This is a genomic window from Mesorhizobium sp. M0998, from assembly GCF_040318885.1.
Classification (GTDB): Bacteria; Pseudomonadota; Alphaproteobacteria; order Rhizobiales; family Rhizobiaceae; genus Mesorhizobium.
In genome coordinates, this window is the sequence record NZ_JAMYND010000011.1 from 1 (window position 1) to 113,402 (window position 113,402).

Below are 113,402 nucleotides of genomic sequence, written 5' to 3' on the forward strand. Positions count from 1 at the left end.
GCACGAGTGCGGCAGACGTTCGAGAAGCGGTTCACGGTCGAGCGCATGTGCAGCGATTATCTGGCACTCTACCGAGCACTCACGAGCGGCACGGCAGACGCAGTTGCCCCCACAAACGAGCTCTCCAGAAATATCGCGATGGTGGCTGTGCCGGGCTGAGGAACCGACTGATCCACATACAGACCACGACGGCGGAGTCCGGGAGCGCCTGCGGGGTCTTGTCGCCGGGCGCGGCGATCGCGCCAGAAGCCTGTGATCAGCAGCAAGCCTTCCCGGGGCTGATGCTTTCGCGAGCGGCGGCGCACTGCCGCCCGGTCCGGATTGACGCGCGCTACTTTCGCTGCAAAGGTGCTTTAACGACTTGTTTACCATGCGTCGGTCAGGGGTGGGGGAATTTGGAACGCTTTCTGGGCGCGAACCGCCTTAATTGGGATGATCGGGCCGAACTGCACTCGACCGACACGACGGGCAGCTACCACATCGAGAATGTGCTGGCCGGCGGATCCAATCTCTATGAGCTGGAAACACGCGAGCTCGGCGATATCGCCGGCAAGGATATCGTCCACCTGCAGTGTCACATCGGTCTTGACACGATCAGCCTGAAGAATCTCGGCGCAGGCAGCGTGACCGGGCTCGACTTTTCACCGACGGCGATCGTGGCAGCGCGGGATTTTGCTGCGAAGGCAGGCACCGAAGTGCGCTTCGTGGAAGCGCCACTGTTCGAGGCGGTGGAAGCGCTCGGCCGGACCTTTGATATCGCTTACGTTACCTGGGGTTCGGTAAACTGGCTGGACGACGTGTTCCGTTGGGCGCGGGTGGTTGCCGATCTTCTGCGCCCCGGCGGCCGCCTCTACATGGCCGAGGGCCATCCATTGCTGTTTCAGTGCGATCGAAAGGCCGCGGCCCTGGAATTGAAGCACGACTGGCGAACGCCGATAGCTCGGCCGCTCGCCTGGAACGAGGAACTGACCTACACCGGCGATGATCGCATCTTGAAGCATCCTCGCTATTATGAATGGATCCACCCGATCAGTGACGTGGTGAATGCGCTGATTTCAGCTGGTCTGACGCTCGATTTTCTCAATGAGCATGACACGGTTTCGTGGCAGCACTTTTCATTTGCCGTGCGGGCCGGCAAGGATATGTACGGCTTGCCGGAGAACTCTCCCAAGATACCGATGGCTTATTCCATTGGCGCGACGAAGCGCAGCGTCGGCAAGATACCATACCTTGTGTCTCCCAAGGCGATTGAGGGGCACTAGTCCAGGTCAACGCTCCAGAGTACCCGGGTCGGAGCGTCGACTTGTGCAATCGCTCGCGCTCCTCGATCTTCCGAGCAAGCCAGGTCTAGCCGGCCTCTCTCTCGGTCCGCTTCCACAGACGAGCGCCTTGAGATGAGCAGATCTCCTCGCGAATGGTCGACAGACGCTGGATCGCCGGCGCCAGCGCATCTCAATCAGTGGGACCATGGCAGTGGAAGTCGGCAGCTGGCTCCAACCGCTCGGGCCTGCAATATCAGCAACGGTCGGAAGTGCAAAAGCTCTAAGGAGCGTGAAGGTCAAATTAAACATTGAAAGCTAATGTTCCTCATCGGGTCGACCCGAAAACCTGAAATGGCACTTGAGGAATCGCCTATTGGCTTTTTTCCGCGCTAGGTTCGGCGGCATCAAGGAGGTCGTCTTTTCGTCGGCAAATATTCCGGCGGCGATCGCGCTTGTCGTCATACTTATCAGCGCTGCGTTCGCGGAGCACCAGAACAAAGTCGTCTCGGACCAGGCCGTCCGTTCGGACGTGCTGACCAAGGTCAACCTCATCCGCGCCAAGCTCGAAGGCAATATCAACGGAAACCTTCAACTCGTGCGTGGATTGGTCTCCGCGGTCGTGACCGAGCCCTATATGGGACAGCAACGCTTCGCCTCACTCGCGAGCAATCTGTTTGGCGCCGACTCGCAATTGAACAATATTGCCGGCGCGCCCGATCTGGTCGTTTCCCTGATGTACCCGATGGAGGGTAACGAGCAGGCGATGGGCCTGGACTACCGCAAGAACGAACGACAGCGTGCGGCTGCGCTAAGGGCGCGAGACGAACGCAAGCTGGTGCTTGCCGGCCCCGTCGAGCTGAAGCAGGGAGGACAAGGCTTCATCGGCCGCTTTCCGGTTTTCGTGCGGAGCGCGGGCAATACGGAAAGGTTCTGGGGCATCATTTCCGCCGTTGTCGACGTGCAGCGTCTTTATCGGGCGAGCGGGCTGCTTGACGACGATCTCGGGATTGACATAGCGCTGATCGGCAGGGACGCTCTCGGCCAAAATGGAGACCAATTCTACGGTAGTGAGCGGATCAGCAAAAGCGATCCGGTGACAGCCGACGTTGTGCTCCCGTCCGGTTCGTGGCAAATCGCGGCCATTCCCAAAAATGGCTGGCCTTCGACGCCAAGCAACGCATGGTTGTTGCGCGCTATCATGGCGACGGCCGGAGCCTTGGTTGTGTTCCCTTTCCTGGTCACAGGCCGCCTGATTGGCGAAAGACAGCGCAATTATGCGGAATTGCGTCGATTGTCACGACGCTTGGAACTCGCCCTGGAAGCTTCGGCTATTGGGGTTTGGGAACACGATCTCGCGACCAACGAGCTTACGTGGGATGATCGCGTCAACGAAATATATGGCAAACCAACCGGCGAGCACCGGGGCTATCCAGACTGGGCGGGAGCAATCCACCCAGATGATTTGGCTGGCGCCAACGCGGACTTCGACAGGGCGGTGGCCAGCGGACGACCATATTTGTCGGAGTACCGGATTGTGCGTCAGGATGGCGAGATCCGTCATGTCCGGTCCAAGGCGATCGTTTACCGGGTCGCAAACGACACCCCAAAAATGATCGGCGCGGAATGGGACGTGACTGCCGACGTCCTGCTGAACAAGGATCTGGTTCGTGCAAAACAGCTGTCCGAGTCGAAAAATGCAGAACTCGAGTCAGCCAAAGCGCGCATAGAGCACATCGCGCTTCATGATTCGCTGACCGGCTTGCCCAACCGGCGTTACCTCGACCAGGTACTGGAACATTACGCGGCAAACGCCAGGCACTCAGGCGGGCACGCGGCACTGCTTCACATAGATCTGGATCGGTTCAAGCACATCAACGATACGCTGGGCCACGCCGCCGGTGACGCGATGTTGGTTCACGCGTCAACCGTGCTCAGGTCGAAGGTCGGCGACGAGGGATTCGTCGCCCGTATCGGGGGAGACGAATTCATCGTTCTGTGCGTGGTGCGCGACGATACCAAGCAGCTGGCGCTGCTCGCCGACCGCGTCATCAGCCAGATGCGCGAACCGGTCTACTATCAGGGTCATCGATGCCGTTTTGGTGTCAGCGTGGGAATCGCTGTCGATAACGGAAAAGATGTCGAAGCCAAACACCTGCTGGTGAACGCCGATATCGCGCTTTACCGAGCAAAGGGGCGGGGGCGCAATCGATACGAATTCTTCACCGACGCGATGCAAAGCGAAATCGTCGATACCAAGCGGATTGCCGACGAAATTCTCGGCGGCCTCGAGCGCAACGAGTTCATCCCGTTCTACCAGCCCCAATTTGACGCAAAGACGCTCGAAATCGTTGGGGTTGAGGCGCTGGCGAGGTGGAAACATCCAATAAAGGGTATTTTGGCGCCCGACGTCTTCCTGAGGATTGCAGAAGAACTGAACGTTGTCTCGATCATCGACCAAGCCATATTGAAGCAATCGCTTTCGGATTTCGAAGCGTGGTCCGCTGCAAAACTTCACATTCCGCGGGTGTCGGTCAATGTCTCGGCCAGGCGCCTTCAGGATGAGGAGCTCATCAAGAGCCTGCGAGAGCAAAATATCAAGAAGGGAACAGTTTCGTTTGAGCTTGTTGAGTCGATTTTCCTGGACGAGAACGACGACCTTGTCACGTGGAACATCGAGCAGATAAAAGAACTGGGGATTGACATCGAAATAGACGATTTTGGTACCGGTTACGCTTCAATGGTCAGTTTGCTGAAGTTGCAGCCGCGCCGGCTGAAGATAGATCGGCAGCTGGTCACCCCAATCGTCAAATCGCCGCAGAGAAGGCAGGTTGTCTCGTCGATCATTGAAATCGGCAAGTCGCTGGGTATCGAGGTCGTGGCGGAAGGCGTCGAGACGATGCAGCATGCACGGCTACTTAAGGGCCTGGGCTGCGACATATTGCAGGGTTATGCCTTCGGCCACGCGTTCGATTCCGAGGGACTTAAGACCTTTGTCCGATCGCGACGCCTGCGCACGGCCAGCTGAGCCTCGGCGCCAGAATTTATCGAGCCGACCGCCTTCACGTTGCGGTACATAGGCGTACAGCGGACAAAGCTGAAAACAACGCCAAACCTCAGATCAGCAGCAGCCCCTTCATGCTGGAGTGGCCTTTCCTGCCGATGATGATGTGGTCGTGAACGGCAATACCAAGCGGTTTGGCCGTCTCGATGATCAGCTTGGTCATCTCGATGTCGGCGCGCGACGGCGTCGGGTCTCCCGACGGATGGTTATGCGCCAGAATGATCGCCGTGGCGGAGAGCTCCAAGGCGCGCCTGACCACCTCGCGCGGATAGACCGGTGTGTGGTCGACGGTGCCGACCTGCTGGACTTCGTCGGCGATCAGCGCGTTTTTCTTGTCGAGGAACAGGATGCGGAACTGCTCGCGCTCCTCGAAGGCCATCACCGACCGGCAGTATTCGAGAACCTGCGTCCAGGTCGACAACAGCTCGCGGCCGGCGATCTCGCCGCGCGCCATGCGCTGCGCCGTTGCCGCAACCACCTTGAGGTCGAGCGCCACCGCCGGGCCGATGCCCTTCACCTCCTGCAGGCGCTCGACGGACGCACCGAGGACCTCGGCCAATGTACCGAAGCGTGCCAGCAATGCCTTGGCGACCGGCTTGGTGTCGGCGCGCGGGATCAGCCGGAACAAAAGAAGCTCGAGCAGTTCGTAGTCGGGGAGGGTGTTGGCACCGGCGGCGAAGCGCTCGCGCAGGCGGTCGCGATGGCCGAGATAATGCGGCTTGTCGGCGGCCACCGCCTTCGCGTGGGATCGCACTGGCCTTTCGGGAAAGAAGGCCCGCTCGTCGTCGTTGCCGTTCATGGCTGCCCCACCCAGCATTTGCCGGGCAAGGTAACGCCCGATCTGCCAGACACTAGGCCCGCAGGCCGGGGCGGTCGAGGTTTTTTGGCGACAGCGTGAAGATCTCGCAGCCGGTCTCGGTGACGCCGATCGTGTGCTCGTACTGCGCCGACAGCGAACGGTCGCGCGTCACCGCGGTCCAGCCGTCCGACAGCACTTTCACATGCGGCCGGCCGAGATTGATCATCGGCTCGACGGTGAAGATCATGCCCGGCCGCATCTCGACGCCTTCGCTGGCGCTGCCGTAATGCAGGATATTCGGCGCGTCGTGAAACAGCCGGCCAACCCCGTGGCCGCAGAAATCGCGCACCACCGAGCAACGCTCGGCTTCGGCATAGGTCTGGATGGCGGCGCCGATGGCGCCGGTTCGGGCGCCCGGCTTGATTGCCGCGATGCCGCGCATCAGGCACTCATACGTGACTTCGAGCAGCCGCTCCGCGGCACGCTTGATCGTGCCCACCGGATACATGCGCGAGGAGTCGCCATGCCAGCCGTCGAGGATATAGGTGACGTCGATATTGACGATGTCGCCATCCTTCAACGGCTTGTTGTCGGGTATGCCGTGACAGACGACGTGGTTGATCGAGGTGCAGGATGATTTCGTATAGCCACGGTAGTTGAGCGTCGCCGGAAGCGCGCCATGGTCCATCCCGAACTCGAAGACGAAGCGATCAATCGCTTCGGTGGTGACGCCGGGCGCCACAATCGGTACCAGTTCGTCGAGGCAGCGCGCGGTGAGATCGCAAGCCTTGCGCATGCCGACAAAACCTTCCTCGTCGTAAAGACGGATCTGGCCGGTGTTTCTGAGCGGTGCCGTGGCGGCGTCGAGATAGGTGACCATTTTATCCGTCTTGCAGGGATGCGGGGCTGGATGAGCCTCGGCGAGAGAAACCTTCCCAGATTTGGCACTGGAAAGCGCAAGGTTCAAGGACGAACTGCCGGCGACGGGCCGAAGACCGGCGATATTCACGCCTGGGGGCATTCTCCTTGCCTCTAGCGGCCCATACTTCGCTGGGTTCATTGACCACCGTAGTGACGACACATTTCTAGGCGAGAAGCGGCCCAAGCATTAAGCCGCCACGGCAATTTTTTGCGACGAACGGCGTTGCTGCGGGGGTGTCAGTTCGGGAGAGATCGAATGGACAGACTGCAATTCGAGGTGCCGGTGCGGATCGCGCCTGTGCCCGGCCAGCCGGTCGAGGAAATCTACAGTGTCGAGCAGGCGCTCGATTTCCTGCAAACATGGCCGGTTCGCCGGAAGGGACCAACCTACCAGGCCGCGTTCAATGCCTGTTTTGGCGCCACGGTGGACATCGTCGAGACCGAAGACGCATGGCGGGCCTTCATGGCCTTTTGCCGGGTGAGCGGCCTGCTTGCCAGGGACATGATGGTTCCGCGCAAGCGCGGCGGCGAGGCGAGGGGACTGCGGGCTTAGACAGCCTTCGACGAAGTCCTCAGTCGTCTTCGCCTCTTCTTGCCGACACCCCTATCAGAGTGGCGGGTCCAGCAGAGCTGGCGCAGCATCACGCTGGCGATAGACATATGCCAAGTTGAAATGCTGGTACGCCCAAGGGGAATCGAACCCCTGTTACCGCCGTGAAAGGGCGGTGTCCTGACCGCTAGACGATGGGCGCGCTCAGATGTGAGCGCTTATAGTTGCGTCACGACAAACCGGCAACCCGTCTGCCGCCGGCTGCGACAACTTTTTTCCTTTGGCTCCAAACCGCGTGTTTTTGCCGGCGAAGCTGGTTGCGGCAAAGTACAACGTCGCCGGGGAAGGGGCGTCGCGGCGCCGGAAAGAACCTAGCCGCGCCTGCGGCAGCGCCAGTTCCAGTCGCGCTCGGGGCCGACATCGACATGGACGGATTCGGTGTGGCAGTAGGTGCCGACGCCGCCGCGGCCCGGCATGGTGCGGATGTAGCTCGCCAGTTCCCACTTCGAGACGCCGGGGACCTGGATATCGGCGGCAGCGCAGTACATGTGCAGCGAATTCTTGGCGCCGTTGGCGCGGCGGTTGCGGGCCGGATCGCGATAGCCGGAGGTGACCGTCATCTTGCGGCCGTAGTGGCCTTCGATCGTCTTCAGCACGCGAACCAGCGACGGCTTCAAGCAGGCGACATCGACGCTTTCGTTCTGTTTCAGGAGGCCGTTGGGCGCCAGCCGGGCAAGGCCGGCGGCGGAGGCGACCTGGTAGGCGCCACCCGAACCTTCGTCTTCGTTGAGATCGACGTCACTCTCATCGTCGAGGCCGGATTTGCGCTTGATCTCGAACAGCGCCGTCTGTCGCACGCCGGGCAGCGCATCGGCCGTGAAGTGGCTGGTATCGCCCGTCGACACCAGCTGCACCGGCTTTTCAGCCGGATCGGCCGAAGCCAGGGTGACGGTGGGTTTTGCCGCAGGCGTCGCCTTGGCCTGCATGACCGTTGGCTGCCCGCCCGATCTGCTGTTGGCCGGCGAAGAAGGTGCCGCCGAAGCAGGCGTGGCGCTGAACAGTGAGGCCAGGAAGTTTTTCTTCGGTGCGTAGGCCTGTGGCTGCGGCATCTCGCCGGCGGTCACATAGACCGGGTTGTTCATCGCCGGCTCGGCGGCCTTGGCGTCGGGCTTCGATGCATCAGCACTGTTCTGCGCCACGGCCTGTTCAGCCGTCTGGGCGTTTGGTTGCAGCGGTTGCGGCGTGTGTCCCGCGATCGTCTCGGCTGCCGTGGGAACGGCGATCGGGAAGCCGGCGTCGAGCTTGGCCCCTGGCTTGGCCACCGGCACATAGGCGACCTGCTCGGGAAGGTTGGCGTCGCCGTCGGCATTCATCGTCATTTGTGTGCTTGTCATCTGCGACGATGATGCGGCCGTGCTGGCCTGGGGCGCACCGGCGGCCGTGCTGATTTCGGTAGCCGAGGTATTATAGCCTGGCATGCCGACCGACATGGTCGGGTCGCCGGCCGAGGTGCAGGACGCCAGGAGCACCGAGAAAAGCGCCGCCACAATGGCGCGGCTTTCTCCCTTCGCGAGGCGCGATCCTGCTGATCTCAAAACAAAATTCCCCCTCGATATCCGACCGGTTCGTCATTGGCGCGGCGTCGAAACGTCTCGTCGAAATGACCCTTGTTCCCCGAACCGGAAACGAGACCTGTGTCAAATCTGCAAGCCTCAAAGTAATTTGGCGGCTAGAGGATGAATCAAGGCTGCTCAGGGTTGACGGCACCATTTCGCCCGCTTTTGGCGGCGCGTCAACTCACCACACATTACAGATGGTTACACGCGCACCTTGACATAGGTGCCGGGGGCTTCGCCTAGAACTTGCATATGCTCGCCCGGTTTGCGGGCCGGTACGCGGGTATTGTCCTTGGCTTCGATCCAGCGTTGCCAGTGCGGCCACCAGGAACCGGGATGGTCGGTGGCCCCGGCGAGCCACTGGTCGAAGTCGCCGGCCGGCTTGCCGCCGGTCCAGTAGTGATATTTCTGCGCCGCCGGCGGATTGACGACCCCGGCGATGTGGCCGGAGCCGGCCATGACGTAATCGACCTCGCCGCCGAAATATTTCGAGCCGAGGAAGACCGACAGCGCCGGCGCGATATGGTCCTCCTTAGAGGCGAGGTTGTAGACCGGCATGGTAACGTCCTTCAGCGAAACCGTGCGGCCCGCCAGTTCCATCATGCCTTGCGAAAGCCTGTTCTCGAGATAGCAATTGCGCAAATAGAAAGAATGGTTGGCAGCGCCCATGCGGGTCGAATCGGCATTCCAGTAGAGCAGGTCGAAGGGCAGGGGATCCTTGCCGCGCATGTAGTTGTTGACGACATAGGGCCAGATCAGGTCGCCCGAGCGCAGCATGTTGAAGGCGGTCGCCATCTTGGTGCCGTCGAGATAGCCTTTCTCGTTCATCGCCTTTTCGACGGCCGCGACCTGCTCCTCGTCGACGAACACTTTTAGATCGCCGGCATAGGTGAAATCGACCTGGGTGGTGAAGAAGGTCGCCGATTTGATGCGGTGGTCGCCTTCCTGCGCCATCAAGGCCAGCGCTGCCGCCAACAGCGTGCCGCCGACGCAATAGCCGATGGCGTTGACTTGCCTTTCGCCGGTGGCCTTCTCGATCGTGTCGAGGCCGTATTGCAGGCCCTCCCTGATATAGGCCTCCCAGCTCTTGGCGCCGTGCCGCTCGTCCGGGTTGATCCAGGAGATGATGAAGACGGTGTGGCCTTGCTCGACTGCCCAGCGAATGAAGGATTTTTGCGGGTTGAGGTCGAGGATGTAGTATTTGTTGATCCATGGCGGGCAGATCAGCAGCGGCCGCTTGAGCACGGTGTCGGTAGTCGGTTCGTATTGCAGGATTTCGGCGACGTCGCTGCGGCCGACCACCTTACCCGGGGTGGCGGCGAGATTCTTGCCGATCTCGAAGGGCGAATAATCTGCCTGCCGCAGCTTCAGGTCACCCTTGCCCGCGGCGATGTCCTCGGCAAGCATCTTCATGCCGCGCACCAGGTTTTCGCCGTTGGAGGCGACAGTCTCGCGAAACAATTCCGGATTGGTCAGGATGAAATTCGACGGCGAGATGGCATTGGACACCTGCTTGACATAAAAGCCGGCCTTGTGGCGGGTGTGCTCGTCCAGGCCATCGGCGTGCTCGACCAGTTCGGCCGCCCAGCGCGAGGTGACCAGATACGCCTGTTTGAGGAAATCGAAGAAGGCGTTGCGGCCCCATTCCGGGTCCTGGAAACGCTTGTCACCGCGCTCGGGCTTGACCGCGTCCTCGGCGTCCTCGGCGCCGGCGCCGATGCGCTGGACGGCGTTGGCCCAGACGGTCATGTAGCCGGAAAACAGCCGCGTTTGCGCCTCCAGCGCGCGCTGCGGGTCGGAGAGCCAGTACTCGGTGAGCTTGGAGAACGTCTTCACCATGTCGACGACCGGCTCAGCGACATGATCGCGCACCTCGCCTTTTTCCCGCGGCTCGGCCCATGCCGAGGCGGCCTTGCCGGCCTGCTCGATCATGCGAGCCATGTTCAGCGCGAAGCGTTCCGGGTCCTTCACCAGATATTGCTCGACGGTCGAAGGTTGGTCATCTTCCGCTTTGCCCGAATCGGGTGTTTTGGCCATGGTTCGCGGGGTTCCTCCCGAAGCGTTTTGTTGACATATTACCATGGGATATCGAACAGGGTCCAATGTGCTCTAACCCGGCCGCCAGGAAAACAATATGACGATTAATATTGGCAAGAACGTTTTTTCCGGCACTGGTCGTTTTTGCCGCATGGCGCTCGTCCTGTTGGCGATGGCCGGTTGCACGAGCAGCAACATGGAAGGTGCGGCGCCCGCCACCGGCCTTGTCGGCGCGAAGGACACCGGTTCCTATCCGAACCTGAACATCCGGCCGCAGGTGGCGGCCGAACAATTCACCGACGAGGAAAAGAACGCCAAGCTCGCCCAACTGAAGGCCGAGGAACAGAGCCAGGCCGCCAAGGGCGGCGGCGTCAAGGTTGCGGACCAGGCAGCGCTGGACCAGCTGGCAAAAAAACACGGCGCCGAGGCGCTGAAGCAGATCGAAGGCAAATGCGACCCCGCTCTCGACCCTAGTTGCAAATAAGCTTATACGCGCGACCGCAACCTCACTGTCTGGAACTGCCATGGAAGAATTTCACAAGGTCCGCCGGCTTCCGCCCTATGTCTTCGAACAGGTCAACCGGCTGAAGGCCAGCGCCCGTTCGCGCGGCGCCGACATCATCGACCTTGGCATGGGCAATCCGGACCTGCCGACGCCCAAGGCCATCGTCGACAAACTCTGCGAGGTGGTACGCGATCCGCGCACGCACCGCTATTCGTCGTCGCGCGGCATTCCGGGCCTGCGTCGTGCCCAGGCCAACTACTATGCCCGCCGCTTCGGTGTGAAGCTCGACCCGGACAGCCAGGTGGTGGCGACGCTCGGCTCGAAGGAGGGCTTCGCCAATATGGCGCAGGCGATCACCGCCCCCGGCGACGTGATCCTTTGCCCTAATCCGACCTATCCGATCCATGCGTTCGGCTTCATCATGTCGGGCGGCGTCATCCGCTCGCTGCAGGTCGAGCCGGACGACGGCTTCATCCCGGCCCTGGAGCGCGGCATCCGCCATTCGATCCCGAAGCCGCTGGCACTGATCCTCAATTATCCGTCCAATCCGACGGCACTGGTCGCTTCGCTCGATTTCTACAAGGAGGTGGTGGCCTTCGCGAGGAAGAACGACATCATCATCCTGTCGGATCTTGCCTATTCGGAGATCTATTTCGACGGCAATCCGCCGCCTTCGGTGCTGCAGGTGCCGGGCGCCATAGACGTCGCCGTCGAGTTCACCTCGATGTCGAAGACCTTTTCGATGCCGGGTTGGCGCATGGGTTTTGCGGTCGGCAATGAACGGCTGATCTCGGCGCTGACGCGAGTGAAATCCTATCTCGACTACGGCGCCTTCACGCCGATCCAGGTGGCGGCGGCGCATGCACTCAACGGCGATGGCGCCGACATCGCGGAAGTGCGCGACGTCTACCGCAAACGCCGCGATGTCATGGTCGACGCTTTCAGCCGCGCCGGCTGGACCATTCCCGCACCGGCGGCATCGATGTTCGCCTGGGCGCCGATCCCGGAGCCGTTCAAGCACCTTGGCTCGCTTGAATTCTCCAAGCTCCTGATCGAGCACGCCGACGTCGCGGTGGCGCCGGGCGTCGGCTTCGGCGAGCATGGCGACGATCACGTGCGCATCGCGCTGGTCGAAAACGAGCACCGGATCCGGCAAGCGGCGCGCAACATCAAGCGCTTCCTGACGTCCAGCGCCAAGCAGCCAAACAATGTCGTGCCGCTCGCCGCGCATCGCTGATTTTCTACACATCAACCGACTGAATGGGGCGTCGCCGGACATGGCTGAAGCGTTGCGTGTTGGAATTGCCGGGCTCGGCACCGTCGGTGCGTCGGTGGCCCGCGTGCTACGCGACAAGGCGGCCGAACTGACGCGGCAGTGCGGGCGCGACATCGTCGTGTCGGCGGTTTCGGCCCGCGATCCCAAACGCGACCGCGGCGTTGATCTTGGCACAGCACAGTGGTTCGACGACGCCGTCAAGATGGCGCAGACCGCCGAGATCGATGTCTTCGTCGAGCTGATTGGCGGCGACGAAGGCCCGTCACGCTCGTCCGTCAAAGCGGCGCTCGAGGCCGGCCGCCACGTCGTCACCGCCAACAAGGCACTGCTTGCCAAGCACGGGGTGGCATTGGCCGAGATCGCCGAGAGGAAAGGCGTGCTGCTCAATTACGAGGCGGCGGTGGCCGGCGGCATTCCGGTCATCAAGACGATGCGCGAGGCGATGGCCGGCAATTCGGTGACCCGCGTTTTCGGCATCCTCAACGGTACCTGCAATTATATTTTGACGCGCATGGAAGCCGAGGGCCTGTCCTTTGATGCCTGCCTGAAGGATGCGCAACGGCTGGGCTATGCCGAAGCCGACCCGACCTTCGACATCGAGGGCCACGACACCGCGCACAAGCTGTCGATCCTGACCAGCCTTGCCTTCGGCACGAGGATCGCCGCCAACGATATCTATATGGAAGGCATCTCCAACATCAGCCAGGCCGACATCCGCGCGGCCGGCGATCTCGGCTACCGGATCAAGCTGCTTGGCGTCGCCCAACGCACCGAAAGCGGCATCGAGCAGCGCGTGCACCCGACCATGGTGCCGACGGCCTCGGTCATCGCGCAGGTACACGGCGTCACCAACGCGGTGGCGATAGAAACCGACATCCTCGGCGAATTGCTGCTTTCGGGCCCTGGCGCCGGCGGCAACGCCACCGCGTCGGCGGTGATCGGCGACATTGCCGACATCGCCAAGAGCCGGCCTGGCTTCCAGCATGGTCCGGTCTTCGGCCGGCCGGCAAAGGAATTGAAGCCTTACAAGAAGGCGCAGATGCGCAGCCATGCCGGCGGCTATTTCATCCGGCTGACCGTGCACGACCGCCTCGGCGTCTTCGCGGCAATAGCCAAGCGCATGGCCGACAACGACATTTCGCTGGAATCGATTGTCCAGCATGCCGCCGGGCCGGAAACCGAGGCACAGAAGACGGTCATCCTGGTGACCCACGAGACGACCGAGGCGGCGGTGCGCAAGGCCGTCGACGGCATCACCAGGGACAGCCTTCTGACCGACAAGCCGCAAGTCATCCGCATCGAGCGGGCCGGATAGCAGTCTCACATTTTGCGTTTAATCGATTGATATTGCTGCGCTTTCAAAAAGGTCCAACGCAGGTCTTGCTGTTGTCACGGGGCTTTGACACAAGAAGCGCGTCTCTGGCGGGAGGCTAAACTGCCAACGAGGATTGTCCATCGATGAATGTGGCCCAGAACATTGTCGCCGGCCTCGACCGGATACTGACCATGGAATTGGTGCGCGTCACCGAACGCGCCGCGGTCGCGGCCGCCAGATTGCGCGGACGCGGCGACGAGAAAGCCGCCGACCAGGTCGCGGTCGATGCCATGCGGCAGGAGCTCAACCGTCTTGCGATCAACGGCACGGTGGTGATCGGCGAAGGCGAGCGCGACGAGGCGCCGATGCTTTATATCGGCGAGGAGGTCGGTACCGGCCAAGGCCCGGCTGTCGACATCGCGCTTGATCCGCTCGAAGGCACGACGATCTGCGCCAAGAACCTGCCCAACGCACTGGCCGTTATCGCCATTGCCGAAAAAGGCAGCCTTTTGTTCGCGCCGGACGTCTATATGGACAAGATCGCGATCGGTCCGGGTTATGCCGACGGCATCATCGACATCGATGCCTCGCCGGCCGAAAACATCGCCAGCCTCGCCAGGGCCAAGGGCGTGCCGGTGGCGGAGATCACCGCCTGTATTCTCGACCGGCCACGCCATGGCGCGTTGATCGAAGCCGTGCGGGCGACCGGAGCCGCGATCCGTCTGATCGGCGACGGTGATGTCGCCGGGGTCATCCACACCACCGACCCGGACGAAACCGGCATCGACATTTATCTCGGCACCGGAGGCGCGCCCGAAGGCGTGCTCGCAGCTGCCGCCTTGCGCTGCACCGGCGGCCAGATGCAGGGCAGGTTGATCCTCGATACGCCGGAAAAGCTGGCGCGCGCCGCCAAGATGGGCATCTCCGACCCTAAACGGATCTACCACACGCAAGACATGGCACGCGGCGACGTGCTGTTTGCCGCGACCGGCGTTACCGACGGCAATATGCTGGCCGGCGTCAAGTTCGGCCGCAATTTCATCACCACGCACACGATCGTGCTGCGCTCGTCATCGCGGACCGTGCGCGAAATCAAAGCCAGGCATCAGGATCTGGAAAAGTTTTGATTTCGACTCAGTTAGCCGTTGCATATTGTGCGCAATGACAAATTGCAGACGGCGCGTCACGTGACGGGGGAAAGACGCTTTTTCCTCGATGTCAGGCAGTCGGCCACCGGCGTTTCCTGGGAACACCGGCTGACCGAGCGTCAGGACATGGCCGCGCTCGCCATCGCGCAAGGGTATGGCGTGCCTGACATCGTGGCACGTGTGCTGGCCGGGCGTGGTGTCACCGCCGAGCAGACCGAGCGGTTTCTGGATCCGACCATCCGCAATCTGCTGCCCGACCCGGCATCGCTGACCGACATGGACAGGGCCGCCGCTCGCATCGCCCAGGCGGTGATGGCCAGGGAAAAAGTGGCGATCTTTGGCGACTACGATGTCGACGGCGCCGCCTCGTCGGCGCTGCTCAAGCGCTTTCTCGCATATTTCTCGGTGGCGTCGGAGATCTACATACCGGACCGCATCTTCGAGGGTTACGGCCCCAATCCGGAAGCGATGCGCGAACTCGTCTCGCGCGGCGCGACGCTGATCGTCACCGTCGATTGTGGCACCAACAGTGCTGCTTCCATCGACGCCGCAAAGGCCGCCGGCGCCGACGTCGTGGTGCTCGATCACCATCAGGTCGGCGGGCCGCTGCCGGCGGCGGCTGCGGTCGTCAACCCAAATCGCGAGGACGACCTTTCCGGCCAAGGTCATCTTTGTGCCGCCGGCGTCGTCTTCCTTTGCCTGGTGCAGACCGCGAAGATCCTGCGCGGCCGCTTGCCGGATGCCGCACCGCCGGACCTGCTTGGCCTGCTCGACCTAGTGGCGCTGGGCACAGTCTGCGACGTGGTGCCGCTCACCGGCGTCAACCGCGCCTTCGTGGTCAAGGGGCTGCAGGTGGCGCGGCAGCAGAGAAACGAAGGGCTGGCGGCGTTGGCGCGGGTCTCGCGTATAGGCGAGCCGATCAGCACGTTCCATCTGGCCTTTCTGATCGGTCCGCGCATCAACGCCGGCGGGCGCATCGGCGACGCAGCACTTGGCAGCCGCCTGCTTGCAACCGACGACCCGCTCGAGGCCCGCACCATCGCCGAGACGCTGGATCGGCTCAACCAGGAACGGCAGTCGATGGAGCAGGAGATGCTGGCCGCCGCGCGCTCAGAGGCCGATGCCGAGCTTGCCGGCGGCAATGGTCCGGCCATCGTGGTGACAGCCAGCAGCAACTGGCATCCTGGCATTGTCGGCCTGCTTGCCTCGCGGCTCAAGGACCATGCAAGACGGCCGGCCTTTGCCATCGCCTTCAACGCCAATGGTGTCGGTACGGGGTCAGGCCGTTCGGTGTCGGGCTTCGACCTCGGCCGGCTGGTGCGCGAGGCTGCCGATGCCGGGCTTATCGTCAAGGGCGGCGGCCACGGAATGGCGGCCGGCATCACTGTCGAGCGGGCGAAGCTCGGCGAACTCAGGGCTTTCTTCGAAGAGCGCGCGGCGGTGGATGTGTTCCGCCTGCAAGGCGAGGAGAGCCTGGCGATCGACGGCGCGCTTGCCGCCGAGGGCGCGACGCTTGCGCTGCTCGATGCGCTTGAGAGGGCAGGGCCGTTCGGCGCCGGGCATGTTGCGCCGGTGTTCGCGCTGCCGCGCCACCGGCTTGTCGATGCGCGGGCGGTCGGCAGCAACCACATCCGCGCCGACCTGCAGTCGGAAAGCGGCGGCCGCATCCAGGCGATCGCCTTTCGCGCGGTCGACACGGCTCTTGGCGAATTCCTGTTCAAGAACAGGGGTAAGCCGGTGCATGTCGCCGGCTCGCTGTCGGGCAACCACTGGAACGGCAACCGCACGGTGCAGTTCCGCATCGTCGACGCGGCGCTTGCCTGAGAGCTCGCTGCCGCCCTGCCTAAGCGAGGACGGTCTGCAGCCGGGTCAGGTCGCCGATCTGCGCCATCGTTGCCTGGTAGCCGATACGGATCGCTTCGTCGGCGCGGTGGAATTCGGTCAGGCCGATATGGCTGAGCTTCGGCTGCAGCGATATGTCCGGCGGGTCGCCGGCCAGCCTGGCGCGCGAAATGCGGTCCTGGATGATGTTGAAGGCCTCGACCATGACGCCGGTAATGCCGAGCCGCGTCTCGCGCGACTGGCGTTCGGGATCGGCGTGGCCGGCCCTCGGCGCGTCTTTCTCGATGACCAGCTCGCCGGCATTGTGCTTGATCACCGCGGCGCGGCCGAACAGATCGTAGTGAAGGTTCACCGCAACCACGAGCGGCTGCTCGTAGGCACGGCAGACCGAGACCGGCACCGGATTGACCAGTGCGCCATCAACCAGCACACGCCCATTGCAGGCGACCGGCTCGAACACGCCGGGCAGCGCGTAGGAGGCGCGCATTGCGGTGCTCAACGAGCCGCTCGACAGCCAGATCTCATGGCCGGTGCGGATTTCCGAAGCGACGCAGACGAATGGTTTTGGCAGGTCCTCGAAGCGGATGCCGGCTATGTGCTCGCGCAGCCGCGCATCGAGCTTCATGCCACCGAACAGGCCGCTGCCGCGTAGATTGAGATCGAGAAGGCCAAAAATGCGCCGCCTGGTCAGGCTGCGCGCGAATTCTTCCAACTCGTCGAGCTTGCCGGCAACATAGCAGCCGCCGACCAGCGCGCCGATCGAGGTGCCGGCGATCATCGACACTTCGATGCCGGCTTCATCAAGCGCGCGCAGCACGCCGATATGCGCCCAGCCGCGCGCACAGCCGCCACCCAATGCCAGCGAAATCCCAGTTTTGCCCGGAGATTTGGTTTCGGATGCGCCCGCGGCCGAGGAGAGGCCATTGGCCTCCCGAACGTCAGGTCTGTTGCGCAATGACGCCCAGTCGAGCATCACAATCTCCCTTGTCCCACGGTCATCCTATAGGCGGGCCGTATCGAAATCATGAATATACGTGGCTGAAGTGCTGCGAATGGTTCATATTGATGGTGTATTGGGCTTTCGATAGGTTTTTTCCGCATCGAACAGCGGCTTGCTGCCGTCGCTGGCAAGCGTCCCTTTGCCATCGCTCAGCCCCACCGTCCGATAAAAGCATGAACGTCGGCCGGTGTGACAAGTTGCTTGGTGACCCAGCATTTTGACGCGCAACCATATCGCGTCCTGGTCACAATCCGTGAGCATCTCGACGACCTGCTGGACATTGCCCGAGGTTTCGCCCTTCTTCCACAGCGCGTTGCGCGAACGCGACCAGTAGTGCGCGATGCCGGTCTCGAGCGTCAGCGCCAGCGCCTCGGCATTCATATGCGCGACCATCAGCAGCACGCCGTCTTCGGCATCGGTGACCACGACAGTGACGAGGCCGGCAGCATCGAAGCGCGGTGAAAGGACCGCGCCTTCCTCGAGTGCCTTCTTGTCTGTTGGAGCTTTCGGGAATTCCAATGCCGACATTCGCCGGTCCTTATCTAGCGAAGCCGGCAGGCCGATCAGATCCTGCCGCCGCGCACCATGGTGACGAAGCGGACCTGCTCTTCGGGTGTGTCCTTGAAGACGCCGGTGAAGGTTGAGGTCAGCGTGGTGGAGCCCTGCTTGCGGATGCCGCGCATGGCCATGCACATATGCTCGGCCTCAAGCATAACGGCCACACCGCGCGGATTGAGCACGTCCTGGATGACGCCGGCAATCTGCGCGGTCATCGCTTCCTGGGTCTGCAAGCGATGGGCGAAGATGTCGACGACACGGGCTATCTTGGACAGGCCGACAACCTTGCCGTCAGGCAGATAGCCGACATGCGCCTTGCCGATGATCGGCACCATGTGATGCTCGCAATGCGAGTGGAAGGATATGTCCTTGACGAGAACGAGGTCGTCATAGCCGGCAACTTCCTCAAAGGTGCGGCCAAGTTCCTCGGCTGGGCACATATCATAACCGTTGAACATTTCGCTGAACGCCTTGGTGACGCGCTTCGGCGTGTCGATCAGGCCCTCGCGGTCAGGGTTGTCGCCGGTCCAGCGCAACAAGGTGCGCACAGCGGCTTCGACTTCGGCCTCGCTCGGCCGGTCGGTGACCGGCTTTTCCATATAGGCAGACCGCGGCATGAGTTTCTTGATAACGGCGTCCATAAAGGCGTCTCCCGTAGTTCCTCTCTCAGGAGGAACGAGTTGAACGGACCACGACCTTTCGGGTGTCAGAAACTCGCCCGGTTTCCAGCCCGTAAGTGGCGTGAACAGAATTGGGTATGACGAGGTTTGTGGTCGCCTTGTCGATACCCGACTACCGCCATTATATATGTTCGTGCCGAGCGAAAGGAAGACGCCAGAGCGGCAATGACTGTTCGCTGGGCGGCGACGGATTGGAAAAATATGATCGACGATGTCTACAATGCGAAAATTCTGGGTTTTGCCGGAAACATCGCACGGATCGGCCGGCTCGACCGGCCCGACGCAACCGCACGAGCACATTCCAAGCTGTGCGGCTCGACGGTGACCGTCGATCTGAAGATGGATGATGGCGTCGTCAGCGATTTCGCGCATGACGTGAAGGCCTGTGCGCTTGGCCAGGCGTCGTCGTCGATCATGGCGCAGCATGTCGTCGGCGCCAGCGCCGAAGAATTGCGCAGCGTGCGCGAGACGATGCTGAAGATGCTGAAGGAAAACGGCCCGCCGCCCGAAGGCCGCTTCGCCGACCTGAAATACCTGGAACCGGTGCGCGACTACAAGGCGCGCCACGCCTCGACCATGCTGACCTTCGACGCAGTGGTCGACGCCATCGGCCAGATCGAGAAGAAGCGGGCGGAAGAGGCGGCTTAAACCTTGGCGAGAAAACGCCGGCTTTCGGCGAATTCCGCCCGGACCCAGTCGGCAAAAGCCCTGGCTGGTTCGGAAAGGTCATTCAGCCTTCTGGCTACTAGCCAATAGGCGCCCGACGCGACGTCGATGTCGAAAGGCTTGATCAGCGCGCCGGACGCAAGTTCTTCGCCGATCTGCAAAAGATCGCCCAACGCGACACCATGTCCAAGCAAGGCTGCCTGCTTCGAAAGCGAAGCATCGGCCAGCATCGGACCGCGCGCAGGCACGGCATCAGCCGTCACGCCCGCCGCTTCGAACCAGCGTGCCCAAGCCTGACGGTTTTCTTCGTGCAGCAACGTATAGCGACCAAGGTCGATCGGCTTTTCCAGAGCTGGGCCGGATGCAAGAAGTGCCGGCGACAGAACTGGGGAATCGACGACCGCGGCAAGCTGTTCGGCTTCGCTGCGTGGCCATGAGGTGGCGTGCGCACTGAAACGCAGGGCAAGTTCGGGCTGATCGCTGCGAAACTCTATCAATCTCGGGTCGACCTCAAGGGAAACGTCGATGTCGGGTCGCAACTCGCGAAAGCGGTTGAGCCGCGGCACCAGCCATACGGATGCAAGCGATGGCTCGACGCTGACACGCACCACGGACTGCGTCGGGGCCGCCGTCAATTCCGAAAGCAGCCTGTCGATGCCCTCGAAACTTCTGACCAACTGGTCGAGCAGCCGCTGGCCGGTGTCGGTCAACTCGACGCGGCGATGATGGCGGAAGAACAAAGGTTGGCGCAGGAAGGTTTCGAGCTCGCGGATCTGTCGGCTGATCGCCGCCTGCGAAACATAAAGCTCCTCGGCCGCACGGCTGAAGCTCAGGTGACGACCGGCTGCTTCGAAGCTTCTCAGAGCCGTCAGGGGGAGGTGTCCGCGCTTCATTTGCATAACTCAGAGTTATCTGACGTTGACGTTATACTCGTTTGAAGAGCAAGGCCAGCGGCGCTCTAATCGGTGCTTAAGGAGTGCCGCCATGATCCAGTTTCTCAACATTCTGGGCGATGTGATGCGGATCGCGACGTTTCAATGGTACGACGAGAAACCGCATAGGGATTGGTGCGAGGAGAGGCCGCCGACCAGCGTCGCCGTATGCCGAAGGCCGACGGCCGACCGCTATCCGGTTCGCCCTACCAGGCCATGACGGGATTGCCGGAACGGCATTGCGTTCCTGGCCCGATGCGCACATCTATCGCGTAGGGAAACGCGATGTGGAGACTGCGGTGGTCGGCCAACATCGGCATGCGCACGGCGCCAGGCCGATTCGACAAGGACGCAACTGGTCCGGCCCGTGGCGCAAGACGCCGGGCCGCGTCTTCGGCACGTCGCTTGTCCGACTTTACCAGCTGACGCTGTCCGGCTTCGTCGGCAATTCCTGCCGGCATCTGCCGACCTGTTCCGAATACGCGTACGAAGCGATCGCCCGCCACGGGCTGTGGGCCGGCGGCTGGATGGGGTTTTTCCGGGTGCTGCGCTGCGGACCGTTCGGCACGCACGGCATCGACCGGGTGCCTGAGGCACTGGCTGATCGCTACCTCTGGTTCACGCCATGGCGGTACTGGCGGATCGGGAAAAAACGTGGCGACCTGGACAGTTGACCGCAACTGTGCGGTGCACAGAGGGGTTGCTTTTTACGATCTGGTAGGGTTAACCGCAGCTTGCGCTGACATAGCGCATTTGAGACAAAATCGAGACAAGACACCTCGCTAAGCCGCTCCTGACACCCTTCAGGAGAGATTACCAAATGCGCCGGATAGATCGTCGTCCCTTCATTTTCGCCGTGGTTCTCTACGTCCTGGCGTGGCTGATGGGTTTTCCGATCCGTGCGCAATCGGCGCCGCTCGGGGACGTCGAATGCACGCTGATCGTCGACGCCGCAAGCGGCGAGACGCTGTATCGCCAAGGGACCTGTGATCAGCGCTTCAGCCCCGCCTCGACATTCAAGGTTCCGCTGGCGCTGATCGGCTATGATGCTGGAATCCTGAGCGACGAGCATACGCCAAGCTGGGAGTACAAGGCGGAGTTCAATGCCCCGAAACGGGACCGCAAGACCGTCGACCCGACGATCTGGGAAAGGGATTCGGTCCTTTGGTCCTCACGCGAGATTACGCGCCGGCTCGGCAGCAAACAGTTTGCCGGCTATGTGTCCAGATTGGACTATGGCAACACCGAAGTCTCCGGCACTGCCGGCAAGAATGACGGCCTCACCCATTCCTGGGTGAATTCTTCGCTCAAGATATCGCCGGTCGAGCAGGTCGATTTCCTGCGCAAGCTGCTGGCGCGAAAACTGCCGGTTTCGGACAAGGCCCATGCGATGACCAGCGCGATTGTCCCGACCTTCCGGGCAGGCGGCTGGACGGTGCAGGGCAAGACCGGAACGACCAGGCTCGGCGACAGCGCCGACAAGCGCTCGCTTGGCTGGTTTGTCGGCTGGGCGCAGACCGATGCTCGCAAGATCGTCTTTGCCCGCCTGGTAGTCGATACGAAACGTTCCGACACGCCAAAGGGACTCAAGACGCGGGCGATGTTCCTGAAAGATCTGCCGAATCTCCTCAGGTGACCTACATCCGACTTTACGGCGCCGAAAACTGCCCATAAAAGACCGCTCGCCGCCGGACGCATCCGGCTCTTACTGATGCATCTCGTAGCCCCAAAACCGCTAAGCAGTCTTGGGCGACATGCATTTCACCACCCGCGCTCGTTTGCGGGACTGGATAGGAGAATCTTATGCTGAATTCCGTTTCCCTGACATTTCCCGATGGTTCCGTTCGCGATTACGACGCGGCGATGACCGGCGCCGGCCTGGCGGAATCGATCTCGAAGTCGCTGGCCAAGAAGGCCGTTGCCTATTCGATCGACGGCACGCTGCGCGATCTTTCCGACCCGATCGGCAGATCGGGCAAAGTCGAGATCATCACCCGCGAGGACCCGCGTGCGCTGGAGCTCATCCGCCACGATGCAGCCCATGTGCTGGCCGAAGCCGTGCAGGAACTTTGGCCGGGAACGCAGGTGACCATCGGGCCGGTGATCGAAAACGGGTTCTACTACGATTTTGCCCGCAACGAGCCGTTCACGCCCGACGATTTCCCGGTGATCGAGAAGAAGATGCGCGAGATCATTGCACGCAACAAGCCGTTCACCAAGGAGGTCTGGTCGCGCGAAAAGGCGAAAAGGATCTTTGCCGACAAGGGCGAGCGCTACAAGCTCGAGTTGATCGACGCCATCGCCGAGGACCAGGATCTCAAGATCTATGCACAGGGCGACTGGTTCGACCTCTGCCGCGGCCCGCATATGGCCGCGACCGGCCAGATCGGCAGCGCCTTCAAGCTGATGAAGGTCGCCGGCGCCTATTGGCGCGGCGACAGCAACAATCCGATGCTGACCCGCATCTACGGCACGGCCTGGGCCGATCAGGCGCAGCTCGAAGCCTATCAGACGATGCTGGAGGAGGCCGAGAAGCGCGACCACAGGAAGCTCGGCCGTGAGATGGACCTGTTCCACTTCCAGGAGGAGGGCCCCGGGGTCGTCTTCTGGCACGCCAAGGGCTGGAGGATGTTCCAGAACCTGGTCAATTACATGCGTCGCCGCCTCGACGAGCAGGGTTATCAGGAAGTCAACGCGCCGCAGGTGCTCGACAAGAGCCTGTGGGAGACGTCAGGCCACTGGGGCTGGTACCGGGACAACATGTTCAAGGTGACCGTTGCTGGCGACGACACCGACGACGACCGGGTGTTTGCGCTGAAGCCGATGAACTGCCCCGGTCACGTCCAAATCTTCAAGCACGGGCTGAAATCCTACCGCGATCTGCCGGTAAAACTTGCGGAATTCGGCAATGTGCATCGCTATGAGCCGTCCGGCGCGCTGCACGGGCTGATGCGCGTGCGCGGCTTTACCCAGGATGATGCGCACATCTTCTGCACCGAGGAACAGCTCGCCGACGAGTGCCTCAAGATCAACGATCTGATCCTCTCGACCTATGCCGATTTCGGCTTCGACGAAATCACCGTCAAGCTGGCGACCCGCCCCGAAAAACGGGTCGGCACCGACGCAATGTGGGATCATGCCGAGGGCGTGCTGCAGGACGTGCTCGACAAGATCGCGGCGCGGTCGGGCAACCGGATCAAGACGGGCGTCAATCCGGGCGAGGGCACGTTCTACGGGCCGAAGTTCGAATATGTGCTGAAGGACGCCATCGGCCGCGACTGGCAATGCGGCACCACGCAGGTTGATTTCAACCTGCCTGAACGGTTCGGCGCCTTCTACATCGGCTCGGATTCGGAAAAGAAGCAGCCGGTGATGGTGCATCGCGCCATCTGCGGCTCGATGGAGCGGTTTCTCGGCATCCTGATCGAGAATTATTCCGGCCATTTCCCGCTCTGGTTCGCGCCGCTGCAGGTGGTGGTTGCGACGATCACTTCCGATGCCGACGATTACGCCCAGAAGGTCGTTGCGCAGCTGAAGGCGGCGGGGCTGATCGCCGAAGCCGATCTGCGCAACGAGAAGATCAACTACAAGGTCCGCGAGCATTCGCTGGCCAAGGTGCCGGTCATCCTCGTCTGCGGCAAGCGCGAGGCCGAGGAAGAAACGGTCAATATCCGTCGTCTCGGGTCGCGTGACCAGGAATCACTCGGCCTCGCAGCCGCCGTGAGGCTGCTTGCCGACGAGGCGGTGACACCCGACCGCAAGCGCCGCGCGGCCTGAACCTATCGACGAGCAATGAATGGCGGTGGAGCGATCCACCGCCATTTTTATATTTTGTATGCCTGTCACGCCGCACGCCTATCTGGCAAATCGATCGACGTGCGCGTCGGCGACGCGCTGGCGCGACCCATGCACAAGGCAGCTTAGAGGGGCGCGTCTCAGTCGGCGCCTTCCTCGGAATCGATGGCCGAAGCCTCGGTGGCCAGAACCTCGATGTCCTGGTTGTGCCCAGCCACCACCGTAAAATCCTTCTGGTAGATGCGGTCGCGGTTCTTGGCGATGATGGTGTAGTCGCCCTCGGCCAGCACCATCGAGGCAAAGGCGCCGACGGTTTCCTTGATCGGATCGCCGGATTCGTTGAGCAGGGACCAGGAGGTGTCGGCGATCGCCTCGCCGCCTGGTTCGCGCACCAGCTTCATGGTCATCTCGGCGGCACGGTGCTCGACGGTCGCTTCGGTCAGCTTGCCGGCCTCGACGCGGATGTCGGAGCGGATGACCGCGTTCACCGCGCCATAGGTCGACACGACGTGGTAGGTGCCGGCATTGAGCCGCACGACGCTGTTCGGCTCGACATCGGGTATGATCAGGGCGCGATCGCCATCGGCCGCGGCGTGGCTCTCATAGATCGAGAAGCGCAGCTTCTTCGGCGGTATGCGTACCCCGCCGGACAGCACTGCATCGAGCTTGAGGCCACCGGCATCGAGCACGAGGCTCTCGCGCTTGGCTTCCTTGCCGACGGTGATGCGCTTGGTGGCGCCGGCCCGCCCGTAGGAGGCGTGGACCAGATACGAACCCGGCTCGAGCTGGAATATGGCGGTGCCGCCATGAGAGGAGGCGACCATCGTCAGCTTGCCGTCGCTGGCCGATTCGGGTTTGAAGACGCGCCAGACTATGCCGCGCGTGATGTCGGCGCCCTTGTCGGTCAATTGCGCCGACAGCGTGATCGCCCCGCTGCTGCCCAATGCCAGCGATGTCTCGCTTTTCGGAGGTGCATAGCCCGAAATTCCGGGAAGCTTCAGCTCGCCAAGGCCGTCCACATCCTGGGCGACGGCAAGCGAAACCGGCACCATCAACAGTGCGGCAGCGAGCCATATCAGGAAAAGACGCAATGTCCCCTCAAACATGCCTTGCGTTGAAGCCCAAGGCGGTGGCAATTTCAAGGCTTAAGAGTCCGGTCGGCTTCTGCTACAGGGCTCTTTGTCCGGCGCGCCGCGCCAATGCCCAAGCCGCCCGATGTCCCGATGGTGCGCTTCAGCTCAAATTCCAGGAGACTTGCGCCCATGGCGTCGCCGATCATCGATTTTCTGCTGACCCGAAATTCCGCGCCGATCCCGGATTTGAAAGAACCGGCACCGGGCGATGCGGAGATCGCGACGATGATCGCCGCCGCCTCGCGGGTGCCGGACCACGGCCGGCTGGAGCCTTGGCGTTTCATCCTCTATCGCGGCGAGGCCCGCATCGAGATCGGCAAGAAGCTGGCAAAACTTGCCGAACAGCGCGAAGGGCCGCTGCCGGAAGGCCGGCGCAACCAGGAATTGGCGCGCTTTTCGCGGGCGCCGCTGGTCATCGGCGTGATTTCTATCCCTAGGGAAAATCCAAAGATCCCGCAATGGGAGATGTTCCTGTCCGGCGGCATGGCGGCGATGAACCTGATGCTTGCCGCCAATGCGCTGGGCTACGGCACCAACATGATCAGCAACTGGTATTCCGACGTGCCCGAGGGCAGGGCGATCCTCGGCCTGGCGCCGCATGAGCGGGTCGTCGGCTTCGTCCATATCGGCTTTTACCAGGGGCCAGCGCCGGAACGACCGCGGCCCGATCCGGCAAAGCTCTATGCCGACTATTCAGGGCCGTGGGTGGGATAATTCCGGCGCGGAACAGACCCCTAAGGATCAAGCTCCGATGCCTTGGCTCGCGCCAGGAGCCGCTCTGCGAGCTTGAGATGCGGCCGATCGTACATCTTGCCGTCGATGCCGACGACGCCTGGATTTCCTGCCGCCTCGAACGCCTCGACGATCGCCAGGGCGCTTTTCACCGCTTGCGCCGAAGGCGTGAAGGCGGCGTTGATGACCGGCACCTGCGCCGGATGGATCGCCATCTTGCCGGTGAAACCGTCGCGCTCGGCCTCGGCGCATTCGGCCTCGAAGCCGGCCATGTCGCGAAAATCCGGAAAGACGGTGTCGATTGCCGCGACTTCCGCGGCACTTGCGGCAAGCATGGTCATGGTGCGGGCGAGGCGGAACACATCCGTGTAGCGGCCGTTCCCGTCGCGCGTCGCGCGTGCGCCGATTGCCGCCGACAGATCTTCCGCCCCCCAAGTGACGCCGACAAGCCGCGCGCTTGCCTTGGCGTAGGTTGCAGCGGCCATTACGCCGGCTGCGGTTTCGGTGATGATCGGCAGGATCCTTATCGCGCCATCCGGCAGGCCGCTTTCGGCTTCGTGCACCCTGAGCTTGGCCGAGAGATGCTGGACATCCAGTCCGCTGTTCGACTTAGGCAGCATGATGCCGTCTGGTTTCACCGGCACGAGCGCCGCCAGATCGTCGTCGGTCAGTCCGGTCGAAAGATCGTTGACGCGAACATAGATCGCGGAGCTGGTCCGGTGCCTGTGCGCGGCGATGAAACGCGCCGCTGTGTCGCGTGCCAGACCTTTGTTCTGCTCGGCAATCGAATCCTCGAGGTCGACGATGACCACGTCGGCGCCTACGCCAAAGCCCTTCTCCAGCTTCTTTTCCGAATCGCCGGGAACGAAGAGCAGAGAACGCATCGGCTATGCCTTTTTCATCATCATGGCTTGCCTCGTGCATTTGGCAACCAGCACATCGTTCTGGTTATAGGCGCGGTGCTCGAACTCGACGATGCCGCGGTCCGGCTTCGACCTGGATTCACGCACCGAAACCACCGTGGTCTCGACGCGAATGGTGTCGCCATGGAAGACGGGATGTGGAAACACCGTCTCCTTCATGCCGAGATTGGCGATGGTGGTGCCGACGGTGATGTCGTTGACTGAAATGCCAATCATCAGGCCCAGTGTGAACAGCGAATTGACCAGCGGCTTGCCCCATTCGCTCTTCGCCGCGAAGTCGAAGTCGATGTGCAGCGGCTGCGGGTTCAACGTCATCACCGAAAACAACATGTTGTCGCTTTCGGTCACGGTTTTGCGCAGCGTGTGCGTGAACACTTGGCCGACAGCGAACTCCTCAAGATAAAGCCCGGCCATGGTCGATCTCCTCCGCTGCTTCAGGGTTGATAGGCGTTGCATATCGCGCTCGCAAGCCAGTTAACGAACATGGTGAACCGTTCGTAAACCATTTGTGCCTACGGTCTCCACCAGGGTCAGAAGCGTTCTGGCAAGGGGCGTAAGCAGGCGACATGGTCGTTTCGCATTTCCTGAAATGGATCCATACGGCGAAGGTGTCGGAGCGTGCTGCGGCGGCAAGCGCGCTGGCTCGCGCCTATGTCGACTCGGAGCTGCCTTTCGAGGACCGCTGCGCTGCCGAGGCGGCGCTGACGTTGCTGCTCGATGACGTATCGTCGAAGGTGCGGGCGGCGATCGCCGACGCGCTTTCCATGAGCCATCATGCGCCGCCGCAGATCGTCAGCGCGCTGGCCTCGGACCAGCCGGAAGTCGCAGCCTTGGTGCTGGCGCGCTCGCCGCTGCTCACCGATGCCGACCTGATCGATCGGGTTGCCGGCGGCCAGAAGGCGACGCAGAAGGTGATCGCCGACCGGCCACGCGTCTCGATGTCGGTTGCGGCGGCGATCGCCGAGATCGGCGAGCCGGAAGCCTGCGCCACGCTGCTCGCCAACAGCGGCGCCGACATCGCATCCGTCAGCTTTCGCCGCATGGCCGAGCGGCACGGCCATCTGCCTCTGGTGCGCGAGGCGCTGATCGCCGACACCCGGCTGCCCGCCGATTGCCGGCATATGCTGCTGGTCAAGCTCGGGGAGATGCTCAAGGGGTCGCCGCTGGTGCTGGCGCTGATGGGCGCCGCCAGGGCCGAGCGCGTCACGCGCGATGCTTGCATCAAGGCTTCGGTGACGCTGATCGAAGGCACGCGGACAGAGGAACATACCGCACTTGTCGAACATCTGCGCCTGCGCGGCGACCTGACCGCAAGCTTCGTCGTCCGCACCATTGCGCACGGCAAGGTCGACTTCTTTGGTTCGGCGCTGGTCGCGCTCAGCCAACAGTCCGAACAACGGGTGAGAGCACTGCTGGCCGGCGGCCATGACGTGGCTCTGCAGGCACTGTTCCGCAGCGCCGGGCTTGCCGCCGCCACCCACGCCATCATTCTGCGCGCGCTGAAGGTCTGGCGCGAGGTCGCCAACGGCAAACGCCTCGCCGGCGTCCAGGAAGTCAGTTGGCTGATGCTGAAGGAATTGGGCGGACACTCCGCAGAAGGCGATCTCGCCGGGCTGGTCAAATCGATCCATCTCGACGCGCTGCGCGAGAACGCACGCGGGCACGCGCTGGCGATCGCCGCTGCCTAAACCCGGTCCTTCGCGAAAAAATCCGGAAAATCCTCGATCGCGGCGGCAATGATGCGCAGCGAGGCGGCGATCTGCAGCATTTCGGCCGCGACGCTGCGCTCCGCGATGCCTGCTGCATACTGCCTGGCGACTGCGACGGTCGCCGTCTGCGGCTCGCCGGGACGCCTGAACAGCAGTTCGCGTGCCAGACCGCGCAGGAAATTGGCGATGGAAAGTGCTGTTTCAGGCGGGATCGCGGAACTTTGCTGCGCGTTGCGCAGCCGTAGGATTTCGAGGCCGACGGTAACCGCAGCTATGCCGCCGCCGAGAACCGCGTCGCCTTTCTTGCCGGCGTTCTGCAGCAGTGGCATCAACTGGTTGATCCGGTCGTAGGCAAGGCTTTCGAAGGCCGATCGCCGCGGCAGGCGGTCGTGCAGGCAAAGGCGTGCAAGATCTTCGCGCATGGTTTGCAGGATGCGGGTAACCCAAGGGTCGGCGGGCAGCACGACGGCGAAGACGCCGATCGCCAGAAGAATGCCGACAAGGACCGCTGCCGCATTGGCGAGGAACGGCTCCGGATCGTAGGTCATGACCTGATGTGGGCTGAGGAAGGCGAGGAAATTGATCGCAAAGGCCGTTGCCACGCCGACGTAACGCGGATTGGCCATGCCCAGTGCCGCTGGCACCAGGATCGGGACGACGAAAACCGCGAACCAGCCAAAGCCCGGCAGCGCTGGAAGTGCTATCTGCCCGACCACAAACGCGAACGGCAGGGCGAGCAACGTGCCCTCGAAGAAGTTCCATGCCGACCGGATCGGATCGGCGCGCGCGGCGAACAAGCTGGAGACAACGGCGACCAGAATGACCGTGCCGGTCGCGTCCGACCATTTCGTCGCCAGCCAGAAGCCGGCGACCAGGAGCGTGGCGATTGCTGCGCGCACGGCATTGCGCGATGCCGCACGGTAATCGCGGTGCACCACCAGCGCTGGCTGCCGCCGTTCGCGACTGGCACGAGACGGGGGAGAGCGGAGTGCATCCAGGCCGCGCAGCACTTGCTGCATTGCCCCGGCGAAGTCGGCGGCAATGGTTAGACGGGTGACAGTGCCAGCCCAGTCAATGTCTTGCCCGGCCGCGATGCCAGGCATCTGCCGTGCCTTGCCGGCGATTGCGTCGAGCCGCGCCACCCAGGGCGCCGTATCGTCCAGCGCGCCCGGCTTGGCTACCAGTTCGCCTACAACGGCCTGCAACTCGGCGCGAACGGGGATGAGGGCTGCATTCTTCGGAGCGGCATGGGCATGCAGCGCACGCGCCGCCGACAGGGCCGACAGAAGCTGGCCGATGGTACGCCGGACCGGATAGGCGCGGGTGGCGAGGCTCGGCCCCTCCAGCCTTGCGTAGGTGCGCATCTCGCCGAGCGTCTGGACGTCGCCGATCAGCTTGCGGTGCAGCCCGGCAAGCTTTTCCGCATCGCCGCCGGAAAAAGCGCCGTCCGCATAGGCTGCCAGGTCGAGAATGCTGCGTTTCAGTCTTGAGATGATGGCGTCGGCGGCCAGTTTCGGCAGGATCAGCCGGCTGGTCAGCGCAGCGCAGACGATACCAAGCACGATTTCCGCGCAGCGCGCCACGGCGAGATCGATGACGAGGTGCGGCTGGCCGAAAGCCGGCAGGCCGATGATCATCGCGGTGTAGCCGGCAAGCGCCGCGCCATAGGCTTCCGGATTGCGTAGCAGCGACGAGACCAGCGAGCAGATGCCGATCCAGACGGCAAGAACTGCAACCAGCAACCAGGGGTTAGCATCGAAAACAGTGGTAATGCCGATCGCCGCCAGCGCGCCGGCAAGCGTGCCGAGGAGACGATAAAACCCCTTCGCCAGCACCATGCCGGCGACCGGCTGTGCGACGATGAACACCGTCATCATCGCCCATTGCGGGTGGTCGAGCTTCAGCGCATAGGCGGCCAATATCGCGATGAGGCCGGCCGAAACGGTGCGCAGGGCAAAGATCCAGTCCGAACGCGTCGGCCGCGTCAGGCCAGCGATCCGCGTGCCGATATCGTCCTTCAGCCGCGCCCAGGTCAAGTGCTCGTCTCCAGCTCAGAAGGCCAAGCTAGCGGCGGGAGCTCAGATATCCAGCACTTCCGTCTCGGCGAATTCCGCGCGTTCCTGGATGAAGCGGAAACGGGCCTCGGGCTTGGTCCCCATCAATGCGTCGACCGCATCCTTGGTCGCCGCCTCGGCATCGATAACGTCGACCCTGAGCAGCGTGCGCTTTTTCGGGTCCATGGTGGTTTCCTTGAGCTGGGCAGCCATCATTTCGCCCAGCCCCTTGAAGCGGCCGATTTCGACCTTGCCGCGCCCGGCGAATTCGGTGCGCAGGAGTTCGTCCTTGTGCGCATCGTTGCGGGCATAGGCGACCTTGCCGCCTTGCCGGATCGAATAAAGCGGCGGCACCGCCAGATAGAGATGGCCGCCGCGGACCAGGCTCGGCATCTCCTGGTAGAAAAAGGTGATCAGCAGCGAGGCGATATGGGCGCCGTCGACGTCGGCATCGGTCATGATGATGACCCGGTCGTAACGCAGGTCCTCGTCGCGATATCTCGAGCGCGTGCCGCAGCCAAGCGCCTGGATGAGGTCGGATATCTGCTGGTTGGCGGCAAGCTTGTCGTTGCCGGCGCTGGCGACGTTGAGGATCTTGCCGCGCAGGGGCAGCACCGCCTGGCTGGCGCGGTCGCGCGCCTGCTTTGCCGAACCGCCGGCCGAATCGCCCTCGACGATGAACAGCTCGGCACCGGCGGCGGCATTCTGCGTGCAGTCGGCGAGCTTGCCGGGCAGCCGCAGTTTGCGCACCGCACTTTTGCGCGACACTTCCTTTTCCTGGCGGCGGCGCACCCGCTCGTCGGCGCGCGCGATCACCCATTCGAGCAGTTTCGAAGCTTCCTGCGGATTGTCGGCCAGCCAATGGTCGAACGGGTCGCGGATAGCGCTTTCGACGATGCGGATCGCCTCGATCGTCGCGAGCCTGTCCTTGGTCTGGCCGACGAATTCCGGTTCGCGGATGAACACCGACAGCATGCCTGCCGCCGAGATCATCACATCCTCGGAAGTGACGATCGAGGCGCGCTTGTTGCCGACCAGGTCGGCATAAGCGCGCAAGCCGCGCGTCAGGACGTTGCGGAAGCCGGCCTCATGCGTGCCGCCCTCCGCGGTCGGGATGGTGTTGCAATAGGAATTGATAAAACCGTCGCCGCCGAACCAGGTCACCGCCCATTCGAGCGAACCGTGACCGCCCTGCTTCTCGCTCTTGCCGGCAAACATTTCACGGGTCACCTGGAATTCGTCGCCGAGCGAGGCTTTCAGATAGTCCTTGAGGCCGCCCGGAAAATGGAATTCTGCCTTGGCCGGCGTCGTGTCCTTTTCCTTGATCAGCGAGGGATCGCAGGTCCAGCGGATTTCGACACCGCCGAACAGATAGGCCTTTGACCGCGCCATGCGGTAGAGCCGCGCCGGCTCGAAAGCAGCACCCTTGCCGAAAATCTGCTCGTCTGGATGGAAGCGGATCTTCGTGCCGCGGCGGTTGTGCACCTCGCCGAGCTGCTCCAGGCCGGTCACCGGAACGCCTCGCGAGAAGCGCTGGCGATAGAGCTTGCGCCCAATCGCGACCTCGACCTCGAGATGGTCGGACAGCGCGTTGACCACGGAAACGCCGACACCGTGCAGGCCGCCGGACGTCTCGTAAACCTTGCTGTCGAACTTGCCGCCTGAATGCAGCGTCGTCATGATGAGTTCGAGCGCCGGCTTCTTGAATTTCGGGTGCGGATCGACCGGAATGCCGCGGCCGTTGTCGGTTACGGACAGGTATCCGTCGGCGGAAAGCTCGACATCGATGAAGGTCGCATGGCCGGCGACCGCCTCGTCCATCGAATTGTCGATGACTTCGGCGAACAGATGGTGCATCGCCTTGTCGTCGGTGCCGCCAATGTACATGCCCGGGCGCCGTCGCACCGGTTCCAGCCCCTCCAGCACTTCGATGTCGGCGGCACTATAGCTCTCGCTGGCGTCGCGGGGCGCCGGCCGCTTCGCCGCCTGCACCAGCGGGTCGGCCGGGCGCGCGGCGGCGCGAGCCGGTTGCGGCTGCTTGTCCAATTTGGCGAAAAGATCGTTATTGTCGTCCATGCCGGTCCTGGATTCCGATGCTGCGAATCACCACCCGATACTGCCACGCTTTTGGCGGGCAGGCGACGGAGGTTCCTGTTACGTTCGAGGATAGGGCCTCTTACTGCAAAACCATTCGACAGCCAAGCGGCGGAAATGGGGTCGAAGGTGGAGCATCGACGTTTTGTAAACCCTGTCCGAAGGTTACGCCGGAAGATTGGCTAAAAGGCGGTATTTGCGGACTGTCGCTGACCTAGAATGCAGCGGAACCCTCAAGAGGCTGTCGCTTAAGCATGTTGGATTACAGTTCGCTCCTGCTCGCGGCGGCGCTGTCGGGCACGTGCCTTAGCATCACCATGTTTGCCATCTGGTTCAGCGCGCCACAGGCACGCTTTGTGCTGACGGTGGCGTGTGGCATTCTCGTGCTCGTCGCACATGTGGTGTTGTTCTGGCATTACACCAGGGATCCAAGCGCCTGGCTTTGCCAGATCGTGCTTGCGCTGCTCAGCCTCGGCTTCCTGATCATCTGCCTGTCGGCCATGCAATACCTCGGCATAGGCGACTACAGGCGAGCCATCTTGCCGACCTTGGTTGCGATGGCCGTTTGCGCGGGCGCGACGTATCTCGGGTTTGATGGTGTCGGCTTTATTGTCACCTACGCGACGGTAACGGCGCTGCTCTCGCTCATCGGGGCGATGTTCTGGATTGAGGGTGGTCACGATCGCCGGATATTGCTGGTCGTCTCGTTCCTGAGCGGCGTCTGTGCCCTGTCGTTCGGACTTTGCGGCGCGGTCCTGCTGGTCACGGGCCAATGGGTGCTGGGTGTTGCGCCCGACAATTGGGCCGAGCGGGTGAATTCCGTCGTGGCCGTCGCCTGCATGACCGGGCTCGGCGCATTGACGCTCTCCCTGCACCATTTGCAGGCGCAGATCGAATTGAAGGCCGAGACGATGACCGATCCATTGACCGGGCTGATGAATCGGCGGGCGTTGACGGCACTCTACGGCGAGCGGGTCTTCGGTCCGTTCATGTCCGTTGCCATGTTCGACCTTGACCATTTCAAGAGGACGAACGACGTATTCGGTCACCCGGTCGGCGACCAGGTTCTGTGCCGCTTTGCCGCCGTCATCAGGAAATACGCCCGGACCGGCGTCGACGCCTTCCGTTTGGGCGGCGAGGAATTCGTGCTCGTCATATCGCGGATGACGGAAGAGAAGGCCTATGACATTGCGAGCAAGATCAGCGTCGCCTTCGGCACGGAAGTCGTGGCCACCCAACTCGGTCCGTTGCGAAGCACAGTCAGCGGCGGCATCGGCTTTGGCGGAACAAACGGCACCGGTCTCGACGATGTGCTGGCCGAAGCCGACGCAGCACTCTATGCGGCAAAGCGCGCCGGGCGAAATCGCGTCGTCGTTCGGGACCGGGCGAGCAAGGCCGACGGGCCGGCCTTGCGTTCTGCCTGATTGAGGTTTCTATCTGCTTGTTAGACCCGTGATCTTGTCCGAAAACCGGATTCCACTTTTCGGGATCATGATCTATTCCGCCGCACCCAGATATTCCGACAGCGGCGGGCAGGAGCAGACGAGGTTGCGGTCGCCGGCGACATTGTCGATGCGTGACACCGGCGGCCAGTATTTTGCCGCCGTGTCGGCATCGCCGGCGGGGTAGGCCGCCTCCAGGCGCGAATAGGGATGGGTCCACTGGCCGGCCAACGCCTCGGCGGCGGTGTGCGGCGCATTGACTAGAGGATTGTCGGCCAACGGCCATTCGCCCTTCGCCACCTTGGCTGCCTCGCCGGCTATGGCGATCATGGCCTCGCAGAAACGATCCAGCTCGCGCTTGGGCTCGGACTCGGTCGGCTCGACCATCAGCGTGCCGGCGACCGGGAACGACATGGTCGGCGCGTGGAAGCCATAGTCGATCAGCCGCTTGGCGATATCGTCGACGCTGATGCCGGCGCTGTCCTTGAGCACGCGGGTGTCGAGGATGCATTCATGCGCGACGCGTCCGTTGCGCCCTTTGTAAAGCAGGGGGAAATGCTCGCCAAGCCGCGTCGCCACATAGTTGGCGGAGATGATCGCCGTCTCGGTCGCCTGCTTCAGGCCGGAAGCGCCCATCATGCGGATATACATCCAGGTGATCGGCAGGATGGAGGCACTGCCGAACGGTGCCGCCGCCACGGCATGGGCCGAGCCTTCGGTGACGTGGCCGGGCAGATATGGCTTCAAATGCGCCTTGACGCCGATCGGGCCGACGCCGGGGCCGCCGCCGCCATGCGGGATGCAGAAGGTCTTGTGCAGGTTCATGTGGCAGACATCGGCGCCGATATCGCCGGGACGGGCGAGGCCGACCAGCGCGTTGAGGTTGGCGCCGTCGAAATAGACCTGGCCGCCATGGCTGTGGACGAGGGCACAAAGGTCGCGCGCGCCCTCCTCGAATACGCCATGCGTCGAAGGATAGGTGAACATCAGCGCCGCAAGGTTGTGCGCATGCTCGGCCGCCTTGGCCTGCAGGTCGACCATGTCGATATTGCCGTCCTCGGTGCAGCGCACGACGACGACGCTCATGCCGGCCATGGCCGCGCTTGCCGGATTGGTGCCATGCGCCGAGGACGGGATCAGGCAGACGGTGCGATGGCCTTCGCCGCGTGAGCGGTGGTAGCCGCGAATGGCGAGCAGGCCGGCATATTCGCCCTGGCTGCCGGCATTGGGCTGCAGGGTCACCGCGTCGAAGCCGGTGATCTCCGCCAGCCAGCCTTCCAGCTCGTCGATCATGGCGCGATAGCCGGTCGAATGGTCAGCCGGGGCGAAGGGATGCAGGTTGGCGACATCAGGCCAGCTCACCGGCATCATTTCGGCGGCGGCGTTGAGCTTCATGGTGCAAGAGCCGAGCGGGATCATGGCGCGGTCAAGCGCCAGGTCCTTGTCGGCCAGCCGGCGCAGGAAGCGCATCATGTCGGTTTCCGAGTGGTTTTCGCGGAAGACGGGCTGGGTGAGAAACTCCTTGCCGCGCGGTTTTCCTGGCATGGAACTGCCGGCGGCAACGCCGGCCTTGGCGCCGAAAAGTGCTGCGATCGCCTCCAGATCGGCCTCGGTGGAGGTCTCGTCGAAGCTGATGCCGACATGGTCGGCGTCGATGACGCGCAGCAGCCGGCCGGTCTTTTCTGCGGCGGCGGCAATCGCGCCGGCTCTGCCCTTCACTTTCACGGTCACCGTGTCGAAATGGCTGTCGCCGACCACCGAAACGCCCGCTGCCTTGAGGCCGGCAGCCAGGCGGTTGGCCAGCGTGTGGACGCGGCCGGCAATCGCCTGCAGCCCGGCAGGGCCATGCCAGATCGCGTAGGCCGTCGCCATATTGGCGAGCAGCGCCTGTGCGGTGCAGATGTTGGACGTCGCCTTGTCGCGGCGGATATGCTGTTCGCGTGTCTGCAAAGCGAGGCGATAACCAGGACGGCCCTTGCTATCCGTCGACTGGCCAACGAGCCGGCCGGGCATCAGCCGCGTCAGCCTGTCGGAGACGGCGCAATAGGCGGCGTGCGGCCCGCCAAAGCCCATCGGCACGCCAAAACGCTGCATCGGGCCGACGGCGATGTCGGCGCCAAGCCTGGCCGGCGCATCGGTCAGCGTCAGGCCAAGCGGGTCGGCGATGAAGACGACCAGCGCGCCGGCAGCACGGGCCCTGTCGATCGCTGCCTTGTGGTCGCCGTAGACGCCGAATGTATCGGGCCAGGAGACCAGCAGGGCGGCGGTGTTGTCGTCGATCACCTCGCCGTCGACCTCGATGCCGAGCGGCTCGGCGCGGGTGCGCACGACGTCCAGCGTCTGCGGGTGCGGCGTGCCGGCCAGTGCCACCTTGGTGCGCTTGTCGCGATGATGGCGCAGCGCGATGCCAACCGCTTCGGCCACCGCCGTCGCCTCGTCGAGCAGCGAGGCCGATGCCACCGGCAGGCCGGTCAGTTCCGTCACCAGTGTCTGGAAGTTGAACAGCATCTCCAGCCGGCCCTGACTGATCTCGGCTTGGTAAGGCGTGTAAGCCGTATACCAGGCCGGGTTCTCGAACAGGTTGCGCTGGATCACCGGCGGCACGTGGACGCCATTATACCCGGCACCGATGAAGCTCTTCTGCACCGTGTTCTTTGCCATCGTCGCCGCGAGCTCGGCCAGCGCTTCCGCTTCGGTTGCGGGCGCGGGCAGGGCCAGCGGCCGGTCGAGCCGGATCGACTTCGGCACTGCCTGGCTGATCAGGGTCTCGACCGAAGGAACGCCGATCGTCGCCAGCATGGCTCTGACGTCATGGAGGCCCGGGCCGATATGGCGAGCCGAGAAGGGGTAGGGTGCTGCGGTCATCTTCCTGGTCCTGCTATCAACCAATATGGGCTTTGTAAGCGGCTTCATCGAGGAGTCCGTCGAGTTGGCGCTCATTGGCCAGCTTCATCTTCCACAACCAGCCGTCGCCGGTTGCCGCCGAATTGACGAGTGAAGGATCCGATGACAGCGAGGTGTTGGCCTCGGTGATCTCGCCGTCGACCGGCGCGTAGACGTCCGATGCGGCCTTGACCGATTCGACCACCACGGCGGTGTCGCCCTTGGCCAGCTTCTTCCCCGGCTCCGGCAGTTCGACGAAGACGAGATCGCCGAGCTGCTGCTGCGCGTAATCGGTGATGCCGACCGTGGCGATGCCGCCCTCGACGCGCAGCCATTCGTGATCTTCGGTGAAATAGGTCTTTGCCATTGAAATCATCCTTTGCGGTAGCGATGGGGCGTGAAGGGCAAGGGGTGGATGTCGACCGGGATTTTCGTCCCGCGGACATCGGCGAACAGTTTTGCGCCGGATTTGGCAAGCGGCGTCTGGACGTAACCCATGGCGACCGGATGACCGGCCGAGGGGCCGAAGCCGCCTGAGGTGACATGGCCGGCAGGGTTGCCGTCAGCATCGAAAAGGGCAGCACCGGCGCGCACCGGCTGGCGGCCTTCCGGCTTCAGGCCGACGCGTTTTTGCGCCGGACCACGCTCCAGGATGGCGCGCAGCGCATCGGCGCCGATGAAGGCGCCAGAGGCGCGAACCTCCTTGGGGATGGCCCACATCAGCCCGGCGCTGGCCGGATCGATCTCCGGCGTGATGTCCAGCCCGTGCAGGCACAGTCCGGCTTCGAGCCGCAGGCTGTCGCGGGCGGCAAGGCCGACCCACATCACCCGCTCGTCCTCGAGCAGCCTGGCGACGAGGTTTCTTGCATCCGCTTCCGGCAGGCCGATCTCGAAGCCGTCTTCGCCGGTATAGCCGGACCGGCTCATGAACCATTTTTCGCGCGGCTCGATGCCGTGCATGAACACCAGCGAACCGGTCTCGATGCCGGCGCGGGAAAGGGCAGCCCACGCCTCGGGGCCCTGTATGGCCAGGAAGACGCGGTCGAGCGCATCCACTTTTACATCGAAATCGCCCTCTGCATCGAAATTTTTGGCCAGTGCGCGCAGATGCTTTTCGTCGGCGGCGGCGTTGCCGGCATTGGCGACCATCATGAAGCGCTCGGCGCCGAGCCTGGTGACGATCAGATCGTCCAGAATGCCGGCCGCCTCATTGAGGAAGAACGTGTATTTGGACTGGGAAACCTCAAGTGCGCCGGCATCGAACGGGCAGGCGCGGTTCAGAAGCGCTGCTGCCCCCGTACCGCTGATTTCGAACAGCTTCATGTGCGAGATGTCGAACAGGCCGGCATGCTCACGGCTGTGCAGGTGCTCCTTCATCACGCCGGCCGGATAGGTCAGCGGCATCGACCAGCCGGCGAAGGCGCCAAAGCGCGCACCAGCTGCCATGTGCAGATCTTCGAGGGGAAGGTGTTTGGTATCGTCGCCCGTCATGTCATCTCCAGAGTCGCACGCAAGCGGCCGCGAATGGCGACCAGTCCGTGCCCCTCTGTCTGAAGCCTGAGAGACTCGCGCCCCGTAACTCTGTCGGCAGCGCTTACACCTTCGGCGCGGGGGCAAGCCCCGACTTTCCAGAGTGTCTTTCCCGTCTACGGTTCTTTTGCCTGAGAGATTTCGGGCGATTTCCCCTTCGGCGGCAGCTCTCGCTGCTCTCTCCCACAAACAGGTAGGACTCGGTCAGGAGCCCTCGACTCGTCATCCATAGCCCGTGGACGACACCTTGTCACCTGCCGGCGACATTTTTACTGCCAAGTCTTCTGCGGGCCTTCTTTATAGGCAAGCCTTCGCTAACCACGCCGCTTGCCGGTTTCTCAAGACCTTGCCGATATACCGCATAAGGGCCGGCAATTACCGGCGGCGGCGGGGAAGAAAATGGGCGAATTGATCATGAGCGCGCCGGTGGCCGGGCTGACCTCGAAAAATCGGATCACGGCGGAAGACGTGGTCATGCTGCGCGGCGAAGTGTTCGGCGACGGCGTGGCAACGCGCGGCGAGGCCGAGGCGCTGTTTGCGCTGGATGCAACGGCGAGGGACAAATGCACGGAATGGCTCGAGTTTTTCGTCGAGGCGGTCACCGATTTCATCGTCCACCAGGAAAAGCCGGCGGGCTATGTTTCGCAGGACAATGCCGACTGGCTGATTCGGACGATTTCGCGCGACGGCATGGTCGACAGCCAGACCGAACTCGAGCTGCTGGTGCATGTGCTGGAAGTTGCCAAATCATCGCCGAGCACGCTTTCCAGCTATGCGCTGGAGCAGGTCGCTCATGCGGTCGTGGACGGCAAGGGGCCGCTGATGACCGGCGGCAGGCTTATCCCTGGGTCGATTGCCAAGGCTGAGGTCGAGCTGTTGCGCCGCATCCTTTACGCCTATGGCGGCGATGGCAACATCGCCATCAGCCGCGCCGAGGCCGAGGTGCTGTTCAAGATCAACGAGCGCACAGCGGCGGGCGACAACGATCCGTCCTGGAACGATCTGTTCGTCAAGGCGATCGCCAATTTCGTCATGTGTTCGGCCGGCTACGAACCGCCGGTGCGCGACGTGGCGCTGCGCCGGGATTCGTTCTTCGAACAGGCCGATCCGGAAATCGGCGGGTTCTTCAGCCGCATGGTATCGGGCGGCCTGTCCGGCATCATGGAAGCCTATCGCTCACCCGGCGATATCGAAGCCGAGTGGGAGTCCAAGAACAAGGCAGCCGAGGCTCTGGCCCGCCGCGCCGAGACGGTCGATGCCGGCGAGGCCAAATGGCTCGCTGAACACATAGGCGACCGGCCGCTGCAGGAGAACGAGCGCGCGCTGCTGACGCTAATCAAGCACGCCTCGCCGGAAATCCACCCGGCGCTGAAGCCGCTGATCGACAAGGTCGCATAAGCAGTCGCGCGACGCTATTGTTTGGCGGGCTCCGGCTTGGCACTGGTGTCGAAGCGCAACATCCATTTGAAGCTGCCGAACCAGTAGCGGCGCACGCCGCCTATGGTGCCGTCGGCGGTGCGCGCGCCGATCCAGTTGTTGACGTATTGGATGAGGCGGACATCGTCCGGGCGCATCGCAAACGCTTCCGGCGTCCGCAACAGCGGGCCGCCCACCATCGTCAACTTCGCGTCATAGAGCCTGGCGGCCATCTGCGGCGTCGGCGACGTCGCGACCATCGCCTGTGCGTCGCCGCCGATGATCGCGGCGAAAACATCTGAGGTATTGTCGAAAGACAGGATGGTCGCCTTGGGAAAAGCTTCCTTCGCGGCGGCTTCATCGGTGGAATTGGACAGCACGGCGATCTTATATCCCGGCGCCGCCACTGCCTTTCCCGGCCTTTTCCCAAGGCTGGCGATCGTCGCAACCATACGGATATCGGCGGTACCGGTCTGGTTGGAGAATACCACCTCGCGTGCGCGTTCCGGCGTGCTGGCGTAGCCCGCCGCGATCATATCGAAATCACCCTTGAGCAGTCTTGTCTTAAGGTCGTTCCAGGGCACCTCGACCAGCTTCAGGTCGACGCCGAGATCAGACGCCAGCGCACTGGTCAGGTCGACATCATAGCCGGCGAACTTCCCGTCGGCCTTCTTGAGGATCCATGGCGGGTTGAGCGCCACGCCGACCGTCAGTGTCTTCTGGTCGATGATGCGCTTGAGGCTGTCGTCCGCCCGGGCTGGCAGCAGCGACAAAGCCAACCACGCAGAAAGGGCAAGTATAGTTGTGGCGATCATCTTAGCGCGCATTAATATAACCTCGCTGAGCCCGTCCGGTTGTCAGATTTACACAGAGGTGCCATTCTGTCGATAGCGGACCCTCATGGAGAGTTGCGATGTCGGCACGGATGGCGGTTACCGGTTCGATGATGTTCCTGGTTTGCATCCTGGGCAATCCGGCGAAGCTTTCGCTGCTGCCGGCGGCAGCGCAGGCTGCGGGGGCAAAACGCGTGGTCTGCTCCAGCGCCGATTACCGCTATTCCTATTGCGGGATCGATACGCGCCGCGGCGTGCAGTTGACCTCCAGGCTGTCGAAGGCGCGTTGCGTATACGGTAGAAGCTGGGGCTATGACGCCGGCGGCATCTGGGTCGACAATGGTTGCTCGGCCGAATTCGCAGTCGCCAGCCCCAACCGCAATCCCTCTGCTGGCGACGTCGCCGCAGCCATTATCGTCGGCGGCGTGGTAGGTGCCATTCTCGACAACGGCAATTCGCATCGCCATCATTCCGATAATTACTATCCGAAGCCGCGCCCGCGCCGTTACGACCAATCGATCGATCCGACGCCGCAATTCGACAATCAGGGCAACCCCAACTTCGATACCCACGGCAACTACCAGGGACCGCACGGGCTGGGCAAGCTTGTCACCCCTGACGACAATCCTGACCTGAATCCGGCCCTGCGCAGCGACGGCGACGACAGCGACGACGACAGTTAGATGAAGCTCGGGTCAGGTTTCGGTCAGATGCCGCCGTACCAGTCGTAGCCATTGTCCTCCCAATAGCCGCCTCTGCCGCCGCCGATATTGGCGAAGCCGTCGACCAGCTCAATCTTGTAGAGGTATTTCGGCATCTTGTAGCCGAGCTGGCGCTCGACGCGGACGCGCAGCGGCGCGCCGTTTTCGACCGGCAACGGCTTGCCGTTGAGGCCATAGGCAAGGATCGTCTGCGGATGACGAGCATCGACCAGGTCGATCGAGCCGTAATATTTGATGTCGCCGGCCAGGCTGCGGTCGATCGTATCGAGGCAGTGGAACATGACGTAGCGCGCCTGCGGCTTGACCACTGCCTGGTCGAGCACCAGCGACAGCGGCGTGCCGGTCCATTTGGCAATGCAGCTCCAGCCTTCGACGCAGTCGTGACGGGTGATCTGGGTGCGGCTCGGCATGTTCATCAGCTGCTCGCGGCTCAGCGACAGCGGTTTTTCGACCAGGCCTGAAACCTCCAGCCGCCAGTCGGCGAAATCGCTGGCGAGCAGGCCCTTGTAGAAATCGTCGTCCGGTGCGGTGACACCGTTCGGCCGCTGCGGCTGGCGAATGTCGGCCTCGGTGAACTCCGGCGCCAGCGCATCAGCGCCGGCAAGCAGTCGCTGCGCCCGCCAGGTCAGGCCATTGGCGCTTTCGAGGAAGCTGCGCAGGCTGTCGCCGACGCCAAGCTGGCTGTCGAAGGCGTCGCAGCCCGACAGCATGATGCCGGAAAGGCCGAGGCTGGCCGAGGTCAGGAACTTTCTTCGGCTTATCTGTAGCTTGGGGCTGATCTCGAATTTCGCCATGTCAGGCACTCCTCTCTGGCGCTTTGTCGCCATGCGCCGGCGGGTCGGTTCGGTACCACCCGGTGATGATGGAGCGCAGCTCGTTGATCGGGCCGGCGGCGAGGATCATCAGGATGTGGATAATGAAGAAGGCGACGAGCAGCAGCATCACCGTGAAATGAATGGTGCGTGCCGTCTGTCGGCCGCCGAGCAGATCATTCAGGAACGGCAGCACCGAATCCATGCTCGGCGACATGGCAAGGCCGGTGATGATCATCAGCGGCAGCAGCACGAACAGCACGCCGCCATAGGCCATCTTCTGCAGCGTGTTGTAGTCGCGCGTGTGATGGAACCTGAGCTTGGCGTGCTCGACAATGTCTCGCGGCAGGCGCCTGAAATCATCGAGGCGCGGGGCAAGATCGCGGCGCAAATGGCCGTTGATCAGGCTGGCGACCAGCCAGACCAGCAGCGTGGTGGTCAGCACCCAGGCGAAGAAGAAATGAACAACGCGCGCGGTGCCGAGATCGTAATAGGAAGGGATCGTCGCCCAGGACGGGAAGGCACGGGAGGTCTCCTGGCCGGCCGGACCCGACCAGCCGAGCACGCCAGTGGTATCGAAGCGCTTGCCGAAGATTTCGGTATAGCCGCGCGGGCCAGTCGCCGTATTCTCGGCGCCAATGGCGAAGACGGTGTTGTTGTAGCCAAAACCCGACTCCTTGCCGATGTAGAGCTGTGGGCGGGCGTTAAATATTTGCAGACCGGAAAGCAGCATGAAGAACAGCGCGATCGCCCACAGCCAATGCGTCAGCCGCGTCCAGCGCGACTGGCGATAGATCAGCGTCGCATCCGTCGAAGCAGCGCTATCTGCCTCGGTGCTGGCTTCGCCTCTGGCAACTGATTCCATGTTTTCCGTGCCTCCCTGCCAAGCGGTTCCGCATGGCCTGTCAGATCTCTTCTCCTCCCAATACGTCGCCAGCCTAAGCGATGTTTCACCCGATCACGGATTTATTACGGACTGCCGAGGCTGACGGCGAGGTTGACCGCGGCTGCCACGATGACCGTGTTGAAGAAGAACGACAGGATCGAATGCACAAGCACGACACGGCGCATTTGCGAGGTCGTGATGTTGGTGTCGGCGGTTTGCGCCGTCATGCCGATCACCGTGGCGAAATAGAGGAAATCCGAGCCTTCCGGCCGCTTGCCGCCCGGGAAGTCGAGGCCGCCGACCGGAATTTTCTTTTTTGTGTCGCCATCCATCGCATCGCCATCCAACCAGTAGATATGCGCGTAGTGAAGTGCGGCCATCGCATGGATGGTCAACCAGCCAAGCGGGATAGACAGCAGCGCCACCATAAGCTCGACGGTGTCCGCGCTCTTCTCCCTGTTGATCAATTGAAACAACGACATGATGGCAATAGCGACGACAATCAGCGTGACCGCGAAGATGGCCAGTACCGGCAGGTCCGTGTCGCCTGCATTCTTGCGCAGATAGCTGCCGGTAAGCCGCGGCATATGGGCGATGACAAGGACGAGATAGGCGGCAAAGAACACATTGGCGCCGATCGAATAGGCAAGCGGCGCACGCCAGACCAGCGCGGCGCCAAAGGCTGCCACGCCGATGCAGGCCGACACCGCGAACGGCGTGTGGCGTCGCATGGGCATCTTGGTCGGGGTACCAGTCGCCATGGCCTTCAGTCCGCAGACGCGGATTTCAGCGCCCGCCGTAGGATGCGGTCAAGCTCGCCGAGGAACCGCGAGCGGTCCTGCGGCGCGAAGCTCGAATTGTAGCCCTTGCTTTCGCCGGTCTCGCGCAGATGCTGCTTGAGATCGCGCATTGCCACCGCCATGCCGATCGTTTCGGGCGTAAACGGGCGTCCGGTCGGACCAAGTACGTGGGCGCCAAGCGCCACCGCGCGCGCGGCAAGCGGGATATCGGCGGTCACCACGATATCGTTGGACCGGGCATTTTCGACTATCCAGTCGTCGGCGGCATCGGCGCCCTTGGAGACGACGACATTGCGGATCATCGGATCGCGCGACGGACGCAAGCCGCCATTGGAGACGAAGGTGACGACGATGCCGTGCCGCTCGGCGACTTTTTCGACCTCGGCCTTCACCGGGCAAGCGTCGGCATCGACGAGAATAGCAGGTGCGGGCATCGTTGTTCCAAATGTGAAAGAGCCGGGCGGCGTCGCCCGGCTCGATCGATGATAGTCGAGCGGCTACTAGGCCGGCAACGCGCCGGACCGCTTGGCCGTCCAGGTGGCGATATAGTCCATCAGTCCTGGATTGAGGCAATCATAAGGTTCGAGCCCGATCGACTTCAGCTGTGACCTTATGCCGTCCATGCGGCTCGGATCGACACCGGACTCGATGATCGAAGAGACAAAGGCGGTGAAGCCCGGCGGCGACCAGCCGTCTTCCTGGAAGCGTTCGGGATGGATGAAGGACAGCCCCTTGAAAGCGTGGTCGCGCTCGACCGGGCCGTGCATATGGACGCCGCAGCCGGTGCAGGCATGGCGCAGGATCAGCGCGCCCGGATCGACGATCTTCAGCTTGTCGCCGTTTTCGGTCACCGTCACGTCGTTTGTACCGGCAACCGCCACGACCGAGAACAGCGCGCCTTCCGGCTTCCAGCATTTGGTGCAGCCGCAGGCATGGTTGTGGGCGATCTGGCCCTTGACCTTGACCTTGACCGGGTTGCTGGTGCAGGCGCAGACCAGCGTGCCGCCGGCAAAATCGGCCTTTTCCCGTGGCAGTCCATTGTCGATTTTAGGATGCAGTTTTTCCGGCATTTTTGTCTCCTCCCTTGGTTCTATGCTGGTTCCGTTTCGATTACCGCTTCATTCTCCATACGGTGTTCTTGCTTGACGCGCTCTACCACCTTGAGCGCCTTACTCAGATATGTATCGCGCACGAGAAACGATATTTCTTCTCTGCCGCGGTCGATCTCATCGAGGTCGATGCGAACGCGGTTGTTATTCCTAAGCGCTACCCAAAGATGTTCGCCGAATTGCCAGCTCTGCATACTGAGCGACTCGCTGAAATTCGGATATCGGATCCGAACCCGGATCAGTACCTCCTTCAATAGACTACCACGCTCCTGATCGACTTGCCTTCATGCATCAGGTCAAAGCCCTTGTTGATGTCCTCGAGCTTCAGCGTGTGGGTGATCATCGGATCGATCTCGATCTTGCCGGCCATGTACCAGTCGACGATCTTCGGCACGTCGGTGCGGCCGCGCGCGCCGCCGAAGGCGGTGCCCATCCAGGTGCGGCCGGTGACCAGCTGGAACGGCCGCGTCGAGATCTCCTGGCCGGCGCCGGCAACGCCGATGATGACCGACTTGCCCCAGCCGCGATGCGACGCTTCCAGCGCCTGCCGCATGACCTTGGTGTTGCCGGTGCAGTCGAAGGTGTAGTCGGCGCCGCCGATCTGGTCGGCGCCGCGCTTGGTCATGTTGACGAGATGAGCCACGACATCGCCGTCGATCTCCTTCGGATTGACGAAATGCGTCATGCCGAATTTCTCGCCCCATTCCTTCTTGTCGTTGTTCAGGTCGACGCCGATGATCATGTCGGCGCCGGCAAGGCGCAGGCCCTGGATGACGTTGAGGCCGATGCCGCCGAGGCCGAACACGACCGCCGTCGCGCCTTGCTCGACCTTGGCCGTGTTGATCACAGCGCCGATGCCGGTGGTGACGCCGCAGCCGATGTAGCAGATCTTGTCGAACGGGGCGTCGGCATTGACCTTGGCCACCGCGATCTCGGGCAGCACGGTGAAGTTGGAAAAGGTCGAGCAGCCCATGTAGTGGAACAGCTTGTCCTTGCCGATCGAGAAGCGCGAGGTGCCGTCCGGCATCAAGCCCTGTCCCTGCGTGGCGCGGATGGCGGTGCACAGATTGGTCTTGCGCGACAGGCAGGACGGGCACTGCCGGCATTCCGGCGTGTAGAGCGGGATGACATGGTCGCCCTTCCTGACCGAGGAGACGCCCTTGCCGACGTCGACGACGATGCCGGCGCCCTCATGGCCGAGGATCGCCGGAAACAGGCCTTCCGGGTCGGCGCCCGACAGCGTGAACTCGTCAGTGTGGCAGATGCCGGTTGCCTTGATCTCGACCAGCACCTCGCCATCGCGGGGACCTTCGAGGTCGACCTCCATGATCTGCAGCGGCTTTCCGGCGGCAACGGCGACAGCGGCGCGCGTTTTCATCAGGCAATCCTCCCATGACAGTCTGCAATCCAGGTTAGATTTAACTTACCATTCAGCTCTGCGCTATGCACGAAGCGACGTTGTGACCCCGGATTTTCGTCAGCGCCCGCCGATTTGCATGCGGGATAGGCTCCGACTTTGCCTTGACCGGCCCCCTGAAGCCCATAAAACGGGAAGCCCGTAAAAGAAGGGCAGCCGAGGGACGAGGCCTGCATGTTCACAAAGATCCTGGTCGCCAACCGTGGCGAGATCGCCTGCCGCGTGATCAAGACGGCGCGCAAGATGGGCATCGCCACCGTCGCGGTCCATTCCGACGCCGACCGGGACGCCGTGCATGTCGAAATGGCCGACGAGGCGGTGCATATCGGGCCTTCGCCGGCTGCGCAAAGTTATCTGGTCGCGGAAAAGATCATCGCCGCCTGCAAGGCCACAGGAGCAGAGGCCGTGCATCCCGGCTACGGTTTCCTGTCCGAGCGGGCATCCTTCTGCGAAGCGCTGGAGCAGGAAGGCATCGTCTTCATCGGCCCGAAGCCGAAGGCCATCAAGGCGATGGGCGATAAGATCGAATCGAAGAAGTTCGCCAATGCGGCCAAGGTGTCGACGGTGCCCGGCTGGCTCGGCGTCGTCGAAAACGCCGCCCATGCCGAAAGAATAGCCGGCGAAATCGGCTATCCCGTGATGATCAAGGCTTCAGCCGGCGGCGGCGGCAAGGGCATGCGCATCGCCTGGAGCAAGGCAGAGGTGCGCGACGGCTTCGACCGGGCGCGGTCGGAGGCGAAAAGCTCGTTCGGCGATGACCGCGTCTTCATCGAAAAATTCATCGTCGATCCGCGCCATATCGAAATCCAGGTGCTCGCCGACGCGCATGGCAACACGCTCTATCTCGGCGAGCGCGAATGCTCGATCCAGCGCCGCAACCAGAAAGTCGTGGAGGAGGCGCCGTCGCCGTTCCTCGACGCCAAGACCCGCAAAGCCATGGGCGAGCAGTCGGTGGCGCTGGCCAAGGCCGTCGACTACCAGAGCGCCGGCACGGTCGAGTTCATCGTCGACAGCGACAAGAACTTCTATTTCCTGGAAATGAACACGCGGCTGCAGGTCGAGCATCCGGTGACGGAACTCGTCACCGGCATCGACCTGGTCGAGCAGATGATCCGCGTGGCGGCCGGCGAAAAGCTCGCCATCAAGCAGAGCGACGTCAAGCTGAACGGCTGGGCGGTGGAAAGCCGCCTCTATGCCGAAGATCCGTATCGCAACTTTCTGCCGTCGATCGGCAGGCTGACGAAATACCGGCCGCCGGAAGAGGGAAAATTCGGCGAAATCGTCATCCGCAACGATACCGGCGTTACCGAAGGCTCGGAAATCTCGATGTTCTACGACCCGATGGTCGCCAAGCTGTGCACCTGGGCGCCGACACGGCTGGCGGCAATCGACGCGATGTCGGAAGCGCTGGACAGTTTCGTCGTCGACGGCATCGAGCACAACGTACCGTTCCTGGCGGCGCTGATGCAGCATCCGCGCTGGCGGGAAGGGCGGCTATCGACGGCGTTCATCGCCGAGGAATATCCCGACGGCTTCGCGCCCATTGTGCCGAACAGCGAAGAAAACGCGGTGCTGGCCGCGATCGCAACCGCGGTCGAACTGCTGCGCCGCGACCGGCTCGACCGGCTGGGCGGGCGGCTGGCGCCGCATTCGGGCGCCTTGAAACGCGATTGGGTGGTGAAGATCGGCCGGGATTATCTTTCGGTTGCCATCGTCGAAGGCATGATTTCCATTCCGATGGAGCTCGACCTCACAATCGACGGCGGCAAACCGCTGACGGTGGCATCCGACTGGCGGCCGGGCGATCTCATCTGGCGCGGCACGGTCGGCGGCCGCAAGGTCGCGGCGCAAGTCAGGCCGGTGCTGAACGGGTTCCGCATCGCCTGGAAAGGCATCTCGGTGACAGCCCGCACCATGCTGCCGCGCACCGCCGAACTCGAAAGGCTGATGCCGGAAAAAGTGGCGCCGGATACCTCGAAGATGCTGCTATGCCCGATGCCCGGCCTCGTCGTGTCGATTGCCGTTGCCGAGGGGCAGGAGGTCAAGGCCGGCGAGACGCTGGCCGTGGTCGAGGCGATGAAGATGGAAAACGTGCTGCGCGCCGAGCGCGACCTCATCGTCTCGAAGCTCAACGCCAAGCCCGGCGACAGCCTTGCCGTCGATGCTGTGATCATGGAATTCGCGTGAGGTTGGACCCGCCCTCGACGCTCTGTCTGAAGTTGGCGGGACAGCGCGCCCCTCTGTCCTGCCGGACATCTCCCCCTCAAGTGTCCCTAAAGTGGGGAGATTGGCAGCTTCGGGGCCCAGCTCGCTCCTGCAACGTTGGAAATTGGCGAAAGCCGAGATGATGGCCAATCTCCCCCCTCATGGGGGAGATGTCCGGCAGGACAGAGGGGGGCGCGAAGGAACGCGACCTGCAATCCTCTGGATACGCCCTCGGGAGACGGACAACTCGAATTTTTCCCCGTCGCGCCGTATTTTGTTCTTGCTTTGTGCCGGCAGCTATGCTATTAATTTGGCTATGGTGCTAATTGGCTCCAACGACCCGCCCGCCGAGGCGGGTTTTGTTTGTAGCCTGAGGTTGGCGGGACAGCGCCCCTCTCTGTCCTGCCGGACATCTCCCCCACAAGGGGGGAAATTGGCAGCTTCGGCGGTTGCTCTAAACCTCCAAAGCTCTAATCACTAGCGCTGGACTCGTGCTACCCGGCGCTCGACAATACAACTTCATCGACTGAGTCCTTTCAGGCGGCGCGAAAAAACCATGGCGGATGAAAGACTTCCACGCGATCCCTTGCTGCGCGAGGCCTATGCAAAGGCGTCGCGGGCGGAGGCGGCGGCGCGTCGGTTCATTCATCTGCGCGTGCATTCGGCCTATTCGCTGCTCGAAGGTGCCTTGCAGCTCGGCAAGATCGTCGGCCATGCGGTGCAGGACGAATGCCCGGCAATCGCCGTCACCGACACCAACAATCTGTTCGGCGCGCTGGAATTCGCCCAGAAGGCGGTAAAGGATGGCATCCAGCCGATCATCGGCTGCCAGATCGACCTCGCCTTTTCCGGCGAGGCGAGCGACAGCCAGCGCGACCGCAGGCGGCAAGGACCGGAGATGCGGCCGGTCGTCCTGATCGCCGCAACCGAGGCCGGCTACGGCAATCTGGTCAGGCTGGTCAGCCGCGTCTATCTCGAGACACCGCCCGGCGAAGCGGTGCATCTGACGAGCGAGATGCTGCAGGGCCACACCGACGGATTGATCTGCCTTACGGGCGGGCCGCGCGGTCCGATAGGCACTGCATTGAAACAGGATCGCCGCGAACTCGCCGAGACCCGGCTCTCGGCGCTCAAGAGCCTGTTCGGCGACCGGCTCTATGTCGAGCTTGAGCGCGTGTCCGGCTATGACCGCGCCATCGAGCAGTTGTCGGTCGATCTCGCCTACCGCCACGATCTGCCGCTGGTTGCCACCAACGAGGCGTTTTTCTTCTCTCGTGAAGACTATGAGGCGCATGACGCCCTGATCGCCATCGCCGAAGGTTCCGTGGTTGCGGCCGACAATCGCCGCCGCCTTTCGCCCGACCACTTCCTGAGAGGCCAGGCCGATATGGCGAGGCTGTTCGCCGACCTGCCGGAAGCAATCGACAACACCGTCGAGATCGCGCTGCGCTGCTCGTATTACCCGAAGACCCGCAATCCGATTCTGCCGCGCTTTGCCGGCCGCGATGTCGCCGACGCCGATGCTGCGGTCAAGGCGGAGGCGCAGGAGCTTGCCAGGCAGGCGCATGAAGGGCTAGAGGCGCGGCTGGCGGCGCACGGGCCGACGCCCGGCTATACCGTCGAGCAATATCGCGAAAGGCTGGATTTCGAGCTCGGCGTCATCGAGAAGATGAAATATCCGGGCTATTTCCTGATCGTTGCCGACTTCATCAAATGGGCCAAGGCACAAGGGATTCCGGTCGGCCCGGGCCGCGGATCGGGCGCCGGCTCGCTGGTCGCCTATGCCACGACCATCACCGACATCGACCCACTGCGTTTTTCGCTGCTGTTCGAGCGCTTCCTCAATCCCGACCGCGTGTCTATGCCCGACTTCGACATCGACTTCTGCCAGGACCGGCGCGAGGAAGTCATCCGCTACGTCCAGCAGAAATACGGCCGCGACCAGGTTGGCCAGATCATCACCTTCGGCACGTTGCAGGCGCGCGCGGTGCTGCGCGACGTCGGCCGCGTGCTGCAGATGCCTTACGGGCAGGTCGACAAGCTGAGCAAGATGGTGCCGTCGAACCCGGCCAATCCGGTCAAGCTCGCCGACGCCATCGCCAACGAGCCGCGCTTTGCCGAAGAGGCGGAGCGTGAGCCGATCGTGCAGACGCTGCTCGATACGGCGCAGAAACTGGAAGGTCTTTATCGGCACGCCTCGACGCACGCCGCCGGCATCGTCATCGGCGACCGGCCGCTGTCGGAGCTGGTGCCGATGTACCGCGATCCGCGCTCGGACATGCCGGTCACGCAGTTCAACATGAAATATGTCGAGCAGGCCGGGCTGGTGAAATTCGACTTCCTTGGCCTGAAGACGCTGACGGTGCTGGACAGGGCCGTCAAGCTGATCCGCCGCCGCGGCATCGAGATCGATCTTGCCCACATTCCGCTCGACGACCCCGAAACCTACGCCATGCTGTCGCGCGGCGAGGTGGTCGGCGTGTTCCAGGTGGAAAGTGCCGGCATGCGCAAGGCGCTGATCGGCATGCGGCCCGACTGTATCGAGGACATTATCGCGCTGGTCGCGCTCTACCGGCCGGGGCCGATGGAGAACATACCGACCTACAACGCCAGAAAGCACGGCGAGGAGGAGATGGCGTCGATCCACCCGAAGATCGACCATCTCGTCAAGGAGACGCAAGGCGTCATCGTCTACCAGGAACAGGTGATGCAGATCGCGCAGGAGCTCTCCGGCTATTCGCTGGGCGAAGCCGATCTGCTGCGCCGCGCCATGGGCAAGAAGATCCGCGCCGAGATGGACAAGCAGCGCGAGCGCTTTGTTTCGGGCGCGGTCGAGCGCGGCGTCGGCAAGCCGCAAGCCGACTTCATCTTCGACCTGCTGGCAAAGTTTGCCGACTACGGTTTCAACAAATCGCATGCCGCCGCCTATGCCGTCGTCTCCTACCAGACCGCCTATCTGAAGGCGCATTACCCCGTCGAATTCCTGGCGGCATCGATGACGCTCGACATGGGCAATACGGACAAGCTCGCCGATTTCCGCCAGGATGCGCTGCGCCTCGGCATCGAGGTGGTGGCGCCGTCGGTCATGACGTCGTTCCGGGATTTCGAGGTCGGCGAGAACCGCATCTTCTATTCGCTGGCCGCGCTCAAGGGCGTCGGCGATGCGGCGGTCGAGCACATCGTCGCCACGCGCGGCGAAAAACCCTTCAAGAGCCTCGCCGATTTCTGTGAAAGGGTCGATCCGAAGATCGTCGGCAAGCGCGTCTTCGAAAGCCTGATCATGGCCGGCGCGCTCGACTGCTTCGGTCATGACCGCGCGGCGATGATGGCCGGCGTCGAGCGGATGATGGGGCTGGCGTCGCTGGCGCAGCAGAATGCCGTCACCGGCCAGCATGACATCTTTGGCGCCTCGCTCGGCGCACAGTCGCAGGCGCTCAACTTGCCGGCGACCGATCCCTGGCTCGCCGCCGACCGCCTGCACCGTGAATTCCAGGTGGTCGGGTTCTATCTCTCGGCGCATCCGCTCGACGAATACAAGGCGGCGCTGCAGAAAATGCGGGTGCAGACCTGGGGCGAGTTTTCGGCCGCCGTCAAACGCGGTGCTGCCGCCGGCCGGCTCGCCGGCACGGTGACCACCAAGCAGGAGCGCAAGACGCGCACCGGCAACAAGATGGGCGTCGTGCAGTTCTCCGACACCTCCGGCCAGTATGAAGCGGTGCTGTTTTCCGAGGGGCTGGCGCAATACCGCGACCTGCTCGAACCCGGCCGCTCGGTGGTGATCACCGTTTCGGCCGAGGACAGGCCTGAAGGCGTCAATCTGCGCATCCAGACCGTGCAGTCGTTGGAGGAAGAGGCAAGCCGTATCCAGAAAGCGTTGCGCATCTTCGTCAGAAATGACGCACCGGCATCGACAATCCAATCGCAGCTTGGCCAGCGTGGCGACAGTCAGGTGAGCATCATCGTCATCAAGGAAGGCGGCGAGGGCGAGGTCGAGATCGAGTTGCCCAACCGCTACCGCGTATCGCCGCAGATCGCGTCGGCGATGCGGGCGGTGCCGGGCGTGGTCGAGGTGGAACTGGTCTAACAGTTAGCGCACGCTTATGAAGCGGCGATCTCCGCCGGTTGCGGTGCTCTCCGCTGCAGGTTGAGCAGATTTCCCATGAGGATCAGCAGGGCGCCACCGGCGGTGAAGGCGTCGATCTGCTCGTGATAGAGCAGCCATCCGATCACCGCCGACAGCGGCACGCGCAAAAAGTCCATTGGCGAGATGACCGTCGCATCGGCATAGACAAGTGCGCGGGCCATGCAGAAATGCGACGACATGCCGGTGAAGGCGATGAGCAGGATCCACGGCCAGAGCTCAAGCGGCGGGTTGCGCCATTCGTAAAGCGCCGGGACGAGGCCAAGCAGCGACTGGATGATCAACATCCAGAAGATGATGCGCACGACGCTGTCCGTCCGCGTCAGCGACTTGACGAGGACCACCGAGACGCCGAAGCAGACCGCGGCTCCCAGCACGATGACATGTCCCGGATTGACCGCGCCGACGCCCGGACGCACGATGATCACAACGCCGATCAGCCCGAGCACGATCGCCGCCAGCCGTGGCCGGGACAGCCTTTCGCCGAGGAAAGCGACGGCCAGCAAAGCGGTCCAGATCGGCGTCGTGAATTCGATCGAGATCAGTACCGCAAGCGGGATCAGCGTCAGGGCGTAGAGCCAGGCAGCCTGGCCGGTATAGTGGACGACGTTGCGGGCGATATGAGCCAGCGGGCGTCCGGTGCGCATCGCCGCAAAACCGCCTGACATCATGACCAGCGGCAACAGGATGAAAAAGCCGATCACCGAGCGCAGCTCGAGCACCTGGAAGACGTTTAGTTCGGCCGTCGTGGCACGGCCGGCCACCGACATCGCCAGGAACGAGGCGATCGACAGCGCCATCCAGAACGCGGCCTTGGGGATCGAGGGTGCGGGTGCCATGCGGCTATGTCGCAAGCCGGAGCGCTCATCGCAACCGCTAGCCGACGCATTCGACTGGGCCAGCCGCGCAGCGTTGCAAACAGTGATGTTGAAGCCGGAACCCGCCGCTGAGGGGAGCGTTGGTCCCTCAGTGTTTGCGTGCTGTGTTTTGGATACCAACGAGGAGCGGTCCGATGAAATCACTTGCACGATTTGTACTTGCCGGCTGCCTGACGGCCGGGGCCGGGGCAGCGCATGCCGACGATCCGGATTTTCTTCGCTCATTCCAGGGGAATTTCGCCGGCAAAGGCATCGTCAAGGTGACCACCGATGCGCCGACGGTGAATGTCTCCTGTCATTTCAATTCCGACGCAACGTCGAGCTCGCTGTCGCTCGACGGCAGCTGCCGCGGTCTTATCGTGGTAACGCGCGCCATCAGCGCCGATCTCAAATCGAGCGGGACGAAATACACCGGCACCTATGTCGGATCGCGCACCGGGCCGGCGCAATTGAGCGGCAGCCGCTCCGGCAACGCAATCAATCTCGGCATCCGTTGGGCCAAGGAGGTCAATGGCGATCGCAAGGCGCAAATGACGGTCGAGAAGAACGGCGAGAATGGCATGCGGCTGATCGTCGTCGATACCGATCCGAAAACCGGGAAGAGTGTGGTGACCACCCGGATCGATCTGCAGCGCACGTGACTGGGGCAAGTTGATATTCAGGTGAGGCCGGCCTGCGAAAAGCGGTTTCCTGCGCATCCAGTGCTCACGTACTCACAAGTGCGCTCCGCTCCGGTTCTCGGAAACCACCCTTCTCGACTCGGCCTGACCTGAATCTCAAACATGCCGGTATCATTCCTCGACCGGTTCGGGCGGATGGGCATCGCGGCCCTTGCCGAAGGTATAGCCGGTTTCCACCGCCCTGCGGCCGAACTTGCCGCGCAGCGTGTCGATGGCGCCTTCGGCCATGGCGCGCTTGCGTGACTGGACGTCGACCAGGTCGGGCGGGTCCGCCCGGTCATCGTCGGAGAGATCGCTGACGCCAATGCCGAGCAGCCGGTATTTCGTGCCATCCGCTTCCTTGCGCAGCAGCTCGAGCCCGGTCTGAAAGATGCGGTCGGCCAGCCGGGTTGGATCGCCGAGCTGGCGATTGCGCGTGCGGATCCTGAAATCCTGCGTCTTCAGCTTGAGGACGACGGTGCGTCCGGCAATTCCGGATTTCTTCAGCCGGGCCGAGACTTTTTCCGACAGCGCCCTCAGCACCGAAACCAGTTCGTCGACGGAGGCGATGTCGGTATCGAAAGTGGTTTCCGCCGAGACGCTTTTCGCGTCCTGGTCGGGAACGACGCGACGGTCGTCCTCGCCGCGCGAAAGCCGGTAGAGCCGGTCGCCCATGACGCCGTAGCGGCGCATCAGATCGCCACGTTCCATACGCTGCAACTGGCCGATGGTGCGGATGCCGTCGCGCTCGAGCGTGGCGGCAAAGGCCTTGCCGACCCCCCAGATCAGCGTCACCGGCTGCTCGGCCAGGAAGCCGATAGCCTCGGCCTCGCCGATCACCGAAAAGCCGCGCGGCTTGCGGAAGTCCGATGCCACCTTGGCCAGGAACTTGCAGTAGGAAAGACCGGCCGAAACGGTGATGCCGATCTCCTTTTCCACGCCGAGTGCGAAGCGCGCCAGGACCACCGCAGGCGGCAGGCCATGCAGGCGCTCGGTGCCGGCGAGGTCGAGAAAGGCCTCGTCGATCGAGAGCGGCTCGACCAGCGGCGTCAGCGCCTGCATCATGGCGCGCACCTCACGGCCGACGCGGACGTATTTTTCCATGTCCGGCGGCAGGACCACCGCTTCCGGGCAGGCTTCGAGCGCCTTGAACATCGGCATTGCCGAGCGCACGCCGTGGATGCGGGCAATGTAGCATGCGGTGGAGACGACGCCGCGCTTGCCGCCGCCGATGATCAATGGCCGGTCCTTCAACGCCGGATTGTCGCGCTTTTCGACCGCCGCGTAGAACGCGTCGCAATCGATATGGGCAAGGCGCAGCCGGTAGAGCTCCGGATGGCGGGCGAGCCGTGGACTGCCGCAGCGCTCGCAACGGCGTGCCTCGCTGCGCTGAAAACTCAGGCAGTCGCGGCAAAAACCGTGTTCGGGATTGTTGACAGGGGCCGCCATCGCTGCGAACATAAAGAGAACAAATGCAATGGTACGTCAGGACGGATGCCACGACAAGGCGGTGGGCCGGGAGAGAGCTCATGAATACGACCATAGCGCCGCTAGTGCCCGAGCTTTGGGCGGATTTCGAAGATCTTTTCGGTAGGCAAGGCGCCTGCTACGGCTGCTGGTGCACACATTTCCGGCTGTCGCCCGCAGCGCGCCGCGCGAGCAACCGGGAGCGCAACAAGGACCACATCAAGGCGCGGATCGAGGCCGGGCCGCCGCCGGGCCTGTTGGCCTTCGAGGGTGGCCAGGCGGTCGGCTGGATGCAGATCGGCCCGCGTGCCGACGTGCCCGAATGGAACAACCAGGGCAGGGGGTCGGCGCCGATCGACCCCGCCGACGCCAGCGATCCGGGCGTCTGGGCGATCTCCTGCTTCTTCATCCGCACCAAAGCACGCGGCAAGGGCCTGTCGCACCGCCTGGTCCAAGGCGGCATCGAGTTCGCCCGCGAGAACGGCGCGCGGCTGATCGAGGCCTGCCCGATCGACCTGTCGAAGGATTCGCGCTCGATCGGGCTGTTCGTAGGCTCGTCGCGGGTCTTCGAGAAGGCCGGGTTCCAGCGATTGGTCGAACGTAAGCCAGGCCGACCGCTGGTGCGGCTGGTGCTTTAGCCGGATGCGCTTTTGGCCTACAGCCGGCGTCTTGCCGCTGTAACGCTGTTTCACTAATACAAGCAATGATTTGGCCCGAGACAACGGAGAATCGACGTGAAGCGTGTATTGCCACTTGTTCTCGCCGTCGCGTTTAGCGCGCCCGCTTTCGCCCAGACCGTCGACAGCCAAGGCGCGAAGAAGCTTACCGATGATCTGGCACATTATTTCGGCAGGCAGGGTTTCGATATCGGGCTGGTGAAAATCACTGCCGACGGCGATGCGTACAAACTCGCCGTCGATTTCAAGCCGCTCGTCGCTTTGCTGTCGAAACAGGATTCCTTCAAGTTCGACGTCACGCCTTACGACATGCGGGTCAAGCCGCGCCAGGACGGGCAGTGGGACGTGTCGGCGGATACGTCGCTGACCGGATCGTTCGATTTCAAGGGGCCTCAAGGGCCGCAGCACATCGACTTTTCGGTGTCGAACAACAAGTTCACCGGTGTGTATGATCCGGCCCTGGTGGCCTTCGTCAGCGCCACGGGGTCAATGGACGCTATGACGATGAAAACCCGGGAGCCGAAGCAAGAGGCCGATGTCTCTGCCGGTGCCGGCACCGCCACGCTAAATTCGACGAAATCGGCGAACGGCGGCATCGATTTCACTGTCGCGGAAAAGATCTTGAATTTTGCTGAAGTCCTCAAAATCAACGATCCCGAGCGAGGGTTGAATTTCCCGGTCACCCTCAATGCGCCGGAATTTTCGGTGCATGCAAACGGCAAGGGTGTTCGGACAAAGCCGTTGATGGATCTGCTTGCTTTTGCCGTCGCTAATGAAGACGAGGCGAAACTGAAAGTAAATCAGGCGGAACTTAAGTCACGTCTCCTTGCGGCGTTGCCTGTCTGGGAAAGAATCGACGGAACGTACGCCTTCAAGGATTTCGCAATTGAGAGCCCAGTCGGCAAGTGGGGTGCGAAGCAGTTGGATTTGGCTAGCGGCATGGATGGCGTCTCCCAGAACGGCAAGATCAACTATGGGATCAAGGCCTCCGGTCTGACGATCCCCCGGCAATTGCTGCCCGCCTGGACTGGTCCACTGGTGCCGACGGATATCGACCTCAACTTCGGCGGTGCCAATATCGATCTCGACACGATGGCGAAGAAGGCGATCGAAGCCTTTGATCTCAATAAGAATCCGCCGTTGCCGGGGGAATTCGGCAAGGCTTTGGTCGCCGATTTCAAGGCCAAGAAACCCAAAGTAATCCTCGGCCACTCGACCGTGAAGAATGGCGACGTCGAAGTCGCCATGGAAGGCGAGATGACTTTCCCGGGCGGCGAAAAGCCTGATGCGACCGTGACCGTCGCTGTGGCCGGCTACGACAGGATCGTCGATGCCTTGAAGGAAGGCGCCAAGAGCGATGAGCAGATGGCGCAGGCCTTCCCCTTTGCGCTGGCCGTCAAAGGTTTTGGCAAGACGCTGCCGGATGGCCGGCTGGAATGGGTGATCAACACCAAGGCCGATGGGTCCGTTGCGGTCAACGGCGCCATGCTGAAGGGGCCGGATGAAGTCCAGGACGACAGCGCCGGCCAGGATGACAACTCGGGCGATGATGGCGCGAATGGAACGGACAATTCGACCGGGGGCGAGGATTCGGACGGCGGCGACAATGGCGGGGCAGGACCGAAGCTGCAGCCCTGAGCGCTCCCATTAAAGCCCCAGAGCGCTCGCGATCTTCGGCGCGGCGTCGCGCCAGTCTTCGACGACTCTGACGCCGTCCGGCGGCGGCGGCAGGAAAGCGCGCAGCGAATTGTCGGCCATCAGATGGAAGAGATACGCATCGGCGACCGAGTTCTGCACCGACACACAATTGGACGGCTGATCGTCGACGAAAGCGACCGGGCGGCCCTTGTTGCCGCGCAATTTGGCCACCGCCGGTCCCTTGGCCATTTCGGTGGTCAAAAGCGGGTAGGGCAATCCGAGCGCGTCGAGATGCGCACGGCGCACCACGCGGTGCTTGTGCGGCATGGCGGTTAGCAGAACGATCTCGGCGCTGTCGCTAAGCGCTGCAAGAGCATCCTCGGCACCGTCGGTGATGCTTTGCCAATCGGCCTGGGCGTCAAAGAATTCCCCCAGAAGTGCCGTAACCTCGGGCTGTTCGATCAAACGGCCGCTCGCCGTTTCGGTGATGTTGCCGGTGAGGCGGAAGGAAGCCAGCGTCAGGCCGAAGCCGCGCGATTTGAGGAAATGCGGAAACGGCCGGATGAATTCGAGCACGACGTCGTCGACGTCGAGCACCAGCAGCGGCCGGTCGTCGGCGGCCAGCTCCTCGATCTGCCGCGCCGTCTCGGGATCGTCGCTCATACCGAATGCTCATGATTGTCGTCGCCGAGCGGCAGCGCCCGCAATGCCTTGCCGACTGCGGCGGGCGGCGTTCCGGTCTCCTCGGAAAAACGCATCAGCGTCGGCTCATGGGCAAGGATGAACTGCAGCACGCCGGCCAGGAATCCCGGCTCGCCCGCCGCCCGGCGGATGGAATGGGCTTCGATGCCGGTGATCGCCAGGAAGCGGGGCAGAAGTTCCGGATCGGCGGCGACGAAGCCCAACGCCTTTACGGCAATGGTTTCCGCTTCCTCGCGCATTGACGCTGCGTTTGCCATCGCTACCTTCCTTCATGGGCGGAATCGTTCTGTTTTCGCAGTAGTGGCAAGTGTCGCCGGCAGCAAGCCGCCGATCTGGAATCCGAACGCTTTTAGGGCGGCCGGTTTGCGTTTCGTCAATCATATTGCCGTATAGTGGGAACAGGTTTGGTGCGTGCCGACAAGGGGCGCATGACGGCACCCTTCGAGTGGAAGGTCAGCCGGGACGGGAAATCGATGCCAAAGAAGGTTATGATCGTCGAAGACAACGAGCTCAACATGAAGCTCTTTCGCGACCTCATCGAAGCGAGCGGCTACGAGACGGTGCGCACACGCAACGGCCTGGAAGCGCTGGATCTGGCGCGGCAGCACAGGCCGGACCTCATCCTGATGGACATCCAGCTGCCGGAAGTGTCGGGCCTCGAGGTCACCAAATGGCTGAAGGAGGACGATGATCTCCACGTCATCCCGGTCATCGCCGTCACCGCCTTCGCGATGAAGGGGGACGAGGAGCGCATTCGCCAGGGCGGCTGCGAGGCATATATCTCCAAGCCGATCTCGGTGCCGCGTTTCATCGAAACCATCAAATCCTACCTGGGCGATGCCTGATGTATCTTTCCAGCCGAGCCGGAGCTTTGTGAAATGACCGCGCGGATCCTCGTCGTCGACGACATCCCAGCCAATGTCAGGCTGCTGGAGGTTCGGCTGCTCGCCGAATATTTCGAGGTCCTGACCGCCACCAACGGGCCGGACGCGATCGAGATCTGCGAGAACGGCAAGGTCGACGTCGTGCTGCTCGACGTGATGATGCCCGACATGGACGGGTTCGAGGTCTGCCGGCGGCTGAAGGGCGACCCGGCGACATCGCACATCCCTGTCGTGATGATCACCGCGCTCGACCAGGTTTCGGACCGGGTGCGCGGCCTCGAGGCCGGCGCCGACGATTTTTTGACCAAGCCGGTCAACGATCTGCAGTTGATGACGCGCGTCAAGAGCCTGGTCAGGCTGAAATCGCTGACCGACGAGCTGCGGCTGCGCGCCTCGACGACACGCAATATCGGCATCGAGGAGCTTTTGAGCCGCAACTTCGCTACCGACGATGCGGTGCCGAAGGTGCTGCTGGTCGACGAGCGCAAATCCTCGTTCGAGCGCATCCAGAAGATGCTGCGCGGCAGTGCCGATCTCGACGTCGCCAACGATCCGCATGCAGGCTTCTTCCAGGCCGCCGAGCAGCCGTATGAATGCGTGATGATCTCGACGGCCTTCGCCGATTTCGACCCGCTGAGGCTCTGCTCGCAATTGCGCTCGCTCGATCGCACCCGTTTCCTGCCGATCATCCTGCTGGCGGACGAGGGCGAGGAGGGGCGTATCATCCGCGGCCTCGAACTCGGCATCAATGATTATCTGATGCGGCCGATCGACCAGCAGGAGCTGACCGCGCGGCTGCGTACGCAGGTGCGGCGCAAGCGCTACAACGACCAGCTTCGCGCCAGCGTCACCCAGACCATCGAGATGGCGGTGACCGATGCCCTGACCGGCCTGCACAACCGGCGCTATCTCGACAGCCATCTGCAGACGCTGTTCGACCGCGCCGTGGCACGGCGCCGGCCGCTGTCGGTGATGATCACCGATCTGGACCGCTTCAAGAGCATCAACGACGCGCATGGCCATGACGGCGGCGACGACGTGCTGCGCGAATTTGCGCGGCGGCTGCGCAAGAATGTGCGCGGCATCGACCTGGCCTGCCGCTTTGGCGGCGAGGAGTTCGTCGTGGTGATGCCGGACACCGACGGCGCGGTGGCCGAAAAGGTCGCCGAGCGCATTCGCGCCGAAATCGCCCAGCTGCCGTTTCCCGTCGGCGCCGAAGGCAAAGCCGTCGAAGTCACCGTCAGCGTCGGCGTGTCGTCGGTGCTGAAGGGGGTAGACACGGTCTCCGCGCTGATGAAACGCGCCGACCTTGCGCTCTACGAAGCCAAGAGCGGCGGCCGCAATCGCGTCGTCGCCAAGGCGGCTTAGCACCGAACACCAATTGCCGGGTCAACGCGACAAGGTTACGAATTTACCTTAATCCAAGCGATTTGCGAGGCTTGGTTAAGAAACGGTTGATTTCCATAAGTTGTTGCGCAAATGTGCAGCCCTTAGACGTAACCGGCACGAGGCTAGATCGCCGGTTCGACCCGAAGAATACCCCATGATGCTCAGGTCCGCCGCATCTCCTGGGTCCGTGGGGTCGGCCGGCCGGCGCTGGCACATAGTGGCCTCCTCGTACCGCTGCCAAACGCCGGCCGGCCCCCAATTTTCAGAACACATCAGGATTCTACGCCAAGACCCGGAAAACGCTTGGTTTTTGTCGCGGCAGCGACAGCGCCCTTTGAAATAGCCGGCTGGGCAGGGCGTATGCGCCCGCAGTCGATTGACAGGCCCCTGTCTTCTATGCAGAAATTGGTTGGACCATTGAGCCATTTGGTGACCCGTTGGCATGACCGAATTCGGCCTTTCCCCCATACAGGCAACTGCTCGTGACGACGCGGTGCTCAAGGCGCTGGCCGGCTTTGTGATGCGGGAAGCTCTCGGGCCCGGCCAGAGACTGCCGACCGAACGAATCCTTGCCGAGCGCCTCAAGGTGAGCCGCAACACCGTGCGCGAGGCGTTGACGCGGTGGGAAGGGCTCGGCCTGGTCGAACGGCGCCAAGGCAGCGGCACCTATCTCAAGGGAGTGGTCTCGCTGGACATGCTGCACATGCCGCTGACGCTGGCCGGCGGCAATGATTTCACCAGCCTGATGCAGACGCTGGAAATCCGCCGGGCGCTGGAAGCGGAAGCCGCCGCCCTGTGCGCCGTCCGCGCGGGCCAGGCAGATCTCGTCGAGATCGGGCGCAAGCTCGACATTATGGAGCAGGCCTTCCACACCCGCGCCGGGATGTCGGCGGAGGAGGACTGGGAATTCCACCAGTCGATCTACCGCAGTTCCGGCAATCCGCTGTTCGAGCAGATCATCGCCGCCATGCACGAACTGTTCCATCGTTTCTGGGAGCATCCGCTCGGCGTTCGTGATTTCGGCCACGCCAGCTTTCCTTACCACCGCACCATCTACGAACGCATTGCCGCGCACGATCCGGAGGGGGCCCGGGCCGAGGCGCTCAAGCTGATCGCCACCGTCGAGGACGATCTGAAGCGCGGCGCGGCCAAACTCGAACTTTCAGGCCAGAAATGAGCGATCATCCCGCCGGTTTCGAAAACGACTATCTCGCCGAGGCAGCGACGCTTCTCGCCCATGACGAGCCTTTCCCCGGCGGCGCGGTGGTCCCGCCGATCTACCAGACTTCGCTCTTCACCTTCGCCAACTATTCCGAGATGGCCGACACATTCGCCGGCAGGCGACGTCAGCCGATCTATTCGCGCGGCGACAACCCGACGGTCATGGAGTTCGAGGCGCGTGTCGCCGCTCTCGAAGGCGCGGAGGCCGCGCGCGGCTTTTCCAGCGGCATGGCGGCGATCAGCGCCACGGTGCTTGCTTTCGTCGGTGCCGGTGAGCGCATGGTTGTCGTGCGCAATTGCTACGGCGATGCCTACCGGCTGTTCGAACGGCTTTTGCCACGGCTCAACATCAAGGTCGACTACGTCGACGGTTCCGATCCGGACGCGGTCGCGGCAGCACTTCCCGGCGCCAAGCTGCTCTACCTGGAAAGCCCGACGTCGATGATGTTCGAGCTCCAGGACATAACCCAGCTGGCGCGGCTGGCCAAAGACCAGGGCATCATCACCTCGATCGACAATTCCTGGGCGACGCCGGTGTTCCAGAAGCCGATTTCGCACGGGGTCGACCTGGTGCTGCATTCGGCCTCGAAATATCTCGGCGGCCACAGCGACACCGTCGCCGGTGTGGTGGCCGGTTCGGCCGCCCATATCCGACATATCAACGAGCAGACCTATTCCTACCTCGGCGGCAAACTTTCGCCTTTCGAGGCCTGGCTGTTGCTGCGTGGCCTGCGCACATTGCCGCTGCGGTTGCCGCACCACATGAAGAGCGGGCTGACCATCGCCGAACGGCTGAAAGCGCATGACCATGTCGAGCGGGTCAACCACCCGGCCTATTCCAACCATCCAGGCAAGGCGACGCTTGCCGGCTATGCCGGGCTGTTCTCGTTCGAAGTGACGGAAGACGTCGACATCCCGGCTTTCGTCGATGCGCTGAAACTCTTTCGCATCGGCGTCAGCTGGGGCGGCCATGAGAGCCTGGTCGTTCCGGCAAAGGCCTCGCTCGAGCAGACGCCGGGCCTGAATTCGATGGCGCGCTTCGGCGTCAGCCCACGAACCATCCGCTTCAGTGTCGGATTGGAAAGTGTCGAAGACCTGTGGGCGGATGTTGCCCAGGCCTTCGACAGAGCAAAAAGATAAAGGAGCCGTTCAAAATGGGAGTGCTGAACATGAAAAAACTGAGCATCCTTCTTGGTGCCGTCGCGGGTCTGGCGATTTCCGCCGGCAGCGTGCTGGCCGATTCCACGGTCAAGATGGTCGAGGTCATCACCAGTCCGCCGCGTACCGAATTCCTCAAGAAGCAGATCGCCGAATTCGAGGCGGCCAATCCGGGTGTCAAGGTCGAGCTGGTATCGCTGCCCTGGGGCCAGGCGTTCGAGAAGTTCCTCACCATGGTGCAGGCCGGCGACACGCCCGACATCGTCGAGATGCCGGAGCGCTGGATGGGCCTCTATGCGACCAACGGCCAGCTCGAGGATCTCGGGCCATACATGGCCAAATGGGATGATGCCAAAACGCTTGGCGAGCGTGCCAAGCAGTTCGGCTCGACGGTCGATAACAAGCAGTACATGATCCCTTACGGCTATTACCTGAACGCGCTGTTCTGGAACAAGAAGCTGTTCAAGGAGGCCGGTCTGGACGGTCCGCCGGCGACGCTCGATGAATTCGTCGAGGACTCCAAAAAAATCTCGGCGATACCGGGCAAATATGGCTACTGCCTGCGCGGCGGCCCGGGCGCCTTCAACGGCATGCATATGTTCATGAACATCGCCGCTGGCAAGGGCGGCTATTTCAACGAGGACGGCACCTCGACCATCAACGAGGAAGGCTCGGTCAAAGGCCTGCAGATGCTCGCCGACATGTACAAGAACGGCCTGGCGCCGAAAGATGCGGTGAGCTGGGGTTTCAACGAGACCGTCACCGGCTTCTATTCCGGCACTTGCGCCATGCTGAACCAGGATCCCGACGCGCTGCTCGGCATCGCCGACAAGATGAGCGCCGACGACTTCGCCGTGGCGCCGATGCCGGTCGGGCCGAGCGGCAAATCCTATCCGACGCTCGGTTATGCCGGCTGGGCGATGTTCGCCAATTCCCAGCACAAGGACGATGCCTGGAAGCTGATGGCGACGCTGTTGTCGCCCAAGGACAATCTGGAATGGGCAAAGGAAGTCGGCGTCATTCCAATCCACAACGGCGCCGACCAGGACGCTCACTTCAGGACCGAGCAGTTCAAGGGCTGGTTCGAGGAACTGAACAACGGCGACAAATACGAGATGGTGACGCCGCCGACTCACCTGGAAAACCTTGGCAATTTCGTAGACCAGGTGGCGATCAAGAATTTTCAGGAAGTGCTACTTGGTCAGAAGGCGGCCAAGGACGTGGCCGACGAATGGGCCAAGTTCCTGACCAAGGAACAGCAGGACTGGCTGGCCAAGAACAAGAAATAGCTTTTCTTCCTTCTCCCGTTCACGGGGAGAAGGTGTCACGACGTGACGGATGAGGGGCGGCGCCAACCCGACTTGGCTCGCGCTGCTTCTCATCTGCCTGCCCGTCCTCCGCAGCAGGTGCGCTGCAGCTGCGGAGGGTGGACCGGCATCTCCCCGTAAACGGGGAAGGCGCTGTCGCCAGCCCGTGCTTACCCAGGAGACGATCCAGTACCAATGACCTATGCCGTGTCCGAAATCCGATCCGCCGGGAGGCCGCGAAAGAGGCGGCTATCCCATGCCGCGATCGAGCCTTGGCTCTATCTCAGCCCGGCGATCGCGCTGCTGGTCGTCGTGCTGCTGGTGCCGCTGGTTATCGGTGTCGGCTACTCGTTCCGCAAATTCTCCGCTTTCAAATCCGAATATGTCGGGCTTGGGCAATATCAGGCGATGCTGTCGGATCCCGTGCTCGGGCAGGCGCTTGTCAACACGCTGTGGTGGACGGCAGCCAGCCTGTTCTTCCAATTTTTCCTTGGACTTGGCCTGGCGCTGCTGCTCGACACCCCGTTCCGGGGCAGAAAGATCGTGCAGGCCGTGGTGTTCCTGCCTTGGGCGGTACCGTCCTTCCTCTCTGGCCTGACCTGGGCCTGGCTGTTCAACCCGATCATCGGGCCGCTGCCGCATTGGCTCTACGCCTTGGGGCTGAAAGCCGAGCCAACCAACGTGCTCTCCGATCCCTCGACAGCCATGTGGGGGCCGATCGTCGCCAATGTCTGGTTCGGCATTCCCTTTTTTGCCATCACGCTTTTGGCGGCGTTGAAGTCGATCCCGTCAGAACTGCATGAGGCGGCGGCGATCGACGGCGCCTCGCCGTGGCAGCGCTTCACCAAGGTGACGCTGCCGTTCCTGGCGCCGACCATCGTCATTACCGTCATGCTGCGCACGATATGGATCGCCACATTCGCCGACCTGATCTTCGTCATGACCGAAGGCGGGCCTGCCGGTTCGACCGCCACAGTGCCGGTCTATATCTATGTCAGCGCGTTCAAGTCGCTGGACAAAGGCTATGCCTCCGCAGTGGCGGTCCTGCTGCTTGTGCTGCTCATCGTCTATGCGATTGCGCTTATCGGCATCCGCCGTTCGCTGGTGAGGCACGTCTGATGATTGCCGGACGCTCCGCTTCCTCGCGCGTCCTCGGCGGTATCGGCCTTTACGGCGGCATCGGTGCCTATATGGCCTTCGCGTTGTTCCCGATCTTCTGGACGTTGAAGATCTCGGTTACGCCGGAGCGGCTGCTCTATTCCGAAGGCATCACTTTCTGGCCGTCGCAAGCGACGCTGCAGAACTTCGTCACCGTGCTCGAAGCCACCGATTTTCCACGCTATTTCCTGAACAGCGTTATCGTTTCGGTGTCGACGGCAGCCTTCGTAACGGTCATTGCCACGCTGGCCGGCTACGCCATGTCGCGATTTTCCTTCCGCGGCAAGGCGACCCTGGCCATCCTGCTTTTGCTCACCCAGACTTTTCCGCTGGTGATGGTCATTCCGCCGATCTACCGCATCATGGGACAGATCGGCCTCATCAACAGCCTAACCGGCCTCGTCATCATCTACACCGCATTCAATACGGCCTTTGCGACCTTCCTGATGCAATCTTTCTTCGACGGCATCCCGCGAGACCTGGAAGAGGCAGCCATGATCGACGGCTGCACGCGCCTGCAGGCGATGCGCAAGGTGATCGTGCCGCTGACGCTGCCCGGCATGGGCGCGACGCTCGGCTTCGTCTTTACCGCCGCCTGGAGCGAGTTGCTGTTTGCGCTGATGCTGATTTCCAGCGACGACCAGAAGACCTTCGCGGTCGGCCTGCTCACCTATATCGGCAAATTCGCGGTCGACTGGGGACAGATGATGGCGGCTTCCATCCTGGCGCTGATCCCGGTCTGCGTCTTCTTTGCCTTCCTGCAACGCTACCTCGTCACCGGCCTTACCGCCGGCGCTGTCAAGGGATAGATCGATGGCCTCCGTTACACTTGACAAAGTCCGCAAAGACTATGGAGCGGTGCGCGTTCTGCACGCAGTCGATCTCGAAATCGCCGACGGCGAGTTCGTCGTTCTGGTCGGCCCGTCCGGCTGCGGGAAGTCGACACTGCTGCGTATGATCGCCGGGCTGGAGGAGGTCTCCGACGGCGAAATCCATATTGGTGAGCGCCTGGTCAACGATATGGCGCCAAAGGACCGCGACATTGCCATGGTATTCCAGTCCTACGCGCTCTATCCGCACATGGACGTGTCGAAGAACATGGGCTTCAGCCTGATGCTGAGGAAGGCCGGGAAGCCGGTGATCGATGCAAGGGTGGACGGGGCCGCCAAGCGGCTCGGGCTCGATGCGCTTCTGCAGCGCCTGCCTCGGCAATTGTCCGGCGGCCAGCGTCAGCGCGTCGCCATGGGCCGTGCCATCGTACGCGACCCGAAGGTCTTTCTCTTCGACGAGCCGCTTTCGAACCTCGATGCCAAGCTGCGCGTTCACATGCGTGCCGAGATCAAGGCGCTGCACCAGCAATTGAAGACCACTTCAGTCTATGTCACCCACGACCAGACCGAAGCGATGACAATGGCCGACCGCATTGTCGTCATGCATGACGGCCTCGTCCAGCAGGTCGGTGTGCCGCTCGATCTGTACGACCGGCCGGTCAACATGTTCGTCGCCGGGTTCATCGGCTCGCCCGGCATGAATTTTCTGTCTGCCGTGGTTGAAAAGGGCGCCAAGCCGGATGCCATCCTGGCCGACGGCCAGAAGCTGAGGCTGCCGGACGGCCTGCCGCTCAGGGATGGCGATGCGATCACCGTCGGCTTGCGGCCCGAGCATATCCGGCTCGCCGACAATGGCGCGCTGAAGGGCGAGGTGGGTGTCGTGGAGCCGCTCGGCCTGTCCACCCAGTTCTATGCCAGGCTTGCCGGCCAGCAGGTCTGCGTGTTTGCCATGGGCCGGGCCAGCGTGAAGCCGGGTGAGGCCGTGCGCCTGTCGGCTGATCCGGCATCGCTCCATCTGTTCGATCCGGCAAGCGGCGATCGCATCGGCTAACCCTGCATCCCGAAATGAAAAACGCCGCCCGGAAGGCGGCGTTTCGGTACTGCGAGAAAAAACCCGATTACTTGATCTTGGTTTCCTTGAATTCGACGTGCTTCTTGGCGACCGGGTCGTATTTGCGGAACGACAGCTTGTCCGTCTTGGTGCGGCTGTTTTTGCTGGTCACGTAGAAGAAACCGGTGTCGGCGGTCGACAGAAGCTTGATCTTGATGTTTGCGGCTTTGGCCATGATGTTCGTCCGTTAATGTTCGTGGAGTTTTGGCCGCTGGAGCACGGGAAACACCCGGACGCGGGAAACTTGCCGCGACACATAAAGAACGCGCCCGGAAAGTCAACCCTTGTCCAGGTTCTGTGCCGTAAGCAGATGAGTTGTCCGGATTAGGTAGCACATGAGTTGTCCGGGTTTATTGCCAGCCGATGGAGGCTGGGGACGAAGCGGACATTGATGTGCTACCAAAACCGACAATTTGATTGGGTGCCGACAGCCGCGGGAGGCTCCTGTGTGCCTCCGGCCGTCCTCTGGGTGGCGTCTCAGTTTGAATGCTGGCTATGAGTATCGAGCGATGGACGGCTGATCGATCACCCAAAGCCAGTTCCCGTCACCTTGCCGGCGAGCGATTTCCGCAGTAACGGTGCCGTCGGCAAGGCGCGTGGAAGTGAGCGCCAAATCCCTGTTGATGATAGCCGGACGCTGATCTCCGAGATCAAACTTCCGTCCCGCTGCCACCAACTTGGCGTAAAATCGGCGGATGGCATCTCTGCCGCAGGCCAACTGTCCGTTGCCGGTATCGAGGATGGCACCGGGTTCGTAAAGAGCAGCCATTCCTTCCGCGTCTCCCCCTTGCTCGCGAGAAACCAATAGCCGCGCCAGGTCCTGGGGATCGCTTGCCGGGTTGCGGTTTGCTTCATCATTCATCGGCAGGCTTCCTGACAGCCAGATTCAAACCGAGATACGACCAGGTTCCGGTCACTCCGCCGCGACGGTTTCCGGTTGCAACGCCGTCTTCCAGTCTCCCGTCGTGTTCCACCAGCGGTTCGGGTTGGCGCGGTCGTCGAGACCCTTGGAGCGGCTGGCAAGCAGTGGCTGAATGCGGATCACCGGTTCCTGATAGCTGTGAACCTGATAAATCGCTTCGACGACGCGTGCGGCGAGCTTCTGGTCATCGGGCAGTTCGAACGACACCTCGACAGTGCCCGACCGCCTGCGCAATTCCGTCTCGGCGCCGACGGCGGCACCTTCAAGCGGCCGGTAACGTTCGATGCCGTCCGCCGACTGAAAGGCATTGCTGTCATATTTGCCCATTCCGAGCGGTGCGATCGCGACCACCGCCTCCATGATGCGGTCGACATCAGCTGCCGGTGCCTGAAAGGTCACCAGCAGCAGCAATTCCATCCGCAGCGATTTCGTTTCAAAGCCACTATCGATCATCCGAGGTCTCCCTGCTTATGCACTTTGGGGGAGCATATACTCGAGCCCTCCTGACATGGTTGTGTCAGGAGTTGGTCAGCAGTGGGAGCGATGTCGGCAGCTGGGCCGACTCAGAGGATTTTGCGGAGCAGCCTGGTGCCGACCAGCACGATATAGCAGGCGAAGAACAGGCCGAGCGCCCAACCGAAGCCCGACGGCCCGAAAGCGTCCATGCCGATGCCGATCGCCTGCGGGCCAAGCACCATGCCGACGCCGTAGCAGAGCACGAAGGCGGCGTTGGCGGAGGCCAATTCGTGGCCGGAAAGCTGCGAGCCGAGATGCGCCAGGCCGATTGTGTACATGGCAGCGACCACACCGCCCCAGACGAACAGAAGCGCTGCCATCAAATGCCAGTTCTGCGCGAAGTACGGCATGAAGACCGTGCCGGCAAGCCCGACGGTGGCACAGGCCATCAGCAGATAGCGACGGTCGCTTACGCGGTCGCTGATCATGCCGATCGGGATCTGCAACAGCACGTTGCCAAGCCCGATCATGGTGAGCAAAAGGGCGGCGTCCGCCTCTGAGTAGCCGATGCGGCTACCGTAGACCGGGAACAGTGCAAAGCCGCCGGTCTCGACCGCGCCGAACACCAGCACGGCCGCGGTCGCCGTCGGCACCAGCCAGATGTAACGCAGGAAATTGCTGGTTTCGCCGTCCGAGACGATCGTCGGGCTCTCGTTGCGTGCCGCCAGGACCGGTATGGCAGCGAGCGTAACCAAGGCGATGGTAACGCCGAAGGGCAGGAAGCCACTGCTGCCGAGATGGGCGAACAGCCAAGGCCCGGCGGCAAAGCCGAGAGACAGCACGGTGGCATAGATGCCGAGGACCAGTCCGCGCCGGTGTGGCGGCGCCGAGGTGCTGATCCAGAATTCCGACAGGATGAACAGCACCGTCAGCGCGATATGCAGCAGCACGCGCAGCGGAAACCACATCCAGAAAGCTGGCGCGAAATGGAAACCGACAAAGGCCAGCGCCCCGGCGGCGATCATGGCAAGCATCGTCCAGGCGACCCCGAACCGCATGGCAAGCGGGGTGGCGAGCGGCGCGCCGGCGATAGAGGCGAGGCCGGCGACCGCGGTGTTGAGACCGATCATCGACGCGGAATGGCCACGCGTTTCCAGGATCACGCTGAGCAGCGGCATGCCAAGGCCGATGGCAATGCCGACGACGCTGATCGACGAGATCGCCGCGACCATCGGCAGCCAGTGTACGCGTTCCTTGCCCTGCGGCTGGGTATCGACTGTCATGGAATGCCTGGCTGCTCTAGAGAATTTCGCGGACGAAGCGATTGCGGACAAGCCGGTAGAACGGCACGGGACTGCCGGGGCTCAGCAGCGGATCCCAGGCGAGCCGCGTTTCCAGTTCCTCCAGGACGGTGCGCGTGATGTCTGGAATATCGGCTTGCCTGGCCTTGGCCAGCGGCAGCCAAACGACGTCCTCCAACTCGTTGGTCGGACCGCCACCCGGCCGTTCAACGGCGACATCGTCGCGCCATGCGGCGAGAAAGCGCGTATCGAAGCGGCGCACCCGGTTGGGCGGGGTGATGGCGCGTGCGACGAAGCGCAGCGCTTGCAGTGATGGGATGACGCCGTGTTCGACAAAGCCCTGCCAGTCGCGCCTGGCGGTTGCGAACACGCCTTTTTGACCGATCAGCAGGCCGGCCTCCTCATAGGTTTCGCGGATTGCCGACAAGGCAATGGCGCGGGCGCGAGCCGGGCTGGTGCGACCGATGCCAGCGGTCAATCTCGCTTCTTCCTCGGGATGAAGTGCGGTGGCTGTCGAGATGCGGCTGTCGGCCGGATCGGTGCGGCCGCCGGGAAACACGAATTTTCCCGGCATGAAGGCATGACCGGCGTGGCGGCGGCCCATCAGCACCAGGAATTCGTCGCCTTTGCGGTCAAGCAGGATCAGCGTCGCGGCGTCGCGCGGGCGTATAGGCTTGGCCTCGAGCGCGATCCGCTCAACCTTGTCGACTTCCGCCTTGGTCATAACGTCCATGCGGTCGACCTAGCGGAATCTTCTCCGATGCGAAAGTGGCGTCCAGCCATGCCGATTGCGCCAGCCTCGGTTTCAAGCCTCGGGATGCGACTCGATCAGATCTTCTTCACCGCCAAAGCCGTGCATATAAAACGCCCATTGCAGGCCGATGACAGCGCCCTTGACCGGCTGCAGCAGGACGACGGCCAGAATGATGGTCAATGGCACCCAGATGGCGATGTGCTGCCAGGTAGACAGCGTCGAGGTCGCCTCGACACCCATGAAGGCCCCGAGCACGATGTGGCCGACAATAACGACCACGAGATAGGCCGGCAGGTCGTCGGCGCGATGGTGGTGGAGCTCCTCGCCGCAATGATCGCATTTGTCGACGGTCTTGACGAAGGCGCGAAACAGCTTGCCCTCGCCGCAATGCGGGCAGCGGCCGAGCATGCCGCGCTTCATTGCTGTCCATAGCGGCCGGGCGGTCCGGCCCGAGTGATGTTCGCCACCGAAAATCCGTTCTTCCACCTGCAGTTCTGTTGGCATTACCGTCTCCTGCCGCGCGAGCCTGGACGCGATTGCGACGCCCGGGCGCGGCCTTTGGCCTTGTGGAACGACCGTTTGGAGCCGGGCAGCGGCTTGGGCTCGGTCAGCATCTCGAAACGCATCGCGCCGGCCATCGGCGCCACCTCGATCAGGCGAACCTCGACGCGATCAGCAAGCTGATAGCCCTTGCCGGTGCGTTCTCCGAAAAGCGATCGAGCAGTTTCGTCGTATATATAGTAGTCGCCGCCCAGGGTTGAAACCGGAATGAAGCCATCCGCGCCGTACTGCGGCAATTGGACAAACAGGCCCGATTTGGTGACGCCCGAGATGCGGGCGTCGAAACGGTCGTCGATGCGCTCGGCGAGATAGGCGGCGATCAGCCGGTCGACCGTGTCGCGCTCGGCGGCCATCGCGCGCCGCTCGGTCGCCGAAATCAGCGCCGAGACCTCTTCCAGCCGCTCCGCCTCGTCCTGCGTCAGGCCCCCCGGACCAAGGCCGAGTGCGGCAATCAGCCCACGATGCACGATCAGGTCGGCATAGCGACGGATCGGCGAGGTGAAATGCGCGTAGCGCTTCAGGTTGAGGCCGAAATGGCCTATATTGGCGGGCGAATATTCGGCCTGGCTCTGCGAGCGCAGCACCACTTCGTTGACCAGCCCCTCATTATCGGCGCCGCGCACGCGAGCGAGGATGCCGTTGAACTGGTTCGGCAGCATTTGCGCGCCGCGCGCCAGCGACAGGCCGAGCGTCTGCAGGAATTCACGCAGCGATTCCTGCTTGGCGAGCGAGGGCGCATCGTGGATGCGGTAGACCAGCGCCTGGCGCTTCGCCTCGAGTGTCTCGGCGGCGGCGACATTGGCCTGGATCATGAACTCTTCGATCAGTTTGTGCGCGTCGAGCCGCTCCGGCACGACGACCTTGTCGACGGTGCCGTCCTGCTTGAGCAGGATCTTGCGCTCGGGCAGATCGAGTTCGAGCGGCTGGCGGGTGTCGCGGCCGCGCTTCAGGATCGCGTAGGCGTCCCATAGCGGCTTCAGCACCGTATCGAGGATCGGGCCAGTCGTGTCGTCCGGTGCGCCGTCGATCGCCGCTTGCGCCTGCTGATAGGCGAGTTTCGCCGCAGACTTCATCATGACGCGATGGAAGGAATGTCTGAGTTTGTGGCCATCGGCCGAGAAAGTCATACGCACCGCTATCGCCGGACGATCCTGGCCCTCGCGCAGTGAACAGAGGTCGTTCGAGATGCGCTCCGGCAGCATCGGTACGACTCGGTCGGGAAAATAGACCGAATTGCCGCGCTTCAGCGCTTCGCGATCGAGCGCCGTGCCATAGCGCACGTATGCAGCGACATCGGCAATGGCGACGGTGACAATCACGCCGCCGGCGTTCTTCTCGTCGGTGTCAGGCATGGCGAACACCGCGTCGTCATGATCCTTGGCATCGGCCGGATCGATGGTGAGCAGCGGCAGCTCGCGCCAATCCTCGCGGCCGGCAAGCGTCGCCGGCTTGACCGCCTCCGCCTGGGCGATGACGTCGGCGGGGAAAATATGCGGAATGTCGTGTGCGTGGATGGCGATCATCGAGACCGCCTTTTCGCTGGTCAGCGACCCCAACACCGCCAGAACCTTGGCTCGCGGCAGCCCGTAGCGCGAGGCCCGTGCCGGCTCGACCTCGACCAGGTCGCCGTTCTTGGCGCCGTTCTGGAATTCCTTGTCGACGACCAGCTCCGGCTGACGCCTTTCCACCGGTTCGATGCGGAACGTGCCGTCCTTCAGCACACGGAAAACGCCGAGAACCGCATCGGTGCGCTTCTCGAATATCTTCATCACCCGGCCCGTATAGGCCGGACCCGCCGGATCGTCGGTCGGAAAGGTCTTGGCCAGCACGCGGTCGCCGATGCCCGGCGTCGGGCCATTGCCGCCGCGCGACACGCGGATCGCTATGACCGGAGGTTCGCCATTGCCAATCGCTTCGGTCGGGTGCGCCAGCAGCACACCGTCGGCGTCACGGCCGAAGATGTCGAGCACCGCGACGTGGGGCAGGGCGCCGACACGGGCAAGCCGCTTGCGCTCCTTGGTCAGCAGGCCTTCATCCTGCAGGTCGCGCAAGACGTCCTTCAGCCAGATACGGTCTTCGCCGCGCAGCGCAAACGCCTTGGCGATGTCGCGTTTTCCGGCGCGGTCCGGATTTTCGGCGATGTAACGCAGTATCTCGTCGCGTGAAGGCCGGTAATTGTCCCTGACCTTGGCACGGGTATCGGCGGTGCGCAGATCGCCGTGGCTTCTTCCGGAGACTTTGCGCGCCAACCCGTCCTATCCCTTTTTCCTGGCCGCCGGTTTTTTGGCCGCAGCCGGTTTCTTCGCAGGCGCGGCCGCTTTGCGGAAGGGCTTCCTGGCGCCGTTGCCGCCCTTGGCTTCCTTTTCCGCAATGAGCGCCACCGCATCCTCGATCGTCACCGATTGCGGATCCTTGCCCTTCGGCAGCGTCGCATTGACCTTGCCGAAATTCACATAAGGCCCGTATTTGCCGTCGCGCACGACTATCTTGCCGCCGCCGGCAGGATGCTCGCCTAGTTCCTTGAGCGCAGCGGCTGTGCCGCCATTGCGGCCGCCTTTGCCCTTCAATTGCTTCTCGGCGATCACCGAGACGGCGCGATTGAGGCCGATCGAGAACACGTCCTCGATGCTGTCGAGATTGGCGTAGGTGCCGTCATGCAGCACGAACGGCCCGTAGCGCCCCAGCCCGGCCGAAATCATCTTGCCGGATTCCGGATGCTTGCCGACGTCGCGCGGCAGCGACAACAAGGCGAGCGCCTTTTCGTGATCGATCGAATCGACCGTCCAGCCCTTGGGCAGGCTGGAGCGCTTGGCATCCTTGCCGTCGCCGCGCTGGATATAGGGGCCGAACCGGCCATTGCGCAGCGTGATCTCCTCGGCGGTATAGGGGTCCTTGCCGAGCACTTTGGTGCCGTCTTCACCACCGCCGTTCTCGCCATTGGGATTGGCGGCGTCGCCGAGCTGGCGGGTGAAGGAGCATTCGGGATAGTTCGAACAGCCGACGAAGGCGCCGAACTTGCCGAGCTTCAGCGACAGGTTGCCGGTACCGCATTTCGGACAGATGCGCGGGTTCGAACCGTCTTCCCGCGCGGGAAAGACCAGCGGCGCCAGTTCCTCGTTCAATGCATCGAGGACGTCGGTGACGCGCAACTCCTTGATGTCGGCGACGGCGCCGGAAAAATCCTTCCAGAAATCGCGCAGCACGTCCTTCCATGCGAGCTTGCCGTCGGAAATCTCATCGAGCTTTTCCTCCAGCGAAGCGGTGAAGTCGTACTCGACATAACGCTCGAAGAAGCTTTCGAGGAAGGCCGACAATAGCCGGCCCTTGGCCTGCGGCACCAGCTTGCGCTTGTCGATGGTGACATAGTCACGATCCTCGAGCGTCTTCAGGATCGCCGTATAAGTCGACGGCCGGCCGATGCCCAACTCTTCCAGCTTCTTGATCAGCGAAGCTTCCGAATAACGCGGCGGCGGCTCGGTGGTGTGCTGGGTGGCGTTGATCGCCTCGCGTGTGAGCTGCTCGCCGGCACGGATCTCGGGCAGGCGGCGGCTTTCCTCGTCTTCCGAATCTTCTTCCTTCTGCTCGATGTAAGCGGCAAGGAAGCCGTCGAAGCGAACAACGGAGCCTACAGCACGAAGCTCGGCGGTGCGCGGGCCGTTGATGGCCTCGACCTCGACCGTGGTGCGCTCTATCTCGGCCGGCTGCATCTGGCTGGCGATGGCGCGTTTCCAGATCATCTCGTAAAGCCGCGCCTGGTCAGCGTCGAGATACTGCCTGACGGAAGCCGGCGTGCGCATGAAATCGGTCGGACGGATCGCTTCGTGCGCCTCCTGGGCATTCTTGGCCTTGGCGGAATAGTAGCGCGGCTTTTCAGGCAGGTATTTAGGGCCGAATTCCTTGGCAATCGCATCGCGCGCGGCAGAGATCGCCTCCGGCGCCATCTGCACGCCGTCGGTTCGCATGTAGGTGATCAGGCCGGTGGTCTCACCGCCGATCTCCATGCCCTCATAGAGCCGCTGAGCCACCTGCATGGTGCGGTTGGCCGAAAAGCCGAGGCCTGATGAGGCTGCCTGCTGCAGCGTCGAGGTGGTGAAGGGCGGCCCGGGATTGCGCTTGGTCGGCTTGGCTTCGACCGACGCCGCCTTGAAGCTGGCGCCTTCGAGCATCGCTTTGATGTCGTCGGCCTGTGCCTTGTTGGAAATGTCGAGCTTTTGCAGCTTCTTGCGCTCGAAGGCGGTCAGCCGCGCCTCGAAATTATCCTTGCGCGGCGTACCGAGAATTGCGGCGACCTGCCAGTATTCCTCGCGGATGAAGCGCTCGATCTCGGATTCGCGGTCGCAGACCAGACGCAGCGCCACCGACTGGACGCGGCCGGCGGAGCGGGCGCCGGGCAGCTTGCGCCACAGCACGGGCGACAGCGTGAAGCCGACCAGATAGTCGAGCGCGCGGCGAGCGAGATAGGCATCGACCAGCGGCGCGTCGATCTGGCGCGGATTGGCCATCGCCTCCAGCACGGACGCCTTGGTGATGGCGTTGAAGACGACGCGGCTGACCGGCTTGTCCTTCAACGCGCGCTTTTGCTTCAGCACTTCCAGGACATGCCAGGAGATCGCTTCGCCCTCGCGGTCCGGATCGGTGGCGAGGATCAGCCCGTCGGCGTCCTTGACCGCCTTGGCGATATCGGCGAGACGCTTTCCAGACGCGGTGTCGACGGCCCAGGACATGGCAAAGTCCTCATCCGGACGCACCGAGCCATCCTTGGCCGGCAGATCGCGGACATGGCCGAACGAGGCCAGAACCTTGTAGTTCTTGCCGAGGTACTTGTTGATTGTCTTCGCCTTGGCCGGCGATTCGACGACGACGACGTCCATACGGTCTCATATCAGTTGTGATGCGGCAGAAGAATTCCGCTGCGCGCGACGAAATCTCGTTCAATGTGTCGCTCACATGGCCGCGCTTTTGCATCCGGTCAAGGCCAAGCAGTCAAAATGCGGCCCTGTACCGAATGCGCAACCCAACGGCGCGCCATGCGATTTCCGCAATCCTGGACAAGGGAAATGAGCAGCCTATCGCTGGACAAACCCGGCAATTGATCCTGGAGAACGGGACAAACTCTCCCGCGGATATAAGAGAAACATCGAGCACGCGCCAGCCCTGCTTGAACAGATGCTGTAAAGCGCGCAATCGGTAGCCCGGCATTTTGCTCGGACAGTCGCAAGGAAGTACCGTGCTGAAAAGCTGGCCGCCGGGGCGGTTGGGTCGAGTTCCCAGCGACCAGCCGTGTTACTGCCTGTTACAGTCGATTAGAAGCTCAAGGCCTAGTCGGCCTTGGCGATATGCCAGACGCCGCCGACACCCTCGCCGGTCACGTCGCCGGCCTTCTTGTCCTTGATGAACGTGTAGAGCGGCTTACCTTCGTAGGCCCACATCCTGGTGCCGTCGGTGCGGTCGACGATCGTCCACTCGCTCTCGGCCTTGGCGTTGGCGTCAGCCTTCAGCGGCGGCCAATTGGCGGCGCATTTGTCGTAGCAGTTCGACTTGCCCGCCTCGTCCTTGTCGTAGGTGTAGAGCGTCATGCCGCTGGCGTCGGTGTAGATCTTGGTGCCGCCGACCTCCGCTTCCTTCCACGCCTCAGCAGCGAAGGATGCGGCAGTGCCGAGCAAAAGCGCGGCCATGCCAATTGCGATCGTTTTCATGGACTTCTTCCTGGGTCATTTCGAAAAGCGTGCGGAACAACGCAGTTTCGTTTGATCAACGCTGCCTGGCTGCCCTTTCTTCCCGGGCGGGCGCCGACTTGCTACCCAATGTGATGGGGCCACGCGATGGTGATTGGCGGACGGCTGTTGTCGCGGCTATATGGCTGCGCAGTCATCGGGAGACGGAAATGGCATTGGACGTCGGCTATGTCAGTGCGATCGGGGCGGGAGCAATTTCCTTCCTGTCCCCCTGCGTGCTGCCGCTGGTGCCGCCTTACCTGTGCTATATGGCCGGCGTGTCGGTCGACGATTTCCGCGGCGAGGCCGGCATTACGGCAAAGGCCGGCGCGCGAGGCGCGCTGATTAATTCCTCAATCGCCTTCGTGCTCGGCTTCTCGACCGTCTTCGTCGCGCTCGGCGCCGGCGCCTCGACCATCGGCCATTTGCTGCGAGTCTGGCAGGAGCCGCTGGCAATGGCGGCAGGCGTGCTGATCATCCTGATGGGGCTGAATTTCCTCGGCGTACTGCGCATCCCTTTGCTTTCACGCGAGGCGCGCTTCCAGTCACAAGGCAAGCCGGCCAGCCTGATCGCCGCTTACGTCATGGGCCTGGCCTTCGCCTTTGGCTGGACGCCCTGTATCGGCCCGGTGCTGGGGCCGATCCTGACGCTTGCCGGCGGCCGCGAGACGGTGGGCGAGGGCGCGCTGCTGCTCGCCGCCTATTCGCTCGGCCTCGGTATTCCCTTCCTCGTTGCGGCGCTGTTTTCAGGCGCCTTCATGCGCTTTCTCGGGAAATTCCGCGTCCATCTCGGCCGCGTCGAAAAGGCCATCGGCGCGTTGCTGGTGGTCGCCGGCGTGTTTTTCCTGACCGGCGGCGTGCAGGCGGTATCCTATTGGTTGCTCGAGAATTTTCCGGTGCTGGGGCAATTGGGATAGGTTTGCCGCCCGACATGGGTCTGTTCAGCCTTCGAAATAGCCCGGCTGGTCGATATCAGCGATCAGCCCGGGTCCGCTCGGCTGCCACCCCAGCAGCGCCTGGGTCCGTTCGCTCGAGGTCGGGACATCCATCGCCGCGAACATAGCGAACCAGCCAAAATGATCGGCGGCTTCTTCCGCGGACTTGGCGACGACCGGCACGTTCAGGCGCCGGCCGATCACGCCGGCGATGTCCTTGAACGGCACGCCTTCTTCGGCGATCGCGTGATATCGCCCGCCATCGGCTCCATGCTCGAGCGCAAGCCGGTAGACGCGGGCGGCATCGAACCGATGCACGGCAGGCCAGCGATTGAGCCCTTCGCCGATATAGGCCGACACGCCCTTCTTGCGAGCGAGGTCGATGAGAATAGGAACAAAAGCGTGGTCGCCTTGGCCATGGACCGACGGAGGAAGGCGCACAACCGACGCGCGCACGCCGCGTGCCGCCAGCGCGGCGGCTGTCGCTTCGGAGGCGCGGGGATACGAAGCGGAAGATGGGACAGGCGCATCTTCCTCGGTCGCGATACGGCCCCGCGCCTGGAGCGCGGTCCCGGAGGTGACGAGCAGGGGCCGCTCGGAGCCTTCGAGTGCACCGCCCAAGGCCTCGATGGCGCGCCGGTCCATCTCGCAATTTTGCGCGAATTTCGAGAAGTCGTGGTTGAAGCCGGTATGGATCACTCCATCAGCTGCCGCTGCGCCCCTGCTGAGGCTTTCGAGGTCTTCGAGGTCACCTCGATGCACCTCGGCTCCGGTGGCTGCAAGCGACTTGGCCGACGCCGCCGAGCGGGCGAGGCCGAGCACCTGATGGCCGGCGCCGATGAGTTCTTGAACGACGGCAGAACCGACGAATCCGGTCGCTCCGGTAACGAAAACACGCATCACGACTTCTCCTGTCCGTTTCTGGCCACGACCATTTTCGCGGCTCAGTTGTGTCGTGATAGGCGCTTGAGAAAATACGATCTATGCGGTAAAGTCCGTATTATCTTCGCAATCGTCCGGAATGACCTGTGGATCCCCTTTCAGATGTGCTGTCGCTGCTGAAGCCGCGAAACTATATGTCGGCCGGTTTCGATGCTGGTGGTGAATGGTCGATCCAGTTCCCCGACCAGCAGCAAAGCATCAAGACCGGAGCGGTGGTCTCCGGCCGGTGCTGGCTGTCTGTGGAGGGCGTTGCTGACGCAGTGCGCCTTGAGACGGGAGACTGCTTCCTGCTGCCGAGTGGACGGCCTTTCCGCCTTGCAAGCGACATGAGCTTGACGCCTGTTGAAGCCGTCAAGATTTTTCCGCCTGCGCGAGCCGGCGGTGTCGTGACCCACAATGGCGGTGGTGATTTCTTTCTGGTCAGCAGCCGCTTCGCGCTTGGCGGCAATCATGCCGGCATGCTGTTGCGGATGCTGCCAGCCATTGTGCATATCCGCAAAGAGTCGGACCAGTCGGCGCTGCGCTGGTCTGTGGAGCGGATGATGCAGGAGCTGCGCGAGCCGCAGCCGGGCGGCTTTCTGATGATCCAGCACCTCGCCCACATGATGCTGGTTCAGGCGCTGCGGCTGCATCTTTCGGAAGGATTGAAAGGTGGCATCGGCTGGCTCTTTGCCCTCGCGGACAAACAGATCGGCGCGGCGATCAGCGCCATGCATGACGATCCGGCGCATGGCTGGACGCTACAGGAACTGGCGGAACGGGCCGGCATGTCGCGGTCGACCTTTGCGCTCAGATTCAAGGAGACGGTTGGCGCGTCGCCGATGGACTATTTGACGCGCTGGCGAATGCTGCTGGCTGGCGACCGGCTGACGAATTCCAGCGATCCCGTCGCCGTCATAGCGCTTTCGCTCGGCTACGAATCCGAAAGCGCCTTCAGCACAGCCTTCAAGCGGGTCATGAACTGTTCGCCACGGCAATACGGCCGTGGCCGAGCCCCCAGCTTCGCATCACGCAACGAGGCGGAAGCCGCCTGAGCCGATCGGCTTGAGCGTGTCGCGGGTTGGAGGTTCCACCGTCTCACCGGAATTTAACCGCATTGGTGCAGCATGGCGCCGGTGCTACTAACGCTTCAATTCCAGACCCCTTTCAACGGTTGCTGTCCCCATGAGCCAGAGATCCTGCCTGTCCATCATCCTCGCCGCCGGTGAAGGCACGCGCATGAAGAGTGCAGTGCCGAAAGTGCTGCACACAATCGCGGGCCTGCCGATGGTTGCCCATGTCGTCAAGGCGGCCGAAGCCGCCGGCAGAGGCGAATTGGCGCTGGTGATCGGCCATGGCGCCGATGAGATGCGCAAGGCTGCACTCAAGTTTGCGCCGAGGGCCGAGGCTTTCGTTCAGGAAAAACGTCTCGGCACCGCGCACGCCGTGCTTGCCGCACGTGCAGCAATATCAAAAGGTTATGACGATATCTTGGTGATGTTTGGCGACACGCCGTTGATCGATCCGGAAGCGCTCGCGGCGGCGAGGCTGAAGCTGGCGGAAGGTGCGGCCGTCGTCGTGGTCGGCTTCCGTACGGAAAATCCTTCGGGCTACGGCCGGCTTATCGAAAAGGCCGGCAAGCTCGTGGCCATCCGCGAGGAGAAGGACTGCTCGGACGAGGAGAAAAAGATCACCTTCTGCAATGGCGGGCTGATGGCGGTCGCCGGCAGGCACGCGCTGAAGCTGCTCGATCAAGTCGGCAGCAAGAACGCCAAGGGCGAGTATTATCTCACCGACATCGTCGAGATCGCCGCTGCCCAGGGACTTGATGTCGTCGCCACCGAAGCCAGTTTCGAGAACGCGCTCGGCATCAACAACCGTGCCGAGCTTGCCCAGGCGGAAGGTATCTGGCAGCAGCGCCGGCGGCGCGAGGCGATGCTTTCTGGCGTTACGCTGATCGCGCCCGAAACTGTGTTCTTCTCGCACGACACCGAGATCGGCGCCGATACGATCGTCGAACCCAATGTCTGGTTCGGGCCGGACGTGAAAATCGCGACGGGGGTCAAGATCCATGCCTTCAGCCATATCGAAGGCGCCACCATCGCGTCGGATTGCGATGTCGGGCCGTTCGCGCGGCTGCGGCCCGGGGCCGATCTGAGAACCAAGGCCAAGGTCGGCAATTTTTGCGAGGTCAAGCAGGCGATCGTCGAGGAGGGCGCGAAGGTCAACCATCTGACCTATATCGGCGATGCCCGCATCGGTGCCGGCGCCAATATCGGCGCCGGCACCATCACCTGCAATTATGACGGCTATTCGAAATTCTTCACCGATATCGGCGAGGGCGCCTTCATAGGCTCGAACTCTTCGCTGGTGGCGCCGGTGTCGATCGGCAAGGGCGGCTACATCGCCTCGGGCAGCGTCATTACCGAAAGCGTACCCGACGATGCGCTGGCTTTCGGCCGCGCCCGCCAGCGGACTCTACCCGGCAAGGGCAAGGAGTTGCGAGAGCGTTTTTCTCAGGCCGCGGCGGCCCGCAAAAAAGGGTAGACTAGCGGAACTCGGCGACAAGCTGGATTTCGCCAACGATTGCATCGTTGAAGGCCGACAGGTCTTCGGCCGGGATCCAGTATTCCAGATGCGCCCGGCTGCCGGCATGCTGGACGCTGTAACGGTCCAGAAAGCTGCGACGCACCTCGAAACGCGTCACGAAACCTGATCCGCTCGCGGGCACGTTCCAGTCTCGGGCGATCTGGGTGGCATAGGCCTCGCTGGTAACCGGATAGAAGATCGGCTGATCGGCAAGTCGAGGAGGAAAGGCGCGCATCCCTGCCCTCTGGATCAACTCCAGTTCGCGGGGACCAACCGGACGCCAAAGCGTCACCGTGTCAATTTCGTTCGTTCATAGCCGCATCATGTCTTTGACTGATTTCTGGAGCCGTTGAGCCGAGATAGGATACATAAGCGGAGAAACTGAGCAATTGCAGTAACCGGATTGCAAGTGCGCCCTGTCATGGTGCATCTGTGCAGGATAGTCCGGCTGATACCGGACGAAATGGAATGTGATTTTTCGCGACAGCCCGGCAGTCTCTAAATAGCGCCGGGTTTGAGGTCGGAATCGGGGGCAAGCGCCATGTGCGGTATCGTTGGAATTGTCGGTGACTCGCCGGTCGCGCCGCTTATCGTCGATGCGCTGAAAAGGCTCGAATATCGCGGCTATGACTCGGCCGGCGTCGCCACGATCGAGCACGGCAGGCTTGACCGCCGCCGCGCCGAGGGCAAGCTGGTCAATCTCGAGCGCCTGCTGAAGGACGAACCGCTCGACGGCATGATCGGCATCGGCCACACGCGCTGGGCCACGCATGGCGTTCCGAACGAGAGCAATGCGCATCCGCATTTTTCCGACGGCGTCGCCATCGTCCATAACGGCATCATCGAGAATTTCGCCGAATTGCGCGACGAGCTGATGCGCGACGGCTACAGCTTCGCCTCACAGACCGATACCGAAGTCGTCGCGCATCTGGTGGCGCGCGAACTGGCCAGGGGGCTGAAGCCGGTTGAGGCGGCGCACAAGGCGCTGAAGCGGCTGGAAGGCGCCTTTGCGCTCGCCATCATGTTCAAGGGCGACGAGGATCTGATCGTCGGCGCGCGCAATGGCCCGCCGCTCGCGGTCGGTCATGGCGACGGCCAGATGTTCCTTGGCTCCGACGCCATTGCGCTTGCCCCTTTCACCAATTCGATCACCTATCTGGAAGACGGCGACTGGGCGGTGGTGCGCCGCAACGAGGTCGATATCTTCGACATGGGCGGCAACAAGGTCGACCGCAAACGCCAACAGTCGCTCAGCACGAGCTTCATGGTCGACAAAGGCAACCGCCGCCATTTCATGGAAAAGGAGATCCATGAGCAGCCGGAAGTGATCTCGCACACGCTGGCGCATTATGTTGATTTCGTCGGCGGCGTCTCGAAGCCGCTCGACCTGCCGTTCGATTTCGCCAAGGTCGACCGGCTGGCGATCTCGGCCTGCGGCACCGCCTATCTCGCCGGGCTGATCAGCAAATACTGGTTCGAGCGCTATGCGCGGCTGCCGGTCGACATCGATGTCGCTTCGGAGTTCCGCTATCGCGAGATGCCGCTGTCGAAGAACGATGCCGCTTTCTTCATCTCGCAATCGGGTGAGACCGCCGACACGCTGGCGTCGCTGCGCTACTGCCGCAAGGCCGGCATGAAGATCGGCGCGGTCGTCAATGTGCGCGAATCGACCATGGCGCGCGAATCCGACGTCATCCTGCCGACATTGGCCGGCCCGGAGATCGGCGTCGCCTCGACCAAGGCGTTCACCTGCCAGCTTTCCGTGCTGGCCTCGCTGGCGGTGCGGGCCGGCGTGGCGCGCGGAACGATTTCGCAGGAGCAGGAGAAAACGCTGATACGCGAGCTGTCGGAAGCGCCGCGTTATGCCAACCAGGTGCTAAAGCTCGACGGGCAGATCGAAAAGATCGCGCGCGACCTCTCGCACTACAAGAACGTGCTTTATCTCGGCCGCGACACCAATTTTCCGCTGGCCCTGGAAGGCGCGCTGAAGCTCAAGGAAATTTCCTATATCCACGCCGAAGGCTATGCCGCCGGCGAGTTGAAACACGGCCCGATCGCGCTGATCGACGAGAACATGCCCGTCATCGTCATCGCCCCGCATGATCGTATCTTCGAAAAGACCGTCTCGAACATGCAGGAGGTGGCGGCGCGCGGCGGCAAGATCATCCTGATCACCGACAGCAAGGGCGCCGCGCACGCCACGGTGAAGACGATGGAGACGATCGTTTTGCCGGACGTGCCGGAAATCATCTCACCGATCATCTACGCACTGCCGATCCAGATGCTCGCCTATTTCACCGCCGTGTTCATGGGCACGGATGTCGACCAGCCGCGCAATCTGGCGAAATCGGTAACGGTGGAATGATCGGTTCCAAACGGCTACCGATAGGGTCCAAGTTGATCGTTTCGTTCAAAGGCAAAGCGGTGGAAGCGGTTGCCGAGGGGAAGGCACCGAAAGGTTTTCCACCGGATCTGGTTGCCCGTGGCGAACGTCGTCTTCGAGCGATCGAAAACGCCGGACAATTGAACGATCGCCACCCGGAAATCGCCTTGAAGCCCTGAAGGGAGCAGAGCTGGGCAGCATTCAATTCGTATCAACGACCAATGCCTGCTTCAAATGGACCAACGCTGGCGCCGAAGAGGTGGAGATCGTCGACTACCATTGAGCGGGCACTTGCCCTAAACCCTTGAGGTCTCTGAACCATGCTCAAGTTCGTACGTCCAATTCACCCCGGAGAGTTCCTGCGCGAGGAATATCTCGTCCCGCTCGGTATGAGTGCCGGTGCGCTGGCGAAGAAGCTCAATCTTCCTCGTACCCGTATCGAACGCATTGCCAAGGAAGAGATCGGCCTGACTCCTGATACCGCGCTTCGCCTCGCCAGGCTCTTCAACACCACGCCGGAATTCTGGATGAATTTTCAGCAGGCTTATGAACTTGAAACCGAGGCGAAGAAACTCGCACCGGAGCTCGAGAAGATCGAACCGCTGGAAGCCGCGGCATAGTTGATCTTTTAAAAACTTCGCCATTCCAAAGCGCCTTGGGGTTCAGTAGTGTCGCGCTGCAAACACACGCTGCGGTGAACCATGTCGGATGCTCTCAAGACCTCAGGCATGACCCGGCTGAGAAACTATTTCCTGACCGGCTTCGTCGTTTGCGCGCCGCTGGCGATTACCGCCTACATTGCCTGGTCGCTGATCGGTTGGGTCGATTCCTGGGTGAAACCCTACATTCCGGTACGCTACAATCCGGACACCTACCTGCCGTTTCCAGTGCCGGGTTTTGGGCTGATCGTTGCCTTGATCCTCATCACCTTCATCGGCTTTATGACCGCCAATATCGTTGGCCGCGCCATCGTCAATTTCGGCGAGCGCCTGCTTGGCCGCATGCCGCTGGTGCGCGGCATCTACCGTTCGCTGAAGCAGATTTTCGAGACCGTGCTGTCGAACAAGGGCGACATGTTCCGCCAGGTCGGGTTGGTCGAATATCCGCGCAAAGGGGTCTGGTCGCTGGTCTTCGTCGCCAGCGAGAAGGAAACCGAGATCAACCAGAAGCTCGACCGGGAAGGCGATCCGCTGATTGCCGTATTCATGCCATGTACGCCCAACCCGACGACGGGCTTTCTGATGTATGTGCCGAAATCCGACATTGTGCTGCTCGACATGACAATCGAGGACGGAGCCAAGCTGATCGTGTCGGCCGGCTTGGTGGCGCCGGCGGTCAAAATGGTGACGGTGAATGGCGAGCAGATCCACGGCGCGCTTGCCAATCCGCCGCTCGACACGATGCCTCAGCCGGCACGCAGGAGCCGCACGGCCTCGTCGCGGCCGAACAGATAGAGCAACAGGCGCAGCGCCGTGCCGCGTTCGGACTGCAATTCCGGATCGCGCGACAGGATCAGCCGCGCATCGTCGCGAGCGGCCTCGAGCAGGTCGGCATGCGCCTCGATGCGCGCCACCTGGAAGCCCGGCGTGCCGGACTGGCGGGTGCCGAGCAACTCGCCTTCGCCGCGCAGCTTCAGATCCTCTTCGGCGATACGGAAGCCGTCCTCGGTCTCGCGCATTACCGACAAACGGCGTTTTGCCGTCTCGCCGAGCGGATCCTTGTAGAGCAGCACGCACGATGAAGGCTTGTCGCCACGCCCGACCCGGCCGCGCAATTGGTGCAGTTGGGCGAGGCCAAAACGCTCGGCATGCTCGATGACCATGATCGTCGCGTCCGGCACATCGACGCCGACCTCGATGACGGTGGTGGCGATCAGGATACGGGTGTCGCCCTGCTTGAAGGCGCGCATCGCCTCGTCCTTGTCGGCGCCTTTCATGCGACCATGCACCAGGCCGACGCGGTCGCCGAACAGCGGCTTCAGCGAGGCAAAACGGTCCTCGGCCGACATCAGCTTGATCTCCTCGGATTCCTCGACCAGCGGACAGATCCAGTAGATTTTCTGGCCATCGGCGACGGCGTCGAGCATGCGTCCGATCAGTTCGTCGAGCCGTTCAAGCGGCAAGGTGACGGTGCGGATCGGCTGGCGGCCGGCCGGCTTTTCCGTCAGCTTCGACACATCCATGTCGCCGAATGCAGTCAGCACCAGCGTCCGCGGTATCGGCGTTGCCGTCATCACCAGCATGTCGGGCGCGTCGCCCTTGGCGGTAATGGCAAGGCGCTGGTGGACGCCGAAACGGTGCTGCTCGTCGACGACGGCGAACACGAGGTCACGGAACGTCACCGTTTCCTGGAACAGCGCATGGGTGCCGACGACGATGTCGATGTCACCATTGGCCAGTCCGGTCAGCGTGTCGGCACGCTCGCGGCCCTTTTCGCGACCTGTGAGGACGGCGACACGCAGGCCGGCCCGTTCCGCCAACGGCGCAATCGTTGCCAGATGCTGGCGCGCCAGGATTTCGGTCGGCGCCATCAATGCCGCCTGGCCGCCGGCCTCGACGGCACGCGCCATGGCAAGCAGCGCGACCACCGTCTTGCCGGAGCCGACATCGCCCTGCAAAAGGCGCAGCATGCGTTCGGGGTCACCGAGATCGGCGTTGATTTCGGCAAGCGCCATTTCCTGCGACATGGTCAGCGAATAGGGGAGTGCCACGCGCAGTTGTTCGACTATGCGGCCGTCGCCGACGAGTGGCCGGCCAGATAATCGGCGGACCTTGGCCCGCACCAGCGCCAGCGATACCTGGCCGGCCAAGAACTCGTCATAGGCAAGGCGCCGCCACGCTGCGCCGTCGACAGAGACGTCGATCGGGTCGGCAGGATTGTGGATGCGGTTGAGCGCATCGCTGAAAGCAGGAAAGGCATGGCGGCGCCGGAACTCACCGTCCTGCCATTCGGGTAGCACCGGCAGGCGGGCCAGCGCCTGGCCGATGGCCCGGCGCAGCACCTTGCCCGAGAGCCCGGCGGTCAGCGGATAGACCGGCTCGACCAGCGGCAGGTTTTCCGCGTCACCGGCAAGTGCGATATGGTCGGGGTGAACCATGGTCGGGCGGCCGTTGAACCATTCCATGCGGCCGGAGACGACGACATGCTCGCCTACGGGCATTGCTTTTTCGAGATAGGCGGCATGGGCATGGAAGAAGGTCAGCGCGATCTCGCCGGTGTCGTCATGGGCGTAGACCCGGTACGGGACCGACCTGTTGCCGCGTGGCGGCGGCTGGTGGCGGTCGATGCGGACGTCGAGCGTAACGATGGCGCCTTCCGCCGAGCCGGCGATGCCAGGCCGGTTGCGGCGGTCGATGACAGTATGCGGCAGCACGAACAAGAGATCCCCGGCGCGCGCGGCCCGGTCGCCGAGGTCGGCTGCTACGACTTTTTCGATCAGGGCGCCAACTTTTGGCCCGACCCCGGCAAGCGAGGTGATCGGGACAAACAGCGGATCGAGGAGGGAGGGACGCATGATGTCAGCTTATGTTGCGGCGACTGTAGCGCAAGGCTGACACCGCCTTCTATCCACGCTATATGCGCCGCCTGGGCAAGGATGTTGCAAGATGACCGGAACGAAACGATCAAGCGAGGGGCTCGATGCCCGCCGCCGCAAGCTTCTGTTTCGTTCGTGGCACCGCGGCATGCGCGAGATGGACCTTATACTCGGCAGCTTCGCCGATGCCGAGATCGGCGCCTTGACCGGCGACGAAATCGACCAATATGAGAGGCTCCTCGACATTCCCGACACCGAATTCCTGCCTCTCGTCACTGGCGAACGCCCGGTTCCGGCGGATATCGACTGTACCGTCCTGCAAAAAATCCTGGCTTCGCGCCGGGAGATGACCTTCTGAACAACGTGTAGCCATGAGCCTTATCCCTACGATCGGTCTGCCGAAAGGCCGCGCCGGCCAGTTCATCGTCGATGGCGTCGCCGACGGCTACGAAGCCTTTGCGCTGGTGCAGGCTGCGCACGAGATCGCCCCTGACAAGCCGGTGCTGTTCGTGGCGCGCGACGGCCAGCGTCTGCCGGCGATCGTCGAGGCGCTTGCCTTTGCCGCGCCGGGCCTGCCGGTGCTGGAACTGCCGGCCTGGGACTGCCTGCCTTACGACCGCGTCTCGCCCGGCGCCGACGCCGCCGCAAGGCGGCTCGATGCGCTGGCAGCGATGATCGCGCTGGCGAAGAAGCCGCACCGCGCCGTCATTCTCACCACCGCGAACGCCTTGCTTCAACGCATTCCGCCGGCGGAACTCGTCGAGGCGCAGACCTTTCACGCCAAGCCCGGCAACCAGATCGACATGAACGCGCTGGTGTCACGGCTGGAGACTTCCGGCTTCGAGCGGGTGCCGACGGTGCGCGGCATCGGCGAATTTGCCGTGCGCGGCGGCATTCTCGATCTCTTCGCGCCCGGCTGGACGGAGGCACTGCGCCTCGATTTCTTCGGCGATACGCTGGAATCGATCCGCGTCTTCGACACCGCAACCCAGCGCACCATCGGCCAACGCAAGTCGATGGCGCTGCAGGCGATGAGCGAGGTGGCGCTGACGCCGGAAACCATCAGCCGCTTCCGCCGCGCCTACATCGAAGCCTTTGGCGCGCCCTCGCGCGACGATGGGCTCTATGCGGCGGTCAGCGAGGGCAGGCGGTTTGCCGGCATGGAGCACTGGCTGCCGTTCTTCTATGAGCGGCTGGAAACCGTGTTCGATTACCTGCCGGATGCGCCCGTGGTGTTTGATCATCTGGCGCATGAGGCACTGGCCGAGCGCCACACTCTGATCCTCGATCATTACGAGGCGCGAAAAAAACAGGCCGACGGCGCCTTGAAGGATGCCGTGCCCTACAAGCCGGTGTCGCCGGATCAGCTTTATCTGTCGCCCGAGAACCTGATTGCCTCGCTTGGTCCGCGCGAAGCGATCGACTTCACCTCCTTCGACGCGCCCGATGCCGGTGCGAAAAAGGTGTTCCATGCCGGCTCGCGCCATGGCCGCAGCTTCGTCGAGGAACGCGCCGACCCTAACGCCAACGTCTTCGACGTCGTCGTCAAACACATTTCCGACGAGCGCGCTGCACGCCGCCGTGTCGTCGTCGCCGGCTGGACTGAAGGTTCGCTCGACCGGCTCGGCCAGATCCTGGTCGAGCATCACCTTGGCAATCTGGAGCCGGTGGCGACGCTTGCCGAAGCCGAAAGGCTTGAGCCAGGGCAGGCGGCCCTGGCCGTGCTGCCGCTCGAATCCGGCTTCGAGACCGAGAAACTGGTCGTCGTCGCCGAGCAGGACATTCTCGGCGACCGGCTGATCCGGCGCTCGAAGCGCAAGAAGCGCGCGTCCGACTTCATCGCCGAGGCTTCGGCATTGTCTTCAGGCGATATCGTCGTGCATGCCGACCATGGCATTGGCCGCTTCATCGGGCTGCGCACCATCGAGGCGGTCGGTGCGCCGCACGATTGCCTTGAAATCCACTATGCCGGCGACGATCGGCTGTTCTTGCCGGTGGAAAACATCGAGCTGCTGTCGCGCTATGGCTCGGATTCGGCCGAGGCGACGCTCGACAAGCTTGGCGGCGGCGCCTGGCAATCGCGCAAGGCACGGCTGAAGAAACGTCTGCTCGACATGGCCGGGCAGCTGATCCGCATCGCCGCCGAGCGACAAATGCGGGCCGCACCGGCGCTGGTGCCGGCGGAAGGCCTCTATGGCGAGTTTGCGGCGCGTTTCCCCTATGAAGAAACCGACGACCAGCAAACGGCAATCGATTCGGTCATGGGTGATCTGGGCGCTGGAAAGCCGATGGATCGGCTGATCTGCGGCGATGTCGGCTTCGGCAAGACCGAAGTCGCGCTTCGTGCCGCCTTCATCGCGGCGATGGAAGGCTTTCAGGTCGCGGTGGTGGTGCCGACGACATTGTTGTCGCGCCAGCATTTCAAGACCTTCTCGCAGCGCTTCTCCGGCCTGCCGATCCGCGTCGCCCAGGCCTCGCGGCTGGTCGGCGCCAAGGAACTGGCCGAGACCAAGAAGGGCGTCGCCGAAGGCCAAGTCGACATTGTCATCGGCACGCACGCACTGCTCGGCTCCTCGATCTCGTTCAAGAATCTCGGCCTGCTGATCATCGACGAGGAGCAGCATTTCGGCGTCAAGCACAAGGAGCGGCTGAAGGATCTCAAGACCGACGTCCACGTTCTGACGCTGTCGGCGACGCCGATCCCGCGAACGCTTCAGCTTGCCTTGACCGGGGTGCGTGAGCTGTCGCTGATCGCCACGCCGCCGGTCGATCGCATGGCCGTGCGTACCTTCATCTCCCCTTTCGATCCGCTGGTCATCCGCGAGACGCTGCTGCGCGAGCGCTACCGTGGCGGCCATTCCTTCTACGTCGTACCGCGTATCAGCGATCTCACGGAAATCCATGATTTCCTGCGCGAATCCGTGCCTGAGCTGAAAGTGGCGGTGGCCCACGGCCAGATGCCGCCCGGCGAGCTCGACGATATCATGAATGCCTTTTATGACGGCCAGTACGATGTGCTTTTGTCGACCACCATCGTCGAATCCGGCCTCGATATACCGACCGCCAATACGCTGATCGTACACCGCGCCGACATGTTCGGCCTGTCTCAGCTCTATCAGTTGCGTGGCCGCGTCGGCCGTTCGAAGGTGCGCGCCTATGCGCTGTTCACTCTGCCCGCCAACCGCAAGCTAACCGATACAGCCGAGCGTCGGCTGAAAGTGCTGCAATCGCTCGATACGCTAGGCGCCGGTTTCCAGCTGGCCAGCCACGACCTCGACATCCGCGGCGCCGGCAATCTGCTTGGCGAAGAGCAGTCGGGCCACATCAAGGAGGTCGGCTTCGAGCTCTACCAGCAGATGCTGGAGGAGGCGGTGGCCGAAGTGAAGGATTCCGGCGAGGTGCAGGACGGCGGCTGGTCGCCGCAGATCGCCGTCGGCACGGCGGTGATGATCCCGGAAAGCTACGTCCCGGATCTGCAGCTCAGGCTGGCGCTCTATCGCCGTCTTGGCGATCTCGAAAATACGGAAGAGATCGATGCTTTCGGCGCCGAGCTGATCGACCGGTTCGGACCGTTGCCGGAAGAGGTAAAGCATCTGTTGAAGATCGTCTTCATCAAGGCGCTTTGCCGCAAGGCCAACGTGGAGAAGCTCGACGCCGGGCCGAAAGGTGTCGTCGTCCATTTCCGCAAGCGGGAATTCCCCAATCCGGTCGGGCTGGTCAAGCTCATCGGCGAACAGGGCTCGCTGGCCAAGATCCGACCCGACCAGAGCGTCGTCTTCAGCCGTGACTGGGCGACGCCCGAGAAGCGGCTGGCTGGCTCAGCGGTTGTCATGACGCAGCTGGCGCGGCTGGTGGAGAAGGCGGCGTAGCAGCGCGTGGCTGGTGCTCTGGGCACAGCCGCATCGGCACTTTCGCAGTGCCGTGCTCATTCGCCACGCGACCACTTCCGGTCTAGAATAGGAAATCGGCTTCGTGTATGGAGCCGCGACCCCATATGGGGCGGATTGGCGGGCGATGGCGTCCGTGTGAAAGAGCGTTAGGTGCTTCGATGACGAAATGGTCGCCGAATTCGTGGAGAGCCAAGCCGATCCAGCAGGTTCCTGCCTATCCGGATCTTGCCGCGCTGAGGAACACGGAAGCCCAGCTTGCCACGTTTCCGCCGTTGGTTTTTGCAGGTGAGGCACGCAAGCTGAAGAAGCAGCTTGCAGCCGTCGCTGCCGGTGACGCATTCCTTCTGCAGGGCGGCGATTGCGCCGAGAGCTTCGCCGAGCATGGCGCCGACAATATCCGCGACTTCTTCCGCGTCTTCCTGCAGATGTCGGTGGTGCTGACCTTCGCCGGCGCCCAGCCGGTGGTGAAGGTCGGCCGTGTCGCCGGCCAGTTCGCCAAGCCGCGCTCGTCCGACAATGAGACCAAGGGCGGTGTAACGCTGCCGAGCTATCGCGGCGACATCATCAATGGCATCGAGTTCGACGCCAAGTCGCGCATTCCCGATCCTGCAAGACAGGAGATGGCGTACCGCCAATCGGCGGCGACGCTCAACCTTTTGCGTGCCTTCGCCCAGGGCGGCTACGCCAGCCTGGAGAACGTGCATCAATGGATGCTCGGCTTCGTGTCCGACAGCCCGCAGGGCGAGAAATACGAATCGCTCGCCAACCGCATCACCGAGACGATGGACTTCATGAAGGCCGTCGGCATCACCTCGGAGACCAATTACGCGCTGCGCGAGACGGATTTCTACACCAGCCACGAAGCGTTGCTGCTCGGCTACGAGGAGGCGCTGACCCGCGTCGATTCGACCTCCGGCGACTGGTACGCCACCTCTGGCCACATGATCTGGATCGGTGATCGCACGCGCCAACCCGACCATGCGCATGTCGAATATTGCCGCGGCATCAAGAACCCGCTCGGGCTGAAATGCGGTCCGTCGCTGACGCCGGATGGCCTGTTGCAGCTCATCGACCTGCTCAATCCGGAGAACGAGCCCGGCCGGCTGACGCTGATCGCCCGCTTCGGCTCCGACAAGGTTGCCGACCATCTGCCCAAACTGCTGCGCGCGGTGCAGAAGGAAGGCCGCAGCGTGGTGTGGTCGTCCGACCCGATGCACGGCAATACGATCGAGGCCGCCGGCTACAAGACACGGCCATTCGACCGCATCCTGAAGGAGGTGCAGACCTTCTTCGAGGTGCACCGCGCCGAAGGCACGCATCCGGGCGGCATCCATGTCGAGATGACCGGCAAGAACGTCACGGAATGCACCGGTGGCGCCCGCGCCATCACCGCCGAAGAGCTGCAGGACCGCTACCACACCCATTGCGATCCGCGCCTCAACGCTGACCAGGCGATCGAGTTGGCGTTCCTGGTCTCCGATCTGCTCAAGAAGACCCATCCGGTCCAGCACAAGCAGGCCGTTAACGGCTGATATGATCTGAACTTTGATGTCATTGAAGAAGCGCCGGGCGAAAACCGGCGCTTTTTGTATTCAATCCCGCCGGTGTCGCATTTGCTCGTGCCTAACGCGCGCAAAACTGGAATCCTGCCAGGCGATGGCAATTGCATCGGGAGGCCGACATGGCTGAAAGTCACACCGGATCATGCTTGTGCGGGGCAGTGCGGTTCCAGACACTAGGACCGCTACGCGGTGTCGTCTACTGCCATTGCTCGCAGTGCCGGAAGCAGAGCGGGCATTTTTATGCGGCGACCAACGTTGCCGACCGCGACATTACAATCACCGGCGCGAAGAGCATCACCTGGTACGAGGCCTCTTCGTTCGCCAGGCGCGGCTTCTGCAAGACATGCGGCTCTCTGTTGTTCTGGAAGCCGAGCGATGACGGCTATGTTTCGGTCATGGCAGGGCTGTTCGACGCGCCAACTAGGCTCCAAGGCGAATGTCATATCTTCGTCGGCGACAAGGGCGATTATTACGCCATCGATGACGGGCTGCCGCAGTTCGAGAAGTCGACGCCGTCGATCAAGGTGGCAGCCGGCTGATTCTTTGCAGAGGCCGCCTTATTCCCTTGGTCCAGCCATTGCGCTATCCCCTGCCGGTGATTCCGAAGGGTTTTGGCATGCAGCGACTGATCGACGCTTTTTACAATTCGGTGCGGGCGTTTCGCAAACTGGCCGCCGGCGAGGAGGCCTTCCAGCTGGAGCTGACGCTGCTCGTGCTTGCCTTGCCGCTCGGCTGGTTCCTTTCGGAATCGTGGCGCGGCTATGCGTTGCTGATCGGCGCGGTGCTGCTCATGATCATGATCGAGGTGCTGAACACCGGCATCGAGGCGGCATGCGACGCGTTCAGCCGCGAATTCAACGTCGATATCCAACTGGCCAAGGATTGCGGTTCGCTGGCGGTGCTGATTTCGGTGGTGATCGCTGCCGGGGTATGGGGCGTCGCCGTCATCGAGCGGATCCTCGGGGGACCGATCTGACGTTTCAGACACTACATGCCGGTCAACTGAGGGGCCTGACATGGCCGATACCACCGGATTTCTGTTGCTTGAACGTGAGGGCCTGCCGGACGATCTGCGCTGGCTGGTCGAAAAATATCCGCGCGAGGACTGGCAGGCGCATGCCAATATCCACGGCATAGCCAATATGTGGCTGCAGCGGCACGACATGTTCCGCGAGCTTGGCGGCATGCTCACCAATGGTATCGGCGATTATCGAGAAAGTAGGCTGAACGCGCCGGAATTCGCGCGCTGGTTCGCGCCGCGCCTCAACCATTTCCTCGGCAATCTCGACGGCCATCACAATGTCGAGGACCATCATTATTTCCCGGTCTTCGCCAGGGCCGAGACCCGTCTGAAGCGCGGCTTCGAGATTCTCGATGCCGATCACCACACAATCCATGAGGGACTGGAGCGCAATGCCGAGGCGGCAAATGCCTTCATCCGCACGCTTCAGGAGAGCGAAGACAAACAGCGTTTCGCCGCCGATGCCTATGCCGACGAGAACGGCCGGCTGATCGCCATGTTGACCCGGCATCTTGCCGACGAGGAAGACCTGATCATTCCGCTGATCCTCGAGAAGGGTGATCGCGCGCTCGGCATTGATTGACGATCAGCTTCCCTTGCGGAGTTCCTTCTTGGCGACGATATGGGCCGCGAGCCAGCCGAGGATGGCCACAACAAGGCCGATTGCCAGAGCGATCAGTAATCGCTCGTGACGAGCTAGCGCTTGGCCGACGATGTGCTCCGCGCCCAGCCCGAAGACATAACCGACAGTGCAGAACAGTGCCGCCCAGACCACCGATGAGATGGCGTTGAGGATGACGAAGCGCGCCGCCGCAATGCCCGACAGCCCGGCGGCGATGCCGCCGACCAGGCGGAGGCCATAGATGTAGCGGTTCGACAGCACGAAAATGTTGGGATGAGAGGTGACAAGGCGGTAGGCGTGGCTGAAGCCCGGCCGGGCTCGGAGCCTGATCACGAATTTATGGTCGGCGAAGCTCCGTCCCAAGATGAAGAAGAACGTGTCGCCACCGAAGGCGCCGAGCGCGGCTGCGAGAAACGCCTGCCACGGGATGAAGACATGCTGATGCGCAAAAAAACCGCCAAGAATTGCGGCGCTTTCGCCCTCTGCGACGCAGCCCAGAAAAACCGCGACCAATCCATATTGCTCAATGAGACGATGGATGACTTCCGTCATGAAGACGTTCGCTGCTTCGACAGAATGTCGTCGATGCGCTTCACCTGCTCGGCCAGCCGGGCGATCTCGTCTCGCATGCCGATGATCTGGCTGTGGCGCAGTTCGTCGAGCTTTTCGTGTAACGCCATGATCTCGATCTCGGCCTTGAGATTAACCTCATAGTCGTGGGCGGCGTCGATTCGATCGCGCTCCGTCTGGCGGTTTTGCGCCATCATGATCACTGGCGCCTGCAGGGCGGCAACCATGGAAAGCACGAGATTGAGGAAGATGAAGGGATAGGGATCGAAGGCGGCGCGCGACAAGAGCCAGACATTGCCTGCCGTCCACAGGATCAGGAAGCCAATGAATGCCAGGATGAAGGACCAAGAGCCGCCGATCCGGGCGATGGTGTCGGCCAGGCGATCTCCAAACGTCTGGTGAAAGGCGACGGCCTTGTTGGTGTCCTTGGAGATCGTGGTGCGCTCGAGCGTAGATTGCAGTACCCGGCTTTCGAGCGCGCTGAGGCCGTCCGGCTTTCGCTTCAGCCAGCGGCTTGCCAGGTCCTCGATCGTTTTGTTCATCGTCGCCTCCGTCGTCCGCGATGAGGTAGAAGCTGCCGGTTCCTACGGGAAGTGGTAGATTGACGCGATGGGGTCAGGAAACAATGGTGGATTTTCAGAAAATTCGCGCCCGTGCAGCGAAGCGCAAAGGCGGTGAGGCAGCGCTGACGTCGCTGCTGGGTCCTATGCCCGACAATGCCGCGGTGGCAAAGATTGCGGACGACCGGATCCTGTCGACTATGGCCGAGCGGGTTTTTGCCGCCGGCTTTGTCTGGCGCGTCATCGAGCAGAAATGGCCGGGTTTCGAGGAAGCATTTCTTGGCTTCGAGCCGAAGCGGCTGCTGTTCCAGCCTGACGATTTCTGGCACGATCTCACAGCCGACAAGCGCATCGTCCGCAATCCGCAGAAGATCAAATCCGTACGCGACAACGCAGCCTTCGTCGAGCGCGTGTCGAAGGAGCATGGCAGCTTCGGCAAGTTCCTGGCCAATTGGCCGGCGGATGACCAGGTCGGATTGATGGCCTATCTCGGCAAGCATGGCAGCCGGCTCGGCGGCAATACCGGCCAGTATTTTCTGCGCTGGCTGGAGTGGGACGCCTTCATCGTCTCGGCCGACATGGCGGCAGCGCTGCGCGACGCCGGGCTCGACCTCGCGCAGAGCCCGACATCGAAGAAGGACCTGGGCAAGATCCAAGTGCAGATAAACGCCTGGGCGGCGGAAACCGGACTGCCGCGCCGGCACATTTCGCGCATTCTGGCAATGTCGATCGGCGAGAACCATCCGCCGGAAGCCTTGCGCGAATATATGGGCGAATAGGATCGACTGTTTGGTCCAAACGAACGCCATTGCCCGACGAATTTTGCCGCGCTAAACCCACGGGCATGACAGACAAGACCGCTCCAGACATATTGCGCATCGCCGTCGCCCAGCTCAATCCGACGGTCGGCGACGTCGCCGGCAATCTTGCCAAGGCACGCGAGGCGAGGGCGGATGCCGCCCGCCAAGGCGCCGACCTCGTGCTGTTTACCGAGCTTTTCCTTGCCGGCTATCCGCCTGAGGATCTGGTGCTGAAGCCCGCCTTCCTGAAGGCCTGCGAGCGGGCGGCGGAGGATTTCGCCGGCGATACCGCCGACGGCGGCCCGGGTTTCGTCATCGGCACGCCGTTGAAGCGCAAGACCGGCACGCACAATTCGATCATCTTTGCCGATGGCGGCAAGATCCTTGCCGAACGCTACAAGCTCGATCTGCCGAATTACGGTGAGTTCGACGAGAAGCGCGTCTTCCAGGCCGGCCCCGAGATCCAGGGGCCGGTCAATTTCCGCGGCGTGCGCGTGGGAGTGCCGATCTGCGAAGATATCTGGGGCGAGGTTGCCGTCTGCGAGACGCTGGCCGAAAGCGGCGCGGAAATCCTGCTGGTCCCGAACGGCTCGCCCTATTACCGCGGCAAGGTCGACGTCCGCCACCAGATCGTCATCCGCCAGGTCATCGAATGCGGACTGCCGATTATCTATGCCAACCAGCTTGGCGGCCAGGACGAGCTGGTTTTCGATGGCGCATCGTTTGCCATAGGTTCTGACAAGACGCTGGCCTTCCAGATGAGCCAGTTCGAGGAGACGGTCAACGTCACCACCTGGAAGCGAAAGAATGACATCTGGGTCTGCTCTGACGGACCGATGTCGAAAATCCCGGAAAAGGAGGAGGCCGACTATCGCGCCTGCATGTTGGGCCTGCGCGATTACGTCAACAAGAACGGCTTCAAGAATGTCGTGCTCGGCCTCTCCGGCGGCATCGATTCGGCGATCTGCGCGGCACTTGCCGTCGATGCGCTCGGCGAGGAACGGCTGCGCGCCGTGATGATGCCTTACCGCTACACTTCGAAGGACTCGCTCAAGGATGCCGAGGACTGCGCCCGCGCGCTCGGCTGCCGCTACGACATCGTGCCGATCTTCGAGCCAGTCGAGGGTTTCCTGCACACGTTGACACAGCTTTTCGAGGGCACCAAGGAAGGCATCACCGAGGAAAACCTGCAGAGCCGGGCCCGCGGCACCATCCTGATGGCGATTTCCAACAAGTTCGGCTCGATGGTGGTCACCACCGGCAACAAAAGCGAGATGTCGGTCGGCTACGCGACGCTCTATGGCGACATGAATGGCGGCTTCAATCCGATCAAGGACCTCTACAAGATGCAGGTCTATGCGCTGTCGCGCTGGCGCAACGCGCATGTGCCGCCGGGTGCGCTCGGTCCGTCCGGCGAGGTGATCCCGAACAACATCATCGACAAGGCGCCCTCGGCGGAACTGCGAGAGAACCAGACGGACCAGGATTCGCTGCCGCCCTATCCGGTGCTCGACGACATATTGGAGTGCCTGATCGAAAACGAGATGGGTGTCGACGACATCGTCGCGCGCGGCCATGACCGGGCGACGGTGACGCGCGTCGAGCACCTGCTTTACGTCGCCGAATACAAGCGCCGGCAGGCGGCGCCCGGCGTGAAGATCACCAGGAAGAACTTTGGCCGCGACCGCCGCTATCCCATTACCAACCGGTTCAGGGATGGCGGGTAGGCGATTGGCCTGTTTAACGGTTTAGCCATGGCCAACCTTGAAATCAGCTTCGACCCGTCGCGGATCGACTTCCGGGCGACATCCGACATTTTGAAGGCGAGCTATTGGGGCAGCGGCCGCAGCGATGAACTGCACCGCCGCGCTTTTGCCAACTCACTGTGCGTCGGCGCCTATGTCGGCGGCAATCAGGTCGGCTTCGGCCGGGCGATCACCGACCGTACGGTATTTGCCTATCTCGCCGACATAATTGTCTGGCCCGGGTATCGCGGACAAAGCATCGGAACCCGGCTTGTCCAGGCGCTTACCGACCACTCGGACGTCAAGACGGTCACGCATTGGAGCCTGTCGACCAACGACGCCCATGCGGTTTACGAGAAGCTCGGCTTCAGGCCTTCCACCGACGGCCGCTATATGCGCCTCGACCGTATCCCGGCAACCTGAACAGAGGCAGCGCACAACCCGCGATTGTTGCAAAATCGTCTCACTGCTTGGACCAGATGCGCTTTTGGCTATCTACTGACTTGGCGCGGCGTTGAGGCGTCTCTATAAACACCTCTCCGCGATTCCCCTTCAGGAGGAACCGAATGCCAGGATTTGACATCGTTATGCGAGGCCGCGAAGCCTAGGTCTTGGTCAGTGCGCCCGAGATAGCCTCGCGGCAAGGCTGAACCGAGGCCGGTATTTCGCCGCTGCCGGTCGCCGCCCCTCTACAGGGCCGCCAAATACGCCAAACCTCCGCATCTCCGGGCGCCAAACGGCGCCGACGCGGTTTTTCAATTTCTACTTTCGTGGGATCGGGCTCGTTTGCGCCCGAATGACATCATGACTCGTTTTCGAATAGATTTGCGCGCGGGCGCCTTTCGCAGCGTTCTTGGCTTCACGCTCAGCCATTGGCGGCGTCAGCCGTGGCGGCTTGCCGGCATTATGGGCACATTCCTGCTGTCGACCTTGGCCGACGTGCTGACGCCGCTCTATTCCGGCCGGCTGGTGGATGCCGTCGCCAGCAGTGCTGCGGCCGACGATGTTGCGTGGAACGCGGCGACAGCGGCCTTTTCGATGCTGGTGGCCCTGGCGCTCACCGGTGTCGTGCTGCGCAATCTCGCCTTCATGGCCATTGTCGAGCTGACGTTGAAGATGATGGCGGATATCGCCGCCGACGCCTTCCACCGCGTCCAGCGCTTCTCCACCGACTGGCACGCCAACAGCTTCGCCGGATCGACGGTGCGCAAGATAACGCGCGGCATGTGGGCGCTCGACCTGCTCAACGACACGATCCTGATCGCGCTGCTGCCATCGGTCGTCATGCTCGTCGGCTCGACGCTGCTGCTTGGCTGGTTCTGGCCGCTGATGGGTGCTGTCGTTGCCACCGGTTCGGTTCTGTTCATCGCGGTGACGACGATGCTGTCGCTTGGCTATGTCGCGCCCGCGGCAAGGCTTGCCAATGCGTGGGATACACGGCTTGGCGGCTCGCTGGCCGACGCGGTGAGCTGCAACGCCGTGGTCAAGGGTTTTGGCGCCGAGGAACGCGAGGAGACGCGGCTTGCCGAGGTCGTCGCCAAATGGCGCGGTCGCACGCGCCGCACCTGGATGCGCGGCACCGTCAACGGCACCACGCAAGGGACGATGCTGCTGCTTTTGAGGGCAGCGGTCATCGGGTTCTCCCTGCTGTTGTGGTCGTGGGGGCAGGCGAGCGCCGGCGATGTCGCCTTCGTGCTGACCTCATTCTTCGTGCTGCAAGGCTATCTGCGCGACATCGGCACACATATCCGCAATCTGCAGCGCTCGATCAACGACATGGAGGAACTGGTCGACTTCCAGTCCGAACCACTCGGCATCGAGGATCGGCCCGGAGCCAAACCGATCCGGATCACCGATGGCCGTATCACCTTCGACAACGTCACGTTCCATTATGGCAGCCACCGCCTGCCGCTCTATCGCGACTTTTCGGTGGACATCGCGCCGGGCGAACGGGTTGGGCTGGTTGGCCATTCGGGCTCCGGCAAGACGACGTTCGTCAAGCTGATCCAGCGCCTCTACGACGTGACTGCGGGCAATATCCTGATCGACGGCCAGGATATTGCCAATGTGGCGCAGGCGTCGCTGCGCGGACAGATCGCAATCGTCCAGCAGGAGCCGATCCTGTTTCACCGGTCGCTGGCCGAAAACATCGCCTATGCCCGGCCGGACGCCACGCAGGCCGAGATCGAGCACGCGGCGCGGTTGGCCAGCGCGCATGACTTCATCGCCAATTTGCCGAAAGGGTATGGCACGCTGGTCGGCGAGCGTGGCGTAAAGCTGTCGGGTGGTGAGCGTCAGCGCGTTGCAATCGCACGCGCCTTTCTTGCCGATGCGCGCATTCTCATCCTGGATGAGGCAACGTCGAGCCTCGATTCGGAATCGGAGGTGCTGATCCAGCAGGCGATGGAGCGGTTGATGGTCGGCCGCACGACGCTGGTCATTGCCCACCGGCTGTCGACGGTGCGGGCGCTGGACAGGCTTTTGGTGTTCGATCGCGGCCGCATCGTCGAAGAGGGCTCGCATGACCAACTGATCCGGCTGCAAGGCGGCATCTACCGCCGGCTGTTCGAACGCCAGGCGCTTGAACTGACCAAAGGCCTGGTGATCTGACGGTTGCGGTGCCGCGCGTCTTGATAGACGTGCGGCGCTGCAGTCTTTTCTTCGCCTTTGTCATGTTCTATGTCTGCCGCCGAGCGCGGGGGCGCGTCTTGTCAACAGCAAAACCATCCGGTACGCCCCGCTCATGACAGTTACCGTCCGTTTCGCCCCGTCACCGACCGGCCGCATCCATATCGGCAATGCGCGCACCGCTTTGTTCAATTGGCTGTTCGCCATCAAGAACAAAGGCCGCTTCATCCAGCGCTTCGACGACACCGACGTCGCCCGTTCGACGCAGGAGTTTTCCGACGCTATCCTGTATGACCTTCATTGGCTGGGCATCTTCCCCGATGCCACGGAGTACCAGTCGCGGCGGGTCGAAATCTACGATGCCGCACTGGAGAGGCTGAAGGAGGCGCGCCTCGTCTATGCTTGCTATGAGACGCCTGAAGAGCTTGACCTGAGGCGCAAGGTGCGCCGCACGCGTGGCCTGCCGCCAGTCTATGGCCGCGAGGCGCTGACGCTGGCACCCGAGCAGGTGGCGGAATATGAGGCCGATGGCCGGCGGCCGCACTGGCGCTTTCTGCTGCCCAACTTCAGCAGCGATCCGCTACAGCCGGAGCGCACCGAAATCCACTGGAACGACCTGGTGCGCGGCGAAGAGACCGTCGACCTCGCCTCGCTTTCAGACCCGGTTCTGCGGCGTGAGGACGGCACCTACCTCTACACATTGCCTTCGGTTGTCGACGACATCGACATGGGCGTCAGCCATGTCATTCGCGGCGACGACCACGTCACCAATACCGGCGTCCAGATAGCCCTGTTCCGAGCACTTGGCGCGGAGCCGCCGGTGTTCGGCCACCACAATCTCCTGACAACGGCATCAGGCGAGGGACTTTCGAAGCGCACCGGCGCGCTGTCCATCCAGAGCCTGCGTGAGAGCGGCATCGAGCCGATGGCGATCGCTTCGCTGGCGGTGCTCGTCGGCACCTCGGAAAACGTCGTGGCGGTGCCAACGATGGCCGAGCTAGTCGAGCGCTTCGATCCGGCTGCAACATCGAAATCCGCCGCCAAATTCGACCCGGACGAGCTCTTCGTGCTCAACCGCACGCTGCTGCATCACATGCCGTTTTCCGAGGCGCGCGACCGGCTGATCGTGCTCGGCATCTCCGGCGAACAGGCCGAGTCTTTCTGGCTGGCCGTGCGCGGCAATCTCGACAGGCTGGCCGATGCGGCGATCTGGTGGCGTACGCTTCGAGATGGTCCAGAGGAGCCGGCGGAGTTTTCCGACGAGGACCGCGACTTTCTTCGCCAGGCATTCGAGTTGCTGCCGGAAGAGCCTTGGAACGGCACCGTCTGGAAGGACTGGACGGGCAAGATCCGAGCGGCGAGCGGCCGTAAGGGCAAGGCGCTGTTCATGCCGCTCAGGCTGGCGCTTACGGGACAGCCTTCGGGTCCGGAGCTTGCAGATCTGTTGCCGCTGCTGGGTCGGGAAGGAACGTTGGCCCGACGACCCTGACCTTGCGCTGCTCCGGCGGCGGCAGCGATGTCGGCGAGGGCACAGGTTTGACAGCAAGCCGTTTGATCGCCTCACGGTCGAGGCCGCCTTCTGCATTGGCCAAGGTCTCCGGGTCGGCGGCCGGATCAGGCCTGGCAACCGGCAGCGGAACGAACGGGGTGGTCGCCACGTTCGCCTCAGATTGTCCCGGGGTTGGCGGGTTGCCGGCAATGATCTCGAAATTTTGCCCGGCATTGCAGCCGCAGGTCGGCGGCCGCGGCATGTCGGATTGCTTGTAGAGGTAGGCCGTCGGCAGTTCGATATAAGGCCTGCCCGTCACCGAAGACGTCATGGACGCCGAATCGCTGTTCATGCCGCGCGTGTAGAAAACCTGCATCTCGGTGCCGGGGCAGCTCGATTCGCAATTCTTCTGATCGCGCTCGAAATCGCCCAGCGAGGCAGCATTCGACATCGGGAAGAAATAGCCGTCGCAGGTCCGCACACACATGGTGCGGAATTCGCCTTGGGGCTGGCCCATGTCGGCGCTGTTGAGCACGGTGCGGATGTTGCCCGGCTGGCTCAGTTCTTCAGCCTGGTCGGCCTCTTCGGGCTGACTGCCCAAAAGCTGGTCGAGCAGGTTTCGCTTGCCGTTTTCACGGCTGGCTTCGCGGACCGGCGCGGGCGTCCGCGCCGCCGCATCATCGCGGCAGCCATTGGCGTCAAGCAACGTCAATATGCGCGCACGATCACGTCGCGAACCACCGCCGGCAAGGTCGCCGCGCTTGGCCTGCAGGGCGTCGAGATTGGCTGCCATGCGATCGATGGTGGCGTCGAGTGCTGCGCATGCGTTGGCGTTGCGGCGAGACAGCGAAAAGCCGCAGCCGGCGCTGCTGGCCTGGCTGACGGCCTTTGAAATCTGCTGGCGCTGCCGGACGATTGCGTCGTCATATTTCCTAAGCAAAGCCGGTTTGCCGCCGCCACCACGAGAAGCGGCGGCAAGATCGGCTTCAAGCTGGCGGCAGAGGCGCGGAGCGGCCCGCGCCTGAGTGACGGCAATGTCGCACATTAGCAGGGCACCGAGCAGCGCGGCGGCACGCGTCAGCTTCCAACATGCGCCCGTCATCCCTCCGAAACTCCGCCTGCCTGTCGTTCAGAAAGCTACCGCGCTTGCGGTTAATCGTTTGTTTAGCATACCGCCGATTCCAGCTTCAGCCCAAATCGGCGATGGCTTGCGCCAGTGCGCGGCTTCGATCACGACCGGTGCTGTCATATCGACCACGCCACACGACATATTCGGACAGAACCAGAACCGCGACATCCTGGCGTTGCACGAAAAAAGGCGTATTCGCCTAGAAGAATGCCTGGATTCAGTAACGCCCGGAGGCTTGGCATGACCGCGATTACCCGTCGAGCCGCAGTGCAATTTGGTCTTTTGTGCCTGGCGATGCCGGTTGCCATGGCGCAGGAAAAGCCCATCACGCCGGATTGGGGCACCAAATTGGTCGAAGCTGCCCGTGAGCAGATCGGCGTCACCACACTCTACGATCCGACCTATACACGCCTGGCCTATCCGGGCGGGGACGTTGGGCCCGAGCGGGGTGTTTGCACGGATGTCGTGATCCGTGCCTATCGCCGCGCCTTCGATCTCGACCTGCAAAAATTGGTGCATGAGGATATGCGGGCCAATTTTGCCGCCTATCCGAAGGGTTGGGGCCTGAAAGCGCCGGACCGCAACATCGACCACCGCCGTGTGCCCAATCTTGCGGTCTATTTCGAGCGGCGCGGTGCCACCTTGCCCGTCAGCCAAGACCCCGCCGATTATCGGCCTGGGGATCTCGTCGCCCAGATGCTGCCCGGCAATCTGCCGCATATTGCCATCGTGTCGTCCAATCGCTCCACATTGGTACCGACAAGAAGACTGGTCATTCACAATATCGGCGGCGGCGCCAGGGAAGAGGACACTTTGTTTGCCTTCAGGCAGACAGGGCATTTCCGGTTCAAGCCAGTCTGAGAAAGCCCGCGGCTATCCCAGTTCGACGATGGCTTGCGCCTTATGCGCGGCTTCGACCACTGCCAGTGCGGTCATGTTGACGACGCCGCGCGAGGTGACCGACGGCGTCAATATGTGCGCCGGGCTGTCGGTGCCGAGCAGGATCGGGCCGACATGCAGCGCGTCCATCATCGTGCGCAGCGCGGTCAGCGTGATGTTCGCCGAATCGAGATTGGGGAACACCAGCAGATTGGCTTCGCCCTTCAGCCGCGAATGCGGATAGACGCGCTGGCGCAGCTGCTCCGACAGTGCCGAGTCGGCATGCATCTCGCCGTCGCATTGCAGGTCGGGCGCGATGCGCGCCAGGATCGCCGCCGCCTGCCGCATCTTCATGGCGCTTGGCGAATCGCGGGAGCCGAAATCCGAATGCGAAAGCAGGGCTGCCTTGGGCTCGATGCCAAAACGCTGAATCTCCTCGGCCGCCAGAACGGTCATCTCCGCAATCTCCTCGGCGGTCGGATCGACGGAGACATGGGTATCGGTGAGGAAAATGATGCCGCGCTGCGAAATCAGCATGGAAAGCGTCGACAGGTCGCGATCCCTAATGCCGGCGCGTGGCCCGATGATCAGCGTGACGTTGCGCAAATGGCGCTCGAAACGGCCCTCAAGGCCGCAGACCATGGCGTCGGCGTCGCCGCGCTTCAGGGCAAGGGCGGCGATCACCGTATTGTCGGTGCGCACCATGGTGCGTGCCGCTTCCGTAGTCACCCCACGGCGGCCGGCAAGCTCGATCAAAAGGTCGACATAGTGGCGGTAACGCGGATCGTCTTCCGGGTTGATCAGGCCGAAATCGACGCCCGGCTTGATGCGCAGCCCATAGCGTTTCAACCGCACCTCGATGACGTGCGGGCGGCCGATCAGGATCGGTTCGGCAATGCCTTCCTCGAGCACGACCTGCGCGGCGCGAAGCACGCGCTCGTCCTCGCCGTCGGCATAGATGACGCGCTTGGCGCTCGACGTCTTGGCCATCGAGAATACCGGCTTCATGACCAGGCCAGAACGGAAGACGAAGCGGTTCAGCTTGTCGATATAGGCGGCGAAATCGGTGATCGGCCGGGTCGCGACGCCGGTCTCGCAAGCTGCCTTGGCGACGGCAGGGGCAATGCGCAGGATCAGCCGCGGATCGAAAGGCGAGGGGATCAGGAACTCCGGGCCGAAGATCGGCGTCTCGCCGGAATAGGCGCGCGCGGCAACGTCGGACGGCTCTTCGCGGGCAAGCGCTGCGATCGCCCGAACGGCGGCCATTTTCATCTCTTCGTTGATGGCACTTGCGCCGCAATCCAGCGCGCCACGGAAGATGTAAGGAAAACAGAGTACGTTATTGACTTGATTGGGGAAATCGGAGCGGCCGGTGCAGATCATCGCATCGGGTCGCGCCGCCCGTGCCGCTTCCGGCATGATCTCGGGATTGGGGTTGGCCAGCGCCAGGATCAGCGGCTTGGGCGCCATGTGGTGCAGCAGTTCCGGTTTCAGCACGCCGGCGGCAGACAGGCCGAGAAACACGTCGGCGCCGGGCAGAACGTCGGCCAGCGTGCGCGCCTCGGTGTCCTTCACATAGGGGTCTTTCCAGCGGTCCATCTCCTCGACGCGGCCCTTATGGGCGACCCCGAACCGGTCGGTGACCCAGATGTTTTCGACCCGCGCGCCGAGCGAGACCAGAAGGTTGAGGCAGGCAAGCGCCGCAGCGCCGGCGCCTGACGTGACGATCTTGATATCCGCGATGGACTTGCCGGCGAATTCCAGCCCGTTGAGCACGGCGGCGGCGACGATGATGGCGGTGCCGTGCTGGTCGTCATGGAAGACCGGTATGCCCATGCGGGCTTTCAACTGCTCCTCGACTTCGAAGCATTCGGGCGCCTTGATGTCTTCCAGGTTGATGCCGCCGAAGGTTGGTTCCAGCGCCGAGATCGTCTCGACCATGCGCTCGATGCCCGGTGCGTCGATCTCGATGTCGAAGACATCGATGCCGGCGAATTTCTTGAACAGCACCGCCTTGCCTTCCATCACCGGCTTGGAGGCGAGCGGACCGATATTGCCGAGGCCCAGCACCGCCGAACCGTTGGTGACAACGCCGACCAGATTGGCACGGGCTGTATAGTCGGCGGCGGTTGCCGGGTCGTCGCGGATTTCAAGGCAGGGGGCGGCGACCCCCGGCGAATAGGCAAGCGCCAGGTCGCGCTGATTGCCCAGTGGCTTCGTCGCCTGGATTTCAAGTTTTCCGGGACGGGGATGCTTATGGAAATAGAGCGCTGCTTCGTCGAGGTCGGATCGAGCCGCCTTCTTGCTTTCGCCTGTCATGACGGCCGCCTCCTCAGTTCAGTCCGTTCGATGTTTGAGTCTCTTAGCATGCAGCCGAGGCTTTTCGAGAGGTGATATGTCGCAAGCGCGAGCTTACGGCTTGCACCGCCCGCCGGCCTGTACGGTCTGCCATTGAAATGTTGGGGCGATAGGCGCGTTGCTGGAGCGAGCTGCGAGCCGAATGTCTGCTTCAGGTGGTGGTTTGCGGACGATTAGGTATTCTTTCGCTAGTTCGCTGTGGGGCTGTTGCTCCTATAAAGTGCACGAAAGAAACTCTTGGAATAGCGATCGTACCAAGCGGCAGCCCACTCGCCGACAAGTCGCTCTGTCGACGACACCCTACGCCGGTAGTCGACTGTTCGGCGGATACCTCCTTCTTCCTCAAGCTCGATGTCCAGGTGAGTAAACTTTGGGGCCGCATCCGAAAACCTGAGATACATGTATGCAAACACCGCGATATGACGTTTACCCATTGATAAGCAACGATTTTCAATCGCCACCACCGCAGACTGGACTGTGGCGAAATCCTCTAGCCTAACCGCTCGTTCTAGACGAACGAAGTCAAGGAACAATCTCCGGTCAGTAATTGCAAGGTTGCCGTCGGCCGTGTCTCGAACCCCGTGCGACAGCAGTTTTTGCGCAACAAAGCGATAAATAGACGCCATTCGCCGGTCTCATTTTTTCATTTGCGAGGCAGGACATAGCATGCGGACTAACCCTAGTTCTTGTGAACTGGGCGCCCTTTTTGAGCATAATGTTGCCCTGTTTCGGCTTGCCTGAGGGCGCCTGCAATGGTTGAAAGCGGTCAGGGGAAGCGTGTCCTTTTGTCTCGCTCCTGCCATTCAGCAAGTCCAGCCGCTCTTATCCGCTCGATACGGCGGATGGTATGACAAATTGATTTTGCCGCGTATGGCAGGTTTTCAGGAGCTTGCAGGTGACCAAGATAGCCCCGCGCTGCCGCAAGCGAGGTGCGCCAAATCTCTTCGGAGACGTATTTTGTATCCACAACTATGATCCATGCTCTTCCGGCAAGATATAGGACGCGATGCCTTGCTGTGTCGCCAATTTCAGAGCTTTAGAATAGTCGCATAGGTCCGCAAGGGGTGGAAACGGACGCTACGCTCCTGTCGAAAGGCGGCTCCGCAGCGCTTGCAACTCTGCTCGCGAAGTGGGCGCGCTCTCGTCCGACAGGAAAAGCAGAACCTCCGAGGCACCATCATCCGCGAAGGTGAAGTCGTCGCTCATGATTAGCGCATCGGCGATGTAGGCGGCTGCTTGGACCGGTAGGATGCCGTCCGCCAGCCGATCAACCAGCACGTCCACATGTCGACGATTAATTATCGTATCTGGACCGTCAGTGATGATGACATTCCCCACGCCGCCCGACTTGGACGCGGCGGCTACGCATTCATTCACTTCGGCTTCAATCTCCTGCCAAAGCTCGGATGGCGGTTTCTCGCCGTTGAGGAAGGATATGAGGGACGAGTGTTGCATTGGCGGAGCTTATGCTGACGGGCTCCAAGTTCCGCAACCGGTCGTCTTCCACTATTCAGTGGGCATTGAGCATTGGATTCTCGCTAGAACGCGCTGACGTAGAGGCCGCCGTCGACCGGTATGTTCTGCCCGGTCAGGTAACCGGCATGAACCGAGCACAGGAAGGCGCAGATCTGGCCGAATTCCTCCGGTGTGCCGAGCCGTTTGGCCGGAACGTTGGCCGCTGCTTGCGCCTTGCGCGCGGCGGCGGCGGCCGGATCTTCGGGCGTGCCGGCCTCGTGCGGGCCGCGCAGCCGGTCGGTATCGAGTTTTCCCGGCAGCATGTTGTTGATCGTCACGTTGCGGTCGATCACCGTGCGCGCGACGCCGGCGAGGAACGAAGTAAGGCCGGCGCGGGCGCCGGACGACAGGTCGAGGCCGGGGATAGGCACATAGACCGACAGCGAGGTGATGTTGACGATGCGGCCGAAGCCGCGCGCCGCCATGCCGTCGATCACGGCCTGAACCAGTTCGACAGGGGTCACCATGTTCTGGGTGACGCCCTCGAGGATCTTTTCGCGGTCGAGCGCGCGGAAATCGCGAAACGGCGGACCGCCATTGTTGTTGACGAGGATGTCGGGATCGGGGCAGGCGGCAAGCAGCGCCTTCTGGACATCGGGCTTGGATACGTCGCCGACGATTTCGGTCACCTTGACGCCGAATTTCTCGCGCAGTTCAGCGGCGGTTTTGGCCAGCACGTCGGCGTTGCGGCCATTGATCACCAGATCGCAACCTGCCTCTGCCAGTGCCATGGCGCAGCCGCGTCCCAAGCCTTTGCTCGAAGCGCAGACGATGGCCTTCTTGCCGCGAATGCCGAGATCCATGGTGATTTTCTCCTCTGATTGCCGCGGCAACCTATCCGGATGGCTGGACCAATCGCAACCGTCATACGGTTGTTGCATGAATCGGGGCATAGGCTCAGGCGAAAGCAACGGTGACAAATGATGTCCGGCGCAGAGCCTCGCACTTTCCGCAGCATGTTCATCTCCGACGTCCATCTCGGATCGAAGGCGGCGAAGGCCGAATTCCTGATCGATTTCCTGCGCCATCACGATGCCGATATCATCTATCTCGTCGGCGACATCGTCGACGGCTGGCGCCTGAGACGAAGCTGGCATTGGCCGCAAAGCCATAACGACGTGATCCAGAAATTGCTGCGCAAGGCGCGCAAGGGCGCCAGCATCACCTACATCGCCGGCAACCATGACGAGTTCGCGCGACAGTTCCAGGGCGTTCATTTCGGCGGCATTGTCGTCGCCGACCGCGCCATCCACGAGACCGCCGACGGCAAACGCCTTCTTGTCATCCATGGCGACCAGTTCGACACCGTCGTCCATAATGCGCGCTGGCTGGCCTATCTCGGCGACTATGCCTACGACGCGGCGATGCTGCTCAACCGCGTCATCACACGTCTGCGCCAGGTGCTCGGCCTGCCTTACTGGTCGTTCTCGTCCTGGGCCAAGGTCAAGGTCAAGAAGGCGGTGAATTTCATCGGCTCGTTCCAGACCGTGCTGACCGAGGAGGCGCGCCGCTCGCATGTCGACGGCGTGATCTGCGGGCACATCCACCATGCCGCGATCGAAAGCTATGAGGACGTGCAATACATCAACACGGGCGACTGGGTGGAGAGCTGCACGGCGGTGGTCGAGCATTTTGACGGCAGGATGGAGATCCTGCACTGGGCGCATGTCCTGCCGGAGACTCCGGTCGGCAGCGAGGTGCTCGTGCCGATCGACATCAAGGGCAGGGCAGTCCAGGCGGCTTGACCAAATCCGGCCGCATCTCGCTTCAATCGGTTAGTCCAGCGGTTTCATCGACTTTTTCGCCGTGTTAAGCAGCGGCAGGTGTGGCGGGCCGACCCGGCTGAATGCCGTGCCGACGGATCGCCTGTCAATGTCCTCGCTGCCGCCGCTTTCGCCCGAACAGCTCGTCAAGCCACGCCATTTCGAACTGCGCATGAGCTTGATCTTCTTTACGCTCTTCGTTCCGCTCGGGACGCATGTGCCGTATTTCCCGCTGTGGCTGCAGGCGAAGGGGTTCCATGCCGAACAGATAGCCGTGATCCTCGCCGCGCCGATGTTCCTGCGCGTGGCGACGACGCCTTTTCTTACTGCGCTGGCAGACAAAGCGAGCGACCGCGCCAATGTCTATGTTGCGCTGGTCGCCGCATCGCTGATCCTGTCCGCCGGCTACCTCCTGCCGCCGACCTACGCAACGGTACTTGCCGTGTCGCTGGCCCTGACGGTCGTCTGGACGCCGCATTCGCCGATTGCCGATTCGCTCGCCCTTTCAGGTGTTCGCCGCTTCGGCTCGAATTACGCAAGCATGCGCAAATGGGGCTCGATCTCCTATCTCTGTGCCAATCTCGCCGGCGGTTTCATCCTGTCGGCGAGCGGTGCCCAGGCTGTCCCGGTGATCATCTTCGCGGCGCTGTGTGCCGCGCTAGCCGCCGGACTGATTGCGCCGCGCCTTGGCCGTCCACGCCGCGCCTCGCCGCTTTCGGCCGCCGATATCCAGCAATCGGCACCGAAACTCCTCAACCGGTACTTCCTCTATTTTTCGACAGGCGTCGGCGTCATCACCGCCAGCCACGCATTTCTCTACGGTTTCGTGTCGATCTACTGGAAGTCGATCGGCATCAGCGATTCGGTTGTCGGGCTTCTGTGGGGGTGGGGCGTCGTCGCCGAGATATGCATGTTCGTCGTTTTCACCCGCGCTTTCGCCTCCTTCTCGGTCGTCTCGATCATGCTGATTGCCGGGATCGGCGCGATCGTGCGCTGGTTCGCCTTTCCGCTGATCTGGCCGCTTGGGCTTGGCGTTGGCGGGTTTTTCGCGATCCAGACGCTGCACGCGGTTTCGGTGGCGCTGGTGCTGATCGGCCTGCAAAAGATGATCGGTGAGACGGTCGCGGAAGAACGCACCGGGGCGGCGCAAGGCATCGCCTACTTCTCCAATGGCTTCTTCATGGCGGCGGCGACGCTGATTTCCGGTCCTCTTTACGACCGCTTCGGCGCGAATGGCTTCTTTGCGATGATCCCGATCGCCCTGACGGGCCTGGCTCTGATCGGGCTTGCCGCGCGTTCAGCCCCACAGCGCCCGCTCGGGCGGTGACACCAGCGAACCTTGGTAGACGAGACCGGGAACGCGGTCGCGGGCCAGCAGCAGCGGACCGTCGAGATCGACGAAATCGGCATCCTGCGCCAACAGCACGGCCGGCGCCATCGCAAGCGATGTGCCGACCATACAGCCGACCATGACACCAAGAGCCAGTTCGCGGGCGCGGTCGCGAAGCACGAGTGCAGCGGTCAGGCCACCCGATTTGTCGAGCTTGATGTTGACGGCGTCGTAAAGGCCGACAAGTGCTTCAAGGTCCTTCGCCTCGTGCACGCTTTCGTCGGCACAGATCGGTACCGGATGCGCGATGTGGCGAAGAATACTGTCATGTCCCGCCGGCAGCGGCTGTTCGATCAAGGCGATACCGTGCTCGGCGGCAAAGGCAAGGTTTGCGACGATGTTGTCGTTATTCCAGCCCTCGTTGGCGTCGAGAATGATTCGGCTGTCGGGTGCTGCCGCCGTCACTGCACGGATGCGCGCGATGTCGTTGTCGCCGCCGATCTTGACCTTGAGTAGCGGGCGCTGGGCGTTGGCGCGGGCCTGCGCCGCCATCGCCTCCGGCTCGGCGAGCGACAATGTATACGCAGTCTCGAGCGGTCGTAACGGAACGGTTCGTATCGTATGCGCCACCGGTGTTCCGCTGATCTTCGCTTCCAGGTCCCAGAGCGCGCAATCGATGGCGTTGCGTGCCGCGCCGGCAGGCATGGCATCGAGCAGGGCGATGCGGCTGATGCCGTGCGCGATCTCGCTGCGCATCGCCTCGATCGCGTCGCGCACACACTCCATGGTCTCGCCATAGCGCTTGTAAGGGACGCATTCGCCGCGTCCTGTACGGCCGTTTTCGGTGATGGCGCAGGAAATCACCTCCGCTTCGGCCTTCGAGCCGCGCGAAATGGTAAAGGTCCCGGCTATCGGAAAGCGCTCGGCCTCGACCGAAATGACACGCGCCATATTTTTCTGCTCCGGCTGTGCAACAAGGAGGATGTCGGCAAATCGACAGGTCGGCCCCGTCAGGCTAAACAGGACGCCATGTTGACCATCCGCAAACGCGACGCAAGCGGCCCTGCCAAGGAGCCCGACCACCAGCCGCGCATCGCGATCGGCGAGGAGGGCGACGTTCTCGGCTGCGCTTTCTCGGGAACCTGGACGACACGTACCGTGGCGCTGGTCGATGCCGAGATGCGCAAGATCGAGAAGCGCGGCGGCTTCAAGACGCTGGCGCTCGACCTTTCACAAATCGAGAAGATGGACACTGCCGGGGCGTGGCTGATCGACCGCCTGGTCAGCAGCTTCGAAAAAAAGGGCGTCGAGATCACGATGCAGGGGCAGAGCGAGATCGCCTCGATCCTGCTTGGCGCCGTCGGGGACGCCGTTCGTCGCGAGCCCGAATCAGGTCCGGCAAAGCCGCCCAACTTCATCATTCGCGGGCTCGAGGCGGTAGGTCGGCGCGTTTATGAGATGCGCGACGATTTCCTGGCCGCAATGAATATCCTCGGCGCCACGATACGCGGCTCTCAGATGAAGCTTGGCCGCGGCCATGCCGTCAACATGGCGGCGATCTTCAACCAGATCGATCGCATGGGTGTC

At 62.6% G+C, this 113,402-nt stretch carries 100 protein-coding genes, 1 tRNA gene, 1 pseudogene and 1 riboswitch (1 of these 103 running past the window's edge); of the genes and pseudogenes, 53 read left to right on the top strand and 49 right to left on the bottom strand.

Features of this window, described 5'->3' with window-relative positions; all coding sequences use genetic code 11:
- The first annotated feature begins 218 nt into the window (after positions 1-218).
- Together NKH59_RS12635 and NKH59_RS12640 are read left to right on the top strand one after the other, a co-directional pair.
- On the top strand, positions 219-1,262 hold the full coding sequence (locus NKH59_RS12635) for a class I SAM-dependent methyltransferase (protein WP_353022134.1): 1,044 nt from the start codon (positions 219-221) through the stop codon (positions 1,260-1,262).
- 445 nt (positions 1,263-1,707) lie between these two features.
- Positions 1,708-4,287, top strand: coding sequence for a bifunctional diguanylate cyclase/phosphodiesterase (locus NKH59_RS12640; RefSeq protein ID WP_352540676.1), 2,580 nt, complete (start codon positions 1,708-1,710; stop codon positions 4,285-4,287).
- Positions 4,288-4,375: 88 nt separating this feature from the next.
- Here NKH59_RS12640 and radC read toward each other — a convergent pair whose 3' ends face one another.
- Entirely contained in the window at positions 4,376-5,122 is a 747-nt protein-coding gene (radC, locus tag NKH59_RS12645; protein WP_352540669.1) for a RadC family protein, read from the bottom strand.
- A 52-nt stretch (positions 5,123-5,174) separates the two neighbouring features.
- Positions 5,175-6,002 (bottom strand): type I methionyl aminopeptidase, encoded by an 828-nt coding sequence (gene map, locus NKH59_RS12650; protein ID WP_352451363.1) that lies wholly within the window; start codon positions 6,000-6,002, stop codon positions 5,175-5,177.
- Positions 6,003-6,299: 297 nt separating this feature from the next.
- On the opposite strand from map, the gene NKH59_RS12655 reads away from it, so the two are divergent.
- The gene (locus NKH59_RS12655; RefSeq protein WP_023678889.1) at positions 6,300-6,596 is read left to right on the top strand and encodes a DUF982 domain-containing protein; all 297 of its coding nucleotides are present in this window, start codon (positions 6,300-6,302) and stop codon (positions 6,594-6,596) included.
- Between the two features lie 124 nt (positions 6,597-6,720).
- Here the strand turns inward: NKH59_RS12655 and NKH59_RS12660 are convergent.
- From NKH59_RS12660 to phaC, 3 genes are all read right to left on the bottom strand, one after another.
- Positions 6,721-6,795 (bottom strand) — tRNA-Glu (locus tag NKH59_RS12660).
- 169 nt (positions 6,796-6,964) lie between these two features.
- Positions 6,965-8,083: a YcbK family protein gene (locus tag NKH59_RS12665; protein ID WP_352540675.1), complete on the bottom strand. Its 1,119-nt coding sequence runs from the start codon at positions 8,081-8,083 to the stop codon at positions 6,965-6,967.
- A gap of 327 nt (positions 8,084-8,410) precedes the next feature.
- The gene (gene phaC, locus NKH59_RS12670) at positions 8,411-10,246 is read right to left on the bottom strand and encodes a class I poly(R)-hydroxyalkanoic acid synthase (protein ID WP_352540668.1); all 1,836 of its coding nucleotides are present in this window, start codon (positions 10,244-10,246) and stop codon (positions 8,411-8,413) included.
- A 97-nt stretch (positions 10,247-10,343) separates the two neighbouring features.
- On the opposite strand from phaC, the gene NKH59_RS12675 reads away from it, so the two are divergent.
- From NKH59_RS12675 to recJ, 5 genes are all read left to right on the top strand, one after another.
- A complete protein-coding gene (locus NKH59_RS12675) occupies positions 10,344-10,730 on the top strand; it encodes a hypothetical protein (RefSeq protein ID WP_352540667.1) in 387 nt (128 codons plus the stop codon).
- Positions 10,731-10,770: 40 nt separating this feature from the next.
- On the top strand, positions 10,771-11,988 hold the full coding sequence (locus NKH59_RS12680; protein WP_352451361.1) for an LL-diaminopimelate aminotransferase: 1,218 nt from the start codon (positions 10,771-10,773) through the stop codon (positions 11,986-11,988).
- 40 nt (positions 11,989-12,028) lie between these two features.
- Positions 12,029-13,342 (top strand): homoserine dehydrogenase, encoded by a 1,314-nt coding sequence (locus NKH59_RS12685; protein WP_352500850.1) that lies wholly within the window; start codon positions 12,029-12,031, stop codon positions 13,340-13,342.
- Between the two features lie 143 nt (positions 13,343-13,485).
- A complete protein-coding gene (gene glpX / locus NKH59_RS12690; RefSeq protein WP_352540666.1) occupies positions 13,486-14,469 on the top strand; it encodes a class II fructose-bisphosphatase in 984 nt (327 codons plus the stop codon).
- Between the two features lie 60 nt (positions 14,470-14,529).
- Positions 14,530-16,314, top strand: a complete 1,785-nt coding sequence (gene recJ / locus NKH59_RS12695; protein WP_352540665.1) for a single-stranded-DNA-specific exonuclease RecJ — start codon at positions 14,530-14,532, stop codon at positions 16,312-16,314.
- Positions 16,315-16,333: 19 nt separating this feature from the next.
- Here recJ and NKH59_RS12700 read toward each other — a convergent pair whose 3' ends face one another.
- The 3 genes from NKH59_RS12700 to folE form a co-directional block, all read right to left on the bottom strand.
- Positions 16,334-17,305 (bottom strand): patatin family protein, encoded by a 972-nt coding sequence (locus NKH59_RS12700; RefSeq protein WP_023678882.1) that lies wholly within the window; start codon positions 17,303-17,305, stop codon positions 16,334-16,336.
- An 84-nt stretch (positions 17,306-17,389) separates the two neighbouring features.
- Positions 17,390-17,860 (bottom strand): phosphoribosyl-AMP cyclohydrolase, encoded by a 471-nt coding sequence (gene hisI, locus NKH59_RS12705; RefSeq protein ID WP_352540664.1) that lies wholly within the window; start codon positions 17,858-17,860, stop codon positions 17,390-17,392.
- Between the two features lie 35 nt (positions 17,861-17,895).
- Positions 17,896-18,531, bottom strand: coding sequence for a GTP cyclohydrolase I FolE (gene folE, locus NKH59_RS12710; RefSeq protein ID WP_352466975.1), 636 nt, complete (start codon positions 18,529-18,531; stop codon positions 17,896-17,898).
- A gap of 240 nt (positions 18,532-18,771) precedes the next feature.
- Between folE and NKH59_RS12715 the strand changes: the two genes are divergently transcribed.
- Positions 18,772-19,218: an iron-sulfur cluster assembly scaffold protein gene (locus NKH59_RS12715; RefSeq protein WP_023678879.1), complete on the top strand. Its 447-nt coding sequence runs from the start codon at positions 18,772-18,774 to the stop codon at positions 19,216-19,218.
- On the opposite strand, the gene NKH59_RS12720 is transcribed toward NKH59_RS12715, so the two are convergent.
- Entirely contained in the window at positions 19,215-20,129 is a 915-nt protein-coding gene (locus tag NKH59_RS12720) for a LysR substrate-binding domain-containing protein (protein ID WP_352500847.1), read from the bottom strand. The two genes, NKH59_RS12715 and NKH59_RS12720, sit on opposite strands and share 4 nt — an antisense overlap.
- Before the next feature lie 91 nt (positions 20,130-20,220).
- Here NKH59_RS12720 and NKH59_RS12725 point away from each other — a divergent pair, with 91 nt between their 5' ends.
- From NKH59_RS12725 to thrS, 4 genes are all read left to right on the top strand, one after another.
- Positions 20,221-20,388, top strand: a complete 168-nt coding sequence (locus tag NKH59_RS12725) for a hypothetical protein (RefSeq protein ID WP_352540663.1) — start codon at positions 20,221-20,223, stop codon at positions 20,386-20,388.
- 79 nt (positions 20,389-20,467) lie between these two features.
- Positions 20,468-20,842, top strand: coding sequence for a membrane protein insertion efficiency factor YidD (gene yidD, locus NKH59_RS12730; RefSeq protein WP_352451412.1), 375 nt, complete (start codon positions 20,468-20,470; stop codon positions 20,840-20,842).
- Positions 20,843-20,988: 146 nt separating this feature from the next.
- Complete coding sequence (blaOXA, locus tag NKH59_RS12735; RefSeq protein ID WP_352540662.1) at positions 20,989-21,804, top strand: class D beta-lactamase; 816 nt, start codon at positions 20,989-20,991, stop codon at positions 21,802-21,804.
- Positions 21,805-21,971: 167 nt separating this feature from the next.
- Positions 21,972-23,945 carry a threonine--tRNA ligase gene (gene thrS, locus NKH59_RS12740; RefSeq protein WP_352540661.1) on the top strand — a complete coding sequence of 658 codons (1,974 nt, stop codon included), beginning with the start codon at positions 21,972-21,974 and terminating at the stop codon, positions 23,943-23,945.
- A gap of 158 nt (positions 23,946-24,103) precedes the next feature.
- Here the strand turns inward: thrS and NKH59_RS12745 are convergent, their stop codons facing one another.
- Positions 24,104-25,069 carry an RgsD C-terminal domain-containing protein gene (locus NKH59_RS12745; protein WP_352540660.1) on the bottom strand — a complete coding sequence of 322 codons (966 nt, stop codon included), beginning with the start codon at positions 25,067-25,069 and terminating at the stop codon, positions 24,104-24,106.
- A gap of 156 nt (positions 25,070-25,225) precedes the next feature.
- On the opposite strand from NKH59_RS12745, the gene NKH59_RS12750 reads away from it, so the two are divergent.
- Entirely contained in the window at positions 25,226-25,810 is a 585-nt protein-coding gene (locus NKH59_RS12750) for a nitroreductase family protein (protein WP_352540659.1), read from the top strand.
- A 20-nt stretch (positions 25,811-25,830) separates the two neighbouring features.
- Here NKH59_RS12750 and NKH59_RS12755 read toward each other — a convergent pair whose 3' ends face one another.
- Complete coding sequence (locus NKH59_RS12755; protein ID WP_352540658.1) at positions 25,831-26,712, bottom strand: HpcH/HpaI aldolase/citrate lyase family protein; 882 nt, start codon at positions 26,710-26,712, stop codon at positions 25,831-25,833.
- Between the two features lie 3 nt (positions 26,713-26,715).
- On the bottom strand, positions 26,716-27,207 hold the full coding sequence (locus NKH59_RS12760) for a MaoC family dehydratase (RefSeq protein ID WP_502901046.1): 492 nt from the start codon (positions 27,205-27,207) through the stop codon (positions 26,716-26,718).
- A 110-nt stretch (positions 27,208-27,317) separates the two neighbouring features.
- On the opposite strand from NKH59_RS12760, the gene NKH59_RS12765 reads away from it, so the two are divergent.
- The gene (locus tag NKH59_RS12765; protein WP_352540657.1) at positions 27,318-28,439 is read left to right on the top strand and encodes a DUF2336 domain-containing protein; all 1,122 of its coding nucleotides are present in this window, start codon (positions 27,318-27,320) and stop codon (positions 28,437-28,439) included.
- On the opposite strand, the gene NKH59_RS12770 is transcribed toward NKH59_RS12765, so the two are convergent.
- Both NKH59_RS12770 and parE read right to left on the bottom strand, forming a co-directional pair.
- Positions 28,436-30,496: an FUSC family protein gene (locus NKH59_RS12770; RefSeq protein ID WP_352540656.1), complete on the bottom strand. Its 2,061-nt coding sequence runs from the start codon at positions 30,494-30,496 to the stop codon at positions 28,436-28,438. The genes NKH59_RS12765 and NKH59_RS12770 overlap by 4 nt on opposite strands.
- A gap of 42 nt (positions 30,497-30,538) precedes the next feature.
- Positions 30,539-32,590, bottom strand: a complete 2,052-nt coding sequence (gene parE, locus NKH59_RS12775) for a DNA topoisomerase IV subunit B (protein WP_352540655.1) — start codon at positions 32,588-32,590, stop codon at positions 30,539-30,541.
- Positions 32,591-32,862: 272 nt separating this feature from the next.
- Here parE and NKH59_RS12780 point away from each other — a divergent pair, with 272 nt between their 5' ends.
- A complete protein-coding gene (locus tag NKH59_RS12780) occupies positions 32,863-34,032 on the top strand; it encodes a GGDEF domain-containing protein (protein ID WP_352540654.1) in 1,170 nt (389 codons plus the stop codon).
- Positions 34,033-34,104: 72 nt separating this feature from the next.
- Here the strand turns inward: NKH59_RS12780 and gcvP are convergent, their stop codons facing one another.
- From gcvP to gcvT, 3 genes are read right to left on the bottom strand one after another with little or no spacing between them, the layout of a single operon-like run.
- On the bottom strand, positions 34,105-36,915 hold the full coding sequence (gene gcvP, locus NKH59_RS12785) for an aminomethyl-transferring glycine dehydrogenase (protein ID WP_352540653.1): 2,811 nt from the start codon (positions 36,913-36,915) through the stop codon (positions 34,105-34,107).
- Between the two features lie 16 nt (positions 36,916-36,931).
- Positions 36,932-37,300 carry a glycine cleavage system protein GcvH gene (gene gcvH, locus NKH59_RS12790; protein ID WP_352451343.1) on the bottom strand — a complete coding sequence of 123 codons (369 nt, stop codon included), beginning with the start codon at positions 37,298-37,300 and terminating at the stop codon, positions 36,932-36,934.
- A gap of 5 nt (positions 37,301-37,305) precedes the next feature.
- On the bottom strand, positions 37,306-38,424 hold the full coding sequence (gcvT, locus tag NKH59_RS12795; protein WP_352473893.1) for a glycine cleavage system aminomethyltransferase GcvT: 1,119 nt from the start codon (positions 38,422-38,424) through the stop codon (positions 37,306-37,308).
- Positions 38,425-38,572: 148 nt separating this feature from the next.
- A riboswitch (glycine riboswitch) is annotated at positions 38,573-38,659 on the bottom strand.
- 203 nt (positions 38,660-38,862) lie between these two features.
- Here gcvT and NKH59_RS12800 point away from each other — a divergent pair.
- Positions 38,863-39,861, top strand: a complete 999-nt coding sequence (locus NKH59_RS12800; protein WP_352540652.1) for a hypothetical protein — start codon at positions 38,863-38,865, stop codon at positions 39,859-39,861.
- Between the two features lie 14 nt (positions 39,862-39,875).
- On the opposite strand, the gene NKH59_RS12805 is transcribed toward NKH59_RS12800, so the two are convergent.
- Positions 39,876-40,706, bottom strand: a complete 831-nt coding sequence (locus NKH59_RS12805) for a transporter substrate-binding domain-containing protein (protein ID WP_352540651.1) — start codon at positions 40,704-40,706, stop codon at positions 39,876-39,878.
- An 86-nt stretch (positions 40,707-40,792) separates the two neighbouring features.
- Between NKH59_RS12805 and NKH59_RS12810 the strand changes: the two genes are divergently transcribed.
- Positions 40,793-41,395 carry a DUF3011 domain-containing protein gene (locus tag NKH59_RS12810; RefSeq protein ID WP_352540650.1) on the top strand — a complete coding sequence of 201 codons (603 nt, stop codon included), beginning with the start codon at positions 40,793-40,795 and terminating at the stop codon, positions 41,393-41,395.
- Between the two features lie 23 nt (positions 41,396-41,418).
- Here NKH59_RS12810 and NKH59_RS12815 read toward each other — a convergent pair whose 3' ends face one another.
- The 7 genes from NKH59_RS12815 to NKH59_RS12845 all read right to left on the bottom strand — a co-directional run bounded on the left by NKH59_RS12815 (position 41,419) and on the right by NKH59_RS12845 (position 46,419).
- Positions 41,419-42,228: a molybdopterin-binding protein gene (locus NKH59_RS12815; RefSeq protein WP_352454438.1), complete on the bottom strand. Its 810-nt coding sequence runs from the start codon at positions 42,226-42,228 to the stop codon at positions 41,419-41,421.
- Between the two features lies 1 nt (position 42,229).
- Positions 42,230-43,111: a cytochrome b/b6 domain-containing protein gene (locus tag NKH59_RS12820; protein ID WP_352473889.1), complete on the bottom strand. Its 882-nt coding sequence runs from the start codon at positions 43,109-43,111 to the stop codon at positions 42,230-42,232.
- Positions 43,112-43,215: 104 nt separating this feature from the next.
- Entirely contained in the window at positions 43,216-43,893 is a 678-nt protein-coding gene (locus NKH59_RS12825; RefSeq protein ID WP_352473888.1) for a DUF1345 domain-containing protein, read from the bottom strand.
- A 5-nt stretch (positions 43,894-43,898) separates the two neighbouring features.
- The gene (locus NKH59_RS12830) at positions 43,899-44,366 is read right to left on the bottom strand and encodes a YaiI/YqxD family protein (RefSeq protein WP_352454435.1); all 468 of its coding nucleotides are present in this window, start codon (positions 44,364-44,366) and stop codon (positions 43,899-43,901) included.
- Between the two features lie 66 nt (positions 44,367-44,432).
- Positions 44,433-45,002: an S-(hydroxymethyl)glutathione synthase gene (gfa, locus tag NKH59_RS12835; protein ID WP_352451333.1), complete on the bottom strand. Its 570-nt coding sequence runs from the start codon at positions 45,000-45,002 to the stop codon at positions 44,433-44,435.
- 20 nt (positions 45,003-45,022) lie between these two features.
- On the bottom strand, positions 45,023-45,295 hold the full coding sequence (locus NKH59_RS12840) for a hypothetical protein (protein ID WP_352451332.1): 273 nt from the start codon (positions 45,293-45,295) through the stop codon (positions 45,023-45,025).
- Entirely contained in the window at positions 45,292-46,419 is a 1,128-nt protein-coding gene (locus tag NKH59_RS12845) for an S-(hydroxymethyl)glutathione dehydrogenase/class III alcohol dehydrogenase (RefSeq protein WP_352540649.1), read from the bottom strand. Before NKH59_RS12845 ends, NKH59_RS12840 begins: the two co-directional genes overlap by 4 nt.
- Before the next feature lie 213 nt (positions 46,420-46,632).
- Here NKH59_RS12845 and NKH59_RS12850 point away from each other — a divergent pair, with 213 nt between their 5' ends.
- Complete coding sequence (locus NKH59_RS12850) at positions 46,633-48,645, top strand: acetyl-CoA carboxylase biotin carboxylase subunit (protein WP_353022139.1); 2,013 nt, start codon at positions 46,633-46,635, stop codon at positions 48,643-48,645.
- A gap of 574 nt (positions 48,646-49,219) precedes the next feature.
- A complete protein-coding gene (gene dnaE, locus NKH59_RS12855) occupies positions 49,220-52,747 on the top strand; it encodes a DNA polymerase III subunit alpha (RefSeq protein WP_352540647.1) in 3,528 nt (1,175 codons plus the stop codon).
- Between the two features lie 14 nt (positions 52,748-52,761).
- Here the strand turns inward: dnaE and NKH59_RS12860 are convergent, their stop codons facing one another.
- Positions 52,762-53,643, bottom strand: a complete 882-nt coding sequence (locus NKH59_RS12860) for a DMT family transporter (protein WP_352471788.1) — start codon at positions 53,641-53,643, stop codon at positions 52,762-52,764.
- Between the two features lie 173 nt (positions 53,644-53,816).
- Here NKH59_RS12860 and NKH59_RS12865 point away from each other — a divergent pair, with 173 nt between their 5' ends.
- Positions 53,817-54,323: a hypothetical protein gene (locus NKH59_RS12865; RefSeq protein ID WP_352471786.1), complete on the top strand. Its 507-nt coding sequence runs from the start codon at positions 53,817-53,819 to the stop codon at positions 54,321-54,323.
- Between the two features lie 150 nt (positions 54,324-54,473).
- Here NKH59_RS12865 and NKH59_RS12870 read toward each other — a convergent pair whose 3' ends face one another.
- Positions 54,474-55,802, bottom strand: coding sequence for a DNA polymerase IV (locus NKH59_RS12870; RefSeq protein ID WP_352471784.1), 1,329 nt, complete (start codon positions 55,800-55,802; stop codon positions 54,474-54,476).
- Positions 55,803-55,870: 68 nt separating this feature from the next.
- Here NKH59_RS12870 and NKH59_RS12875 point away from each other — a divergent pair, with 68 nt between their 5' ends.
- On the top strand, positions 55,871-56,446 hold the full coding sequence (locus tag NKH59_RS12875) for a GNAT family N-acetyltransferase (protein ID WP_352471783.1): 576 nt from the start codon (positions 55,871-55,873) through the stop codon (positions 56,444-56,446).
- A 348-nt stretch (positions 56,447-56,794) separates the two neighbouring features.
- On the top strand, positions 56,795-58,123 hold the full coding sequence (locus tag NKH59_RS12880) for a hypothetical protein (protein WP_353022141.1): 1,329 nt from the start codon (positions 56,795-56,797) through the stop codon (positions 58,121-58,123).
- Positions 58,124-58,132: 9 nt separating this feature from the next.
- Here NKH59_RS12880 and NKH59_RS12885 read toward each other — a convergent pair whose 3' ends face one another.
- Together NKH59_RS12885 and NKH59_RS12890 are read right to left on the bottom strand one after the other, a co-directional pair.
- Positions 58,133-58,786 (bottom strand): hypothetical protein, encoded by a 654-nt coding sequence (locus NKH59_RS12885; RefSeq protein WP_352540645.1) that lies wholly within the window; start codon positions 58,784-58,786, stop codon positions 58,133-58,135.
- Positions 58,783-59,082 carry a DUF3572 domain-containing protein gene (locus tag NKH59_RS12890; protein ID WP_352502452.1) on the bottom strand — a complete coding sequence of 100 codons (300 nt, stop codon included), beginning with the start codon at positions 59,080-59,082 and terminating at the stop codon, positions 58,783-58,785. Before NKH59_RS12890 ends, NKH59_RS12885 begins: the two co-directional genes overlap by 4 nt.
- Positions 59,083-59,298: 216 nt before the next feature.
- Between NKH59_RS12890 and NKH59_RS12895 the strand changes: the two genes are divergently transcribed.
- The 8 genes from NKH59_RS12895 to NKH59_RS12930 all read left to right on the top strand — a co-directional run bounded on the left by NKH59_RS12895 (position 59,299) and on the right by NKH59_RS12930 (position 67,823).
- Positions 59,299-59,670 (top strand): response regulator, encoded by a 372-nt coding sequence (locus NKH59_RS12895; protein WP_006334976.1) that lies wholly within the window; start codon positions 59,299-59,301, stop codon positions 59,668-59,670.
- 33 nt (positions 59,671-59,703) lie between these two features.
- Entirely contained in the window at positions 59,704-61,077 is a 1,374-nt protein-coding gene (locus tag NKH59_RS12900; protein WP_352540644.1) for a PleD family two-component system response regulator, read from the top strand.
- Between the two features lie 463 nt (positions 61,078-61,540).
- Positions 61,541-62,275 carry a FadR/GntR family transcriptional regulator gene (locus NKH59_RS12905; RefSeq protein ID WP_023679986.1) on the top strand — a complete coding sequence of 245 codons (735 nt, stop codon included), beginning with the start codon at positions 61,541-61,543 and terminating at the stop codon, positions 62,273-62,275.
- Positions 62,272-63,459 (top strand): PLP-dependent transferase, encoded by a 1,188-nt coding sequence (locus NKH59_RS12910; RefSeq protein ID WP_352540643.1) that lies wholly within the window; start codon positions 62,272-62,274, stop codon positions 63,457-63,459. The genes NKH59_RS12905 and NKH59_RS12910 overlap by 4 nt, the downstream gene beginning before the upstream one ends.
- A 29-nt stretch (positions 63,460-63,488) precedes the next feature.
- Complete coding sequence (locus NKH59_RS12915; RefSeq protein WP_031212851.1) at positions 63,489-64,766, top strand: ABC transporter substrate-binding protein; 1,278 nt, start codon at positions 63,489-63,491, stop codon at positions 64,764-64,766.
- A 213-nt stretch (positions 64,767-64,979) separates the two neighbouring features.
- Complete coding sequence (locus NKH59_RS12920; RefSeq protein ID WP_352540642.1) at positions 64,980-65,903, top strand: carbohydrate ABC transporter permease; 924 nt, start codon at positions 64,980-64,982, stop codon at positions 65,901-65,903.
- A complete protein-coding gene (locus NKH59_RS12925) occupies positions 65,903-66,751 on the top strand; it encodes a carbohydrate ABC transporter permease (RefSeq protein ID WP_352540641.1) in 849 nt (282 codons plus the stop codon). The genes NKH59_RS12920 and NKH59_RS12925 overlap by 1 nt, the downstream gene beginning before the upstream one ends.
- A gap of 4 nt (positions 66,752-66,755) precedes the next feature.
- Positions 66,756-67,823: an ABC transporter ATP-binding protein gene (locus NKH59_RS12930; protein WP_352540640.1), complete on the top strand. Its 1,068-nt coding sequence runs from the start codon at positions 66,756-66,758 to the stop codon at positions 67,821-67,823.
- Between the two features lie 67 nt (positions 67,824-67,890).
- On the opposite strand, the gene rpmG is transcribed toward NKH59_RS12930, so the two are convergent.
- The 9 genes from rpmG to NKH59_RS12975 form a co-directional block, all read right to left on the bottom strand.
- On the bottom strand, positions 67,891-68,058 hold the full coding sequence (gene rpmG, locus NKH59_RS12935; protein ID WP_006201775.1) for a 50S ribosomal protein L33: 168 nt from the start codon (positions 68,056-68,058) through the stop codon (positions 67,891-67,893).
- A 318-nt stretch (positions 68,059-68,376) separates the two neighbouring features.
- A complete protein-coding gene (locus NKH59_RS12940; RefSeq protein WP_352540639.1) occupies positions 68,377-68,745 on the bottom strand; it encodes a YybH family protein in 369 nt (122 codons plus the stop codon).
- Positions 68,746-68,796: 51 nt separating this feature from the next.
- Positions 68,797-69,258, bottom strand: coding sequence for a YqfO family protein (locus NKH59_RS12945; RefSeq protein WP_352540638.1), 462 nt, complete (start codon positions 69,256-69,258; stop codon positions 68,797-68,799).
- Positions 69,259-69,368: 110 nt separating this feature from the next.
- Complete coding sequence (locus NKH59_RS12950; protein ID WP_352502459.1) at positions 69,369-70,544, bottom strand: MFS transporter; 1,176 nt, start codon at positions 70,542-70,544, stop codon at positions 69,369-69,371.
- Between the two features lie 16 nt (positions 70,545-70,560).
- On the bottom strand, positions 70,561-71,295 hold the full coding sequence (locus NKH59_RS12955) for an NUDIX hydrolase (protein WP_352540637.1): 735 nt from the start codon (positions 71,293-71,295) through the stop codon (positions 70,561-70,563).
- A 72-nt stretch (positions 71,296-71,367) separates the two neighbouring features.
- A complete protein-coding gene (locus NKH59_RS12960) occupies positions 71,368-71,820 on the bottom strand; it encodes a DUF983 domain-containing protein (RefSeq protein ID WP_023679976.1) in 453 nt (150 codons plus the stop codon).
- Positions 71,820-74,126 (bottom strand): ribonuclease R, encoded by a 2,307-nt coding sequence (gene rnr, locus NKH59_RS12965; protein ID WP_502898793.1) that lies wholly within the window; start codon positions 74,124-74,126, stop codon positions 71,820-71,822. Before rnr ends, NKH59_RS12960 begins: the two co-directional genes overlap by 1 nt.
- A gap of 6 nt (positions 74,127-74,132) precedes the next feature.
- Positions 74,133-76,748 (bottom strand): type I DNA topoisomerase, encoded by a 2,616-nt coding sequence (gene topA / locus NKH59_RS12970; RefSeq protein WP_352471768.1) that lies wholly within the window; start codon positions 76,746-76,748, stop codon positions 74,133-74,135.
- Between the two features lie 447 nt (positions 76,749-77,195).
- Entirely contained in the window at positions 77,196-77,573 is a 378-nt protein-coding gene (locus tag NKH59_RS12975; RefSeq protein ID WP_352540636.1) for a COG4315 family predicted lipoprotein, read from the bottom strand.
- Between the two features lie 188 nt (positions 77,574-77,761).
- On the opposite strand from NKH59_RS12975, the gene NKH59_RS12980 reads away from it, so the two are divergent.
- Positions 77,762-78,508 (top strand): cytochrome c biogenesis CcdA family protein, encoded by a 747-nt coding sequence (locus tag NKH59_RS12980; protein ID WP_352471765.1) that lies wholly within the window; start codon positions 77,762-77,764, stop codon positions 78,506-78,508.
- Positions 78,509-78,532: 24 nt separating this feature from the next.
- On the opposite strand, the gene NKH59_RS12985 is transcribed toward NKH59_RS12980, so the two are convergent.
- Positions 78,533-79,426 carry an SDR family oxidoreductase gene (locus NKH59_RS12985; RefSeq protein ID WP_352540635.1) on the bottom strand — a complete coding sequence of 298 codons (894 nt, stop codon included), beginning with the start codon at positions 79,424-79,426 and terminating at the stop codon, positions 78,533-78,535.
- Between the two features lie 128 nt (positions 79,427-79,554).
- Between NKH59_RS12985 and NKH59_RS12990 the strand changes: the two genes are divergently transcribed.
- Complete coding sequence (locus NKH59_RS12990) at positions 79,555-80,502, top strand: AraC family transcriptional regulator (RefSeq protein WP_352502464.1); 948 nt, start codon at positions 79,555-79,557, stop codon at positions 80,500-80,502.
- 130 nt (positions 80,503-80,632) lie between these two features.
- A complete protein-coding gene (glmU, locus tag NKH59_RS12995) occupies positions 80,633-81,994 on the top strand; it encodes a bifunctional UDP-N-acetylglucosamine diphosphorylase/glucosamine-1-phosphate N-acetyltransferase GlmU (RefSeq protein ID WP_352540634.1) in 1,362 nt (453 codons plus the stop codon).
- Between the two features lies 1 nt (position 81,995).
- Here glmU and NKH59_RS13000 read toward each other — a convergent pair whose 3' ends face one another.
- Positions 81,996-82,289, bottom strand: a complete 294-nt coding sequence (locus tag NKH59_RS13000; RefSeq protein ID WP_352471802.1) for a hypothetical protein — start codon at positions 82,287-82,289, stop codon at positions 81,996-81,998.
- Between the two features lie 288 nt (positions 82,290-82,577).
- On the opposite strand from NKH59_RS13000, the gene glmS reads away from it, so the two are divergent.
- The 4 genes and pseudogenes from glmS (at position 82,578) to NKH59_RS13020 (ending at position 85,873) form a co-directional block, all read left to right on the top strand.
- The gene (gene glmS / locus NKH59_RS13005; protein WP_352540633.1) at positions 82,578-84,401 is read left to right on the top strand and encodes a glutamine--fructose-6-phosphate transaminase (isomerizing); all 1,824 of its coding nucleotides are present in this window, start codon (positions 82,578-82,580) and stop codon (positions 84,399-84,401) included.
- 32 nt (positions 84,402-84,433) lie between these two features.
- Positions 84,434-84,702: pseudogene (locus NKH59_RS13010) on the top strand (type II toxin-antitoxin system RelE/ParE family toxin).
- A 37-nt stretch (positions 84,703-84,739) separates the two neighbouring features.
- A complete protein-coding gene (locus tag NKH59_RS13015) occupies positions 84,740-85,039 on the top strand; it encodes a HigA family addiction module antitoxin (protein WP_352540632.1) in 300 nt (99 codons plus the stop codon).
- An 81-nt stretch (positions 85,040-85,120) separates the two neighbouring features.
- Positions 85,121-85,873 carry a DUF502 domain-containing protein gene (locus tag NKH59_RS13020; RefSeq protein WP_023680026.1) on the top strand — a complete coding sequence of 251 codons (753 nt, stop codon included), beginning with the start codon at positions 85,121-85,123 and terminating at the stop codon, positions 85,871-85,873.
- Here NKH59_RS13020 and recG read toward each other — a convergent pair.
- A complete protein-coding gene (recG, locus tag NKH59_RS13025) occupies positions 85,825-87,933 on the bottom strand; it encodes an ATP-dependent DNA helicase RecG (RefSeq protein ID WP_352540631.1) in 2,109 nt (702 codons plus the stop codon). The genes NKH59_RS13020 and recG overlap by 49 nt on opposite strands.
- Positions 87,934-88,024: 91 nt before the next feature.
- Here recG and NKH59_RS13030 point away from each other — a divergent pair, with 91 nt between their 5' ends.
- The 6 genes from NKH59_RS13030 (at position 88,025) to NKH59_RS13055 (ending at position 95,010) form a co-directional block, all read left to right on the top strand.
- Positions 88,025-88,312: an FAD assembly factor SdhE gene (locus tag NKH59_RS13030; protein WP_352471754.1), complete on the top strand. Its 288-nt coding sequence runs from the start codon at positions 88,025-88,027 to the stop codon at positions 88,310-88,312.
- Between the two features lie 13 nt (positions 88,313-88,325).
- The gene (gene mfd, locus NKH59_RS13035; RefSeq protein ID WP_352502470.1) at positions 88,326-91,823 is read left to right on the top strand and encodes a transcription-repair coupling factor; all 3,498 of its coding nucleotides are present in this window, start codon (positions 88,326-88,328) and stop codon (positions 91,821-91,823) included.
- Between the two features lie 179 nt (positions 91,824-92,002).
- The gene (locus tag NKH59_RS13040) at positions 92,003-93,376 is read left to right on the top strand and encodes a class II 3-deoxy-7-phosphoheptulonate synthase (protein ID WP_352540630.1); all 1,374 of its coding nucleotides are present in this window, start codon (positions 92,003-92,005) and stop codon (positions 93,374-93,376) included.
- A 149-nt stretch (positions 93,377-93,525) separates the two neighbouring features.
- Positions 93,526-93,945 carry a GFA family protein gene (locus tag NKH59_RS13045; RefSeq protein ID WP_352540629.1) on the top strand — a complete coding sequence of 140 codons (420 nt, stop codon included), beginning with the start codon at positions 93,526-93,528 and terminating at the stop codon, positions 93,943-93,945.
- Between the two features lie 77 nt (positions 93,946-94,022).
- Positions 94,023-94,382, top strand: coding sequence for a diacylglycerol kinase (locus NKH59_RS13050; RefSeq protein WP_352540628.1), 360 nt, complete (start codon positions 94,023-94,025; stop codon positions 94,380-94,382).
- Positions 94,383-94,422: 40 nt separating this feature from the next.
- Positions 94,423-95,010, top strand: a complete 588-nt coding sequence (locus NKH59_RS13055) for a hemerythrin domain-containing protein (RefSeq protein ID WP_352540627.1) — start codon at positions 94,423-94,425, stop codon at positions 95,008-95,010.
- A 3-nt stretch (positions 95,011-95,013) separates the two neighbouring features.
- On the opposite strand, the gene NKH59_RS13060 is transcribed toward NKH59_RS13055, so the two are convergent.
- Together NKH59_RS13060 and NKH59_RS13065 are read right to left on the bottom strand one after the other, a co-directional pair.
- Positions 95,014-95,601, bottom strand: coding sequence for a DedA family protein (locus NKH59_RS13060; protein WP_352540626.1), 588 nt, complete (start codon positions 95,599-95,601; stop codon positions 95,014-95,016).
- Positions 95,598-96,161 (bottom strand): DUF1003 domain-containing protein, encoded by a 564-nt coding sequence (locus NKH59_RS13065; protein ID WP_023680015.1) that lies wholly within the window; start codon positions 96,159-96,161, stop codon positions 95,598-95,600. The genes NKH59_RS13060 and NKH59_RS13065 overlap by 4 nt, the downstream gene beginning before the upstream one ends.
- Before the next feature lie 83 nt (positions 96,162-96,244).
- Here NKH59_RS13065 and NKH59_RS13070 point away from each other — a divergent pair, with 83 nt between their 5' ends.
- The 5 genes from NKH59_RS13070 (at position 96,245) to gltX (ending at position 102,841) form a co-directional block, all read left to right on the top strand.
- Entirely contained in the window at positions 96,245-96,958 is a 714-nt protein-coding gene (locus NKH59_RS13070; protein WP_352540625.1) for a DNA-3-methyladenine glycosylase I, read from the top strand.
- A gap of 65 nt (positions 96,959-97,023) precedes the next feature.
- The gene (locus NKH59_RS13075; protein ID WP_352540624.1) at positions 97,024-98,706 is read left to right on the top strand and encodes an NAD+ synthase; all 1,683 of its coding nucleotides are present in this window, start codon (positions 97,024-97,026) and stop codon (positions 98,704-98,706) included.
- 27 nt (positions 98,707-98,733) lie between these two features.
- A complete protein-coding gene (locus NKH59_RS13080; protein ID WP_353022145.1) occupies positions 98,734-99,147 on the top strand; it encodes a GNAT family N-acetyltransferase in 414 nt (137 codons plus the stop codon).
- Positions 99,148-99,528: 381 nt separating this feature from the next.
- Positions 99,529-101,334, top strand: coding sequence for an ABC transporter ATP-binding protein (locus NKH59_RS13085; protein WP_352540622.1), 1,806 nt, complete (start codon positions 99,529-99,531; stop codon positions 101,332-101,334).
- A 133-nt stretch (positions 101,335-101,467) separates the two neighbouring features.
- Positions 101,468-102,841: a glutamate--tRNA ligase gene (gene gltX, locus NKH59_RS13090; RefSeq protein WP_352471740.1), complete on the top strand. Its 1,374-nt coding sequence runs from the start codon at positions 101,468-101,470 to the stop codon at positions 102,839-102,841.
- Here gltX and NKH59_RS13095 read toward each other — a convergent pair.
- Positions 102,759-103,943: a DUF2865 domain-containing protein gene (locus NKH59_RS13095; protein ID WP_352540621.1), complete on the bottom strand. Its 1,185-nt coding sequence runs from the start codon at positions 103,941-103,943 to the stop codon at positions 102,759-102,761. The genes gltX and NKH59_RS13095 overlap by 83 nt on opposite strands.
- A gap of 267 nt (positions 103,944-104,210) precedes the next feature.
- On the opposite strand from NKH59_RS13095, the gene NKH59_RS13100 reads away from it, so the two are divergent.
- Complete coding sequence (locus tag NKH59_RS13100) at positions 104,211-104,831, top strand: DUF1287 domain-containing protein (protein WP_352502479.1); 621 nt, start codon at positions 104,211-104,213, stop codon at positions 104,829-104,831.
- 12 nt (positions 104,832-104,843) lie between these two features.
- Here NKH59_RS13100 and NKH59_RS13105 read toward each other — a convergent pair whose 3' ends face one another.
- The 4 genes from NKH59_RS13105 to NKH59_RS13120 all read right to left on the bottom strand — a co-directional run bounded on the left by NKH59_RS13105 (position 104,844) and on the right by NKH59_RS13120 (position 109,525).
- Positions 104,844-107,168 carry an NADP-dependent malic enzyme gene (locus tag NKH59_RS13105; protein WP_352502480.1) on the bottom strand — a complete coding sequence of 775 codons (2,325 nt, stop codon included), beginning with the start codon at positions 107,166-107,168 and terminating at the stop codon, positions 104,844-104,846.
- Positions 107,169-107,395: 227 nt separating this feature from the next.
- A complete protein-coding gene (locus tag NKH59_RS13110) occupies positions 107,396-107,833 on the bottom strand; it encodes a hypothetical protein (protein WP_352471736.1) in 438 nt (145 codons plus the stop codon).
- A gap of 451 nt (positions 107,834-108,284) precedes the next feature.
- Positions 108,285-108,662, bottom strand: coding sequence for a hypothetical protein (locus NKH59_RS13115; protein WP_352540620.1), 378 nt, complete (start codon positions 108,660-108,662; stop codon positions 108,285-108,287).
- 83 nt (positions 108,663-108,745) lie between these two features.
- Positions 108,746-109,525 (bottom strand): SDR family oxidoreductase, encoded by a 780-nt coding sequence (locus NKH59_RS13120; protein WP_352502482.1) that lies wholly within the window; start codon positions 109,523-109,525, stop codon positions 108,746-108,748.
- A 120-nt stretch (positions 109,526-109,645) separates the two neighbouring features.
- Here NKH59_RS13120 and NKH59_RS13125 point away from each other — a divergent pair, with 120 nt between their 5' ends.
- The gene (locus NKH59_RS13125; protein ID WP_352502515.1) at positions 109,646-110,467 is read left to right on the top strand and encodes a UDP-2,3-diacylglucosamine diphosphatase; all 822 of its coding nucleotides are present in this window, start codon (positions 109,646-109,648) and stop codon (positions 110,465-110,467) included.
- Positions 110,468-110,594: 127 nt separating this feature from the next.
- Entirely contained in the window at positions 110,595-111,812 is a 1,218-nt protein-coding gene (locus tag NKH59_RS13130) for an MFS transporter (protein ID WP_352540619.1), read from the top strand.
- Here the strand turns inward: NKH59_RS13130 and dgcA are convergent.
- Positions 111,783-112,766, bottom strand: coding sequence for an N-acetyl-D-Glu racemase DgcA (gene dgcA, locus NKH59_RS13135; RefSeq protein WP_352540618.1), 984 nt, complete (start codon positions 112,764-112,766; stop codon positions 111,783-111,785). The genes NKH59_RS13130 and dgcA overlap by 30 nt on opposite strands.
- 78 nt (positions 112,767-112,844) lie before the next feature.
- On the opposite strand from dgcA, the gene NKH59_RS13140 reads away from it, so the two are divergent.
- Positions 112,845-113,402, top strand: the 5' end (the start) of a protein-coding gene (locus NKH59_RS13140; RefSeq protein WP_352540617.1) for an ABC transporter permease. 627 nt of this gene lie beyond the right edge of the window; 558 of the gene's 1,185 nt are visible here — the first part of the coding sequence; the start codon lies at positions 112,845-112,847; its stop codon lies beyond the right edge, outside the window.

What these genes read in the sequence shown, in the direction of transcription:
- radC (WP_352540669.1), bottom strand. Translation starts at nt 5,122, where the DNA reads ATGAACGGCAACGACGACGAGCGGGCCTTCTTTCCCGAAAGGCCAGTG.
- map (WP_352451363.1), bottom strand. Translation starts at nt 6,002, where the DNA reads ATGGTCACCTATCTCGACGCCGCCACGGCACCGCTCAGAAACACCGGC.
- NKH59_RS12655 (WP_023678889.1), top strand. Translation starts at nt 6,300, where the DNA reads ATGGACAGACTGCAATTCGAGGTGCCGGTGCGGATCGCGCCTGTGCCC.
- NKH59_RS12665 (WP_352540675.1), bottom strand. Translation starts at nt 8,083, where the DNA reads ATGTCGGTCGGCATGCCAGGCTATAATACCTCGGCTACCGAAATCAGC.
- phaC (WP_352540668.1), bottom strand. Translation starts at nt 10,246, where the DNA reads ATGGCCAAAACACCCGATTCGGGCAAAGCGGAAGATGACCAACCTTCG.
- NKH59_RS12675 (WP_352540667.1), top strand. Translation starts at nt 10,344, where the DNA reads ATGACGATTAATATTGGCAAGAACGTTTTTTCCGGCACTGGTCGTTTT.
- NKH59_RS12680 (WP_352451361.1), top strand. Translation starts at nt 10,771, where the DNA reads ATGGAAGAATTTCACAAGGTCCGCCGGCTTCCGCCCTATGTCTTCGAA.
- NKH59_RS12685 (WP_352500850.1), top strand. Translation starts at nt 12,029, where the DNA reads ATGGCTGAAGCGTTGCGTGTTGGAATTGCCGGGCTCGGCACCGTCGGT.
- glpX (WP_352540666.1), top strand. Translation starts at nt 13,486, where the DNA reads ATGAATGTGGCCCAGAACATTGTCGCCGGCCTCGACCGGATACTGACC.
- NKH59_RS12700 (WP_023678882.1), bottom strand. Translation starts at nt 17,305, where the DNA reads ATGCTCGACTGGGCGTCATTGCGCAACAGACCTGACGTTCGGGAGGCC.
- hisI (WP_352540664.1), bottom strand. Translation starts at nt 17,860, where the DNA reads ATGTCGGCATTGGAATTCCCGAAAGCTCCAACAGACAAGAAGGCACTC.
- folE (WP_352466975.1), bottom strand. Translation starts at nt 18,531, where the DNA reads ATGGACGCCGTTATCAAGAAACTCATGCCGCGGTCTGCCTATATGGAA.
- NKH59_RS12715 (WP_023678879.1), top strand. Translation starts at nt 18,772, where the DNA reads ATGATCGACGATGTCTACAATGCGAAAATTCTGGGTTTTGCCGGAAAC.
- NKH59_RS12720 (WP_352500847.1), bottom strand. Translation starts at nt 20,129, where the DNA reads ATGAAGCGCGGACACCTCCCCCTGACGGCTCTGAGAAGCTTCGAAGCA.
- NKH59_RS12725 (WP_352540663.1), top strand. Translation starts at nt 20,221, where the DNA reads ATGATCCAGTTTCTCAACATTCTGGGCGATGTGATGCGGATCGCGACG.
- blaOXA (WP_352540662.1), top strand. Translation starts at nt 20,989, where the DNA reads ATGCGCCGGATAGATCGTCGTCCCTTCATTTTCGCCGTGGTTCTCTAC.
- thrS (WP_352540661.1), top strand. Translation starts at nt 21,972, where the DNA reads ATGCTGAATTCCGTTTCCCTGACATTTCCCGATGGTTCCGTTCGCGAT.
- NKH59_RS12745 (WP_352540660.1), bottom strand. Translation starts at nt 25,069, where the DNA reads ATGTTTGAGGGGACATTGCGTCTTTTCCTGATATGGCTCGCTGCCGCA.
- NKH59_RS12750 (WP_352540659.1), top strand. Translation starts at nt 25,226, where the DNA reads ATGGCGTCGCCGATCATCGATTTTCTGCTGACCCGAAATTCCGCGCCG.
- NKH59_RS12755 (WP_352540658.1), bottom strand. Translation starts at nt 26,712, where the DNA reads ATGCGTTCTCTGCTCTTCGTTCCCGGCGATTCGGAAAAGAAGCTGGAG.
- NKH59_RS12760 (WP_502901046.1), bottom strand. Translation starts at nt 27,207, where the DNA reads ATGCAACGCCTATCAACCCTGAAGCAGCGGAGGAGATCGACCATGGCC.
- NKH59_RS12765 (WP_352540657.1), top strand. Translation starts at nt 27,318, where the DNA reads ATGGTCGTTTCGCATTTCCTGAAATGGATCCATACGGCGAAGGTGTCG.
- parE (WP_352540655.1), bottom strand. Translation starts at nt 32,590, where the DNA reads ATGGACGACAATAACGATCTTTTCGCCAAATTGGACAAGCAGCCGCAA.
- NKH59_RS12780 (WP_352540654.1), top strand. Translation starts at nt 32,863, where the DNA reads ATGTTGGATTACAGTTCGCTCCTGCTCGCGGCGGCGCTGTCGGGCACG.
- gcvP (WP_352540653.1), bottom strand. Translation starts at nt 36,915, where the DNA reads ATGACCGCAGCACCCTACCCCTTCTCGGCTCGCCATATCGGCCCGGGC.
- gcvH (WP_352451343.1), bottom strand. Translation starts at nt 37,300, where the DNA reads ATGGCAAAGACCTATTTCACCGAAGATCACGAATGGCTGCGCGTCGAG.
- gcvT (WP_352473893.1), bottom strand. Translation starts at nt 38,424, where the DNA reads ATGACGGGCGACGATACCAAACACCTTCCCCTCGAAGATCTGCACATG.
- NKH59_RS12800 (WP_352540652.1), top strand. Translation starts at nt 38,863, where the DNA reads ATGGGCGAATTGATCATGAGCGCGCCGGTGGCCGGGCTGACCTCGAAA.
- NKH59_RS12805 (WP_352540651.1), bottom strand. Translation starts at nt 40,706, where the DNA reads ATGCGCGCTAAGATGATCGCCACAACTATACTTGCCCTTTCTGCGTGG.
- NKH59_RS12810 (WP_352540650.1), top strand. Translation starts at nt 40,793, where the DNA reads ATGTCGGCACGGATGGCGGTTACCGGTTCGATGATGTTCCTGGTTTGC.
- NKH59_RS12815 (WP_352454438.1), bottom strand. Translation starts at nt 42,228, where the DNA reads ATGGCGAAATTCGAGATCAGCCCCAAGCTACAGATAAGCCGAAGAAAG.
- NKH59_RS12820 (WP_352473889.1), bottom strand. Translation starts at nt 43,111, where the DNA reads ATGGAATCAGTTGCCAGAGGCGAAGCCAGCACCGAGGCAGATAGCGCT.
- NKH59_RS12825 (WP_352473888.1), bottom strand. Translation starts at nt 43,893, where the DNA reads ATGGCGACTGGTACCCCGACCAAGATGCCCATGCGACGCCACACGCCG.
- NKH59_RS12830 (WP_352454435.1), bottom strand. Translation starts at nt 44,366, where the DNA reads ATGCCCGCACCTGCTATTCTCGTCGATGCCGACGCTTGCCCGGTGAAG.
- gfa (WP_352451333.1), bottom strand. Translation starts at nt 45,002, where the DNA reads ATGCCGGAAAAACTGCATCCTAAAATCGACAATGGACTGCCACGGGAA.
- NKH59_RS12845 (WP_352540649.1), bottom strand. Translation starts at nt 46,419, where the DNA reads ATGAAAACGCGCGCCGCTGTCGCCGTTGCCGCCGGAAAGCCGCTGCAG.
- NKH59_RS12850 (WP_353022139.1), top strand. Translation starts at nt 46,633, where the DNA reads ATGTTCACAAAGATCCTGGTCGCCAACCGTGGCGAGATCGCCTGCCGC.
- dnaE (WP_352540647.1), top strand. Translation starts at nt 49,220, where the DNA reads ATGGCGGATGAAAGACTTCCACGCGATCCCTTGCTGCGCGAGGCCTAT.
- NKH59_RS12860 (WP_352471788.1), bottom strand. Translation starts at nt 53,643, where the DNA reads ATGGCACCCGCACCCTCGATCCCCAAGGCCGCGTTCTGGATGGCGCTG.
- NKH59_RS12865 (WP_352471786.1), top strand. Translation starts at nt 53,817, where the DNA reads ATGAAATCACTTGCACGATTTGTACTTGCCGGCTGCCTGACGGCCGGG.
- NKH59_RS12870 (WP_352471784.1), bottom strand. Translation starts at nt 55,802, where the DNA reads ATGTTCGCAGCGATGGCGGCCCCTGTCAACAATCCCGAACACGGTTTT.
- NKH59_RS12875 (WP_352471783.1), top strand. Translation starts at nt 55,871, where the DNA reads ATGAATACGACCATAGCGCCGCTAGTGCCCGAGCTTTGGGCGGATTTC.
- NKH59_RS12880 (WP_353022141.1), top strand. Translation starts at nt 56,795, where the DNA reads ATGCGGGTCAAGCCGCGCCAGGACGGGCAGTGGGACGTGTCGGCGGAT.
- NKH59_RS12885 (WP_352540645.1), bottom strand. Translation starts at nt 58,786, where the DNA reads ATGAGCGACGATCCCGAGACGGCGCGGCAGATCGAGGAGCTGGCCGCC.
- NKH59_RS12890 (WP_352502452.1), bottom strand. Translation starts at nt 59,082, where the DNA reads ATGGCAAACGCAGCGTCAATGCGCGAGGAAGCGGAAACCATTGCCGTA.
- NKH59_RS12895 (WP_006334976.1), top strand. Translation starts at nt 59,299, where the DNA reads ATGCCAAAGAAGGTTATGATCGTCGAAGACAACGAGCTCAACATGAAG.
- NKH59_RS12900 (WP_352540644.1), top strand. Translation starts at nt 59,704, where the DNA reads ATGACCGCGCGGATCCTCGTCGTCGACGACATCCCAGCCAATGTCAGG.
- NKH59_RS12905 (WP_023679986.1), top strand. Translation starts at nt 61,541, where the DNA reads ATGACCGAATTCGGCCTTTCCCCCATACAGGCAACTGCTCGTGACGAC.
- NKH59_RS12910 (WP_352540643.1), top strand. Translation starts at nt 62,272, where the DNA reads ATGAGCGATCATCCCGCCGGTTTCGAAAACGACTATCTCGCCGAGGCA.
- NKH59_RS12915 (WP_031212851.1), top strand. Translation starts at nt 63,489, where the DNA reads ATGAAAAAACTGAGCATCCTTCTTGGTGCCGTCGCGGGTCTGGCGATT.
- NKH59_RS12920 (WP_352540642.1), top strand. Translation starts at nt 64,980, where the DNA reads ATGACCTATGCCGTGTCCGAAATCCGATCCGCCGGGAGGCCGCGAAAG.
- NKH59_RS12925 (WP_352540641.1), top strand. Translation starts at nt 65,903, where the DNA reads ATGATTGCCGGACGCTCCGCTTCCTCGCGCGTCCTCGGCGGTATCGGC.
- NKH59_RS12930 (WP_352540640.1), top strand. Translation starts at nt 66,756, where the DNA reads ATGGCCTCCGTTACACTTGACAAAGTCCGCAAAGACTATGGAGCGGTG.
- rpmG (WP_006201775.1), bottom strand. Translation starts at nt 68,058, where the DNA reads ATGGCCAAAGCCGCAAACATCAAGATCAAGCTTCTGTCGACCGCCGAC.
- NKH59_RS12940 (WP_352540639.1), bottom strand. Translation starts at nt 68,745, where the DNA reads ATGAATGATGAAGCAAACCGCAACCCGGCAAGCGATCCCCAGGACCTG.
- NKH59_RS12945 (WP_352540638.1), bottom strand. Translation starts at nt 69,258, where the DNA reads ATGATCGATAGTGGCTTTGAAACGAAATCGCTGCGGATGGAATTGCTG.
- NKH59_RS12950 (WP_352502459.1), bottom strand. Translation starts at nt 70,544, where the DNA reads ATGACAGTCGATACCCAGCCGCAGGGCAAGGAACGCGTACACTGGCTG.
- NKH59_RS12955 (WP_352540637.1), bottom strand. Translation starts at nt 71,295, where the DNA reads ATGGACGTTATGACCAAGGCGGAAGTCGACAAGGTTGAGCGGATCGCG.
- NKH59_RS12960 (WP_023679976.1), bottom strand. Translation starts at nt 71,820, where the DNA reads ATGCCAACAGAACTGCAGGTGGAAGAACGGATTTTCGGTGGCGAACAT.
- topA (WP_352471768.1), bottom strand. Translation starts at nt 76,748, where the DNA reads ATGGACGTCGTCGTCGTCGAATCGCCGGCCAAGGCGAAGACAATCAAC.
- NKH59_RS12975 (WP_352540636.1), bottom strand. Translation starts at nt 77,573, where the DNA reads ATGAAAACGATCGCAATTGGCATGGCCGCGCTTTTGCTCGGCACTGCC.
- NKH59_RS12980 (WP_352471765.1), top strand. Translation starts at nt 77,762, where the DNA reads ATGGCATTGGACGTCGGCTATGTCAGTGCGATCGGGGCGGGAGCAATT.
- NKH59_RS12985 (WP_352540635.1), bottom strand. Translation starts at nt 79,426, where the DNA reads ATGCGTGTTTTCGTTACCGGAGCGACCGGATTCGTCGGTTCTGCCGTC.
- glmU (WP_352540634.1), top strand. Translation starts at nt 80,633, where the DNA reads ATGAGCCAGAGATCCTGCCTGTCCATCATCCTCGCCGCCGGTGAAGGC.
- glmS (WP_352540633.1), top strand. Translation starts at nt 82,578, where the DNA reads ATGTGCGGTATCGTTGGAATTGTCGGTGACTCGCCGGTCGCGCCGCTT.
- NKH59_RS13015 (WP_352540632.1), top strand. Translation starts at nt 84,740, where the DNA reads ATGCTCAAGTTCGTACGTCCAATTCACCCCGGAGAGTTCCTGCGCGAG.
- NKH59_RS13020 (WP_023680026.1), top strand. Translation starts at nt 85,121, where the DNA reads ATGTCGGATGCTCTCAAGACCTCAGGCATGACCCGGCTGAGAAACTAT.
- recG (WP_352540631.1), bottom strand. Translation starts at nt 87,933, where the DNA reads ATGCGTCCCTCCCTCCTCGATCCGCTGTTTGTCCCGATCACCTCGCTT.
- NKH59_RS13030 (WP_352471754.1), top strand. Translation starts at nt 88,025, where the DNA reads ATGACCGGAACGAAACGATCAAGCGAGGGGCTCGATGCCCGCCGCCGC.
- mfd (WP_352502470.1), top strand. Translation starts at nt 88,326, where the DNA reads ATGAGCCTTATCCCTACGATCGGTCTGCCGAAAGGCCGCGCCGGCCAG.
- NKH59_RS13040 (WP_352540630.1), top strand. Translation starts at nt 92,003, where the DNA reads ATGACGAAATGGTCGCCGAATTCGTGGAGAGCCAAGCCGATCCAGCAG.
- NKH59_RS13045 (WP_352540629.1), top strand. Translation starts at nt 93,526, where the DNA reads ATGGCTGAAAGTCACACCGGATCATGCTTGTGCGGGGCAGTGCGGTTC.
- NKH59_RS13050 (WP_352540628.1), top strand. Translation starts at nt 94,023, where the DNA reads ATGCAGCGACTGATCGACGCTTTTTACAATTCGGTGCGGGCGTTTCGC.
- NKH59_RS13055 (WP_352540627.1), top strand. Translation starts at nt 94,423, where the DNA reads ATGGCCGATACCACCGGATTTCTGTTGCTTGAACGTGAGGGCCTGCCG.
- NKH59_RS13060 (WP_352540626.1), bottom strand. Translation starts at nt 95,601, where the DNA reads ATGACGGAAGTCATCCATCGTCTCATTGAGCAATATGGATTGGTCGCG.
- NKH59_RS13065 (WP_023680015.1), bottom strand. Translation starts at nt 96,161, where the DNA reads ATGAACAAAACGATCGAGGACCTGGCAAGCCGCTGGCTGAAGCGAAAG.
- NKH59_RS13070 (WP_352540625.1), top strand. Translation starts at nt 96,245, where the DNA reads ATGGTGGATTTTCAGAAAATTCGCGCCCGTGCAGCGAAGCGCAAAGGC.
- NKH59_RS13075 (WP_352540624.1), top strand. Translation starts at nt 97,024, where the DNA reads ATGACAGACAAGACCGCTCCAGACATATTGCGCATCGCCGTCGCCCAG.
- NKH59_RS13080 (WP_353022145.1), top strand. Translation starts at nt 98,734, where the DNA reads ATGGCCAACCTTGAAATCAGCTTCGACCCGTCGCGGATCGACTTCCGG.
- NKH59_RS13085 (WP_352540622.1), top strand. Translation starts at nt 99,529, where the DNA reads ATGACTCGTTTTCGAATAGATTTGCGCGCGGGCGCCTTTCGCAGCGTT.
- gltX (WP_352471740.1), top strand. Translation starts at nt 101,468, where the DNA reads ATGACAGTTACCGTCCGTTTCGCCCCGTCACCGACCGGCCGCATCCAT.
- NKH59_RS13095 (WP_352540621.1), bottom strand. Translation starts at nt 103,943, where the DNA reads ATGACGGGCGCATGTTGGAAGCTGACGCGTGCCGCCGCGCTGCTCGGT.
- NKH59_RS13100 (WP_352502479.1), top strand. Translation starts at nt 104,211, where the DNA reads ATGACCGCGATTACCCGTCGAGCCGCAGTGCAATTTGGTCTTTTGTGC.
- NKH59_RS13105 (WP_352502480.1), bottom strand. Translation starts at nt 107,168, where the DNA reads ATGACAGGCGAAAGCAAGAAGGCGGCTCGATCCGACCTCGACGAAGCA.
- NKH59_RS13110 (WP_352471736.1), bottom strand. Translation starts at nt 107,833, where the DNA reads ATGGCGTCTATTTATCGCTTTGTTGCGCAAAAACTGCTGTCGCACGGG.
- NKH59_RS13115 (WP_352540620.1), bottom strand. Translation starts at nt 108,662, where the DNA reads ATGCAACACTCGTCCCTCATATCCTTCCTCAACGGCGAGAAACCGCCA.
- NKH59_RS13120 (WP_352502482.1), bottom strand. Translation starts at nt 109,525, where the DNA reads ATGGATCTCGGCATTCGCGGCAAGAAGGCCATCGTCTGCGCTTCGAGC.
- NKH59_RS13125 (WP_352502515.1), top strand. Translation starts at nt 109,646, where the DNA reads ATGTCCGGCGCAGAGCCTCGCACTTTCCGCAGCATGTTCATCTCCGAC.
- NKH59_RS13130 (WP_352540619.1), top strand. Translation starts at nt 110,595, where the DNA reads ATGTCCTCGCTGCCGCCGCTTTCGCCCGAACAGCTCGTCAAGCCACGC.
- dgcA (WP_352540618.1), bottom strand. Translation starts at nt 112,766, where the DNA reads ATGGCGCGTGTCATTTCGGTCGAGGCCGAGCGCTTTCCGATAGCCGGG.